This window comes from Nocardioides epinepheli, assembly GCF_037936805.1.
In the GTDB taxonomy this organism is placed as follows: domain Bacteria; phylum Actinomycetota; class Actinomycetes; order Propionibacteriales; family Nocardioidaceae; genus Nocardioides.
The window spans coordinates 110,950-224,514 of sequence record NZ_JBBMMC010000008.1; the positions used below are offsets into that span (position 1 = coordinate 110,950).

General features: G+C 71.6%; 105 protein-coding genes, 3 tRNA genes, 1 other RNA gene and 1 pseudogene (1 of these 110 only partly in view). 51 read left to right on the top strand and 59 right to left on the bottom strand.

Going from position 1 to position 113,565, the window contains the following annotated elements:
• Positions 1-39: 39 nt before the first annotated feature.
• Positions 40-378, bottom strand: coding sequence for an STAS domain-containing protein (locus WMR31_RS12575; RefSeq protein WP_340539185.1), 339 nt, complete (start codon positions 376-378; stop codon positions 40-42).
• 176 nt (positions 379-554) lie between these two features.
• Between WMR31_RS12575 and sftH the strand changes: the two genes are divergently transcribed.
• Positions 555-2,906: a DNA 3'-5' helicase SftH gene (gene sftH, locus WMR31_RS12580; protein ID WP_340539186.1), complete on the top strand. Its 2,352-nt coding sequence runs from the start codon at positions 555-557 to the stop codon at positions 2,904-2,906.
• 15 nt (positions 2,907-2,921) lie between these two features.
• Positions 2,922-3,230: a hypothetical protein gene (locus tag WMR31_RS12585; protein WP_340539187.1), complete on the top strand. Its 309-nt coding sequence runs from the start codon at positions 2,922-2,924 to the stop codon at positions 3,228-3,230.
• Positions 3,231-3,382: 152 nt separating this feature from the next.
• Here the strand turns inward: WMR31_RS12585 and WMR31_RS12590 are convergent, their stop codons facing one another.
• The 7 genes from WMR31_RS12590 to ssd all read right to left on the bottom strand — a co-directional run bounded on the left by WMR31_RS12590 (position 3,383) and on the right by ssd (position 8,309).
• Positions 3,383-3,754 (bottom strand): Rv3654c family TadE-like protein, encoded by a 372-nt coding sequence (locus WMR31_RS12590; RefSeq protein WP_340539188.1) that lies wholly within the window; start codon positions 3,752-3,754, stop codon positions 3,383-3,385.
• On the bottom strand, positions 3,751-4,143 hold the full coding sequence (locus WMR31_RS12595) for a TadE family type IV pilus minor pilin (protein ID WP_340539189.1): 393 nt from the start codon (positions 4,141-4,143) through the stop codon (positions 3,751-3,753). The genes WMR31_RS12590 and WMR31_RS12595 overlap by 4 nt, the downstream gene beginning before the upstream one ends.
• Positions 4,140-4,352 (bottom strand): DUF4244 domain-containing protein, encoded by a 213-nt coding sequence (locus WMR31_RS12600; RefSeq protein WP_340539190.1) that lies wholly within the window; start codon positions 4,350-4,352, stop codon positions 4,140-4,142. The genes WMR31_RS12595 and WMR31_RS12600 overlap by 4 nt, the downstream gene beginning before the upstream one ends.
• Before the next feature lie 141 nt (positions 4,353-4,493).
• The gene (locus WMR31_RS12605; protein WP_340539191.1) at positions 4,494-5,222 is read right to left on the bottom strand and encodes a type II secretion system F family protein; all 729 of its coding nucleotides are present in this window, start codon (positions 5,220-5,222) and stop codon (positions 4,494-4,496) included.
• A complete protein-coding gene (locus WMR31_RS12610; RefSeq protein ID WP_340539192.1) occupies positions 5,219-6,013 on the bottom strand; it encodes a type II secretion system F family protein in 795 nt (264 codons plus the stop codon). The genes WMR31_RS12605 and WMR31_RS12610 overlap by 4 nt, the downstream gene beginning before the upstream one ends.
• The gene (locus tag WMR31_RS12615; protein ID WP_340539193.1) at positions 6,010-7,185 is read right to left on the bottom strand and encodes a TadA family conjugal transfer-associated ATPase; all 1,176 of its coding nucleotides are present in this window, start codon (positions 7,183-7,185) and stop codon (positions 6,010-6,012) included. Before WMR31_RS12615 ends, WMR31_RS12610 begins: the two co-directional genes overlap by 4 nt.
• Positions 7,182-8,309, bottom strand: a complete 1,128-nt coding sequence (gene ssd, locus WMR31_RS12620) for a septum site-determining protein Ssd (protein WP_340539194.1) — start codon at positions 8,307-8,309, stop codon at positions 7,182-7,184. Before ssd ends, WMR31_RS12615 begins: the two co-directional genes overlap by 4 nt.
• A gap of 164 nt (positions 8,310-8,473) precedes the next feature.
• Here ssd and WMR31_RS12625 point away from each other — a divergent pair, with 164 nt between their 5' ends.
• The 4 genes from WMR31_RS12625 (at position 8,474) to WMR31_RS12640 (ending at position 11,621) form a co-directional block, all read left to right on the top strand.
• Complete coding sequence (locus WMR31_RS12625; protein WP_340539195.1) at positions 8,474-9,265, top strand: HAD family hydrolase; 792 nt, start codon at positions 8,474-8,476, stop codon at positions 9,263-9,265.
• 74 nt (positions 9,266-9,339) lie between these two features.
• Positions 9,340-9,873: a hypothetical protein gene (locus WMR31_RS12630; protein WP_340539196.1), complete on the top strand. Its 534-nt coding sequence runs from the start codon at positions 9,340-9,342 to the stop codon at positions 9,871-9,873.
• A complete protein-coding gene (locus tag WMR31_RS12635; RefSeq protein WP_340539197.1) occupies positions 9,873-11,249 on the top strand; it encodes a PGAP1-like alpha/beta domain-containing protein in 1,377 nt (458 codons plus the stop codon). Before WMR31_RS12630 ends, WMR31_RS12635 begins: the two co-directional genes overlap by 1 nt.
• 15 nt (positions 11,250-11,264) lie before the next feature.
• Positions 11,265-11,621 carry a hypothetical protein gene (locus tag WMR31_RS12640; protein ID WP_340539198.1) on the top strand — a complete coding sequence of 119 codons (357 nt, stop codon included), beginning with the start codon at positions 11,265-11,267 and terminating at the stop codon, positions 11,619-11,621.
• A gap of 267 nt (positions 11,622-11,888) precedes the next feature.
• Here WMR31_RS12640 and WMR31_RS12645 read toward each other — a convergent pair whose 3' ends face one another.
• The gene (locus WMR31_RS12645; protein WP_340539199.1) at positions 11,889-12,617 is read right to left on the bottom strand and encodes a Fic family protein; all 729 of its coding nucleotides are present in this window, start codon (positions 12,615-12,617) and stop codon (positions 11,889-11,891) included.
• 84 nt (positions 12,618-12,701) lie between these two features.
• On the opposite strand from WMR31_RS12645, the gene WMR31_RS12650 reads away from it, so the two are divergent.
• Positions 12,702-13,589, top strand: coding sequence for a class I SAM-dependent methyltransferase (locus tag WMR31_RS12650; RefSeq protein ID WP_340539200.1), 888 nt, complete (start codon positions 12,702-12,704; stop codon positions 13,587-13,589).
• A gap of 16 nt (positions 13,590-13,605) precedes the next feature.
• Here WMR31_RS12650 and WMR31_RS12655 read toward each other — a convergent pair whose 3' ends face one another.
• Both WMR31_RS12655 and WMR31_RS12660 read right to left on the bottom strand, forming a co-directional pair.
• Positions 13,606-14,238 (bottom strand): HAD family acid phosphatase, encoded by a 633-nt coding sequence (locus WMR31_RS12655; protein ID WP_340539201.1) that lies wholly within the window; start codon positions 14,236-14,238, stop codon positions 13,606-13,608.
• Complete coding sequence (locus tag WMR31_RS12660; RefSeq protein WP_340539202.1) at positions 14,235-14,933, bottom strand: sirohydrochlorin chelatase; 699 nt, start codon at positions 14,931-14,933, stop codon at positions 14,235-14,237. Before WMR31_RS12660 ends, WMR31_RS12655 begins: the two co-directional genes overlap by 4 nt.
• A 303-nt stretch (positions 14,934-15,236) precedes the next feature.
• On the opposite strand from WMR31_RS12660, the gene WMR31_RS12665 reads away from it, so the two are divergent.
• The 8 genes from WMR31_RS12665 (at position 15,237) to WMR31_RS12700 (ending at position 24,064) form a co-directional block, all read left to right on the top strand.
• The gene (locus WMR31_RS12665; RefSeq protein ID WP_340539203.1) at positions 15,237-16,370 is read left to right on the top strand and encodes a sensor histidine kinase; all 1,134 of its coding nucleotides are present in this window, start codon (positions 15,237-15,239) and stop codon (positions 16,368-16,370) included.
• Positions 16,371-16,629: 259 nt separating this feature from the next.
• A complete protein-coding gene (locus WMR31_RS12670) occupies positions 16,630-17,388 on the top strand; it encodes a LytR/AlgR family response regulator transcription factor (protein ID WP_340539204.1) in 759 nt (252 codons plus the stop codon).
• Positions 17,385-17,762, top strand: a complete 378-nt coding sequence (locus tag WMR31_RS12675) for a DUF485 domain-containing protein (RefSeq protein WP_340539205.1) — start codon at positions 17,385-17,387, stop codon at positions 17,760-17,762. The genes WMR31_RS12670 and WMR31_RS12675 overlap by 4 nt, the downstream gene beginning before the upstream one ends.
• Positions 17,763-17,772: 10 nt before the next feature.
• On the top strand, positions 17,773-19,257 hold the full coding sequence (locus WMR31_RS12680; protein WP_340539206.1) for a sodium/solute symporter: 1,485 nt from the start codon (positions 17,773-17,775) through the stop codon (positions 19,255-19,257).
• Positions 19,258-19,411: 154 nt separating this feature from the next.
• The gene (locus WMR31_RS12685) at positions 19,412-19,765 is read left to right on the top strand and encodes a DUF485 domain-containing protein (protein WP_340539207.1); all 354 of its coding nucleotides are present in this window, start codon (positions 19,412-19,414) and stop codon (positions 19,763-19,765) included.
• Positions 19,765-21,384 (top strand): monocarboxylic acid transporter, encoded by a 1,620-nt coding sequence (locus WMR31_RS12690; protein ID WP_340539208.1) that lies wholly within the window; start codon positions 19,765-19,767, stop codon positions 21,382-21,384. Before WMR31_RS12685 ends, WMR31_RS12690 begins: the two co-directional genes overlap by 1 nt.
• A gap of 199 nt (positions 21,385-21,583) precedes the next feature.
• The gene (acs, locus tag WMR31_RS12695; protein WP_340539209.1) at positions 21,584-23,599 is read left to right on the top strand and encodes an acetate--CoA ligase; all 2,016 of its coding nucleotides are present in this window, start codon (positions 21,584-21,586) and stop codon (positions 23,597-23,599) included.
• Positions 23,600-23,641: 42 nt separating this feature from the next.
• Positions 23,642-24,064 carry a phage holin family protein gene (locus WMR31_RS12700; protein WP_340539210.1) on the top strand — a complete coding sequence of 141 codons (423 nt, stop codon included), beginning with the start codon at positions 23,642-23,644 and terminating at the stop codon, positions 24,062-24,064.
• Positions 24,065-24,198: 134 nt separating this feature from the next.
• On the opposite strand, the gene WMR31_RS12705 is transcribed toward WMR31_RS12700, so the two are convergent.
• The 4 genes from WMR31_RS12705 to nth are packed head-to-tail and all read right to left on the bottom strand — an operon-like array spanning position 24,199 to position 27,399.
• A complete protein-coding gene (locus tag WMR31_RS12705) occupies positions 24,199-25,398 on the bottom strand; it encodes a MarP family serine protease (protein ID WP_340539211.1) in 1,200 nt (399 codons plus the stop codon).
• Positions 25,395-26,126 carry an NUDIX hydrolase gene (locus WMR31_RS12710; protein WP_340539212.1) on the bottom strand — a complete coding sequence of 244 codons (732 nt, stop codon included), beginning with the start codon at positions 26,124-26,126 and terminating at the stop codon, positions 25,395-25,397. Before WMR31_RS12710 ends, WMR31_RS12705 begins: the two co-directional genes overlap by 4 nt.
• Positions 26,123-26,746, bottom strand: coding sequence for a TlpA family protein disulfide reductase (locus WMR31_RS12715; protein ID WP_340539213.1), 624 nt, complete (start codon positions 26,744-26,746; stop codon positions 26,123-26,125). The genes WMR31_RS12710 and WMR31_RS12715 overlap by 4 nt, the downstream gene beginning before the upstream one ends.
• Positions 26,743-27,399: an endonuclease III gene (gene nth, locus WMR31_RS12720; RefSeq protein WP_340539318.1), complete on the bottom strand. Its 657-nt coding sequence runs from the start codon at positions 27,397-27,399 to the stop codon at positions 26,743-26,745. Before nth ends, WMR31_RS12715 begins: the two co-directional genes overlap by 4 nt.
• Before the next feature lie 254 nt (positions 27,400-27,653).
• Here nth and WMR31_RS12725 point away from each other — a divergent pair, with 254 nt between their 5' ends.
• Positions 27,654-28,331, top strand: coding sequence for a Crp/Fnr family transcriptional regulator (locus WMR31_RS12725; RefSeq protein WP_445321629.1), 678 nt, complete (start codon positions 27,654-27,656; stop codon positions 28,329-28,331).
• A 199-nt stretch (positions 28,332-28,530) separates the two neighbouring features.
• Here the strand turns inward: WMR31_RS12725 and WMR31_RS12730 are convergent, their stop codons facing one another.
• From WMR31_RS12730 to sp36, 5 genes are all read right to left on the bottom strand, one after another.
• Positions 28,531-29,217 carry an endonuclease domain-containing protein gene (locus WMR31_RS12730; RefSeq protein ID WP_340539215.1) on the bottom strand — a complete coding sequence of 229 codons (687 nt, stop codon included), beginning with the start codon at positions 29,215-29,217 and terminating at the stop codon, positions 28,531-28,533.
• 579 nt (positions 29,218-29,796) lie between these two features.
• Positions 29,797-30,609, bottom strand: a complete 813-nt coding sequence (locus WMR31_RS12735; RefSeq protein ID WP_340539217.1) for an MBL fold metallo-hydrolase — start codon at positions 30,607-30,609, stop codon at positions 29,797-29,799.
• Positions 30,606-31,490, bottom strand: a complete 885-nt coding sequence (locus WMR31_RS12740) for an NUDIX hydrolase (protein ID WP_340539218.1) — start codon at positions 31,488-31,490, stop codon at positions 30,606-30,608. The genes WMR31_RS12735 and WMR31_RS12740 overlap by 4 nt, the downstream gene beginning before the upstream one ends.
• A gap of 4 nt (positions 31,491-31,494) precedes the next feature.
• Positions 31,495-31,953 (bottom strand): RidA family protein, encoded by a 459-nt coding sequence (locus tag WMR31_RS12745; RefSeq protein ID WP_340539219.1) that lies wholly within the window; start codon positions 31,951-31,953, stop codon positions 31,495-31,497.
• Entirely contained in the window at positions 31,950-32,108 is a 159-nt protein-coding gene (gene sp36 / locus WMR31_RS12750; protein WP_340539220.1) for a Sp36 family protein, read from the bottom strand. Before sp36 ends, WMR31_RS12745 begins: the two co-directional genes overlap by 4 nt.
• 97 nt (positions 32,109-32,205) lie before the next feature.
• Here sp36 and WMR31_RS12755 point away from each other — a divergent pair, with 97 nt between their 5' ends.
• From WMR31_RS12755 to WMR31_RS12770, 4 genes are all read left to right on the top strand, one after another.
• Positions 32,206-33,363 (top strand): sensor histidine kinase, encoded by a 1,158-nt coding sequence (locus tag WMR31_RS12755; RefSeq protein WP_340539221.1) that lies wholly within the window; start codon positions 32,206-32,208, stop codon positions 33,361-33,363.
• Positions 33,360-34,034, top strand: a complete 675-nt coding sequence (locus tag WMR31_RS12760) for a response regulator transcription factor (RefSeq protein WP_340539222.1) — start codon at positions 33,360-33,362, stop codon at positions 34,032-34,034. Before WMR31_RS12755 ends, WMR31_RS12760 begins: the two co-directional genes overlap by 4 nt.
• 244 nt (positions 34,035-34,278) lie before the next feature.
• The gene (locus WMR31_RS12765; RefSeq protein ID WP_340539223.1) at positions 34,279-35,049 is read left to right on the top strand and encodes an ABC transporter ATP-binding protein; all 771 of its coding nucleotides are present in this window, start codon (positions 34,279-34,281) and stop codon (positions 35,047-35,049) included.
• Complete coding sequence (locus WMR31_RS12770; RefSeq protein ID WP_340539224.1) at positions 35,046-37,469, top strand: ABC transporter permease; 2,424 nt, start codon at positions 35,046-35,048, stop codon at positions 37,467-37,469. The genes WMR31_RS12765 and WMR31_RS12770 overlap by 4 nt, the downstream gene beginning before the upstream one ends.
• Here the strand turns inward: WMR31_RS12770 and WMR31_RS12775 are convergent.
• Positions 37,438-38,970 (bottom strand): amino acid permease, encoded by a 1,533-nt coding sequence (locus WMR31_RS12775; RefSeq protein WP_340539225.1) that lies wholly within the window; start codon positions 38,968-38,970, stop codon positions 37,438-37,440. The two genes, WMR31_RS12770 and WMR31_RS12775, sit on opposite strands and share 32 nt — an antisense overlap.
• A gap of 241 nt (positions 38,971-39,211) precedes the next feature.
• Here WMR31_RS12775 and WMR31_RS12780 point away from each other — a divergent pair, with 241 nt between their 5' ends.
• The 3 genes and pseudogenes from WMR31_RS12780 to bagB all read left to right on the top strand — a co-directional run bounded on the left by WMR31_RS12780 (position 39,212) and on the right by bagB (position 41,758).
• The gene (locus WMR31_RS12780) at positions 39,212-39,541 is read left to right on the top strand and encodes a TfoX/Sxy family protein (protein ID WP_340539226.1); all 330 of its coding nucleotides are present in this window, start codon (positions 39,212-39,214) and stop codon (positions 39,539-39,541) included.
• 40 nt (positions 39,542-39,581) lie between these two features.
• Positions 39,582-40,580: pseudogene (gene bagA / locus WMR31_RS12785) on the top strand (ATPase BagA); the annotation flags it as partial.
• The gene (bagB, locus tag WMR31_RS12790) at positions 40,577-41,758 is read left to right on the top strand and encodes an ArsA family ATPase (protein ID WP_340539228.1); all 1,182 of its coding nucleotides are present in this window, start codon (positions 40,577-40,579) and stop codon (positions 41,756-41,758) included. The pseudogene bagA and the gene bagB, both read left to right, overlap by 4 nt.
• Positions 41,759-41,791: 33 nt before the next feature.
• Here bagB and WMR31_RS12795 read toward each other — a convergent pair whose 3' ends face one another.
• On the bottom strand, positions 41,792-42,079 hold the full coding sequence (locus WMR31_RS12795) for a WhiB family transcriptional regulator (protein WP_445321630.1): 288 nt from the start codon (positions 42,077-42,079) through the stop codon (positions 41,792-41,794).
• A 312-nt stretch (positions 42,080-42,391) separates the two neighbouring features.
• Between WMR31_RS12795 and WMR31_RS12800 the strand changes: the two genes are divergently transcribed.
• Entirely contained in the window at positions 42,392-44,605 is a 2,214-nt protein-coding gene (locus tag WMR31_RS12800) for a transglycosylase domain-containing protein (protein ID WP_340539229.1), read from the top strand.
• A 9-nt stretch (positions 44,606-44,614) separates the two neighbouring features.
• Here the strand turns inward: WMR31_RS12800 and WMR31_RS12805 are convergent, their stop codons facing one another.
• Positions 44,615-45,076: a GatB/YqeY domain-containing protein gene (locus tag WMR31_RS12805; RefSeq protein WP_340539230.1), complete on the bottom strand. Its 462-nt coding sequence runs from the start codon at positions 45,074-45,076 to the stop codon at positions 44,615-44,617.
• Positions 45,077-45,102: 26 nt separating this feature from the next.
• On the opposite strand from WMR31_RS12805, the gene WMR31_RS12810 reads away from it, so the two are divergent.
• Positions 45,103-46,038: a metallophosphoesterase gene (locus tag WMR31_RS12810; RefSeq protein WP_340539231.1), complete on the top strand. Its 936-nt coding sequence runs from the start codon at positions 45,103-45,105 to the stop codon at positions 46,036-46,038.
• A gap of 72 nt (positions 46,039-46,110) precedes the next feature.
• A tRNA-Pro gene (locus WMR31_RS12815) sits at positions 46,111-46,184 on the top strand.
• 270 nt (positions 46,185-46,454) lie between these two features.
• Here the strand turns inward: WMR31_RS12815 and WMR31_RS12820 are convergent.
• From WMR31_RS12820 to ffs, 7 genes are all read right to left on the bottom strand, one after another.
• A complete protein-coding gene (locus tag WMR31_RS12820) occupies positions 46,455-47,498 on the bottom strand; it encodes an aspartate-semialdehyde dehydrogenase (RefSeq protein ID WP_340539232.1) in 1,044 nt (347 codons plus the stop codon).
• A 1-nt stretch (position 47,499) separates the two neighbouring features.
• A complete protein-coding gene (locus tag WMR31_RS12825) occupies positions 47,500-48,783 on the bottom strand; it encodes an aspartate kinase (protein ID WP_340539233.1) in 1,284 nt (427 codons plus the stop codon).
• Between the two features lie 114 nt (positions 48,784-48,897).
• The gene (locus WMR31_RS12830; RefSeq protein ID WP_340539234.1) at positions 48,898-49,494 is read right to left on the bottom strand and encodes a DUF5063 domain-containing protein; all 597 of its coding nucleotides are present in this window, start codon (positions 49,492-49,494) and stop codon (positions 48,898-48,900) included.
• Positions 49,491-50,087 (bottom strand): recombination mediator RecR, encoded by a 597-nt coding sequence (recR, locus tag WMR31_RS12835; RefSeq protein WP_340539235.1) that lies wholly within the window; start codon positions 50,085-50,087, stop codon positions 49,491-49,493. The genes WMR31_RS12830 and recR overlap by 4 nt, the downstream gene beginning before the upstream one ends.
• Positions 50,088-50,143: 56 nt before the next feature.
• The gene (locus WMR31_RS12840; RefSeq protein WP_340539236.1) at positions 50,144-50,530 is read right to left on the bottom strand and encodes a YbaB/EbfC family nucleoid-associated protein; all 387 of its coding nucleotides are present in this window, start codon (positions 50,528-50,530) and stop codon (positions 50,144-50,146) included.
• Between the two features lie 61 nt (positions 50,531-50,591).
• Complete coding sequence (locus WMR31_RS12845; protein WP_340539237.1) at positions 50,592-52,688, bottom strand: DNA polymerase III subunit gamma and tau; 2,097 nt, start codon at positions 52,686-52,688, stop codon at positions 50,592-50,594.
• Between the two features lie 75 nt (positions 52,689-52,763).
• Positions 52,764-52,854: signal recognition particle sRNA small type (gene ffs, locus WMR31_RS12850), an RNA gene on the bottom strand.
• 55 nt (positions 52,855-52,909) lie between these two features.
• Here ffs and WMR31_RS12855 point away from each other — a divergent pair.
• Positions 52,910-52,998 (top strand) — tRNA-Ser (locus WMR31_RS12855).
• A 60-nt stretch (positions 52,999-53,058) separates the two neighbouring features.
• Here WMR31_RS12855 and WMR31_RS12860 read toward each other — a convergent pair.
• The 6 genes from WMR31_RS12860 to WMR31_RS12885 all read right to left on the bottom strand — a co-directional run bounded on the left by WMR31_RS12860 (position 53,059) and on the right by WMR31_RS12885 (position 59,558).
• Positions 53,059-54,366 carry a S8 family serine peptidase gene (locus WMR31_RS12860; RefSeq protein ID WP_340539238.1) on the bottom strand — a complete coding sequence of 436 codons (1,308 nt, stop codon included), beginning with the start codon at positions 54,364-54,366 and terminating at the stop codon, positions 53,059-53,061.
• The gene (locus WMR31_RS12865; RefSeq protein WP_340539239.1) at positions 54,357-55,808 is read right to left on the bottom strand and encodes a type VII secretion protein EccB; all 1,452 of its coding nucleotides are present in this window, start codon (positions 55,806-55,808) and stop codon (positions 54,357-54,359) included. The genes WMR31_RS12860 and WMR31_RS12865 overlap by 10 nt, the downstream gene beginning before the upstream one ends.
• Positions 55,809-55,810: 2 nt before the next feature.
• The gene (eccD, locus tag WMR31_RS12870) at positions 55,811-57,193 is read right to left on the bottom strand and encodes a type VII secretion integral membrane protein EccD (RefSeq protein ID WP_340539240.1); all 1,383 of its coding nucleotides are present in this window, start codon (positions 57,191-57,193) and stop codon (positions 55,811-55,813) included.
• 198 nt (positions 57,194-57,391) lie between these two features.
• Positions 57,392-57,688: a WXG100 family type VII secretion target gene (locus tag WMR31_RS12875; RefSeq protein ID WP_340539241.1), complete on the bottom strand. Its 297-nt coding sequence runs from the start codon at positions 57,686-57,688 to the stop codon at positions 57,392-57,394.
• A gap of 60 nt (positions 57,689-57,748) precedes the next feature.
• A complete protein-coding gene (locus WMR31_RS12880; RefSeq protein ID WP_340539242.1) occupies positions 57,749-58,012 on the bottom strand; it encodes a WXG100 family type VII secretion target in 264 nt (87 codons plus the stop codon).
• A 181-nt stretch (positions 58,013-58,193) separates the two neighbouring features.
• On the bottom strand, positions 58,194-59,558 hold the full coding sequence (locus WMR31_RS12885; protein WP_340539243.1) for a hypothetical protein: 1,365 nt from the start codon (positions 59,556-59,558) through the stop codon (positions 58,194-58,196).
• Between the two features lie 394 nt (positions 59,559-59,952).
• Between WMR31_RS12885 and eccCa the strand changes: the two genes are divergently transcribed.
• On the top strand, positions 59,953-63,933 hold the full coding sequence (gene eccCa, locus WMR31_RS12890; protein ID WP_340539244.1) for a type VII secretion protein EccCa: 3,981 nt from the start codon (positions 59,953-59,955) through the stop codon (positions 63,931-63,933).
• A 229-nt stretch (positions 63,934-64,162) separates the two neighbouring features.
• Complete coding sequence (locus WMR31_RS12895; RefSeq protein ID WP_340539245.1) at positions 64,163-64,390, top strand: hypothetical protein; 228 nt, start codon at positions 64,163-64,165, stop codon at positions 64,388-64,390.
• A 29-nt stretch (positions 64,391-64,419) separates the two neighbouring features.
• On the opposite strand, the gene WMR31_RS12900 is transcribed toward WMR31_RS12895, so the two are convergent.
• Positions 64,420-66,171: a helicase HerA-like domain-containing protein gene (locus tag WMR31_RS12900; protein WP_340539246.1), complete on the bottom strand. Its 1,752-nt coding sequence runs from the start codon at positions 66,169-66,171 to the stop codon at positions 64,420-64,422.
• A 45-nt stretch (positions 66,172-66,216) separates the two neighbouring features.
• Between WMR31_RS12900 and WMR31_RS12905 the strand changes: the two genes are divergently transcribed.
• The gene (locus WMR31_RS12905) at positions 66,217-66,519 is read left to right on the top strand and encodes a type II toxin-antitoxin system VapB family antitoxin (protein ID WP_340539247.1); all 303 of its coding nucleotides are present in this window, start codon (positions 66,217-66,219) and stop codon (positions 66,517-66,519) included.
• Between the two features lie 8 nt (positions 66,520-66,527).
• Positions 66,528-67,055: a LytR C-terminal domain-containing protein gene (locus WMR31_RS12910; protein WP_340539248.1), complete on the top strand. Its 528-nt coding sequence runs from the start codon at positions 66,528-66,530 to the stop codon at positions 67,053-67,055.
• A gap of 43 nt (positions 67,056-67,098) precedes the next feature.
• On the opposite strand, the gene WMR31_RS12915 is transcribed toward WMR31_RS12910, so the two are convergent.
• Both WMR31_RS12915 and WMR31_RS12920 read right to left on the bottom strand, forming a co-directional pair.
• Positions 67,099-68,592 carry a potassium/proton antiporter gene (locus tag WMR31_RS12915; RefSeq protein ID WP_340539249.1) on the bottom strand — a complete coding sequence of 498 codons (1,494 nt, stop codon included), beginning with the start codon at positions 68,590-68,592 and terminating at the stop codon, positions 67,099-67,101.
• A gap of 106 nt (positions 68,593-68,698) precedes the next feature.
• Positions 68,699-69,154: an NUDIX hydrolase gene (locus tag WMR31_RS12920; protein WP_340539250.1), complete on the bottom strand. Its 456-nt coding sequence runs from the start codon at positions 69,152-69,154 to the stop codon at positions 68,699-68,701.
• A gap of 102 nt (positions 69,155-69,256) precedes the next feature.
• Between WMR31_RS12920 and WMR31_RS12925 the strand changes: the two genes are divergently transcribed.
• The 3 genes from WMR31_RS12925 to WMR31_RS12935 are packed head-to-tail and all read left to right on the top strand — an operon-like array spanning position 69,257 to position 72,070.
• The gene (locus WMR31_RS12925) at positions 69,257-69,715 is read left to right on the top strand and encodes a hypothetical protein (RefSeq protein ID WP_340539251.1); all 459 of its coding nucleotides are present in this window, start codon (positions 69,257-69,259) and stop codon (positions 69,713-69,715) included.
• Positions 69,716-69,743: 28 nt separating this feature from the next.
• Entirely contained in the window at positions 69,744-70,670 is a 927-nt protein-coding gene (locus WMR31_RS12930) for a hypothetical protein (protein WP_340539252.1), read from the top strand.
• Positions 70,667-72,070: a hypothetical protein gene (locus WMR31_RS12935; RefSeq protein WP_340539253.1), complete on the top strand. Its 1,404-nt coding sequence runs from the start codon at positions 70,667-70,669 to the stop codon at positions 72,068-72,070. Before WMR31_RS12930 ends, WMR31_RS12935 begins: the two co-directional genes overlap by 4 nt.
• A gap of 205 nt (positions 72,071-72,275) precedes the next feature.
• Here WMR31_RS12935 and WMR31_RS12940 read toward each other — a convergent pair whose 3' ends face one another.
• From WMR31_RS12940 to WMR31_RS12955, 4 genes are all read right to left on the bottom strand, one after another.
• Positions 72,276-73,691, bottom strand: coding sequence for a VWA domain-containing protein (locus tag WMR31_RS12940; RefSeq protein ID WP_340539254.1), 1,416 nt, complete (start codon positions 73,689-73,691; stop codon positions 72,276-72,278).
• A gap of 7 nt (positions 73,692-73,698) precedes the next feature.
• Positions 73,699-74,562 carry an AAA family ATPase gene (locus tag WMR31_RS12945; RefSeq protein WP_340539255.1) on the bottom strand — a complete coding sequence of 288 codons (864 nt, stop codon included), beginning with the start codon at positions 74,560-74,562 and terminating at the stop codon, positions 73,699-73,701.
• A 360-nt stretch (positions 74,563-74,922) separates the two neighbouring features.
• Positions 74,923-75,468 carry a nuclease-related domain-containing protein gene (locus WMR31_RS12950; protein WP_340539256.1) on the bottom strand — a complete coding sequence of 182 codons (546 nt, stop codon included), beginning with the start codon at positions 75,466-75,468 and terminating at the stop codon, positions 74,923-74,925.
• Positions 75,469-76,106: 638 nt separating this feature from the next.
• A tRNA-Ser gene (locus WMR31_RS12955) sits at positions 76,107-76,196 on the bottom strand.
• A gap of 118 nt (positions 76,197-76,314) precedes the next feature.
• Between WMR31_RS12955 and WMR31_RS12960 the strand changes: the two genes are divergently transcribed.
• The 3 genes from WMR31_RS12960 to WMR31_RS12970 all read left to right on the top strand — a co-directional run bounded on the left by WMR31_RS12960 (position 76,315) and on the right by WMR31_RS12970 (position 79,859).
• A complete protein-coding gene (locus WMR31_RS12960) occupies positions 76,315-77,511 on the top strand; it encodes a GAF domain-containing protein (protein WP_340539257.1) in 1,197 nt (398 codons plus the stop codon).
• 102 nt (positions 77,512-77,613) lie between these two features.
• Entirely contained in the window at positions 77,614-79,137 is a 1,524-nt protein-coding gene (exaC, locus tag WMR31_RS12965) for an acetaldehyde dehydrogenase ExaC (RefSeq protein WP_340539258.1), read from the top strand.
• Positions 79,138-79,487: 350 nt separating this feature from the next.
• On the top strand, positions 79,488-79,859 hold the full coding sequence (locus WMR31_RS12970) for a DUF779 domain-containing protein (RefSeq protein WP_340539259.1): 372 nt from the start codon (positions 79,488-79,490) through the stop codon (positions 79,857-79,859).
• 136 nt (positions 79,860-79,995) lie between these two features.
• On the opposite strand, the gene WMR31_RS12975 is transcribed toward WMR31_RS12970, so the two are convergent.
• Positions 79,996-81,006, bottom strand: a complete 1,011-nt coding sequence (locus tag WMR31_RS12975) for a S66 family peptidase (RefSeq protein ID WP_340539260.1) — start codon at positions 81,004-81,006, stop codon at positions 79,996-79,998.
• Positions 81,007-81,419: 413 nt separating this feature from the next.
• Between WMR31_RS12975 and WMR31_RS12980 the strand changes: the two genes are divergently transcribed.
• The 8 genes from WMR31_RS12980 (at position 81,420) to WMR31_RS13015 (ending at position 88,447) form a co-directional block, all read left to right on the top strand.
• Positions 81,420-82,529, top strand: coding sequence for an aromatic ring-hydroxylating oxygenase subunit alpha (locus WMR31_RS12980; RefSeq protein WP_340539261.1), 1,110 nt, complete (start codon positions 81,420-81,422; stop codon positions 82,527-82,529).
• Complete coding sequence (locus WMR31_RS12985) at positions 82,526-82,729, top strand: ferredoxin (protein WP_340539262.1); 204 nt, start codon at positions 82,526-82,528, stop codon at positions 82,727-82,729. Before WMR31_RS12980 ends, WMR31_RS12985 begins: the two co-directional genes overlap by 4 nt.
• Before the next feature lies 1 nt (position 82,730).
• The gene (locus WMR31_RS12990; protein WP_340539263.1) at positions 82,731-83,957 is read left to right on the top strand and encodes an NAD(P)/FAD-dependent oxidoreductase; all 1,227 of its coding nucleotides are present in this window, start codon (positions 82,731-82,733) and stop codon (positions 83,955-83,957) included.
• Positions 83,954-85,531, top strand: coding sequence for an APC family permease (locus tag WMR31_RS12995; protein ID WP_340539264.1), 1,578 nt, complete (start codon positions 83,954-83,956; stop codon positions 85,529-85,531). The genes WMR31_RS12990 and WMR31_RS12995 overlap by 4 nt, the downstream gene beginning before the upstream one ends.
• Before the next feature lie 30 nt (positions 85,532-85,561).
• The gene (locus WMR31_RS13000) at positions 85,562-86,599 is read left to right on the top strand and encodes an NAD(P)-dependent alcohol dehydrogenase (protein WP_340539265.1); all 1,038 of its coding nucleotides are present in this window, start codon (positions 85,562-85,564) and stop codon (positions 86,597-86,599) included.
• Between the two features lie 51 nt (positions 86,600-86,650).
• Complete coding sequence (locus WMR31_RS13005; protein WP_340539266.1) at positions 86,651-87,136, top strand: Lrp/AsnC family transcriptional regulator; 486 nt, start codon at positions 86,651-86,653, stop codon at positions 87,134-87,136.
• Between the two features lie 47 nt (positions 87,137-87,183).
• On the top strand, positions 87,184-88,026 hold the full coding sequence (locus WMR31_RS13010) for a mycofactocin-coupled SDR family oxidoreductase (RefSeq protein WP_340539267.1): 843 nt from the start codon (positions 87,184-87,186) through the stop codon (positions 88,024-88,026).
• Between the two features lie 61 nt (positions 88,027-88,087).
• Positions 88,088-88,447, top strand: a complete 360-nt coding sequence (locus tag WMR31_RS13015) for a VOC family protein (RefSeq protein ID WP_340539268.1) — start codon at positions 88,088-88,090, stop codon at positions 88,445-88,447.
• Here the strand turns inward: WMR31_RS13015 and WMR31_RS13020 are convergent, their stop codons facing one another.
• The 3 genes from WMR31_RS13020 to WMR31_RS13030 form a co-directional block, all read right to left on the bottom strand.
• Positions 88,448-89,056, bottom strand: a complete 609-nt coding sequence (locus WMR31_RS13020; protein ID WP_340539269.1) for a TIGR03086 family metal-binding protein — start codon at positions 89,054-89,056, stop codon at positions 88,448-88,450.
• A gap of 53 nt (positions 89,057-89,109) precedes the next feature.
• The gene (locus tag WMR31_RS13025) at positions 89,110-89,541 is read right to left on the bottom strand and encodes a nucleoside deaminase (RefSeq protein WP_340539320.1); all 432 of its coding nucleotides are present in this window, start codon (positions 89,539-89,541) and stop codon (positions 89,110-89,112) included.
• 69 nt (positions 89,542-89,610) lie between these two features.
• On the bottom strand, positions 89,611-90,096 hold the full coding sequence (locus WMR31_RS13030) for a tRNA adenosine deaminase-associated protein (protein ID WP_340539270.1): 486 nt from the start codon (positions 90,094-90,096) through the stop codon (positions 89,611-89,613).
• Positions 90,097-90,190: 94 nt separating this feature from the next.
• Between WMR31_RS13030 and upp the strand changes: the two genes are divergently transcribed.
• Entirely contained in the window at positions 90,191-90,832 is a 642-nt protein-coding gene (gene upp, locus WMR31_RS13035; RefSeq protein ID WP_340539271.1) for a uracil phosphoribosyltransferase, read from the top strand.
• 656 nt (positions 90,833-91,488) lie between these two features.
• On the opposite strand, the gene WMR31_RS13040 is transcribed toward upp, so the two are convergent.
• The 7 genes from WMR31_RS13040 to WMR31_RS13070 form a co-directional block, all read right to left on the bottom strand.
• Positions 91,489-92,877, bottom strand: a complete 1,389-nt coding sequence (locus WMR31_RS13040) for an NAD(P)(+) transhydrogenase (Re/Si-specific) subunit beta (RefSeq protein WP_340539272.1) — start codon at positions 92,875-92,877, stop codon at positions 91,489-91,491.
• Positions 92,877-93,200 carry an NAD(P) transhydrogenase subunit alpha part 2 gene (locus WMR31_RS13045; protein ID WP_340539273.1) on the bottom strand — a complete coding sequence of 108 codons (324 nt, stop codon included), beginning with the start codon at positions 93,198-93,200 and terminating at the stop codon, positions 92,877-92,879. Before WMR31_RS13045 ends, WMR31_RS13040 begins: the two co-directional genes overlap by 1 nt.
• Positions 93,197-94,333 (bottom strand): NAD(P) transhydrogenase subunit alpha, encoded by a 1,137-nt coding sequence (locus tag WMR31_RS13050; RefSeq protein ID WP_340539274.1) that lies wholly within the window; start codon positions 94,331-94,333, stop codon positions 93,197-93,199. Before WMR31_RS13050 ends, WMR31_RS13045 begins: the two co-directional genes overlap by 4 nt.
• A 47-nt stretch (positions 94,334-94,380) precedes the next feature.
• Positions 94,381-94,944, bottom strand: a complete 564-nt coding sequence (thpR, locus tag WMR31_RS13055; protein ID WP_340539275.1) for an RNA 2',3'-cyclic phosphodiesterase — start codon at positions 94,942-94,944, stop codon at positions 94,381-94,383.
• Positions 94,944-95,693 carry a hypothetical protein gene (locus tag WMR31_RS13060; RefSeq protein WP_340539276.1) on the bottom strand — a complete coding sequence of 250 codons (750 nt, stop codon included), beginning with the start codon at positions 95,691-95,693 and terminating at the stop codon, positions 94,944-94,946. Before WMR31_RS13060 ends, thpR begins: the two co-directional genes overlap by 1 nt.
• Positions 95,690-96,844 (bottom strand): acyl-CoA dehydrogenase family protein, encoded by a 1,155-nt coding sequence (locus WMR31_RS13065; RefSeq protein ID WP_340539277.1) that lies wholly within the window; start codon positions 96,842-96,844, stop codon positions 95,690-95,692. The genes WMR31_RS13060 and WMR31_RS13065 overlap by 4 nt, the downstream gene beginning before the upstream one ends.
• 65 nt (positions 96,845-96,909) lie before the next feature.
• The gene (locus tag WMR31_RS13070; protein WP_340539278.1) at positions 96,910-98,838 is read right to left on the bottom strand and encodes a protein kinase domain-containing protein; all 1,929 of its coding nucleotides are present in this window, start codon (positions 98,836-98,838) and stop codon (positions 96,910-96,912) included.
• 96 nt (positions 98,839-98,934) lie between these two features.
• Between WMR31_RS13070 and glgX the strand changes: the two genes are divergently transcribed.
• The 4 genes from glgX to WMR31_RS13090 all read left to right on the top strand — a co-directional run bounded on the left by glgX (position 98,935) and on the right by WMR31_RS13090 (position 106,832).
• The gene (glgX, locus tag WMR31_RS13075) at positions 98,935-101,187 is read left to right on the top strand and encodes a glycogen debranching protein GlgX (protein ID WP_340539279.1); all 2,253 of its coding nucleotides are present in this window, start codon (positions 98,935-98,937) and stop codon (positions 101,185-101,187) included.
• A gap of 1 nt (position 101,188) precedes the next feature.
• The gene (gene treY, locus WMR31_RS13080; RefSeq protein ID WP_340539280.1) at positions 101,189-103,408 is read left to right on the top strand and encodes a malto-oligosyltrehalose synthase; all 2,220 of its coding nucleotides are present in this window, start codon (positions 101,189-101,191) and stop codon (positions 103,406-103,408) included.
• Positions 103,405-105,174, top strand: coding sequence for a malto-oligosyltrehalose trehalohydrolase (gene treZ, locus WMR31_RS13085; protein WP_340539281.1), 1,770 nt, complete (start codon positions 103,405-103,407; stop codon positions 105,172-105,174). Before treY ends, treZ begins: the two co-directional genes overlap by 4 nt.
• 89 nt (positions 105,175-105,263) lie before the next feature.
• Positions 105,264-106,832, top strand: coding sequence for a sulfatase-like hydrolase/transferase (locus WMR31_RS13090; RefSeq protein WP_340539282.1), 1,569 nt, complete (start codon positions 105,264-105,266; stop codon positions 106,830-106,832).
• A gap of 7 nt (positions 106,833-106,839) precedes the next feature.
• Here WMR31_RS13090 and WMR31_RS13095 read toward each other — a convergent pair whose 3' ends face one another.
• Positions 106,840-109,038: an MMPL family transporter gene (locus tag WMR31_RS13095; protein ID WP_340539283.1), complete on the bottom strand. Its 2,199-nt coding sequence runs from the start codon at positions 109,036-109,038 to the stop codon at positions 106,840-106,842.
• A 137-nt stretch (positions 109,039-109,175) separates the two neighbouring features.
• Between WMR31_RS13095 and WMR31_RS13100 the strand changes: the two genes are divergently transcribed.
• Positions 109,176-109,979 carry a TetR/AcrR family transcriptional regulator gene (locus WMR31_RS13100; RefSeq protein WP_340539284.1) on the top strand — a complete coding sequence of 268 codons (804 nt, stop codon included), beginning with the start codon at positions 109,176-109,178 and terminating at the stop codon, positions 109,977-109,979.
• 22 nt (positions 109,980-110,001) lie between these two features.
• Here WMR31_RS13100 and WMR31_RS13105 read toward each other — a convergent pair whose 3' ends face one another.
• The 4 genes in view from WMR31_RS13105 to WMR31_RS13120 are tightly spaced (at most 52 nt apart) and all read right to left on the bottom strand, a layout consistent with a single transcriptional unit that may run on beyond the window.
• On the bottom strand, positions 110,002-111,399 hold the full coding sequence (locus WMR31_RS13105; RefSeq protein ID WP_340539285.1) for a Sir2 family NAD-dependent protein deacetylase: 1,398 nt from the start codon (positions 111,397-111,399) through the stop codon (positions 110,002-110,004).
• A 7-nt stretch (positions 111,400-111,406) separates the two neighbouring features.
• On the bottom strand, positions 111,407-111,958 hold the full coding sequence (locus WMR31_RS13110; protein ID WP_340539286.1) for a hypothetical protein: 552 nt from the start codon (positions 111,956-111,958) through the stop codon (positions 111,407-111,409).
• Positions 111,959-112,010: 52 nt separating this feature from the next.
• Complete coding sequence (locus WMR31_RS13115; protein WP_340539287.1) at positions 112,011-112,784, bottom strand: NYN domain-containing protein; 774 nt, start codon at positions 112,782-112,784, stop codon at positions 112,011-112,013.
• Positions 112,781-113,565: the 3' portion of an ADP-ribosylglycohydrolase family protein gene (locus WMR31_RS13120; RefSeq protein ID WP_340539288.1), read on the bottom strand. 193 nt of this gene lie beyond the right edge of the window; only the last 785 of its 978 coding nucleotides appear in the window; its start codon lies off the right edge, out of view — the gene reads right to left on this strand; it ends in the stop codon at positions 112,781-112,783. The genes WMR31_RS13115 and WMR31_RS13120 overlap by 4 nt, the downstream gene beginning before the upstream one ends.

The following is a 113,565-nucleotide window of genomic DNA, read 5'->3' on the forward strand; positions in this document are numbered from 1 at the left end:
CGCGCGTCGAGCAGTGTTGAGGAAGTGCGCGCCCGCGGTTCAGGCGTCGGCGAGAGCGGCCTCGGCCGACTCGTGGATGACGAACACCTTCGCCAGACCGGTGATGCGGAAGATCTTCAACAGCCGGTCCTGGTTGCAGATCAGGCTGAGCGAGCCGTCGTGGGCGCGGACCTTCTTCAGGCCGCCGACCAGCACGCCGAGGCCGGTGGAGTCGAGGAACTCCACGCCCTCCATGTCGATGACCAGGTCGTAGGTGCCGCCTGCGACGAGCTCGGTGATCCGGTCGCGCAGCTTGGGAGCCGTGTAGACGTCGATCTCTCCGCCGACGGCGACGATCGTGCGCCCATCGACGTCGCGCGTCTCGAGACTCAGGTCCACGTGGTTCTCCCAGAAGTACGTGCAGAACGGGTGGCCGGACGACCGGCGTCCGACACACGACCAGGAATATCAAACCACGCCACACCCAACCGCGCACACGAAGCGCGCTACCGGCCACTCCCGGCCGCACACCGGACCGGGCCGGAGTGTCGGACCCGTGTGCCACGATCGCGGATATGACGTCGATCGCCGCCCGCCCGCGCGCGGCCGACCTGCTCGACCGGCTGAGCACCGTCCCCGGCCGCGAGGAGCGACTGACCCATATCGAGGTCCGCGCGGCGCGTCCGGCGCGGCACGCCGACTGGCCGTCCTGGGTGCACCCGGCGGTTCGCGAGGCGCTCACCGCCCGCGGCATCGAGCGGCCGTGGACCCATCAGGTGGCGGCCGCACAGATGGCCTGGTCGGGGCGCCATGTCGTCCTCTCCACCGCCACGGCGTCGGGCAAGTCCCTCGGCTACCAGCTGCCGGCGCTCAGTGCCGCGCTCGGCGGCCGCGAGGAGCCCGGCCGGCGTGGGCGCGGGCCGACCACCCTCTATCTCGCGCCCACCAAGGCCCTGGCCCACGACCAGCTGGAGTCGCTGCGCGCTCTCGGCACCGAGGCCCGAGTCACCACCTGCGACGGCGACAGTAGCCGCGACGAGCGCGACTGGGCTCGTGCCCATGCCGAGTACGTCCTCACCAACCCCGACATGCTGCACCGCTCGATCCTGCCCGGCCACCAGCGGTGGGCCGCGTTCCTCGGCGGCCTGCGCTACGTCGTGATCGACGAGTGTCATCACTACCGGGGCGTCTTCGGGGCGCATGTCGCGCACGTGCTGCGCCGGCTCCGCCGGGTCTGCGCCGCCTACGGCGCCGCGCCGACGTTCATCCTCGCCTCGGCGACCACGGCCGAGCCCGAGCGCACCGCCGGGCGCCTCACCGGACTCGACGTGGAGGCCGTCACCGACGACGGCTCGCCTCGTGGCGAGGTGACGCTCGGCCTGTGGGAGCCGCCGCTCACGCCGTACACCGGAGAGAACGGCGCCCCGGTCCGACGCGCGGCGACGTCCGAGACCGCCGACCTGCTGGCCGACCTCGTCGCCGAGGACGTCCACACCCTCGCGTTCGTGCGGTCGCGTCGAGGCGTGGAGCAGGTGGCGCTCACCGCTGCCGACCTGCTCGACGAGGTCGACCCCGTGCTGCGCGACCGGGTAGCCGCCTACCGCGGCGGCTACCTACCCGAGGAGCGCCGCGCCCTCGAGGCCGCCCTGCGCGACGGGCGCCTGGTCGGACTGGCCGCCACGAACGCGCTCGAGCTCGGCATCGACGTCAGCGGTCTCGACGCCGTCCTCATCGCCGGCTTCCCGGGCACCCGTGCCGCGCTGTGGCAGCAGATCGGCCGTGCCGGGCGCGGCGCCCAGGAGGCGCTGGGCGTGCTCATCGCCCGCGACGACCCTCTCGACACCTACCTCGTGCACCATCCCGAGGCGCTGCTCGGCCAGCCGGTCGAGGCGCAGGTCTTCGACCCCACCAACCCGTTCGTGCTCGGCCCGCACCTGTGCGCGGCCGCCCAGGAGATCCCCCTCACCGAGGCCGACCTGCCGGCCTTCGGCCCGAACGCCGGCGAGGTCACCGAGGCCCTCACCGAGGCCGGATTGCTGCGCCGGCGACCGCGCGGCTGGTTCTGGACCGACCGGCGGCGGGCGGCCGACCTCACCGACATCCGTGGCGCCGGCGGATCGGCGATCACATTGATCGAGTCCGACACCGGCCGCGTGGTGGGCACCGTCGACGGCGCCCGGGCCCACGGCACCGCGCACACCGGCGCCGTGTACCTGCACCGGGGCGAGACCTGGCTGGTCTCCGAGCTCGACCTGGAGGCGCGGGTGGCGACCATGCACCGGGCCGACCTCGACTACTCAACCTCCGCGCGCGAGGTGACCGACATCGTCATCGCCGAGGAGCGCGAGCACCGGGACTGGGGGCCGTGCCGGCTCTCCCTCGGCAGCGTGGAGGTCTCGCAGCAGGTGACCTCCTATCTCAAGCGACGGCAGCCCAGCGGCGAGGTGATCGGCGAGGTGCCGCTCGACCTGCCGGCACGGTCGCTGACCACCAGCGCGGTGTGGTGGACGGTGCCCGACGACGTCCTCGCTCGATCCGGGATCGCCGAGCTCGACCTCCCCGGAGCCGCGCACGCCGCCGAGCACTGCTCCATCGGGATGCTCCCGCTGATCGCGACCTGCGATCGATGGGACATCGGCGGGGTCTCCACGGCCCGGCACGCCGACACCGGCGAGCTGACGGTGTTCGTCCACGACGGCCAGCCCGGCGGCGCCGGGTTCTCCGAGCGTGGCTTCCGCGCCGCTCGACGCTGGCTCACCGCGACCCGAGATGCCATCGCCTCGTGCGCGTGCACCGAGGGCTGTCCCTCGTGCATCCAGTCACCGAAGTGCGGCAACCAGAACAACCCCCTCGACAAGGCCGGGGCCCTGGCCCTGCTCGACGTGCTCCTCGCCGAGGCAGACGCAGACCCGAGCGAACCGATTTAGGCGTACGCTGCGACCATGTTGATCGTCGGCCTCGTCATCATCCTGATCGGCGTCATCCTGGTCGTCGGCGGACTCTTCACCGCCGACGTCAGTGGCACCGACGTCGAGATCTTCGGGATCGCGATGAGCCCGACGATCCTGTTCCTGGCAGGGCTGCTGGCCGGTCTCTGCCTGCTCTTCGGGCTGTCGGTGAGCAAGTTCGGCGCCAAGCGCGAGCTCAAGCAGCGCAAGGAACAGCGCAAGATCGACGACCTCTCCGCCAAGCTCGACCGGGCCGAGGCCCGCCGCGGCCGCGACCTCGACGACCCCGACGTCCGCAACTGAGCATCCTCGAAACCCCTCGCGAGCCTCGGAGGTTGAGCAAGCCGACGAGTGAGGAACGAACCCGTCGGCGCCGACGAAACCTCGCAACCGACCTCGGGAACGCTGGCAGCGCCGGTTGCCGGGGTTCGATCAATCAACGAGCGCTCGCTTGGTCAACCTCCGGCCGGCGGGACGGTCGCCGGGCCGGCGCGCGCCTGCGCGGTGAGGTCGGCGGACTGGCCGAGCCAGTGCGGTCCCTCGACCTCGACACCGACGCGCACCTCACGCCCCTCGACGACACATGCGGTGAGCCGCGCGGTATTGGCCGCGGCGCTCCGGCCGGCCGCGCCGCAGGCGTCGCCACCGATCGCGAGGGTCTGGGCTCCGGCGAGCGCGGCCAGGTCGGCTGCGGACTGGGCGGTGCGGTGGGCCGCCACCAGGGCCGCGACCACGCCGAGTGCGGCCCCGAGCAGGAGCAGGACGCCGGCGAAGGCCACGGTCACGACCGTGGCCGCGCCACGCTCCGGCTCGCCCGTCCGCCTCACGGCGTCGCCTCGACGAGCGCGGTGGCCTCGGCGTGCACGGTGACGGCGGGAAGGAAGCCGAACAGCCCGCCGGGGCCCTCGACCTGCGCGGTCGCCACCGCGACCACGTTCCCGCCGGGCGGGCCACCGGAGATCGTGACGCGGCCACCCTCGGGAGCCACCCGCTCGCCCGCCGCGACGGCGGCCGCCGGGTCGTCGCCGCGGGCCACGGCGCGGGCGGTCTCGCGAGCAGCGTCGACGGCCCGGATCTGCGCGGCACCGACCGAGAGCAGCCACACGAGCCCGATCGTCAGGCTCACCAAGAGCGGCAGGGTCATCGCCAACTCCGCGGTGACCGCGCCACGCTCGCCCCGACCCCGGCGTCCCCGGTCCGGCGGCCGCGCACTCATCCGATGCCCAGCAGCCCGAGAACGTGGTCGAACAGGGTCTTGAGCATCCGATCGCCGAAGCCGCCGCTGAGCAGCTTGTAGAGCAGGCCGGCCAGGCCGGCGCCGGCAGCAGTTCCGACGGCGTACTCGGCGGTCGTGATGCCTCGCTCGGTCCTCCGCCGACCGAGCCGCAGCGGCGTGAGGTTGTCGTGGTGCTGGTTGTCGCGCATGGAACCTCCTCGATCCGGGCCGCCCGATGCGGCCGCGGTACCTGCACTCTGCGACGCCGCGCAGACCTTCCGGGACGTCGTCGAAGGGGCTTGTGGACAAGTGCCGAGTGGGCCGGCCTGTGGACAACCAGGGCACTTCGATCACCAACCCAGCGAGCCGATCAGGCCCGCCACGAGGGGGACGATCCCGATCAGCACGAAGGCCGGGAGCAGGCACAGGCCCAGCGGTACGGCCGCCTTGACGCCGACGGCGCGGGCGCGGTCCTCGACCCCGGCCCGCGCCTCGCGCGCGAGGTCGTCGGCCAGTCGTTCGACCGCGGCCACCACCGGCGCCCCGGTGTCGTGCGCACGCGCCAGGGTGCGCCCGAGCGGGGCGAGGTCGCGGTCGCGGGCCACCTCGGCCCACACGGCCGGGTCGGGAACGCCCAGCCGCAACCGCGCGACCACCGGTCGCAGCCGTTCAGCCGCCGCCCCCGGCAGCGCCTCGGAGACGACGAGGACCGCCTCACCTGGGGCGGCACCGGAGCGCAGGGCGGCGGCGACCAGGGTGACCACGGCGGGAAGGTCGCGCGCGACCTCGGCCCGACGCCGTCGCTCCCGAGGCGACTCGGATCGCCCGATCGTGATCCAGGCGGCGATCGCACCCACGACGGCGCCGACCGATCCGGCCGGACCGCCCACGACCACCGCGACCGCAGCCCCGCACAGCAGCGAGCTGAGCAGCCGATGGCGACGCAGCAACCCCTCGTCCGCGCGATCTCGCCGCTCGTCGAGCCACGTGCCGCCGGAGTCCGGAGCCGGGCGCGGCCGCAGCGGCAGGAGCAGCGCGATCGCCCCCGCGGCACACAACGCGGCGACCAGGGTGGTCACGGCCGGTCGACCTCGCGCGCGAGGGCCTCGATCCAGGAGAGCCCCGCGAAGGCGAACCCGAGACCGAGCGCGAGACATCCGAGGCCGAGGGGATGGGTGAACAGGAAGCCCCACGGGTCGCCGCCGGCGCCGGAGCCGAGGGCGAGTGCGAGCAGCGGCAACAGGGCGACGAGCTTCGCGGTGGCGCGGGCCGAGGCCAGCTCGCCCTCGACGACGCGCCGGGTCGCGCGAGCGCCGCGCAGGTCCTGGGCCACCCGGTCGAGGGTGTCGCCGAGACCTTGCCCGGTGCGGTGGGCGACCTGCCAGGCGGCGCCCACCAGCCGCAGGTCGGCCGCACCGGGTGTGGCCGCCGCCGTCCGCCACGCTGCGGGGACGTCGGCGCCCACCCGATGCGCCTCGGCCACCCGGGCGAGCGCCGGCCAGTCGTCGACGGCCCGCTCCAGCGCGCGGCCCGGAGGTCGGCCGGCGGCCAGCTCGGCCGCCAGGGTCTCGCAGGCCCCCAGCACCAGGCCGGAGACCCGGGCGGCCTCCAACCGGGACCGGCGCGCCCGCACCAGCCGATCGGCGCCGAAGCCGGCTCCCACCGCGATCACGGCGATCGCCACCCAGACGGCGCCGCCCCCACCCACCAGTGCCGCGCCCACGGCCAGGATCAGGAGGATCGGCCACCGCCGGCGCTCGCCCCCGGTCTTCGACCGCGCCACCGACGCCGGGCGTGGACGAGCCGGCCACCAGGCCAGCACCGCCAGTGCCGCGGCGAGCGCGGCGACCACCTCCCCCACGTGGTTCACCGCAGGCCACCGAGCCGGTCGACCAACCGGCCGAGCGCCGGGCCCTCCTCGATCGGCGCGTCCGGCCCGGCCGGGACCTCGACCGCCATCTCCATCTCGACCAGGCCGGACGACGTGCGGGCGGGCACCGCGATCTGCGCGAGCCGCCGGACGCCGTCGGGACCGCGGGCGAGGTGGACGACGACGTCGACCGCCGAGGCGAGCTGGCTGTGCGCGGCCTCGCGCCCGAGCCCGGCGGCCAGCGCCAGCGCCTCGACGCGCGCCGGGACGTCGAGCGCGGAGTTGGCGTGCAGGGTGCCGCAGCCGCCCTCGTGGCCGGTGTTGAGGGCCGCGAGCAGCTCGACCACCTCGCCGCCACGGACCTCCCCCACGACCAGCCGGTCGGGCCGCATCCGCAGGGCCTGGCGCACCAGGGTGCGGACCTCGATCGCACCGGCGCCTTCCACGTTGGCCGGGCGCCCCTCGAGCGCGACGACGTGCGGGTGCTCGGGGCGCAGCTCGGAGGCGTCCTCGACCACGACCAGCCGCTCGTGGCTCGGCGCCCGGCCGAGCAGGGCCGCCAGCAGGGTGGTCTTGCCCGAGCCGGTGCCGCCGCTGATGAGGAAGGCGAGCCGCCGGAGCAGGATCCGGTCGAGGAGCAGGCCGAGGGTCTGCGGCACCATCCCGATCGCGACCAGCTCGTCGAGGGTGTAGCCGCCGCCACGTGGGACCCGCAGGGAGATGACGGTGCCCGGGCGGGCGACCGGGGCGAGGACGGCGTGGAACCGGGTGCCGTCGGCCAGGCGCAGGTCGGCGTAGGGGGCGGCGTCGTCGAGGCGACGCCCACCGAGACCGGCCAGCCGCTGGGCCAGACGACGCACGGCCGACTCGTCGGGGAAGGTGACGGCGGACCGTTCGAGTCCGTCGCCGCGATCGAGATAGACGGCCTCGGCCCCGTTGACCAGCACGTCGGTGACGCCCGGCGTGCGCAGCAGCGGCTCGAGCGGACCGGCGCCGACGACGTCGCGCCGCAGCGCCTCGTGCACCGCGAGCACCATGGCGTCGCCGACCGGCCGGCCGGTCTCGCGCAGCGCCTGGGCGACCCGGTGGGGCGTGAGCTCGCCCGGGCTGCCGGCGAGCCGCTCGCGAACCTCCTCGACGACGACGCCCGGCGCCTCGGGCGAGGCGCTCATGAGGCCGCCGGGACGGCGAGAGTCCCGAGCAGCTCGGTACAGGCCCGGCCGAGTGGGCCGCGATGCGAGCGGACCGGCCCGAGCCCGAGGTCGATGGCCTCGCCGATGCGGCGCTGCTCCGGCATCACGGCCAGGACCCGGGCACCGGTGGCGCGTGCGATGTCGTCGCGGTCGAGCCCGGCGCCGCGCACGACCAGGCCGGGGCCGTTGCGGGCACCCAGCCGAGCGCACAGCCGGGCCGCGGACGCGAGGCCGACCACCGTCGGCACCACGACGACCAGCAGCACGTCGCACCGGGCCGCGACCTCGTCGACCAGGGGTTCGCCCGTGCGAGGCAGGTCGACCACCACGACGTCGTGCCCGCGCCGCGCGGCCGAGAGCGCCTCGCGGACCGCGAAGGCCTGCAGGGTGGCGGTGGATCCGGCGTGCCAGGTGAGCACCCCGAGTCGGCCACGGCGGGGCAGAGCCTCGCGCAGCGCGCGGGCGCTCAGCCGGCCGCTGGTCTCGCACAGGGCGTCCCAGCGGAACCCGTCGGAGCGATCGAGCCCAAGCACCTGGTCGAGACCGGGGCCGAACCGGTCGCAGTCGAGGACGACGGCGTCCCCGGTGCGCGCGGCGGTCTGCGCCAGCGCGCAGGCGAGCGTCGAGGCACCCGCCCCGCCGGAGCCGCCCATCACCCCGATCACCAGCCCCCCGGCTCGCCCCGGCTCCCCGAGATCGGTCAGCGTCTCCACGACCCAGCCCTCCGAGCGCGGCAGCCCCGCGACGTTCTCGGCGCCGAGGGTCAGCGCGGCCCGGAAGAGCTCGTTGGCGGCCGCGCCCCACGCGATCACGTGCACCCCCGCGCGGCGCGCGGGCCCGAGGTCCGCCAACGCGGCGGCGAGGTCGGCCCCGACCAGGACGACCGGCGCCCGCGCCCACGCCCGCAGGACGAGCGCCGGGTCGGCGATCACCTCGGGCACCACCCCCGCGGCCGCGGCGAGCCGCAGCAGCTCGTCGCGGAGGGTGGCGTCGGCGGTGGCGATGAGCGGGAGCACCGGCAGCCCCGACCCACCGATCCGGTCCCGGGCATCCGGATCGTCGTCGGCGCCGAGCGCGAGGGCGAGTGCGAGCGAGTTGGTCATGAAGACACGCTGCCGCGGTGAGCGCCCCGGTACGCCTGCCGTCTTCGTGCCTGTGGATGAGCGACGACCGCCGGGCCCTGTGGATAACGGCTGCCGACCCGAGGCGGGCCGAACCCGCGGGCCGAGCCCCGACCGCCCCGGCCGCTCGCCCTACGATGGAGCACATGGCGCCCGCCGCGGCCTTCTTCGATCTCGACAAGACGATCATCGCCAAGTCGAGCACCCTCGCCTTCTCCAAGCCCTTCCAGGCCGGCGGACTGATCTCGCGACGCGCGATGCTGCGCTCCACCTACGCCCAGTTCGTCTACCTGGTCGGCGGCGCCGATCACGACCAGATGGAGAAGCTGCGCCAGTTCATGTCGCAGCTGGTCGCCGGCTGGGATGTCGCCACGGTCCGCGAGATCGTGGCCGACACCCTGCACAACGTCGTCGACCCGATCGTCTACGACGAGGCCGTCGAGCTCATCGGCCAGCACACCCTGGCCGGGCGCGACGTGATCATCGTGTCGGCGTCCGGCTCGGAGGTCGTCGACCCGATCGGCACCCTGCTCGGCGCCGACCACGTGGTCGCCTCGCGGCTCGAGGTCGTCGACGGCCGCTACACCGGAGAGATCGACTACTACGCCTACGGCGAGGAGAAGGCGCGCGCGATGCGCGATCTGGCCGAGCGCCACGGCTACGACCTCGCGGAGTGCTACGGCTACAGCGACTCGATCACCGACCTGCCCATGCTCGAGGCGGTCGGCTTCCCGCACGTGGTCAACCCCGACAAGGAGCTGCGCCGCCATGCGGTCGAGGCCGGGTGGCCGGTCCTGGAGTTCTCCAAGCCGGTCGCGCTTCGCGCCCGGGTGCCGTTGCCCCCGGCCGGTCCTACGCTCGCCGCGCTGGCGGTCGGCGGCGCCGTCGCCGTGGGCGGGGTGATCTGGGCGGGCGTGCGGCGTCGTCGCCCGGCCTGACGCTGCCTCCAGGCTGGGCCGACCCGGAACCTTCCATCTGCCGCACCGGCGTCGCGCGACCTAGCGTCGCACGCATGACGAAGGACGCCGACCCGGGGCCCGACCTGCGCTACGACTCCGTCAAGCGCGATCCCACCGACCTCCCGCCGGTCGCGATCCGCGTGGTCACGACCTTCGAGGACCGCACCCGGCGGATCGATCTCGCCCTCGGCGGGGAGCAGTCGGTCGCGATCGAGGACGGCGTCGCCACCGCCTTCCCGACCGTCCGGCTCTGGCCGGTGGTGCGCGACCTGCTGCCGCCGGTCGGGCACCTGCGCGCCGACCCCCGCGGTCGCCCGCCGCTCGAGCCCCGGCTGCCCGGGCCCGGCTTCGTCGAGGACTGCCGCGCGTTCGTCGCCCTGACGGTCGTCACCGACGACCCCGCGGACGTGCCGAGCGTCCGCTCCTGGCTCGCCACCGACGACGAGCTGTGGGCGGTCACGCCGTTGCCCGACGGCGCCAACGACGTCGCCCCGGCACCCCCCGGCGCACTGGCCGACCTCCTCGTCTGGGACGTCACCGCCGCCCTGGAGTCGCTGATGCACCGCACCGAGCGGCGGGCCTCCTGATGACGGGCGCGGGCGCCCTGCTCGGGATGGACACCGCCGCGGGCCTCGCGGCGAGCACCGAGCTCGACGCCGGCTCGCAGCGGATCGTCGAGCTCGCGGTCGCCCTCGACGGCGCGTTGCGCTCCTTCGAGTGGGTGGGGACCGACGCCGATCGCTCGCTCAGCACGTGGGAGTCGCAGAGCAGGCCCGACCTCGACGCCAGCGCGCGGGCGCTCGCCGCGATGGCGTTGCTGCTGCGCCAGGAGGCTCAGGCTCAGGACGAGGCGTCCGGTGAGGGCGCGACGTCGGCCGCCGGCGTCGGCGCGCCGGCCGGTGCTCCCACCGACGCGCCGATGGGCTTCATGGGCCGGGTCGGCAGGTTCATCACCGACCGACTCGAGGCCGTCGGCGCGGGCCTGATGCGCACTCTCGGACACTACGGCGACTACTCGCGCAAGGTGCTCGACGTCCTCACCGGCAAGGAGAACCACTCGGTCGCCGAGATCGCGGCCAGCGCCCTGGCCGGCGCCGGCGCTGCGGCCGGCACCGTCGTGAACGCCGCCACCGGCAAGGACGGCAACTGGTTCGGCGAGGGCACGGGCATCGCCGGCGCCCCCACCGAGGTGAGCACCGATCCGCTCCGGGCCGGGCCGTTCTCGCCGCCGCTCGCGCAGCCGACCGACCTGCCCTCGATCATGCAGGGCGTCACCGACAGCTATCAGGTCGGCGAGGGGCCCGGGAGCCACGGCGACGTCCGGATCACCCGCGTCGACAACGGGAACGGCCCCGCCTACATCGTCTCCATCCCCGGCACCGAGCGCTGGTATCCCGACGCCGGCCCGATGCCGCGCGACCTCTCGGCCAACCTCAACCTGATGGCCGGCAATCCGACCGCCGCCGCGCAGTCGGTGCGCGCGGCCATGGAGGCCGCAGGCATCCCGCCGGGTTCACCGGTGATGCTGGTGGGCCACAGCCAGGGCGGCATCATCGCCGGCAACCTGGCCTCCGACCCGGAGTTCGTGCGCCGGTTCGGTGTCACCAACGTCGTGACCTACGGCGCGCCGATCGACCAGCTGCAGCTCGCGCCCGGCGTCCAGGCGCTCCAGGTGCAGCACCGGTTCGACCTGGTGCCCAGACTCGACCTCGGCGGCGTCACGGCGACCGGGCTGCCCGACAGCCGCGTGCAGACGGTGACCCTGGACAGCCCCGGAAGCCCCTGGAGCCTGGCCACCAACCACTCACACTCGGAGTACCGCGACTCGGTGCGCGAAGCGCTCTCGTCGGGCTCGGACGCCGGCCGTATCCTGCGGGACTACCAGTCGACGCTGGCGCCGTTCCTCGTCGGACCGGGCGGGAACGCCACCGCCGTCGACGTCCCGGTGAGTCGCCACCCCTGACGCGAGGAGGGCCAGATGGGCCTGCTGTCCAAGATGCTCGGCGGGAGGCCCGGTGCCGCGGTCGTCACCCAAACCATCCGCGACGCCGTGCGGGTACTGCCCGGCGTCGTCGACCAGAACCTCACCTACAACCATCAGCAGAACGCCTCGGGGGCGGTCACCGGCACCGTCGACGTCGCCGACGCGCCAGCGTTCCTCGAGGTGCTGCGCGCCGTGCACCGCGTGCTCGCCGGGCTGCTCGGCGACGGCGCCAACCGGGTCACCTTCTACCTCGTGGGCCGCACACCTGACGGCGAGTCGGTCACGCCCGGCGACCTCGGGCTCTCCCAGCCGCCCAGCGGGCGCGAGATCGCCCAGCGGCTGCGACTGTGACCCCGCCGTCCACACCCGAAAAGTCAAGCCTTGAACCCGCCGGAGGATCGGCGTAGACAGGGATCAAGACAACTCAAGAGCTACACGTGATCCGGGTACCCACGCGGCGATCCACCCTTCCTACAGGGCGCCTGTGCTCGGGATACTCCCGGGGCAGCAAGATGTGATGCACGCTTGGTAGCCGAGGATCACGTGTCAGGGTGGCGCTCGTGTCCTTCGACCGGGCGCCACCTGCCTGTCTCGGGGCCGGTTTCCTCTCGGCCCGGCTCACTCGGCCTCGCGCCGCAGCGGACTGGCCTCGCCCGCCGCCGTGTAGGCCTCCGCCGCATACAGCACCCACGCATGGGCTCCCGCCCGGCCGCCCTCGGCGTAGCCGCGCAGGTTCGACTCGTACTGCGCCCGCAGGGCCAGGTGCCCGGCCTCCGGCACGATGAGCGACTTCTCGTCGACGCCGCGCGAGACCAGCAGCAGCCGCTCCACCGCGCGCGCCACCAGCCCGTTGTGCGAGGCGAACGGCGCGGCGGTGACCAGCTCGGCGTGCACGAGCGCGGCGACGAGCAGCGCCGGAGCGTCGGTCGGCGCGGAGAGGACGGCGGCGACCTCACGCAGCCGGACGGCCGACTCGGCGTCGCGGGGGCGTCCGAGCCGCTCGGGGTCCAGTGCGCCGGCGCCGGCGACGGCGTGGATCCGGGCCAGCGCCTGCAGCGGCGCACGCCCGAGGGTGGGGGCGAGGGCGAGCAGCTCGGTGGACAGCCGTACCGCGTCGGCGGCGATCTCGTCGCCCTCCCCGGCCCGGACCTGCGCGAGCGTGGAGCCCGAGCCCTCCAGCACCGCGCTGGCGTGCGCGCCCCGCAGCAGCGACTCGACTGTGGTCTCGGGCGAGGTACGGCGCAGCCCGCGGTCGCGCAGGATCACATCGACGCCGTCGCGAGCGGCGGCATAGGCCGACGGGACTCCCTCGAGCGACATCAGGTCGGCCAACGCGTCAGGGCTCACGACCGGCCAGCGTAGGCCAGCGCACGCAAGAGGGTCCGGCGTGGGCGCCAGCGAACCCATCGCGCGAGAACTACGCTGGTCCCGATGACCGAGGACCTCCAGCGCCACGCCCGATCCTTCGGGGCCGTGGCCGACGCCTACGACCGGGGACGGCCCAGCTATCCCGTGGAGGCCGTGGCCTGGCTGGTGGGCAGCGAGCCGGTCACAGTGCTCGAGCTCGGCGCCGGCACCGGGCAGCTCACTGCCCGCCTGGTCGCAGCCGGTCACGAGGTCTACGCCACCGAGCCGGACGAGGCGATGCTGGCGCTGCTGCGCCGCAACCTGCCCGACGTCCAGTCCTCGGCCAGCGGCGCCGAGGAGATCCCGCTGCCCGACCGGAGCATCGACGTCGTCGTCGCCGCGCAGTGCTTCCACTGGTTCGATCCGGCCGTCGCGCTACCGGAGATCGCGCGGGTCCTCAAGCCCGGCGGGGTGTTCGCGGCGGTGTGGAACCGCAGGGACGAACGGATCCCGTGGGTGCGCAAGCTGGGCCGGATCATCGGCACCCAGGAGCACCTGGCCGAGCCGTTCGCCGCCGTGGCCGACGCCGCCGAGTTCGCCACAGTGGACGAGGCGTCGTTCAAGCACTGGCAGGTGGTCGACCGCCGCTCGATCCAGGACCTGGTGCTCTCGCGCTCCAACATCTCGGTGATGAGCGACGGCGAGCGCGAGCGCACGCTGGCCGACCTGCTCGCGCTGTACGACGACTACGGCCGCGGCATGGACGGCATGCAGCTGCCCTACGTCGCGGCGTGCTACCGCGCCGTGGTGGCCGATCGTCCCGAGCCCGCCCCGGAGCCGATCCTCGAGTCCGGTGGCGAGGGCGCCGGAGCCGAGGGCGAGGACCCGATGGACGACTCCGCGCACACTCTCCCGCGGATCGCCGCCGGCGCCGACGACGACACCGGCACCCTGCTGATCGACTTCCGCTGAGCCTGGCTGAGCGCCCTCAGCTCAACTGGCCGTGGTAGTTCGGCAGCCGGTAGGCGCGCTCGTAGCCGCCCCCGGAGAAGTCGTGCGGATAGTTGCCGACGTTGGCGACCAGGACGTAGCCGGCGTCGCGGAACTGCCGTCGGCAGCGCTGCTTCCCGGCCTCGGCGCCCAGGCCCGTCTTGCGCAGGCAGATGCCGTCGATGTCGTAGCCGGCCTCGGTGACCGCTCGGACGGTCTGGTCGCGCATGGACTCCTCGCGGGCGGTGTTCACGAACACCGCGATGCCGAGGCGTCGCGCGGTGCGGGCGAAGCGCAGCACCGGCCGGACCGGGCGCCCGGTGGCGAACTCGGTGGCGAGCATCGTGTTGTCGACGTCGAGGTTGATCGCGAGCTGCTCACCCTCGGTGGCGCGGGCCGCGCGCCGGTGCAGGTAGCGCCGGGACCCCTTCATCACCGCTCGGACGTCCTCGCGCCACTGCCGCTCGGTCACCGGAGCCGACCGGTCGGCCGTGAACGCCGCCTCGTCGGCCGCGCTGAGCACCGTGGGATCGCGGACGTCGCCGGGCAGGGCGGCGAGGCCGACCGCGAGCGCCACCGCCGCGACGAGCGTGAGCAGCCATCGCATCGAGGTGACCGAACGCGTCCTCATCGGCCGGCGGCCTCCGCGGCGAGCAGCTCCTCGGCCCGCTGCACGACCAGGTCGACGACCAGCGGGTGCGGGCCGATGGCCTCGGCCACGACGGTGTCAGGGACGTCGAGCCGGCCGATGCGATCGGCGAAGTGCCCCGGGGAGAGAAGGTAGGGAGAGACGGCGTCGCCGGGACGCACGATCTCGTCGGGGCGGGTGCCGTGGCCCGAGAGCGTGGCGAGCTCGACCGGCCCGTCCCAGGCGCGGGCCAGCAGCGAGACCGCGCCCATCTGGTCGCATCGGGCAGCCTCGTCGGAGGACCCGGCCGCCACCAGGACGACGCGCTGGCCGCGCTCGGCGCCGGCTTCCAGCAGCCGGTCGACCTGGGCCTGCGCGAGCAGCGGGTCCGGGCCGAGCGTGCGGCCGAGCGTGACCGGCACCGACGCGCGGGCGATGGCCTCCGGGAGATCGCTGCGCACGTGGAAGCCGGTGGAGAGCAGCATCGGAACCACGATGACCGGCCGGTCGGCGTCCTCCATGACCTCGGAGAACAGCGGCTCGGAGAGCTCGACGAAGCTCGCCATCGCCGGGAGGCCGAGCCGCCTGCCCGCGGCCTCGGCGACCGCGCGGGAGACCTGGTTGCCGTCGACGTTGCGGGTGCCGTGGGCGACCAGCACCAGTCGGTGTCCGGTGTCGGTCTGGGTCCCCCCGGTCATGAGGTCGCCGTCGATCGGTCGCGGGTCAGCACGCAGTGGACTATGCGCCTCTCGGCGTGTCGCGTGCAACCACCCGGGCTCGGAGCCTGACCGGCTCGAGGACCGGTCGCGGTCCGTCCTCGCGGCCAGGACGGGGCATCCGCGGAACTGAGAAGGCGGTGAGAATCCTCAACAGGGCTTGACGAATGAACGTGCGCCGGCGCGACCCGGCGACGCCGTGCCAGCCGGCCTCCGGTCGCCTCGCGTGCTGGCGGGGACTCGCCGGGTGTGGCAGGCGCCACACGATCACGCGAGACTGACCCCATGACCCCGCTGTCGAGGATGTGGCGACGCACCCGTCTGGGGTCCGAGGCCGACCGCGCGACGTTCCGCACCCTGCACCAGGCCTCGCTCGCCTCCCCGGCACTGCGCGAGGGCTTGACCGCCGACAGCGCCGAGCGCTCGGCGCGACACCTGCGCGCGCTTCTCGGGACGCCGGCTCTGGCGCTCACCGACACCGCGGGCGTGCTGGCGTGGGACGGCTCGGCCGACCACCACGCCGCTGGGGTCCCGAACCTGATCGCCCAGACCCTCGAACGCGGCCGGACCCGCAGCTTCGGCCGGGTCGACCTGCCCTGCGAGTTCACCGGCTGCGAGGCCCGCACCGCGGTGGTCAGTCCGCTGGTGGTCGAGGAGCGGATGGTCGGCACGCTCGCGGCGTTCGCGCCCATCCCCACCGCGGGCCTGGCCCGCGCCACCGAGGAGGTCGCGACCTGGGTGTCGGGACAGCTCTCCCTCGCCGAGCTCGACCTGTCGCGCGCCCGGCTCGCCGAGGCCGAGGTCCGCGCCCTGCGCGCCCAGATCAGCCCGCACTTCATCTACAACTCCCTCGGCGCGATCGCCAGCTTCGTGCGCACCGACCCCGACCGCGCCCGCGAGCTGCTGCTCGAGTTCGCCGACTTCACCCGCTACTCCTTCCGCCGGCACGGCGAGTACACGACCCTCGCCGAGGAGCTCCGCTCGATCGAGCGGTACCTGCTGCTCGAGCAGGCCCGGTTCGGCGACCGGCTCCAGGTCCGGCTCAGCATCGCCCCGGAGGTACTCCCGGTCGCCGTCCCGTTCCTGTGCATCCAGCCGCTGGTGGAGAACGCCGTCCGGCACGGGCTGGAAGGCGTCGCCGGGTTCGCCGACGTCGGCCACATCACCATCACCGCGCTCGACCGCGGCCAGGAGTGCGTGATCGAGGTCGAGGACGACGGCGCCGGCGAGGACCCCGAGCGGGTACGCCGCTCGCTGGCCGGAGACGCCTCCCTCGACTCTGTCGGCCTCGGCAACGTCGACGCGCGGCTGCGCACCTCCTACGGCGACGACTACGGCCTGGTCGTGGAGACCGCACCCGGCGCCGGCACCAAGGTGATCGTGCGGGTGCCCAAGTTCGCGGCGGGGGTCAGCGCATGAACGGCCCGGCCAGCACTCCGCGTATCGGCCCCGGCCGTGCGCCATTCGGCGCAATTGCGCCGAACGGGTCACCCGCCGACCGCCCGACCGACCCAAACCGCGCAATTGCGCCGAACGGGCCGGCCGCCGACCGCTCCACCGACCCAAACCACGCAATTGCGCCGAACGGGCCGGCCGCCGACCGCTCCACCGACCCAAACCACGCAATTGCGCCGAACGGGCCGCGCCCACGCACGCTCCGCCGCGCCGAGGAGCCCACATGAACGGCGCGACGTCCGGGCTGCGCGTCCTGGTCGTCGACGACGAGCGCCCGGCCCTCGACGAGCTCGAGTACCTGCTCTCCGGCGACCCGCGCGTCGGCGAGGTGCTCACCTGCGGCTCGGCCACCGACGGGCTGCGGGTGCTGCGCGAGACCGACGTCGACTGCGTCTTCCTCGACGTCCAGATGCCCGGACTCACCGGTCTCGAGCTCGCCGAGGTGCTCGGACGCTTCCGCACGCCGCCGCCGATCGTGTTCGTGACCGCGCACGAGTCCCACGCGGTCGACGCCTTCGAGCTACAGGCGGTCGACTATGTGCTCAAGCCGGTGCGGGCCGAGCGCCTGGCCGAGGCGGTGCGCCGGGTCAGCCAGAGCCTCGACGGCGAGGATCGGGCGGCGACGGCGGTCCCCGACGTCCAGATCCCGGTCGAACGCGGCGGGGTCACCCGGTTCGTCGGGCGCTCGGAGGTCACCCACGTGGAAGCGCAGGGTGACTACGCCCGGCTCCACACTGCCACCGGCAGCCACCTGGTGCGAGTGCCTCTGTCGACCTTGGCCGAGGACTGGCAAGCAGGCGGCTTCGTCCGGATCCACCGCTCGATGCTGGTCGCGATCGCCCACGTGCGCGAGGTGCGGATGGATGGCGGGCGCTGCACGGTGGTGGTCCCCGGACCCGGGACGAGCGAGGTCGAGCTGGCCGTGAGCCGGCGCAACACCCGCGAGCTGCGCGACGTGCTGCTGGGCCGGAGCGCGCCATGAGCGCCGAGCAGCCCCAGCCGGCCCGGCGCGTCCGCGTCACCGGGCCCGACCGTCGTCCGCGGCCGACCCCCCGCACCGGTGACATCGACGAGGAGACCCGGCTCGGCAGCGTCTACCTCGACTCCCTGCTACGCGAGCAGCTGCTCCTCGCCGCCCGCATCCTCGGGCTGCTCGTCCTGACCTTCGGCGCGATCCCGCTGGTCTTCTACCTCGCGCCCGGCCTCGACGACGTCCGGGTGGCCGGCGTCCCGATCGCGTGGCTGGTGCTCGGCGTCCTCTCGTATCCGTGGCTGGTGCTGCTCGGGTGGAGCTACGTGCGGCGCGCCGAGCGCAACGAGCGGCACTTCGCCGATCTCCTCGACGAGGACCAGTGAGCACCCGCGAATGAGCGAGGTACCGGGCCTGGTCGCGGTGGCCGTGGTGACCGTGGCGACCCTCGCGATCGGCACGTGGGGCCTGCGCTTCTCCCGCACCACCAGCGACTTCTTCGTCGCTTCGAGGTCGGTGCGGCCCCGCCTCAACGCCAGCGCGATCGCCGGGGAGTACCTCAGCGCGGCCTCCTTCCTCGGTGCCGCGGGGCTGCTGCTCACCTTCGGCGCCGACATGCTCTGGTACCCGGTGGGCTGGACGGCGGGCTACCTGGTGCTGATGGTGCTCGTGGCCGCGCCGCTGCGTCGCAGTGGCGCCTACACGCTGCCCGACTTCGCCGAGGCTCGGCTCGACTCGCGCCGGGTGCGGCAGGTCTGCTCGCTCCTCGTGGTCGCGATCGGCTGGCTCTACCTCGCACCGCAGTTCGAGGGCGCCGGTCTCACGCTGGCAGCCGCGATCGGGGCGCCGCGATGGGTCGGCCCTCTCGTCGTCGGTCTGGTCGTGCTGGTCAACGTCGGCTCCGGCGGCATGCGCAGCATCACCTTCGTCCAGGCCTTCCAGTACTGGCTGAAGCTCACCGCGCTGTTGGTGCCGGCGGCGGTCCTCCTGGTGGTGTGGGCCGGGGACGGCGCGAGCGGGCAGAGCGTCACGGCCGACGACTGGTCGCTGCCGGTGGGCGATGGCGGCGGCCTGGGCCTCTACACGACCTACTCGCTGATCCTGGCCACCTTCCTCGGCACGATGGGGCTCCCCCACGTCGTCGTCCGCTTCTACACCAACCCCGACGGCCGTGCCGCGCGGCGCACCACCCTGGCGGTGCTCGCGCTCCTCGGTGCGTTCTACCTGCTGCCGCCGATCTACGTCGCGCTCGGCCGGGCCTACGGCGCAGACCCGACCGCAGCCGACACGCTGGTCCTGGAGCTGCCGCGACTCGTGGCGCCTGGGGTCGTCGGCGACGTCCTCACCGGCCTGGTCACCGCCGGCGCCTTCGCGGCGTTCCTGTCCACCGCGTCCGGTCTCGCGATCGCGGTGTCGGGCGTCCTCACGCAGGACGTGACGTCGCGGCGGCTGGCGGGGATCACGGCGTTCCGGGTCGCCGGGGTGGTCGCGGTGCTCGTGCCGCTGTCGGCGGCGCTGCTGCTCCCCGACTTCGGGGTCGCCCGGGCCGTGGGGCTCGCGTTCGCGGTGGCCGCCTCGACGTTCTGCCCGCTGCTGGTGCTCGGGATCTGGTGGCGCCGGCTCACCGCGGCCGGTGCGGTGGCGGGGCTGCTGGTCGGGGGCGCCGGCTCGATGGCGGCGGTCGCCCTCACGCTGGCCGACGTCACCACGCGCGGCTGGGTCGACGTCCTCCTGGCCCAGCCGGCCGCCTGGTCGGTCCCCTTGGCCTTCGCCACGATGGTCGGCGGATCGCTGTTGACGGCCCGCCGCGCCCCCGCCCACGCCCACCGGTTCATGGTCCGCCTGCACACCCCCGAGACCGTCGACCTCGACCGCTCCTGAGCCGATCGGGGCCGACCGCTCGTCGCGCCGGACCGACCGCTCGGCGCAACGTGGTCCCCGTCCGGCGCATGAGGGAGACGCACCCCTCCCGGCGTCGCCGCGCCCGCTCCTAACGTGACCGCCGTCACTAACCGCGCTCGGAAAGGTTTCCGCGATGGTCTCCGACAAAGACCCGTCCACCGACAGGGCGGCACGACACGATCCCATCTACGACGCCATGGCGGAGTCGCCGGAGTTCAAGGAGCTCCGACACCGCTACCGCGCGTTCGTGTTCCCGGTGACCGTGGCTTTCCTCGCCTGGTTCCTGCTCTACGTCGTGATGTCGAACTGGGCGGAGAGCTTCATGGCGCAGAAGGTCGTCGGCAACATCAACGTCGCCCTCGTCTTCGGGCTGCTCCAGTTCGTGACCACCTTCCTCATCGCCTACGCCTACAGCCGCTACTCCGCCACCCGGCTCGACCCGCTGGCCGACCAGCTGCTCCACGTCTATGAGGAGGAGACCCGCTGATGGACCACCAATGGATCACCACGGCGCTGTTCCTGGCGGTCGTCGCGCTGACGATCTTCGTGACCGTCCGCGCCAGCCGGTCGACGTCGGGCACCTCCGACTTCTACGCCGGCGGGCGCTCCTTCTCCCCCATCCAGAACGGGCTGGCGATCGGCGGCGACTACATGTCGGCCGCCTCCTTCCTCGGCATCTCCGGAACGATCGCCCTGTCCGGCTACGACGGCTTCCTGTACTCAATCGGCTTCCTCGTCGCGTGGCTGGTCGCGCTGCTGCTGGTCGCGGAGATGCTGCGCAACTCCGGCCGATTCACCATGGCCGACCAGCTCGCGTTCCGGATGAAGCAGCGGCCGGTTCGGATGGCCGCGGCGACGTCGACGGTGGTCGTCTCGATCTTCTACCTGCTGGCCCAGATGGTCGGCGCGGGCCTCCTGGTCGCGCTGCTCCTCGGCGTCGACAGCCAGGCGGTCAAGAACATCGTGATCCTCGGCGTCGGCTTCCTGATGATCTTCTACGTCACCGTCGGCGGCATGAAGGGCACCACCTGGGTGCAGATCGTCAAGGCCGTGCTGCTGATGACCGGCTCGGCGCTGATCGTCGTGCTGGTACTCGCGCAGTTCAACTTCAACCTCTCCGAGCTCCTCGGCGCCGCGGCCGACAACAGCGGCAAGGGGCAGGCCTTCTTGGAGCCCGGACTGAAGTACGGCGCCACGCTGACCAGCAAGCTCGACTTCGTCAGCCTCGGCATCGCCCTGGTGCTCGGCACCGCCGGCCTGCCGCACATCCTGATCCGGTTCTACACCGTGCCGACGGCCAAGGACGCCCGCAAGTCCGTGCTGTGGGCGATCGGCCTGATCGGCGTCTTCTACCTGTTCACGCTGGTGCTCGGCTTCGGCGCCGCCGCGATGCTCGACACGGCCACCCTCGACACCTCCGGGAACCTCGCCGCACCACGACTGGCCGAGGAGGTCGGCGGCGGAGTCGACTCCACCGGCGGCGCGATCCTGCTGGCGCTGATCTCGGCGGTCGCCTTCGCGACGATCCTGGCGGTGGTGGCTGGCCTGACGCTGACGTCGTCGGCGTCGGTGGCCCACGACATCTACAACAACGTGATCCGCAAGGGCGAGGCGACGGAGAAGGAGGAGATCCGGGTGACCCGGTACGCCGCCGCCGCGATCGGCCTGGTCGCGATCCTGCTGGCGATCCCGGCCCAGTCGCTCAACATCGCCTTCCTGGTGGCCCTGGCCTTCGCCGTGGCGGCCTCGGCGAACCTGCCGACGATCCTGTTCAACATGTTCTGGCGGCGGTTCAACACCCGCGGGGCGCTGTGGAGCATCTACGGCGGTCTGATCTCCTCGGTCACCTTGGTGATCTTCTCGCCGGTGATGTCGGGCAAGGGCATCGACCCGGTCACCGGCAAGAACCGTTCGCTCCTGCCCACCGACATCGACATCTCGTGGTTCCCGCTGGAGAACCCCGGCCTGGTGTCGATCCCGCTCGGCTTCCTGCTCGGCATCATCGGCACGCTCAGCAAGCGCGAGCCGGCCGCGGAGGACCGCTACACCGAGCTCGAGGTGCGCGCCCTCACCGGCGCCGGCGCCGAGAAGGCGGTCTCGCACTGAGCCTGCGCCACTGAGGCTCCCGAGAACCCCGCGCGGCCGACCGTCGTCCCCCCAACGAACGGTCGGCCGTGCGGTAGTGCGCATACCCATCGGTGCCTCGAGCCGGCGCCTGCAACCCCACCGCAACCACCGCTCGTCAGGCTGGACCCAGCGTCCTAGTGTGATGAGTGGCACCCGAACAGATCCGAGGAGACTTCCCGTGAGCGACCAGACCCTGTCGAACCTGCTCAAGGAGGACCGGCGCTTCGAGCCGCCGGCCGACCTGGCTGCGGCCGCCAACGTCCAGGAGGAGGCCTACGCCCGTGCCGACGCCGACCCCGAGGCCTTCTGGGCCGAGCAGGCCGAGCGTCTCTCCTGGGACACCCCGTGGAGCCAGGTCCTCGACTGGTCGGACCCGCCGTTCGCGAAGTGGTTCGTCGACGGGAAGATCAACGCCGCCTACAACTGCGTCGACCGGCACGTCGAGGAGGGGCGCGGCGACAAGGTGGCGATCCACTTCGTCGGCGAGCCGGAGGGCGACACCCGCGACCTCACCTACAGCGAGCTGAAGGACCTCGTCTCGCAGGCGGCCAACACCCTGGCCGACCTCGGCGTCGAGGCCGGCGACCGGGTCGCGATCTACATGCCGATGATCCCCGAGGCGATCGTCGCGATGCTTGCCTGCGCCCGCATCGGAGCTCCGCACATGGTCGTGTTCGGCGGCTTCTCCTCCGACGCCCTCGCCTCGCGCATCGAGGACTGCCAGGCCAAGGTCGTCATCACCTCCGACGGCGGCTACCGCCGCGGCGCGGCCTCCGGCCTCAAGCCCGCGGTCGACGAGGCCGTGGCGAAGGCCGCCGAGGCCGGGCACCAGGTCGAGAAGGTCCTGGTGGTCAAGCGCACCGGCCAGGACCTCGGCCCCGACGGCTGGAACGACGACCTCGACGTCTGGTGGCACGACAGCGTCGAGAAGGCCTCCACCGAGCACACGCCCGAGGCGTTCGACGCCGAGCACCCGCTGTTCATCATGTACACCTCGGGCACCACCGGGAAGCCCAAGGGCATCCTGCACACCACCGGCGGCTACCTCACCGGCGCGGCCTACACCCACTGGGCGATCTTCGACCTCAAGCCCGACGACGTGTACTGGTGCACCGCCGACATCGGCTGGATCACCGGGCACTCCTACATCACCTACGGACCGCTGGCCAACGGCGTCACCCAGGTGCTCTACGAGGGCACGCCCGACTCGCCCGAGCGCGGCCGCTGGTGGAAGATCATCGAGGACAACAAGGTCACGATCTTCTACACCGCCCCCACCGCGATCCGCTCCTTCATGAAGCAGGGCCGCGAGATCCCCGACCAGCGCGACCTCTCCTCCCTGCGGCTCCTGGGCTCGGTCGGCGAGCCGATCAACCCCGAGGCCTACGTCTGGTACCGCCACGTCATCGGCGGCGACCGCACGCCGGTCGTCGACACCTGGTGGCAGACCGAGACCGGGATGATCCTGATCAGCCCGCTCCCCGGCGTCACCCCCGGCAAGCCGGGCTCGGCGATGATCCCGCTGCCCGGCATCGCGGCCGACGTCGTCAACGAGGAGGGCGAGTCGGTGCCCGACGGGTCCGGGGGCTACCTCGTGCTCACCCAGCCCTGGCCGGCGATGCTGCGCACGATCTGGGGTGACGACGAGCGCTTCAAGGACACCTACTGGTCCCGGTTCCCGGCCAACGCCGAGCGGCCGACCCCGTGGTACTTCGCCGGCGACGGCGCCAAGAAGGACGACGACGGCGACCTGTGGATCCTGGGCCGGGTCGACGACGTCATGAACGTCTCGGGCCACCGGCTCTCGACCACCGAGATCGAGTCGGCGCTGGTCTCGCACCCGAAGGTCGCCGAGGCGGCTGTGGTGGGCGCCAAGGACGAGGACACCGGACAGGCCGTCGTCGCGTTCGTCATCCTGCGCGACGAGGCGATCGCCGAGGCCGACGAGCCCGGCGAGGGCGAGGACGTCGTGAAGGAGCTGCGCCAGCACGTCCGCACCCAGATCGGCCCGATCGCCACGCCGCGCCAGATCATGGTCGTGCCCGAGCTGCCCAAGACCCGCTCGGGCAAGATCATGCGCCGCCTGCTGCGCGACGTCGCCGAGCATCGCGAGGTCGGCGACGTCACCACGCTCGCCGACTCCTCGGTGATGGACCTCATCTCGGCCGGAGTCAGTTCGGGCAAGGAGGACTAGGTGTCGGGCGGCCGGAGCGTCGGTGTGGGTAGGGTCGGTCCCATGGCCACCGAGAACAGCGTCGCTCCGCTCGTCGACCGCACCGACGAGCCCACCATCGGCCGCCTCGTCAGCGACGCCAGTCGTGACATCTCCACGCTGGTCAGCAAGGAGATCCAGCTCGCGAAGACCGAGCTGAAGGTCAGCATGAGGTTCGGCGCCGCCGGCGTCGTGTTCTTCGTGGCCGCGGCCTTCATCGCGGTGCTGGCGATCATCATGCTCTCGGTCGCCTTCGCCTACCTCATCCACTGGAACGGCCACGGCCTGGCCCTGCACTGGGCCTTCCTCATCGTCGCCGGCGCCTACCTCCTCATCGCCGGCCTCCTGGCCTTCATCGGCATCAAGAAGTTCAAGAAGGTCGGCCCGCCGGAGAAGGCGATCGCCGAGGGCAAGCAGATCCCGGCCGCCCTCAAGGGCCACGCCTGACCCCCTCCCGACCCTCGCATCTGCGCTGACCCGTCCGCTATAGCTGACGGGTCAGCGTCCATTTGCGCTGACCCGTCAGCTATGGCTGACGGGTCAGCGTGGTGTGTGCACAGGTGCCTGTGGACGAGCGCGGATCAGCCCGCGCAGCCCTCGGTGGAGACGGCGTCGGAGCCGGAGATGCCGTCGGCGGCGGCGTCCTCGACCTGCTCCCAGGTGAGGGCGTAACCGGTGTCGTTGTCGGTGACGGAGGCGGCGAAGACGACGCCGGCCACGCGGCCCTGGGTGGTCACGATCGGGCCGCCGGAGTTGCCAGGGCGGATCTTGCCGCGCAGCGAGTACACCTCGCGCACCACTGTGCCGCCACCGTAGATGTCGGGTGAGCGGAGGTTCTGCTCCGACCGCACCCGCCCGCGCTGGACGTCGTAGGGGCCGTCCTCGGGGTAGCCGAGGATCGCGACGCCGTCCTTGGCCTCGGTGACCGACTCCCGCTCCTCGTCGTCACCGTCGACAAAGGAGAGCGGGGCCCGGCCGAGGTCGTCGACCTTGAGCACGGCGACGTCGAGCTTGGCGTTGTAGTAGACGACGCTCGCATCCAGCGTGGTGGCGCCGATCTGGACGGTCGGCTCATCGACGCCGGCCACGACGTGGGCGTTGGTCATGACCCGGTCGTCGGAGTAGAGGAAGCCGGTGCCCTCGATGCCGCGACCGCAGTCGTTGTTGCCGCGCACCTTGAACACCGCCTCCTCGGCGGCGGTGACGTCGGGGTCGGTGAGCAGGCGTTCGGCCCCGGGAGGCACCTCGACGATCCGCTCGTCGGCGAAGGGCTCGAGGTAGCGCGGGAAGAACGAGGTGCCGACGACGTTGTTGAACGCCTGGAGCGCGCTGGGAGCCGTCGCCGGGAGAGCGTCGTTGACCGTGCGCAACACCGCGGACTCGCGCACCATCGGGGTGAGTCCGCCGATCCGTGAGCCCGACACCGCGACGCCGAGCGCCCACGCGACCAGCAGCACGGCCACCGCACTCAACGCCGCGCCGCCGATCGCGTCGACGGCGCGCGCCGGCTGCCAGGTGATCTTGTCGCGGATCTTGGCGCCGAGGAACTGCATCAATGCCTGGCCGAGCGAGGCGCACAGGATGACGATGAACAGCGCGGCCAAGGAGATCGTGAGCGACGGCTCGGCGTCGCCGAGGATGAGCGGGGCCAGCAGGATGCCGCCGAGTCCGCCCACCAGCAGCCCGACCGTCGCGAAGGCGCCGGTGACGAAGCCCTGCCAGTAGCCGGAGAGTGCGTAGGCGAGCACCAGCAGGACCAGCAGCCAGTCGAGAAGGTTCATCGTCGACGGCGCTCCTCGAACTCGGTGTTGGGAAGCACGGGCTTCATGGTGGTGGCTCGCCGCCCGCGAAGCATGTATTCGGGCAACTCGCGGTCCGGCGCGTCGGGCAGGTCCTCGATCCAGCCGAGGTACTCGAACAGCCGCGCCACGATGCCGCCGGTGAACCCCCACAGGATGACGTCGTGGTCCTCGCCGATGAGGAAGCCCGGCGAGCGCCACCCCGACGGCCCCGTGACCGTGATCCGGTGCGCGGGGTCGCGCAGCTCGCTCAGGGGGACCCGGTAGACCGCGTGCACCTCGTCGGGCGAGCGGACGCCGACCGGGCTCGGGTGGCGCCACCACCCCAGCACCGGGACGACCGCATGGTTGCTCGGCGGGACCCACAGCTCGGGTAGGTCGGCGAACAGCTCGACGCCCGCGGGATCGAGTCCCACCTCCTCGTCGGCCTCGCGCAGGGCCGCCTGCTGCGGGGTCTCCCCCGCGTCGACGCCGCCGCCGGGGAACGACACCTGGCCCGGGTGCGAGCGCATGTGGTGGGCACGCTCGGTGAGCAGCAGGTCGGGTCCGCGCTCGCCCTCTCCGAAGAGCATCAGCACGGCGGAGCGACGCACGTCGTCGGCGTCGTCGGGCACCATGAAGCGGGTCAGGTCGTGCACCGTGATCGCGCGCGCGGCCTGCTCGACCGGGCGCAGCCAGGCCGGCAGCCCGGGATGCTCGTCGAAGGTCACAGCGTGATCCCCAGATGCTCGCGGACCAGGTCGCGGACCTCCGCGACGGAGTGGACGCCGCCGGTCGCCTTGGCGGCGACGTCGCCCTCGGCGTCGAGGAAGATGAACTGGGGGAAGCCGGGAGCCAGGCCGAGATCAGGTTGGTCGAAGAGATCGCCACCAGGGTCGGCCAGCTGCGGATAGGTGGCGCCAACCAGCTCGGCGAACGAGATCGCCATCTCCGGCTGGGTGTCGGTGACGTCGAGCCCGAGGACCGGCACCTGGCTGCCGTAGGCCTCGTGGAACTTCTGCAGGGCCGGCATCTCCTTGCGGCACGGACCGCACGCGGTGTTCCAGACGTTGAGGATCATCGGGCCGGTGAGGCTGGACAGGTCGACGTCGTCGCCCCCGCCGAGGCAGGGCAGGGTGAGCTCGGGCAGCCCCCCGCCGCCGGGTCCCGGGACGCACGGCTCGATGCCGGCCGCCGCCTTCATCTCCCGCAACTCCGGGGTGTCGACGTCGACGCTGCTCGGGCCGGGGGACTCGCGATCGGGCGCACAGCCGGCCGCGGCCACCAGCACGACGGCGGCGACGAGGGCTGCCGATCGACGAGCGAGCGATCGGATCACAGGACCGCTCACGCCGGGCCCTGCGTCTTGACCAGGGCCTCGGCGACCTCGGGGTCGGTGGGCCCCTCCCCGAACGAGGGGCACCAGCGAGCGAGCGGGCAGGCGCCGCAGGCCGGCTTCTTGGCGTGGCAGCGCCGCCGTCCGTGCCAGATGACGCGGTGGCTCAGCATCGTCCAGTCGCGCTTGGGGAACAGTGCCCCGATGGCGTGCTCGACCTTCACGGGGTCGGTCTCCTCGGTCCAGCCGAAGCGGCGCACCAGGCGGCCGAAGTGGGTGTCGACGGTGATGCCGGGGACGTCGAAGGCATTGCCCAGGACGACGTTGGCCGTCTTGCGTCCGACGCCGGGGAGGGTGACCAGGTCGTCCAGGCGTGCGGGCACCTGGCCGTCGAAGCGCTCGACCAGCGCGGCACTCAGCTTCAACAGCGCCTCGGTCTTGGCGCGGAAGAACCCGAGCGGACCGAGGAGCGTCTCGAGCGCCTCGCGGTCCGCGGCCGCCATCGCCGCGGGATCGGGATAGGCCGCGAACAGCGCCGGCCGGACGGCGTTGACCCGCCGGTCGGTGGTCTGCGCGCTCAGCACGGTGACCACCAGGAGCTGGAAGGGGTCGTCGAAGTCGAGCTCGCAGCGGGCGTCGGGATAGGTGGTCGCGAGCGTCCGGTTCATCTTGCGCGCCCGGCGGACCAGGCCGGTGCGGGTCTCCCCGCCGGGGGCCTCCACGGTCGGGGTCTGGGGGGTGGAAGCGGCGGCTGGCACGGTCTCAGCCTACGGTCCGGTACCGACGCTCCGATCGCACTCCCCGAGAGGCCGATGGTCCACACACCGCGGGTTCGGTTCTGTGTGCGGTTGGTCACCCTCTAGGATCGGGTCCGGGGTCCGGTCTCTCGGGCGCCCCGTCGCCGATGTACAACGGAGGATCCGTGGATAACGAGGTACTGCGCCAGGCCCCGCTCTTCAGCGCGCTCGACGACGAAGCGGCGACCGCGTTGGGCGACTCGATGAGCGAGACCCGGCTTCGCCGTGGCGACGTGCTCTTCCACGAGGGCGACTCCGGCGACCGGCTCTACGTCGTCCTCGACGGCAAGGTGAAGCTCGGCCGCACCTCCACCGACGGCCGCGAGAACCTGCTGGCGATCCTCGGCCCCGGCTCGATGTTCGGCGAGCTGTCGCTCTTCGACCCCGGCCCCCGTTCGGCCACCGTCACCGCCGTCACCGACGCCTCGTTCGCCTCCCTCTCCCACGAGGACCTCCTGCGCTGGCTCGAGGGGCGCCCGATCGTCGCCCGCGGCCTGCTCACCCAGCTCGCCAGCCGCCTGCGCAAGGCCAACGACGTCGTCGCCGACCTGGTGTTCTCCGACGTCCCCGGCCGGGTCGCCAAGGCGCTGCTCGACCTCTCCGACCGCTTCGGACGCACCGCCGACGACGGCATCCACGTCCACCACGACCTCACCCAGGAGGAGCTCGCCCAGCTCGTCGGCGCCTCCCGCGAGACCGTCAACAAGGCGCTGGCCGACTTCGCCTCCCGCGGCTGGATCCGCCTCGAGCCGCGCTCGGTCGTGATCATGGACATCGAGCGGCTGGCGCGGCGGGCTCGCTGAGGTTCGGGTTCTGCGCGGTCGAGCCTGGCGCGGGCCCTAAGCGCGCAATTGCGCTGAACGGTGCAGAATCCAGCCGCCCCACCGACCCAAACCGCGCAATTGCGCCGAACGGTGCAGAATCCAGCCGCCCCACCAACCCAAACCGCGCAATTGCGCCAAACGGTGCACTGGGAGCCGCGCAAGACCTCGGAGCCTCGACCTACGCGGCGAAGTGCTCTCGCCACGCGGGATCGATCGGAGGGACCCCGATCATCCCCCGGCTGATCAGCAGCCGACGGATGCGTTCGAGCGTCCGCTCGGGCTCGCGGAAGATGCCGCGGGCGGTCACCACCAGGATTCGGTAGCCCTCGTCGTCGAACTCCTCGCGCCGCTTGAGGTCAGCGTTCCATTGCTCGACGCTGTCGGCGTGCTGCCGCCCGTCGTACTCGATGATCACCTTGATCCCCGGGTAGCAGAGATCGAACCGGCGCTTCCACGTGCCGTCCTCGTGATAGGTGCGGAAGTTGACGACCGGCTCGGGCAGGCCCGCGAGGACGATCAGCAGTCTCAGCCGCGTCTCCATGGGTGAATCGACGCCGTCTCGGACGAACTCGGCAGCCACGGCCGCGCGCCCTGAGTAGTAGTCGGTGCTCTCGCGACACGCACGCACGAGTTGTGCCGCACTGATGCCGAACTTCTTCGCCAGCGCGTCGCCGAGGATGACCAGGTCGATGAACGAGAGCCAACCCGCGCAGTCTATGAAGGTGTTGATCGGCCCGGTCGTCCTGATGCCGTCCACGACGCTCACCCGCCGCCGACGTCCCGTGACGTGCGGCTTGATCTCCGGACGGAATCGGCGGTCCCGCGACCGGGCCACGGTGACATGGGCGAAGCCGTGATCGGGCACCGGAAGGCCTAGTACGACCGCGGCCGAGAGATGACTCGCGAAAGCGGAAGGTGGGTGAATCAGGAGGGCGGCACTGATAAGGGTGAGCCGGTCGACCGCGCGCTCTCTGACCCACACCCGTTCGACTACCTGCACGAAGTCGTTGCGGCGCAGGACCGTCCGGCTATGTCCCGCGGCCAGGAGCTGACCACGCGTGAACGGTCGGTCGAAGCTGAAGTCGGACTCAGGAGTCCCTGACCTGTGATCGAGGCGGCGGAGGTGGTTGGCCATAGGAGGACCATGCCCACTGTGTCGCTCGTCCGCTTTCGTCATCCACAGGGGCAGGTTCGGCGTCGTCCACGATCACCTCGGCAGTCCCGATATGGCCGGCACTGTGGCGACAAGACACGTTGCCAAACCACGCAATTGCGCCGAACGGTGCAGCAGCGGGCACCCACACCGACCCAAACCGCGCAATTGCGCCAAACGGGGCAGAATCCCGCCACTTCAACGACCCAAACCGCGCAATTGCGCCGGGAAGGGGGAGGGAACGGCAGGGAAGAGTGGCAACCCGCACCCGGACTGGTCAGCGCGGACGCGTCATCGCTCGGCCAGGTACTCCAACTGTGCGCGCACCGACAGCTCGGCGGCATCCCAGAGCACCGGGTCGACGTCGGCGTAGACGACCTCGACGACTCGGCGCGCCAGGGTGTCGGCCGAGGATGCCGTCGGGTCTTCGGCAAGCTGCTCGAGCGCCGTCTCCACCTGGGAAAGCCGCTCGCGGCGGTGGGCGCGGTAGAAGTCGAGTACCGCGCCGGCGTCGGGGAGCACGGGTCCGTGGGCCGGCCAGATCGTGTCGACCTCGCCGGCGTCCACCAGGGCGCGCATCCGCTCGATCGAGTCGAAGTAGGGCGCCAGCTGGCCGTCGGGGTGGGCGACGACCGTCGTTCCGCGGCCCAGGACCATGTCGCCGGAGAGCAGCACGCGTTCGTCGGGCAGCAGGAAGGAGACGGAGTCGGCGGTGTGGCCGGGGGTCGCGAGGACCTGGAGCCGGAGGCCGTCGATCGAGATCAGCTCGTCGTCGGCGAGCGGGTCGGCGCCGACGCAGTAGGCCGGGTCGAGCGCCCGGACCGCGCAGCCCTTGCGCTCGGCGAGCTCGGCGGCGACCTCGGAGTGGTCGAAGTGGTGATGGGTGAGCAGCACCAGGGCGACGTCCCCGGTCTCGTCGTCGACGCGGTCGAGGTGCCCCTCCTCGAACGGGCCGGGATCGACGACCACCGCGCGTGCCGAACCCGGCTCGCGCAGCACCCAGGTGTTCGTGCCGTCGAGCGTCATGATGCCGGGGTTCGGGGCCAGGAGGCACTGGCCGCGCTGCCCGAACGGCCCCCCGGACCAGGGCCCGGACGACGTCACGACGGCGGCCGCCCGGCCAGCCGCTGGGCCAGCATCGGACGCAGCCGGTCGGGCATCGAGAGGGTGTAGCCGTCGTCCATCGGCTCGACGGCCGGGGTGAACACGGCGTCGATGGAACGGGTGGCGGCCTCGGCGAGGACCGCCTCGGGCGAGTCGTAGGAGGCGACGTCCATCGAGGTGAGGTAGGTCGGCGCCATCATGGCCAGCTCGCCGTCGTCGGCCTGGTCGATGGCGATGCGCGCCGGAAGCCACTCCACCGACGTGGACTCCGAGGACACATCGCGGGTCCGCTGCCCCTCGGGCAGGGCCGCGACGAAGAACCAGGTGCGGAAGCGCCGCGGCTCGAAGACCGGGGTCAGCCAGGCGTCCCAGGCGCCGAGCAGGTCGGTGCGCAGCACCAGGCCGCGCCGGTTCAGGAACGAGGTGAGCGACAGCTCCCGCGACTCCAGGGCGACCCGGTCGGCCTCCCAGTCCTCGCCGGTGGTGTCGGCGACCACGTCGGACGACGACGCCCCGGCCAGCAGCACCCCCGACTCCTCGAAGGTCTCCCGCGCCGCGGCGCACACCAGGGCCCGCGCCATCTCCTCATCGACCCCGAGCCGCGTGGCCCACTCCTGCGGGGAGGGACCGGCCCAGGCGACCTCGATGTCGAAATCACGCGGGTCGACGCCACCGCCGGGATAGACGGCCATCCCGCCCGCGAAGCTCATCGACCGCTGGCGGCGCAGGTAGTACAGCGCAGGCCCCTCCGACGAGGCCCGCATCAGCAGCACCGTCGCGGCCGTGCGCGGCTCGGCCGGCTCGCGCGTCCCGTCGGCGTACTCGCCGGCCACCGCGACCAGGTCGTCGGGAAGCCGCGTCTGCGGGAGCGGGATGCGCATCGGGTCAGACCTCGACGAGCAGCTCGATCTCGACGGGCGCGTCCAGCGGCAGCACGCTGACGCCGACCGCGGACCGGGCGTGGATCCCGGCGTCTCCGAAGACCTTGCCGAGCAGCTCCGAGGCCCCGTTGGCGACGCCGGGCTGGCCGGAGAAGTCGGGCTGGGAGGCGACGAACACGACGACCTTCACCACCCGCTTGACCAGGTCGAGGTCGCCGATCTCCGCCTTGACGGCGGCGATCGCGTTGAGCACGCACTGCTGGGCGCAGGCGTAGGCCTCCTCGGCGCTCACCTCGCCACCCACCTTGCCCGTGACGATCAGCTCGCCCGAGCGCATCGGGAGCTGGCCGGAGGTGTAGACGTGGTCGCCGCTGCGCACCGCCGGCACGTAGGCGGCCACCGGCTTGGCGACCTCGGGGACCTCGAGTCCGAGCTCGGCGAGCCGGTCCTCGGCGGCGCTCACTGGTCGGCCTTCTGACGCTTGAGGAAGGCGACCAGCCCGCCCTGGGCGTTGGTGTGGATCGCCACCAGCTCCCAGCCGTCCTGGCCGAAGTTGTTGAGCATCAAGGCTTCGTTGTGGAGCGGAATCGGCGCCACCTGGTACTCCCACTGGGTCATGCTCGGCACCATACTTGCCGCACCGCACCCTCCGCTGCGCGCGTCATCCCGTGGTCTGATGCCCCGACCGCGGCCGCCACCTACGGTGGACGCCGTGGTGAGCACCTCCGAAGTCCCCGACGCGTCCGCGCAGCTGCGCCGGTCGGGGCGTCTGGGACCGCGCGCCACCCTGCTCCTCGACGTCGGCGTGGTCGGCTTCCTGCTGCTGCTCACGCTGCTGTCCCTCGCGTCCGGCCAGTTGACCGGCCTGATCCTCGGGCCGCTCCAGTCGCTGCCATTGCTGTGGCGCCGCCGGTACCCGGTCGCGGTCTTCTGGACGGTCTCGGTCGCGACCGCCGCACAGCTGCCGTTCACCGACATCGCGCTGCCCACCCAGTTCGCCTTCCCGATCGCGGTGTACTCGGTGGCGCGGTTCGGTTCCGTGCGCAGCGGCTGGGTCGGGCTGGCGGTCGGTGCGATCGCGTCGCTGGTCGCCGCTGCGGACTGGACGGTGGGCCTGGGCGAGGCGAGGTTGAGCACCTTCCTCCCGCTCGCGTTCACCAACGGCGCCTTCGTGGTGGCCGCCTGGGCGCTCGGCACGCTGGGACGCATTCGGAGCGCGTACGTCGATGCATTGGTCGAGCGGGCCGAGCGGATCCAACGCGACGCCGAGCAGCAGGTGGCGTTGGCGGCCTCGGCCGAGCGATCCCGGATCGCGCGCGAGATGCACGACGTCGTCGCCCACGGACTCACCGTCATCGTGGTCCAGGCCGACGGCGCCCGCTACGCCGCGGCGCAGGACCCGGCCGTGGCCGCCGAGACCCTCACCCGGATCGCCGCCACGGGCCGCGAGGCGCTCACCGACACCCGGCACCTGCTCGGCCTGCTCCGCGCCGAGGAGACCGGCCGCAGCCCGCTGCCCGGGCTCACCGACCTCCCCGACCTTCTCGACGGCGTCGAGCACGACCTGGTCGGCCTCGACCGTCCGGTGCCCACCGCCGTCGCGCTGACCACCTATCGCGTGGTGCAGGAGGCGGTGACCAACATCCGCAAGCACGCGGGGCCTTCGGCCGGCGGACACGTGCGGGTAACGGTGTCCGACCAGGTCGAGATCGAGGTGACCGACGAGGGTCGCGGCGCCTCCGCAGGCGTGTCGGGCCCCGGCGGACACGGCCTGCTCGGCATGCGCGAGCGGATCGACGTCCACGGCGGCACGCTCGAGACCGGACCCCGGCCCGGCGGCGGGTTCGGCGTCCGCGCGAGGATCCCGCTATGACCGATCCGATCCGGGTGTTCCTCGTCGACGACCAACAGATGGTCCGCGCCGGGTTCCGGATGCTGATCGAGAGCCAGCCCGACCTCGCCGTCGTCGGCGAGGCGAGCCAGGGCCGCGAGGCCGTCGACCGGCTCGCGGTCACCGGCTGCGACGTCGTCCTGATGGACGTGCGGATGCCGGTGCTCGACGGCGTCGAGGCGACCGCGCTGCTCGCCGCCCGCCCCGACGGCCCCCGCGTGCTGGTGCTCACGACGTTCGACCTCGACGAGTACGTGTTCGCCGCGATCCGGGCCGGCGCGGCCGGGTTCCTGCTCAAGGACGCCGCCCCCGAGGACCTCCTCGGCGCCATCCGCACCGTGCACGCCGGCGATGCGGTGGTGGCACCGAGCACCACCCGGCGGCTGCTCGAGCACGTGGCCGCGGGCACGGCGCCGGACCCAGCGCAGGCCGCCGCGGACGCCGACTCCGACGCCCGGCTCCGCGAGCTCACCGAGCGCGAGCACGAGGTGCTCGTCCTGGTCGGCCGCGGCCGCTCCAACCACGAGATCGCCGCCGACCTGGTGGTCGCCGAGGCCACGGTGAAGACCCACGTCAGCCGCCTGCTGGCCAAGACCGGCTCCCGCGACCGGGTGCAGCTGGTCGTGCTGGCCCACGAGGTCGGCCTGGTCTGAGCCGGTCCGACTGCGGCCGGGCGACCGTGACGGCGGCTTGTTACTGACCGTTCTTACCTCTGACCTGCGCTTGCAAGAGCAGGTCAGAGGTAACGACGGTCAGTAACAAGTCGGAACGGTCGGTAACAAGCCAGCCACGTCAGCCCACCGCCAGCCCTGCCTCAACCCCCGTCATCCCACAGTCGGACGCCGAACCATCCCGCAGCCTGACGATCCGAAGGCGTCCAGACGCGAGCGTGGTGGCATGACGATCACCCAGCCCCAACCCCAGCCACAGCCCCACGCCAACACCGGCGCCCTCGCGGCCAGCGCCCGCGGGCTCACCCGCACCTATGGTCGCGGCGACGCCGCCGTGCACGCCCTGCGCGGCGTCGATCTCGACCTGCCGCGCGGTCGGTTCACCGCGATCATGGGGCCCTCGGGATCGGGCAAGTCGACGCTGATGCACTGCCTGGCCGGGCTCGACGCCGCCGACGGCGGCACGGTCGCCGTCGACGACGTCGTCCTGACTGGTCTCGACGACACCGCGCTGACGCTGTTCCGGCGCGAGCGGGTCGGGTTCGTGTTCCAGTCGTTCAACCTGCTGCCGATGCTCACCGCCGAGCAGAACATCGCCCTCCCCCTCGAGCTCGCCGGACGGCGCCTGGACCCGGCCCGGCTCGCCGAGGTCGTCGACACCCTCGGCCTGCGCGACCGGCTCAGCCACCGGCCCTCGGAGCTCTCGGGTGGCCAGCAGCAGCGGGTCGCGATCGCCCGGGCACTGGTGGCGCAGCCGGCGATCGTGTTCGCCGACGAGCCGACCGGGAACCTCGACAGCGAGTCCTCCGCGGAGGTCCTGGGCTTCCTGCGCCGTTCGGTGCGCGAGCTGGGCCACACCGTGGTCATGGTCACCCACGAGCTGAGCGCGGCGGCCTACGCCGACGACGTCGTGGTGATCGCCGACGGCACGATCCGCGCCCACCTCGTCTCCCCCACCGCCGAGGTCCTCGCGAGCACCCTGCAGGACGCCCGATGAGAACTGTCCTGCTCTCCTCGCTCCGACTCCACACCCGCCGCTACGTCTCCGCGATCCTCGCGGTCGTCATCAGCGTCGCGTTCGTGGTGACCATCGCCGCCCTCTCGGCGGCCGCTCGCGACGGCCTCACCCGAGGGGTCTCCGCGCCGTTCGAGAACGCCGACGTGGTGGCCACCGCCATCAGCGGTCGCGACGCAGCGGACCTCATGGCCGCCGCCCCGAAGGCCGGTGCCGACGCGAGCGTCGTCGGCTGGGCCGAACTGCGGGTCGCCCGCGACGCGACGACCGTCGACGGCGTCGACCAGGTCGCTTCGATCGCCACCGCACCCGACCTGCGCTGGCCCACCCTGGTCGACGGCACGTTCCCGACCGGTCCCGGCGAGGCGGCGGTCGACGATCGCGTCGCCGAGGACTCGGGCATCGCCGTCGGCGACACCCTGGAGGTCGGTCGCGGGGGCCAGACCTCCGAGGTGCGGGTCACCGCGGTGGTCGACAGCCCGTCGGCGTTCCTGCGCTCCGAGGTGTACCTCACCTGGCCCGACCTGGCGCCCTTCGCCGACCAGATGCTCGTCGACAGCGTCGCGTGGGCAGGCCCGGAGGCCGCGATCACCAAGGCCGTCCCGACCGCGAAGGTGATGGCGAGCGACCAGTACGTCGACGACCTGACCAAGCAGCTCAACCACGGGGTCGACGTGACCGCGATCATGCTGCTGCTCTTCGGCGCCATCGCACTGTTCGTGTCGGTGCTGGTCATCGCCAACACGTTCTCGATCCTCCTCGCCCAGCGACAGCGCGATCTCGCCCTGCTCAGGTGCGTCGGCGCGACCCGCCGTCAGGTGCGCCGCTCGGTCCGCCTCGAGGCGCTGGCGATCGGCGTGCTCGCCGCGGCCATCGGGCTGATCGCCGGCACCGCACTGGGCCACGGCCTGGTCGCCGCCCTCAACTCGTGGTTCCCGAACGCCGGCCTCGGCCACGCCTCGGTGTCGCCCACCTGGTACGTCGCGGCCGGGCTCACCGGCGTCCTCGTCACCCTCGTCGCGTCCTGGCTGCCGACCCGCCGGGTCACCACCGTGAGCCCGCTGGCCGCGCTGCGGCCCGGTGAGGACGTCGAGGTCCGCTCGGCCGCCGGACGGCTGCGTCTCGCGGCTGGGTTCGTCACCGTCGCGGTGGGCGCCGTCCTGCTCGGCGTCTCGGTCGCGACCACCGAGCCACTGGTGATGGTGCTCGGCGGGATCCTCGCGTTCAGCGGCGTGCTGATGCTCGGTCCGGTCCTGATGCCGGCGCTGATCGGGCTCACCGGGCGCCTGACCGGCCGCGTGCTGGGTACGCCGGGACGCCTCGCGGCCGGCAACGCGGTCCGGCATCCGCGGCGGACGGCGGCCACGACGGCGTCGCTGCTGATCGGCGTGACCTTGACCACCGCCGTGCTCACCGGCATGGCCAGCACGCGTGCGGCGCTCTCCTCCGAGCTCGACACGTCCTACCCGATCGACGCGAGCCTGACGGTGGGACCCGAGGGCGCGCAGAGCCTGGACCCGGACGCGGCGAAGGTCGTCGGCGCCATCGACGGCGTCGAGCAGGTCGTCACCGTGCCCGGCGTCCGAGCCACCGTGGGGCAGCTCGGGCCGCTGGAGATCCTCGGCCGTCCTGCCGACGACGGGCTGCTGCGCGGAGACGGCACGGAGCTCGACGTCGCCGACGACGAGATCGCCCTGCCCGTCGACCTCGGCATCGACGAGCCGATCCCGGACCGGGTCACCGTCCAAGTGGACGGGCACAGCGTGCAACTGCGCACGGTCGTCAAGGAGGGCTTCGGCAACACCAGCGCGCTGGTCTCGTCGGCCACGCTCGCCCGGCTCACCTCCGAGCCCCACGACGCGGCCCTGTGGCTGCGGATCGACGACGACGCCGACAGCGGCGACCTCGCCGACCGCCTCGACGTCGCCGCATCCGGCCTCGGCGCCGACCTCGAGAACGGTTTCGCCGACCGAGCCTTCATCAACCTGCAGCTCGACATCATGACCGGCGCCGTCGTCGGCCTGCTCGGCATGGCCGTCGTCGTCGCCCTGATCGGCATCGCGAACACGCTGGGGCTCTCGGTGCTCGAGCGCACCAGGGAGCACGCGCTGCTACGGGCGCTCGGCCTCACCCGCCGGCAGCTGCGCACGATGCTCGGAGTGGAGGCGGTGCTCCTCTCGGTGGTCGCGACGGTGCTCGGCACCGCCATCGGGGCGACGTTCGCGTGGGTCGGCGTCGAGGCGCTGATCCGCAAGGCGGTCTCGGACGCGCCGCTGGTGCTGCCGTGGGGTCAGCTCGCGATCGTGGTGCTGATCTCCGCCGCCGCGGGTCTCCTGGCGTGTGTCCTGCCGGCCAGGCGGGCGGCGCGGGTCACTCCCGCCGCTGGTCTGGCGACCGACTGACCGTGTCGGTGCCGGGCGTGGTCGCGCCGTGGCCCTCGCGTCCCAACCGGCTGTGCCGGCGTCCGTAGGCGAAGTAGACGAGCACGCCGAGCGCCATCCAGATGAGGAAGCGCAGCCACGTCTCGCCGGTGAGGTTGAGCATCAGGTACACGCACATCAGCACCGCGAGCGTGGCGACGACGGGCGCGGCCGGCGTCCGGAAGGCGCGCGGGAGGTCGGGGCGGGTGCGGCGCAGGATCACCACGGCGACGCTCACCAGCACGAACGCGAACAGGGTGCCGATGTTGACCAGGTGGGCCAGCGTCTCGAGGTCGACGAACCCGGCGAGTAGGGCGATCGCGACGCCGGTGATGAGGGTGATGCGGTACGGCGTGCCGTACTTCGGGTGGACCTTCGCCAGTTGGCGCGGCAGCAGTCCGTCGCGCGCCATGGCGAAGGCCACCCGGCACTGCCCGAGCATGAGGATCATGCAGACCACGACCAGGCCGATGCAGGCGCCGATCGCCACGACGTTGCGCATCCAGTCGACGCCGGCGGCCTCGAAAGCGGTGGCCAGCGGCGCCTGGTCCTTGGGGTCGATGTCGCGGAAGCTCTGCACGCCGGTGACGACCAGGCTCACCGCGGCGTAGAGCACGGTGACGATGGCCAGGGAGCCGAGGATCCCGATCGGTACGTCGCGCTGCGGGTTCTTGGCCTCCTCGGCGGTGGTGGCCACGATGTCGAAGCCGATGAAGGCGAAGAAGACCACCGCGGCACCGGAGATGACCCCGGCGACACCGAAGACGGCGGGCTCGATGCCGAGCAGGGAGGTGATCAGCGGCAGGCTGGCGAACCCGCCCTCCGACTTCGGCGCCGGCTCCGACGGCGGGATGAACGGCGTCCAGTTCTCGACCTTGATGAGGGTGAGCCCGACGACGATGACGGCGGCGATCACGACGAGCTTGATCGCCACGACCACCTGGTTGAAGCGGCTGGAGAACTTGGTGCCGATCACGAGCATCCAGGTGACCAGCAGCGCGATCACCACGGCCGGCAGGTCGATGAAGCCCTCGGAGGCCGAGGAGATCTTCTCCGGGATCGTGATGCCGAAGATGTCGAGCACGGTGTCGAGGTAGCCGGAGAAGCCCGAGGCGAGCGCGGCCGAGCCGATGGTGAACTCCAGGACGAGGTCCCAGCCGATGATCCAGGCGACGCCCTCGCCGAGGGTTGCGTAGCTGAACGTGTAGGCGCTGCCCGCCACCGGCACCGTGGAGGCGAACTCGGCGTAGCAGAGCCCCGCCAGCCCGCACGCCACCGCGGCGATCAGGAAGCTTAGCGCCAGCGCCGGCCCGGAGTTGGTGGCCGCGACCGAGCCGGTGAGCACGAAGATGCCCGCGCCGATGATCACCCCGACCCCGAACACCGTCAGGTCGAGCGCGCCGAGATCCTTGCGCAGCTTGGTCTCGGGATCGTCGGTATCGGCGATGGACTGCTCGATCGACTTCGTGCGGAACAGGCTCATGCTCCAGCAACCTGCACCCGCGGCCCTACTCCCGTCAACCTTCGTCAATCCGATCTGGGCTGTGGACGGGGCCGGGATAGTTTGAGGCGTTATCAACCTTCATGAGCTCTGAAAGGTTGATGACGCCTCAAACTATCCCCGGCTCATCCACACCCCGCGCGACCCCGGCCACCCGGTCCACCCCGGCCAACCCGGAGATGACAGCCATGACAGACGCGGGCGGGTCGGCGAGACTGGCCGCATGGCCCACGACGAGAAGCTGGCCGAACGAGTCCGCGAGCTGATCGAGCAGCCCGCGATCGAGAAGCGGATGTTCGGCGGGCTCGCGTTCATGCTGCAGGGGAACATGGCGCTGTGCGTGAGCGGGCAGGGCGGGATGCTGCTGCGCATCGACGACGACGCCGAACGCGACCGGCTCCTGGCCCGCGAGCACGTCGGGCCGATGGTGATGGGCAACCAGACATCGACCACCTGGCTCCACGTCGAGGCACCCGCCCTGAAGACCAAGCGGCAGCTCGAGGGCTGGGTGCGTCGCGGCGAGGCCGCCGCGCACGCGAGGCCGCCGAAGTAGGACTGCCCGGTCGTGCCCGGCAGCACGACCACTAGGCTCTCTCGCCATGAGCGACTGGCCCAAGGTGCGACTCCACGTCGTCACCGGGAAGGGCGGCACCGGCAAGTCCACCGTGGCGGCCGCGCTCGCTCTGGCCCTGGCCGACCGCGGCCGCAACGTGCTGCTGTGCGAGGTCGAGGGACGCCAGGGCATCGCCCGGATGTTCGACGTCGACCCGCTGCCCTTCGAGGAGCGCCGACTCACCACCGGCCTGCCCGGGCCCGACGGCAAGCCCGGAGTCGTCCACGCCCTGCACATCGACCCCGAGGCCGCCCTCCTGGAGTACCTCTCCCTCTACTACAAGCTCGGCCGCGCGGGCCGCGCGCTGGACAAGTTCGGCGTCACCGAGTTCGCCACCACGATCGCGCCCGGGGTCCGCGACGTCCTGCTCACCGGGAAGGTCTACGAGGCCGTCCAGCGCAACCGGCGCAACAAGGGCGCCACCTGGTACGACGCGGTCGTCCTGGACGCCCCGCCCACCGGCCGGATCGTGCAGTTCCTCAATGTGAGCAACGAGCTGGCCGGGCTGGCGAAGGTCGGGCCGGTGCGCACGCAGGCCGACACGATGATGACGCTGTTCCGCTCGCCGCGCACGGTGGTCCACCTGGTCACGGTCCTGGAGGAGATGCCGGTCCAGGAGACCGCCGACGGCATCGCCGAGCTGCGTGCGGCCGACCTCCCCGTCGGCGGCGTGATCGTCAACCAGGTGCGCCCGCGCGACCTGACCCTCGACCAGCTGGAGAAGGTGGACGCCGAAGCCGTCGCCGTCGAGCTCGCCGAGGTCGGCCTGGACGGCGCGGTCGCCGACACGCTGGTGGCCGACCTGCTCGTGGGCGGCAGCGAGCACGCCGAGCGGCGCGCCCTGGAGGCCACCCAGCGCGACCTCGTCGACGCCTTCGGCGTCCCGGTCTACGAGCTGCCGCGGCTGCCCCAGGGCGTCGACCTCGGCGGCCTGTACGAGCTCGCCGCGCTGCTGCGCGAGCAGGGAATGTCCGCATGAGCACCCGGAAGAGCCGCCCGGCCCGCACCGGGCCCACGGGGCCACAGGCACCCCCTCTCGACGTCGACGCGCTGATCGACGACCCCACTGTCGGCATCATCGTGTGCTGCGGCTCGGGCGGCGTCGGCAAGACCACCACCTCGGCCGCCCTCGCACTGCGGGCCGCCGAGCGGGGCCGCAAGGTCGTGGTGCTCACCATCGACCCGGCCAAGCGACTGGCTCAGTCGATGGGGATCGACGAGCTCGACAACACCCCCCGTCCGGTGTCCGGCCTCAAGGACGGAGAGGGCGGCTCTCTCGACGCGATGATGCTCGACATGAAGCGCACCTTCGACGAGGTGGTGGAGAGTCAGGCGAGCCCCGAGAAGGCCAAGCAGATCCTGGAGAACCCGTTCTACGTCGCCTTGTCGAGCTCGTTCGCCGGCACCCAGGAGTACATGGCGATGGAGAAGCTCGGGCAGCTTCGTGCCGACGCCCGCAAGGACGGCACCTACGACCTGATCGTCGTCGACACGCCGCCGTCGCGATCGGCGTTGGACTTCCTCGATGCGCCCGAACGCCTCTCGAGCTTCCTCGACGGCAGGTTCATCAAGCTCATGCTGGCGCCGGCCAAGGGGCCGCTGAAGCTGGTCGGCGCCGGATTCGGGCTGATCACCGGTGCGCTCACCAAGATCCTCGGCGCTCAGGTGCTGCGCGATCTGCAGACCTTCGTCGCGGCCATCGACACCGTCTTCGGTGGCTTCCGGCAGCGCGCCACCGCGACCTACCGGCTGCTCCAGGACCACGAGACCGCGTTCTTGGTGGTCGCGGCTCCCGAACCGGACGCGCTGCGCGAGGCGGCCTACTTCGTCGACCGGCTCAGTGCCGATCAGATGCCGCTGGCGGGCCTGATCGTCAATCGGGCGGCTCCCTCGCCGTCGGGCGACCTGTCGGCCGACGAGGCGATGGCGGCGGCCGAGCGGCTGCGCCGCAACGATCCGACGTCGGTCACGGCCGGGCTCCTGCGGCTGCACGCCGACCAGACCCGGCTGGTGGAGCGGGAGCGGCTGCTGCGCGCGCGGTTCGCGACCTCGCACCCGCAGGTGCCGACCGCGGTGGTGCCGGCGTTGGCCACCGACGTCCACGATCTCGATGGGCTGCGCCGGGTGGGCGACCTGCTCGCGTCGGGATCTGAGTAGTTCAGGTAGTTCGGGTAGTCCGGGCGGGACGGGTCAGGCCGAGACGGACTCGCGTGCCTGCGCCATGCGGGCGGTCTCGAGCACCGCACGCCACGAGGCGGTGGGCTTGCGGCGCAGCAGGGCGCGGCGCTCGCGCTCGGTCATGCCGCCCCACACACCCCACTCGATCTGGTTGTCGAGGGCCTCGGCCAGGCACTCGGTCCGCACCGGGCATCCCTGGCACAGCGCCTTGGCCTTGTTCTGCTCCGCTCCTCGCACGAAGAGCTTGTCCGGTTGCTCGGACTTGCAGGCGGCGCGCGGCGCCCAGTCTTCAACCCACATGATCAATGTCCCTACTTCGTGGTCCTGGGGAGGTCCCGTCCCCATGACGTGCTTGCCCGGATCGCCCCGGAAGGAAGGTGCTGGAAAGTTCGGTGATCTCGATCTGGTGATCTCGATGGTTCAAACCTAAAGAACCCGCGCGGCGCAGGCAGCCCTCGTTCGACTCCACTTCCCTAGTCCCAAATGACTAGTCCGCTGTGCCGGACGATCAGGAGGGTGAGCCAGGGGTGAACGATCTCCAGCCCGCCGCTCGAGCCGCCCGAGCGGCCTTGAAATCGGCTCGGACGACGCCCCTCCCGTACCCTCGTAGGCGTGTCCCGTCCCAAGTCCGAGCGTCCCCGGCCCACGACGGTCCTCTCCCACCTCGGGGTGATGGTCCTCGTCGCGGTGGTCCTCGGCGTGGTCGTCTCCGGCCTCGCCATCCCCTTCGCCGGGGTGCTGGGCTTCGCGACCCGCAGCACCGCCGAGACGATGGACAACCTGCCCAAGGAGCTCGACGAGGTCGCCCTCCCGCAGACGACCACGATCCTCGACTCCGACGGCAAGGTCATCGCGTCGGTCTTCAAGAAGTCGCAGAACCGCACCAATGTCACCCTCGACCAGGTCTCGCCGATGATGGTCAACGCGCTGCTCGCGATCGAGGACTACCGCTTCTACCAGCACGGCGCGCTCGACCTGAAGGGCACCCTGCGGGCGCTCGCCACCAACGTCGGCGCCGGCGGCGTCGTCCAGGGTGGCTCCACGATCACCCAGCAGCTGGTCAAGCAGACCCTCCTGGCGCAGGCGAAGACCAAGGAGGAGCGCGAGGCGGTCACCGACGACACCTACGCCCGCAAGCTCAACGAGCTGCGCTACGCGATCGCGCTGGAGAACAAGCAGTCCAAGGACTGGATCCTCGAGCGCTACCTCAACACCGTCTACTTCGGCGACGGCTCCTACGGCATCCAGGCCGCGGCCCAGCACTACTTCAGCGTCGACGCCAAGAAGCTCAACCTCAACCAGTCGGCGATCCTCGCCGGCCTGGTGCAGAACCCCTCGGCCTTCGACCCCACCGACCACCCCGAGCGCACCCTCACCCGGCGCGACGTCGTGCTCGACCGGATGGCCGGGCTGAGCGTCATCCCGCAGGCGCGCGCCGACAAGGCCAAGGCGAAGAAGCTCCAGCTCAACGTGTCGACCACCCGCAACGGCTGCGTGGGCAGCGACGCCGCGTTCTTCTGCTCCTACGTGCTGGAGTACCTCAAGCAGGACGAGTCCCTCGGGAAGACCGAGGCCGAGCGCTGGAAGGTCATCAGCGAGGGCGGCCTCACCATCCGCACCTCGGTCGACCTCGACGACCAGCGCGCCGCCGACGTCGCCGTCCGCAACAACGTGCGCCCCACCGACCTCGCGATCGGCGCACTCGCGATGGTCGAGCCCGGCACCGGCGCGGTGAAGGCGCTCGCCCAGAGCCGACCGATGGGCAACAAGGAGGGTGAGACCTACCTCAACTACACGGTGCCCTCGCAGTACGGCGACTCCAACGGATTCCAGGCGGGCTCGACCTTCAAGGCGTTCACCCTGGCCCAGGCGATCGAGGACGGCATCCCGCTCAACCGGACCTACCCCTCGCCCAACAGCGCGACGATGAGCTACTCCGACTACGCCAACTGCAAGGGCGCGCCGTCCTACGGGTCCGGCACCTTCCCGATCGGCAACTCGGTGGAATCGGGCGGCGTGGAGAACCTCTACACCGGCACCCGCAACTCGATCAACACCTTCTTCCTCAACCTCGAGAAGGACACCGGCGTCTGCAAGCCCTACGAGCTGGCCAAGTCGATGGGCGTCGACCTGACCTGCCCCGAGCACGACAGCTGCGAGGGCATCTCCGCCGAGCGCATCCCGTTCTTCACCCTCGGCGTCGCGGACGTGAGCCCGCTGGAGATGGCCGAGGCCTATGCCACCTTCGCCGCGCGCGGCGAGCACTGCGAGGCCAGGCCGGTCTCCTCGATCGCCGACGCCAACGGCAAGGTGCTGAAGAAGTACAAGCCGCGCTGCTCCCAGGTGATGTCGGAGTCCACCGCGGACGCCGTCAACGACATCCTCCGAGGCGTGATCGAGGGAGGCTTCGCCAGCGCCCAGGCCCTGGGCCAGCCCGCCGCCGGCAAGACCGGTACCACCGGTGGCGGCGGGGTGTCGCCCTCGGTGTGGTTCGTGGGCTACACCCCCAACATGGCGACCGCGTCGATGATCGCCGGCGCCAACAAGTACGGCACCCCGATCGGCCTGGACGGTCTCACCATCAACGGCGTCACCGTCACCGCCTCGGGTTCGGGCCTGGCGGCGCCGATGTGGGGCGATGCGATGAAGGTGATCGCCAAGCGCCTGCCGGACGAGAACTTCGTCTATCCCAGTGGCGTTCCCGGCGCCGGAAGTACCACCGTGTACATCCCGCCCCCGCCCTCGAGCAACAACGGCGGGAACAACAACGGCGGCGGGAACAACGGCGGCGGGAACGGCAACGGCAACGGCGGTAGAGGCCGCTAGGAAGGGAGCTCAGGCCCCCAGCTGCCGACGGACCTCGGCGGCCACAGCGCCGCCGTCGGCCCGCCCCTTCACCTGCGGCTGGACGACGCCCATCACCTTGCCCATCGCCCGCATGCCCTCGCCGGCCGCGCCGGTCTGCACGATCGCAGCGGTGACCACCTCGGCGATCTCCTCGGGCGTGAGCTGCTCGGGGAGGTAGACGGCGATCACCTCGGCCTCGGCGCGCTCCTTCGCCGCGCTCTCGGCGCGCCCGCCGTCCTCGAAGGCCGTGGCGGCCTCGCGGCGCTTCTTCGCCTCGCTGGTGAGGACGCCGACCACCTCGTCGTCCTCGAGCTCGCGTGCGACCTTGCCGGAGACCTCGGCGTTGGTGATCGCGGTGAGCACCATCCGAAGGGTCGAGGAGCGCACGGCGTCACGCTCCTTGATCGCAGCGGTCAGGTCGGAGCGGAGCCGGTCCTTGAGAGTGGCCATGAGGATCATTGTGGCAGCCTGGGCCCATGGCTTTCGCGCGCATTCTCTCGCGCCTGGTCGGCGCGGGAGCGATCGCCGGGGCGGCCCTGACCGGCTATGCGATGCACGAGGCGCGCCAGTACACCCTGCGGCGGGTCGAGGTGCCGCTGCTCCCGGCCGGCGCCCGGCCTCTGCGTGTCCTGCACCTGAGCGACATCCACCTCACGCCGGGCCAGCACCGCAAGCAGGAGTGGCTGCGTGGCCTGGCCGGCCTGCGCCCCGACCTGGTGGTCGACACCGGCGACAACCTCGCCCACCGCGACTCGGTGCCCATGCTCTGCGACGCGCTCGGTCCGCTGCTCGACGTCCCCGGGGTGTTCGTGCACGGCTCCAACGACTACTTCGAGCCGACCCTGCGCAACCCCGTGCGCTACCTGCTGCCCGACGACGGCAAGCGCCACGTCCACAGCCCGGAGCTGCCGTGGCGCGACCTCTCGCGACGGTTCAGGGCAGCCGGGTGGCTCGACCTGACCAATCGCACCGGGGCGCTCACCGTCGGCGACGTCTCGTTCGCCCTGGCCGGTGTCGACGACCCGCACCTGAAGTACGACCGCCTCGACCTCGTCTCAGGGCCGGCCGACCCGCACGCCGACGTCCGGTTGGGCATCGCCCACGCCCCCTATCTGCGCGTGCTCGACCAGTACGCCGCCGACGGCTATGACGCCGTCCTGGCCGGGCACACCCACGGCGGCCAGGTCTGCCTGCCGAGGCTGGGGCGCGAGGGCCGCACGCTCACTACCAACTGCGACCTCGACCCGGAGCGCGCCAAGGGCCTGCACCGCCACCCGGCCGACTCCGAGCCCGGCGACCCCGGCTCGTCCTGGCTGCACGTCTCCGCAGGCCTCGGCACCAGTCCGTACGCCCGGATCCGGGTCGCGTGCCGCCCCGAGGCGACCCTGCTCACCCTCACGCCCGCGAGCTGATACCGATTGCGGATGCCGGCTCCTGCTCGGGTATGCTCCCGTGCTTGTGAGCCGGTTTCGGTCGGCCCACATCGGGCTGTGGCGCAGCTTGGTAGCGCGCTTCGTTCGGGACGAAGAGGCCGCAGGTTCAAATCCTGTCAGCCCGACAGAGGAAGATCCCCTGACCGGTTCATCCGGGCAGGGGATCTTCTGGTTCTCGCGGCTCGCGGGGCCGGGCGGGGCGGGGCGGGATTTCCCCGGTCGACCGGGGAAATATGAACTTGGTGGCCGATACCCCGGCCGACAAGTTCAGGTTTGGGCCGCCCAGTCGGGTCGACGCCGCCGGCGTTCCTTCGGGCTCGACGCACCGACTCGCCTCCCGCAGCAAGCGCGACAGGGTGCCCGGCGGCCGACACGCTCGCCGCGATCACCGTCGATCAGCGCGCCGCGAGCAGCTCCGCGATCTGCACCGTGTTCAGGGCCGCGCCCTTGCGCAGGTTGTCGTTGGAGATGAACAGCGCGAGGCCACGGTGGTCGTCGACGCCAGGGTCCTGGCGGATGCGGCCGACGTAGGAGGGGTCCTGGCCGGCTGCCTGGAGCGGGGTGGGGATGTCGGACAGCTCGACGCCCGGCGCTCCGGCGAGCAGCTCCCGGGCTCGTTCGACCGGCATCGGCCGCGCGAACTCGGCGTTGATCGCCAGGGAGTGTCCGGTGAAGACCGGAACCCGCACGCAGATGCCGGAGACCCGCAGGTCGGGGATGCCGAGGATCTTGCGCGACTCGTTGCGCAGCTTCTGCTCCTCGTCGGTCTCGTGCAGCCCGTCGTCGACGATGGAGCCCGCCATCGGCAGGACGTTGTAGGCGATCGTGCGGGCGTACTTCGCCGGCTCGGGGAAGTCGACTGCGCCGCCGTCGTAGGCCAGCTCGCGCGCCTTGTCGCCGCCCGCGGCGATCTGTCCGGACAGCTCCTCGACGCCGGCGACACCGGAACCGGAGACCGCCTGGTAGGTGGAGGCGATCAGTCGGACGAGGCCGGCGTCGTCGTGCAACGGCTTGAGCACCGGCATCGCGGCCATGGTCGTGCAGTTGGGGTTGGCGATGATGCGGCGGCCGCCAGGCCCGGTGGCGAGAGCGATGTCGCCCGGGTTGACCTCGGAGACCACCAGCGGGATCTCGGGGTCCATCCGGAAGGCGGAGGAGTTGTCGACCACGACCGCCCCGGCCTCCGCGAACCGTGGCGCCTGTGCGCGGGAGGTGGTCGCGCCGGCCGAGAACAGCGCGATGTCGAGCCCGGACGGGTCCGCGGTGGCGGCGTCCTCGACCACGATCTCGCGGCCCGCGAAGGGCAGGACCGATCCGGCCGAGCGCGCGGAGGCGAAGAAGCGGACCTCGTCGGCGGGGAAGGCCCGCTCCTCGAGGATCTGCCGCATGGCGACGCCCACCTGTCCGGTAGCGCCGACGATGCCGATGGATGCACCCATGTCAGCGTCCCGTCCCGCCGTACACCACGGCCTCGACCTCGTCGGCGTCCAGGTCGAACGCGGTGTGCGTGGCGGCCACCGCGGCGTCGACGTCCTGCTCGTCGACGACGACCGAGATCCGGATCTCGGAGGTGGAGATCATCCCGATGTTCACCCCGGCCTCGGCGATGGAGGAGAAGAACTTCGCGGTGACGCCGGGGTGCGAGCGCATGCCGGCTCCGATGAGGGAGACCTTGCCGATCTTCTCGTTGTAGAGCAGCGACTCGAAGCCGATCTCGGGACGCAGCGCCTCGAGCGCGGCCATCGCGGTGGCGCCGTCACTGTGCGGCAGCGTGAAGGAGATGTCGGTGAGGAACGTGTCGGCGGCCGAGACGTTCTGCACGATCATGTCGAGGTTGATCTGGGCGTCGGCCAGCGCGGTGAAGATCCGGGCCGCCTCGCCGACCTTGTCGGGCACGCCGACCACGGTGATCTTGGCCTCGCTGCGGTCGTGGGCGACGCCGGCGATGATCGCTGCTTCCATGCTGTTCTCCTGGTGCTCCTCGTCGTCGATGCTGCCTCGGACGATGGTGCCGTCGAGGTGGCTGAACGACGAGCGGACGTGGATCGGGATGTTGTAGCGGCGGGCGTACTCGACGCACCGCAGATGGAGGATCTTCGCGCCGCTGGCGGCCAGCTCGAGCATCTCCTCGTAGGTCACCATGTCGAGCTTGCGCGCGGCGGGGACGATGCGCGGGTCGGCGGTGAAGACGCCGTCGACGTCGGTGTAGATCTCGCACACGTCGGCGTCCAGGGCAGCGGCCAGCGCGACGGCCGTGGTGTCGGTCCCACCGCGCCCGAGCGTGGTGATCTCCTTGGTGTCCTGCGAGACCCCCTGGAATCCGGCCACGATCACGATGTGGCCGTCCTCGAGAGCCGAGCGGATCCGGCCGGGGGTGACGTCGATGATCTTCGCCTTGCCGTGCACCGAGTCGGTGATCACGCCGGCCTGCGAGCCGGTGAAGGAGCGGGCGCTGTAACCGAGGTCGGAGATGGCCATCGCGACCAGCGCCATCGAGATGCGCTCACCGGCGGTGAGGAGCATGTCGAGCTCGCGGGCCGGCGGCAGCGGGCTGACGCGCCCGGCCAGATCGAGCAGGTTGTCGGTGCTGTCACCCATCGCGGAGACCGCCACGACGACGTCGTGACCCTCACGCTTGGCCTCGACGATGCGCCCCGCGACCCGCTTGATCGCATCGGCGTCGGCGACCGAGGATCCGCCGTACTTCTGCACGACAATGCCCACCGGGCTCACTCCTGGTTTCGGGGACGACTACAGCCCCCGATTCTAGGCGCCGCCCCGGCCCGCCCCGACCGGTGTCCACGCGCCGACTCGGCGTTCGGGACGCCGCGGGGCGGCCTACTGCTCGAGGACGGCCTCGGCAGCCTCGATCTGCTCGAGCTCGGACTCGTTGTCGACGTCGAGACGGTCGTGGGCGATCACCGAGAGCAGCGCCTTGAGCGCGGCGCCGGCGAGGTTGCCCCACGAGGAGACGTAGGAGAACTGCCACCACCACAGGGCCTCGTCGACGTGGCCCGAGCGGTAGTGGCGCAGGCCGTTCTCCAGATCGGTGGCGATGCTGGTGAGATCGTCGGACAGCTGACTGGCCACGACCTCGGGCACGTAGGGGTCGAAGACGAAGCTGTAGGTGTCGAGGTCGCCCAGCATGTCGGCCAGCCGCAGTCGCATCTCCTCGACGTCGGCCTCGGGCCCGACGTCGGGCTGGTACTCCCCCGGCGGCGTGAAGTCGTGCTGGACGCCGAGTCGGGCACCCGTGAGCAGCACCTGACTGATCTCGAGCAGGAGCAGCGAGATGGCGCGGGCGTCGTCGGGCTCACGCGCGATGGCGCGCAGGGCGAGGAGGAAGCTCGAGACGGAGTCGGCGATCTGCTGGGCGAACTCGTCGAGCTCGGGGTCCTCGGAGCCCGCCACGGTCGCCTGGTTGTCGGGGGTCATGGTGCTGCCTGCCTTCCTACGAACGCCCGACCGAGGGTCACCTCGTCGGCGTACTCGAGATCTCCGCCCACCGGCAGTCCACTCGCCAGGCGGGTGACGCGCAACCCCAGGGGGCGCAATTGACGGGTGAGATACGTCGCGGTCGCCTCACCCTCGAGGTTCGGGTCGGTGGCGAGGATGATCTCGGTGAGCTCGCCGTCGGCGAGCCTCGCCATGAGCTCGCGGATGCGCAGCTGGTCGGGGCCGACGCCGTCGATCGGCGAGATCGCGCCCCCGAGCACGTGATAGCGGCCCCGGAACTCCCGGGTGCGCTCGATGGCGACGACGTCCTTGTACTCCTCGACCACGCACAGCACGCTCGGGTCGCGCCGCGGGTCGGCGCAGATGCGGCACTTCTCGGACTCCGAGACGTTGAAGCAGGTGTCGCAGAAGCGGACCTTGGCCTTCACCTCGACGAGCACGTCGGAGAGACGACGGACGTCGGCGGGGTCGGCCTGGAGCAGGTGGAACGCGATCCGCTGCGCGCTCTTGGGCCCCACCCCGGGTAACCGGCCGAGCTCGTCGATCAGGTCTTGGACCACGCCTTCGTACACGCGGTCAGCCTAGATGCCCGCACCGACGGCACCGGCACACCGGGCGGTGCGGACTCTCAGAATCCGAGCTGACCCGGTGCGGCACCGCCGCCGCCGAGGTCGGGCATGCCGGGCAGGCCGCCGCCACCGGCGAGCGGCCCGAGCGCCTCGGCGGCCGCGGCGTCGACCCGTGCCTTGGCATCGCGGTAGGCGGCGACGATGAGGTCGCCGAGATCGGTGAGCGACTCGGCGTCCTCGCCGTCGACGGTGCCGGGTGCGATGTCGATGGCGATGAGGTCGCCGGTCCCGTTCACCTTCACCGTGACGCCGGCGACCTTCCCCTCGATGACCGAGGCGGCGAGCCGCTCCTGGGCCTCCATGAGCTGGCTCTGCATCTGCTGGGCCTGGGCGAGCAGGGCGTTCATGTCGAAGCCGCCGCTGCCGTCGAAGGGGTTGTCGGTCATCTGCTGGCTCCCATGGTGGTGTGTGTGGCGAGGTGGTGTTCGACCGGACTCAGGTCCCGTGTCACTGGTGCGGGATCTCCTCGATCACCTGGGCGCCGAGTTCACGGGCCAGGAGATCGTCGGTACCGAGTGCCTCGGAGTCGGCGTCCAGATCGTCGGGGCTGGCGTCGGCGTCAGGGTCGCGGGGCGGCGCCTCGGGGGCGTCCTGGTCGGTGCGGACCTGGCGCAGCGCGTCCCGGCCGCTGACTCGTTCGGGCTGATCCGGGTCGGGCGCGGCCCAGTCGGGCGAGGCCGACTCGGGTTCGTCGGTGGCCCACGGCGGGGGGTCGTCCGGCGGCGCCTGCTGACGCGGCGGCTCGGGGACAGCAGGCTCGGGGGCGCGCCGCTCGGGCTCGCGGACGGCCGGCTCCCGGGTCGCGGCCGGGAGGCCCGCGGTGGCGTCGGCGCCGGGGTCGATGATCGTCTCGATCCGGAAGTCGGCGCCGATCACGTCGATGACGGCCTGCCGCACGATCTCGGGGCTGCCGCCGGTCTCGAAGGAGTCGCGGGCGCCGCCATTGGCGAAGCCGAGGGTCAGCGTGGACCCCTCGACCGCGACGACCTGCGCATTCTGCGAGAGGTGGATCCAGGTGATCCGGCGGCGCTGCTTGGTGGCCTCGATGATGTCGGGCCAGAGCCGACGGACGTCGACCAGGGTGAGTCCGTTGCCGGCCGGCTCCGGCGCGGACGCGGACTCCGCCGGCTCCGCGGGCGCGTCGGCGACCCGAGACGGCCCAGCCTGCGGCGCGGGCGGCGTGGGCAGGGGCATCGACTCGGGCGGCGGTGTCGGCAGCGGGGTCGACTCCGGGGGCGGCTTGGGCAGGGGCGCCGGCTCCGGGACCGCAGGCGCCGGGGCGATCGGCTCGGGCGAGGACGAGGGCGGTGTGCTCACCTGCGGCTCGGCAGCCGGCCCCGCGGCCGCAGCAGGCGTCGGCTCGGCCGGGACGCCGCCGATGGAGACGCGACGCTCGAGCCGGTCCAGGCGCGCCTGGACGCCGTGGGTCGAGTGGTCGGCACCCGGCAGGAGCACTCGCGCGCAGATGAGCTCGAGCAGGAGCCGCGGTGCGGTGGCACCGCGCATCTCGGTGAGGCCGGTGGCGACCAGGTCGGCCGCGCGGCTCAGGTCGGCACGGCCGAAGCGGGAGGCCTGCGCGACCAGTCGCTCGCCCTGGTCGGCCGAGACGTCGATGAGTCCGGTGGCCGGCGCATCGGGCACCGCGGCGATGATGACGAGGTCGCGCAGCCGGCGCAGCAGATCCTCGGTGAACCGGCGGGGGTCCTGTCCGGTCTCGATGATCTTGTCGACGACGCCGAAGACCGTGGAGCCGTCGCCGGCCGCGAACGCGTCGACGACCTCGTCGAGCAGCGTGTCGGGCGTGTAGCCGAGCAGGCCGGTGGCCAGCTGGTAGGTGACCCCTTCGGGGCCGGCGCCGCTGAGGAGCTGGTCCATCACCGAGAGGCTGTCGCGCATCGAGCCGGCCCCGGCCCGCGCCACCAGCGGCAGCACGGCCGCCTCCACCGCGATCTGCTCCTGCTCGCACAGCCCGGCGATGTAGTCGGCCACGAGCTTGGGCGGGAACAGCCGGAACGGGTAGTGGTGGGTGCGCGAGCGGATGGTCGGGATGACCTTCTCCGGCTCGGTGGTGGCGAAGATGAAGCGCAGGTGCGGCGGCGGCTCCTCGACGAGCTTGAGCAGGGCGTTGAAGCCCTGCGTGGTGACCATGTGGGCCTCGTCGATGATGTAGACCTTGTAGCGGGAGCGCACGGGGGCGAAGAACGCCTTCTCGCGCAGGTCGCGGGCGTCGTCGACGCCGCCGTGCGAGGCGGCGTCGATCTCGATGACGTCGATGGAGCCGGGCCCGTTGCGCGCCAGGTCGCGGCAGCTCTCGCACTCGCCGCACGGGTCGGAGACGGGCGCCCGCTCGCAGTTGAGCGCCCGCGCCAGGATCCGCGCCGAGGTCGTCTTGCCGCAGCCGCGCGGTCCGGAGAAGAGGTAGGCGTGGTTGACCCGGTTGTTGCCCAGGGCCGCACGCAACGGCTCGGTCACATGCTCCTGCCCGATGACCTCGGCAAAGGTCTCGGGCCGGTAGCGGCGATAGAGCGCGAGCGGCGATTCCACGGGACCGACCCTAACCACCGGCGCCGACAGCCGACAGGCCGGACAGGACACCGGCCCCCGGGTGCCCACAGACGCGAAGGCCCCCCGCGTACCCGACAGAGCTCACTTACCCTTGCTGCCTTCCGGCCCTGGGGGAGTTGGGCGAGATGTCGCCACGCGGGGGGTTGCCCCGAGCATAGGCGATTGGTCGTGGCACCGACCCGACGGGTACGCTCCCGCACGGAGGATTCGCCTAGTGGCCTATGGCGCTCGCTTGGAAAGCGGGTTGGGTTAATAGCCCTCAGGGGTTCGAATCCCCTATCCTCCGCCACTCCGGCTCCGAGCCCTCAGGGTTCGGAGCCGGACCCATCTTCGCACTGCGGCCGGGTGCTCAACGGCGCCGCGACAGCACCGGGCGCAGCAGCGCGGCGATCACCAGCGCGCCGAGGCCGACCAGGCCCCACCACAACGCATGGCGCCGGGTATCTGCCAGGACGTCGGGGGCGGGCTCGGGCACGTTCGCCGGCTGGACCGCCTGCTCGACCGTCGTGCTGCCCGGTACGGTGCCGTCGGGCCGGGGGCGGATGGGGCTGGTCAAGGCGTTGACCGGCTGCACGATCCCGCGGCCGCGGAACTTGTCGGGGGCGTTCTCGCTCGGCGGCGAGCCTCCGGTGGTGGTGCTCTCCAGACGCGCGATGGTCTGGTCGGGGGTGTCGTCGGGGAAGGCCGACATCAGCAGCGCCAGGATGCCGGACACCTCGCCGGCCGCCACCGAGGTCGACGACGCCCCCAGCGAGCACGTAGTGCCGTTCACGGCGTAGGCCACCGCGCCGTAGGTGGGGACGACGACGTCGATCGCGGAGTTGAGCACGCCGGGCGGGCTGCCGGCATCCTCGATGCCGGCCGCGAGAGTGGTGCCGACGGCGATCACCCGCGGGTTGCTCTTGGCATAGCCCGCCGGCCAGACGTCGTCGGCGTGGTCCTCGCCCGGCTCGTAGGCACCCAGCGTGCTGCCCGGCGCATCCGCGGCGGGCCTGTTCCCGGACGAGGCGACGACGATCCCCCCGGCGTCGGTGACCGCGTCGATCGCCGCCTTGAGCTCCGGGGTGTCCTCGGGCACCGAGAGCGAGAGGTTGACGATGCGGACCTTCCCCGGCCCGGTGCCGACGTCGGGCAGGACCTCCTGGAGACCCGCGACGACTCCGTCGAGGGTGAGCCTCTTGAGGTCGTCGCTGTCGGAGTCGGCGTCGTAGACCTTCACATCGACGATCGAGGCCGCCGGGGCGATGCCCACGGTGCCTCCGTCGAAGGCCTGGCCCGCGATCACGCTCGCGACCGCGGTGCCGTGGTAGTACTCCTCCTCGGCGGAGGTGGAGAACCCGGCGGGACGCAGCGCCTTGGCCGGCGTCAGCTGTGCCAGGTCGCGCACGCCGGAGTCGATGACGGCGACGCCGACCCCCTGCCCGGGTGCGCGACCGCTGAGCGAGCGCGCGATCTCCTGTGCCTCGTCGATCTGCAGAAGCTTCATCGGCTCGCTGGGGTCGGTGGCCGGCTCGCTCGGGGTGTCCTTGGAGTTGATCTGCGTGCAGTCGTTGCCGTCGATCGCCCGCGCCGGGGCCGGGGCGGCGAGGGTCAGCGTCGCAGCCAGCAGGCCCATCGTCGCGGCCGCACGGAGACCCGGCTCGCCCCTCAGACGCATGACGACTTCTCCGGCGTGGACGTCGGTGGGCACCGGGCCGCGTCGAGGGTGAGCTGGACGCCGGTGCGGAACCGGGCGATCCACTGTTGCGGGACGATGATCGGGTCGACGTCGGCGTAGCCGAGATTCTCGGCCTCGCTCCCGGGCCCGACCGGGTTCTCATACCCGCGGTCGTCGATCAGGATCGGCTGTGTCGGGCCCTGGTCGTCCCAGTCGCCGGACTGGACGAAGGCCCCGTGCCCGGGGTCGACGGTGATGTCGACGGAGTCGAACTCGACGTCCTCCGAGGATGCTTCGCTGTCGTCCGTGGTGGTGGCGAGCCGCACGCCGGGGGTGCCGCCGGGAGTGTCGAGCAGCGCGCACAGCTGGCCGCGGGGCTGGGCGCCGGTGGTCGTGATCGGCCACTGGACGCCGGCCTGGTCGGCGAAGTTGGGCAGCGCGCCGGGTGGGGCCTGGGTGATCCGATGTGTCGACCGGGTGCCGGCCGGCACGGTGAGAGAGCTGTAGACCGCCTGCGAGAAGGGGTCGAGCCGGACGACGTCGTCGGGACGCACGAGGTAGATCGAGTCCTCGCCGACCCTGAGGAGGTCGCCGATCTTGGCCTTCTCGGCGCCCGGCACGGAGCTGCGCCCAGGCCACTGCTTACCGAGGTCGGAGCGAGCGAGGCCGAAAGAGGCCAGCGAGAGTGGGCTACCCGCGGGGAAGAGCTCGACGAAGGTCTCGGGCACGTTGGCCGCCGCAGTGCCGCTCTGCGCCGCGACCTCTTGGAGGATGCCGTCCTGGCTCGGCCCGTCGGGCACGAGGTATGCGTAGGCGCGCTCGCCACGGGCGCCGGCCCCGACCTCAGATTCCGCGATCAGGTAGACCCGCCCCTCCTTGGTGCGGACGACGAAGCTCGTGTCCGTCACCGGCGTCGCGGCGCTCTGCTCGGAAAGGTCGATCTTGATCCCGGTCGGCTCGGACGCGCCGACCATGCCGGTGCAGGCGCTCCAGCCGGACTGGATCAGGCTCGCCGCCTCGGGCGGCGTCGCCGGGGCACCGAGGATGCCGATCGGCGCGCCTCGCTCACGCTCGAACTTGTCGCGCGGCACCTCGGTGGCCTCCAGGTCGGGGCCGAGGATCAGCATGGCGGAGGTGATGTTGGCCAGCGGGCGCAGCTCGGTGCCGCCGTCGTCGGTCTCGAGGAGGATGTAGTCGGCCCCCGACTCCTTCTCGCTGATCAGCCCGGGGCTGTCCCAGTCGATCGTGGTCGGCGACTTCAAGATGCCGAGCACCAGGGCGCCGGCGACCAGCAGTACGGCCAGCGCGATGCCGCCGACGATGGTGCGGCCGGGCCGGCTGGGCTCGACCTCGCGTCCACCGGGCGCGCCGGACACGAAGGCGGTGACCAGGCGTCGCCTGCTGAATGAGTAGGCCTCGACGAGGTCCTTCTTGGTGGCCACGCTCAGACCACGCCGATCGCGAGCACGAGGAGGGGCAGCATGGCGAGCAGGGAGATGGTCTCGACCAGGTCGCCGAAGCGCCCGCGACGGACGGACGGGCCCGACGGCAGCAGCGTGAGGGCGAGCAGGACGGCGCCCGTGCCGGCCAGCACGACCGCGATCGTCGGGTGCCAGTCGGGCCAGCGCACGAGCACCGACAGCGCGACGACGACGAGCCCGGCGATGCCGGAGACCAGGCCCACGAGCACCTCCGAGCCGGTGCGGTACTGGCGGGTGCGGAACATGACCACCAGGCACGCGACGACGGCCAGCAGGGTTCCGTAGCGGCCGCGGTCGACGGCCAGCGGCGCGACGATGACCAGCAGGATCCCGACGGTGGCCGAGATGGCGACGAGGATCTCGTGGGCGACGCGGGCATCCGCCGCGACGCGCGAGGGATCGATGTCGGCGGGGTCGGCGGTGATGTCGGCGGTGGAGTAGAGCTGGTCGACGGTGGTGCCGGTGGCGCCCAGCGCCAGCCAGGGGAAGACGCTCCCCACCAGCACGACGAACGTGAGCACGCACGAGAGCAGCACAGCCGGGTCGATCGAGGTGCCGTCGACGACCAGACCGCTCGCGCCGAGGATCGCGCCGACGACGACCGCCGGGATCAGCAGCGTGCGACCGGGGCCGAGCCCGATGACGCACACGACACCGACGGCCGCGACCACCCCACCGACCCACGCGCCGCCGATGCCGAACAGGTCGGCGAGCGGTCCCCATGCGGCTGCGCCCTCGCCGCTGCCGACGGAGTCGCTGGCCTCGACGAACATCAGCGTGGCCACGGCGGCATAGCCGACGCCGATCCACGCGACCGTCACCGCGGCCTCGGGCTCGCCCTGCGCGCGAGAGAGCACGATGGCGCCCGCGACCAGTGCCCCGGCGACGATGGCGGTGGCATAGGAGGCCAGCGGCGTGTCCTGGATGAAGAGGGTGATCGCGCCGAGGGCGAGGAAGAGTGTGGCCGCGGTGAGTGCGGTACGACGTCCGGCCGCGGGAGCCCACGGCTTCAGCTCGTTCTCGACGACGTCGGTCATCGCCTCGACGACGTCGTCGTAGACCGGCGGGTCGGGCTCGTCGATGCCTGCGGTGACGGTGATGACGGTGCCGTCCTCGACGCCTTGCAGGGTCAGCCCGGAGTCGCCCGCGAGGCGGCGCCCCTCGGCCGTGACGAGCCGGTAGCCGCCGTAGACCGTGGCGGAGTCCAGGAGCCCGACGCTGCGTGCCAGCTCAGGCACGAGCTCGGCGACGGGCACGGCGCCGGGAAGCACGAGGTCGACTCGGCGGGTGCCGGACGCGATGGTCACGCGCACCAACCCGGAGGTACTCGCCGGGGCCTGGCTCATCTGCTCTCCCTCACTGTCCGATCGGCCGATCCGTGACCGAGGCGTACCTCGACGATTCTGCCTTCAACGATTCTGCGCGGTCACCGGCGCCGGCCCCATGGTGACACCGGGTGTCGACGCCGACGAAGGGGCCGACACCCGATCGGTGTCGACCCCTTCGTCGGCGTGGTGGTGACATGCCCAGCGATGGGCCGGTGGTCACCCTCCGAACATGCCGGCGCCGCGCTTGTCGGCGGCCATGTAGTCCTGGTTGCTCTGGAAGACCGTCTTCTGGCTGTCGTCGAGCAGGTTGCGCATCTGGAGGATGGCGTCGTCCCACTTCTTCTTGGCGATCTCGTAGGCGCGCTGGGCGTCACCGCCCCACTGGCTGCGCAGCGGCTCGAGCTCGCTCTCGAGGCGGTTCATCCGCTCGTCGATGTCCTGCACGGTCTTGTACATGTCGGCCGAAGCCTGGTCCAGGGCCGCGTGGTTAACGCGGATTCCGTCGAGTCCCATCGTGTTCTCCTCAGGTCAGGTAAGTCTGTGCGTGAAAGTCGGTCGGTCGATCGGGTGCGCTCAGTGGCCCAGGCGCGCTTCGAGAAGCTTCACGTTGCCCTGGACGTCGTCGTCCTGGGTCAGGTTGATGTTCTCGGTGACGCCGAGGTGGTCGGCGAAGTCGTTGAGGGCCTTGACGATGATGCCCTGCTTCTCGGTCCATGCCTGGTGGAGGATGAAGAACGCCGATGCGCCCTGGCCGCCCCACTTGCCCTGCACGGCCGCGATCTGGTCGGTCAGGCGGTTGCTGATGGTGGTGAAGTCCTGCATCGCTTCACGGACCATGCCTGCTCCGCGGCTGAGAACTCCATCGCCTTGTCCGTACTCTCCAGGTGCGAAACCCATGCCACAGTCTCCTTAGTAGATCCCGACGGCAGACGCCGCCCGAGAGGTTTGGTTGATCTTCCGCCGCGATCCTCGCGAGCGGGACAGCCAGCCTCATACCCGGGCGATTTGGCCGCAAACGTCAGCCTGTGATTTCCCACAGGACTCTGAAGAATCCGGCCGCCAGCACGAGGGATCCGACGGCGAACGCACCGCAGATTCCCTCTGCCACCTCGGCACGACGCGACCACCACGCCGAGCGCCAGCCGCGTCCCGCGGCGACGCCGACGAGCACCAGGAGGGCGCCGATCGCGAGCGCGCCGAAGGAGAGGAGATTGATCTGCGTCGGGCCGAGACCGGGCACGACGGCGACCAGGAGCGCCGCCCAGCAGCCGAGACCGGCGATGCGCAGGAGCGCTCGGGCCGCGGCGTGCCGGTAGCTGCGGGCGGCCAGGAGGAGGCCACCCCCGGCGAACAGCACCTCGAGCCGGGCACCGATGAGATCGATCCACACCGTGGCCTCTTGCAGCAGCATGACCGCCGAGACGGTGCCAATCACCAGGATCGCCACGCAGGCCGCGGTGACCAGGCGCGCGCCGCGGGCGACGACGGCGGTGACCGCCTGGTGGGGCACCACGATGCGGCGGCGGCGTCCGCTCGGTCGCTCACGTGCCGACCAGGCCGTGACCGCCAGGCGTTCGAGGTCGAGGAGGTACTGGTCGGGGACGTCGACGGCGATCACCGGCACGAACCGGGCCGCCAGCATCGCCACCAGCAGGAGCAGGGCCCACACCACCTGCGAGTCGACGTCGGCGAGGGCGGCCAGACCCGTCACGAGGAAGACCGACACCCCGGCGATCATCCAGACCCGCAGGCTCTCCTCTCCCGGTTGGTCGAAGGTGCGCGCGACCGCGGCGGCGACCGCGGCAGCGAGGCCCGAGACACCGAGGATGGTGGGGAGCCGTTCGGGCGCGGGATCCCAGGCGATGGCGAAGGCGGCGGCGCCGGCGAACGCGGGCACCGCGACGACCCGGTGGGCCGCGAGCGGGCCGACGGGCAGCGCGCCCACGGCCGCGGTGGCGATCAGGACGATGATCGTGATCTCGCGCAGGTCCGAGGACTCCGGGAGCGACGCGGCGAGCCAGCCGCCGAGGATCGCGGCGACGGCCGCGACCGCGCACCACAGGGCCGACAGAGGGCCGGGGGTCAGTCGGCGCACCTGCCCGCCGTCGGAGCCGGTGCGGCCCCGGCGAACCACGGGGGCGCCGCCGAGGTCGGCCACCAGTACCGCGCCGGTGACCACGCCGAGGTCCGCCAGCGGCCCCTCGGGCGGCAGCGGCCGCCCCAGACGGGTGTAGAGGACCGGGACCCCGGGGAGGTTGGTCTGTCGTGAGTACTCCGTCGCGACATCGATGCCCGATGCCTCCGCAGGGACCTGCAGGTCCAGGACGCCTACGGGGCCGTGCACGCTCAGCGACAGGACATCGACGTCGCCTGCTCGGCTCACCGGGCCTCCCCCGCTCGACTAGGACCGCTCGGGCCGCCACGGTTCCCGCTCATGGGCACAGTAGTACCCGCATCGAGGCCTGCCTATCATCGGGATCTCGCGGCACTGCTCGCAGCGCCGACGTCGTCGGCGACGTGGCTGCGGGTACCGCGAGGACGCATCGGACGACGACGGGGCACACAGCGTGAGCAGCATCCAGAGCCAGCGGCCAGGCGCCACGCCGGGCCCGCCCGGTCCGCCGAACCTGCCCCTCCCACCACGTCCGCCCGGCGTCCCGGGACCCGGTGGTCCCGGCGGCCCCGGTGGTCCCGGTGGTCCCCCGCGTCCGGGTGAGCGGGGCGCCGTACCCGCTCCGGCGCCCGCGCTGCGCGGCACCCGTGTCGAGCAGCCGGAGATGCCCAGTGGACAGCTGGTGCTCCAGCCGCCGCCGCAGATCCAGCCCAACGAGGGCGCCGCCGGGGTGGCGATGAACGCGATCCCGATGCTCGGCAGCCTCGGCTCCATCGTGCTCGTCGCGACCCTGGGCCGGACCGGCGCGGGTGGCGGCGGTCGGAGCTTCCTGGCGGCCGGGATGTTCCTGCTGGCGACGATCGGCTTCATCATCGTCCAGATCGACCGGCAGCGGAAGCAGCGCATCCAACAGGTCACCGGGTCGCGGACGGAGTACCTGCGTTATCTGACCAGCGTCCGCAAGATCGCCCGCGAGGCCGCGACCCAGCAGCGCCGGGCACTGACCTGGCACCACCCCGACCCGAGCGCCCTCCCGGCGCTGGCCGAGGAGCGCAGCAGGGTCTGGGAGCATTCGGCCAGCGATCCACGCTTCCTCCAGGTGCGCTACGGCCTGTGCGCCCAGCCGCTCGCCCTGGAGCTGGTGCCGCCCGAGAGCTCCCCCATCGACGACGTCGACCCGGCGGCGGCGTCCGCGCTGCACCGGCTCCTGGTGGTCCACCGCACCCAGCCCGACCTGCCGGCCTCGGTCGACCTGCGCGCCTTCGACCGGATCGAGATCTGCGGCGAGGAGGAGCAGGCCCGCTCGCTGGCCCGGGCGCTGATCTGCTCGGCGACCGCGTTCCAGTCGCCCGACAACCTCATCGTGGCGGTGCTGTCCTCCGATGAGCACTTGGCGCACTGGGACTGGGTGAAGTGGCTCCCGCACGCGCTCAGCCAGGAGCAGACCGACGCCGTCGGGCCGATGCGGATGGTCACGACCTCCCTCAGCGACCTCGCCCAGCTGCTTCCGCCCGACCTGAGCGAACGACCGCGGTTCGGGGCCGACGAGCGCCCCGCCACCCCGCACATCCTGCTGATCACCGACGGCGTCGAGCTGCCGCCGGGCAACCACGTGGTGCCGCCCGACGGGCTGCACGGCGTCACCCTCCTCGACCTGCCGACCCGCTGGATGGAGCTGGAGGACTCCTCGCGACTGCGCCTGCAGCTCCTCGGGGGACCCGACGAACAGGGCCTGGTGCCCGTGGAGGCGCTGCGCCTGCGCGAGGAGCCGATCCGCGCCAAGGCCGACCAGTGCGACACCGCGACCGCCGAGGCCTTCGCCCGCCGCCTGACGCCGCTGCACAGCGTCGCGGTCGCCGGCCCGGTCGACGGGACGCCGGGTGAGATCAGCGGTCCCACCGACTTCATGGACCTGCTCGGGCTCGGCGACGTCCGCGCGTTCGAGCCCTCGGCCGCCTGGCGCACCCGCCCGGCGCGCGACCGGCTGCGGGTGCCGATCGGCCTCGGCGAGTCCGGCGGACTGGTGCACCTCGACATCAAGGAGTCCGCCCAGCAGGGCATGGGGCCGCACGGCCTGGTGATCGGCGCGACCGGTTCGGGTAAGTCGGAGTTCCTGCGCACGCTGGTGCTCGGGCTCGCGATGACCCACTCCCCCGAGCAGCTCAACATGGTGCTGGTCGACTTCAAGGGTGGTGCGACCTTCGCCGGGATGTCGCAGATGCCGCACGTCTCGGCCGTCATCACCAACCTCGCCAACGAGCTCACCCTGGTCGACCGCATGCAGGACGCCCTCTCCGGGGAGATGGTGCGTCGTCAGGAGCTGCTGCGCGAGGCCGGCAACTTCGCCTCGATCCGCGACTACGAGAAGGCGCGCGCCGCCGGCGAGCCGCTGGACCCGTTGCCGTCGCTGTTCATCGTCGTCGACGAGTTCTCCGAGATGCTGTCCGCCAAGCCGGAGTTCATCGACCTGTTCGTGGCGATCGGTCGTCTCGGCCGCTCGCTCGGCCTGCACCTCCTGCTGGCCTCGCAGCGGCTGGAGGAGGGGCGGCTGCGCGGCCTGGAGTCGCACCTGTCGTACCGGATCGGCCTGCGCACGTTCAGCGCCCAGGAGTCGCGCGCCGTGCTCGGTGTTCCCGACGCCTACGAGCTGCCGCCGGTGCCCGGGCTCGGCTACCTCAAGCCGGATCCGACGACCCTGACCCGCTTCAAGGCCGCCTACGTGTCCGGTCCGCCGGCCACCGGGCGCCGCGCGCTGCCGCGCGACGAGGGCGGCCACGTGCGCGGCATCCTGCCGTTCACGATCTCCGAGGTGCTCACCCTCGAGACCAACGAGCCGGAGCCCGAGCCGGAGGCGACGCCCGCGCCGGTCGAGCAGAGCGGCGCGCAGGAGTCGCTCCTCGACGTCGCCGTCGATCACATGGAGGGCCACGGACTCCCGGCCCACCAGGTGTGGCTGCCGCCGCTCGACGAGCCCGACACGCTCGACCAGCTGATGCCCGACCTCGCCGAGGACCCCCAGCTGGGCCTGATCTCCCAGCAGTGGCGGGCCGTCGGCGGCCTGGTGGTGCCGCTCGGCACCGTCGACCGGCCGCGCGAGCAACGTCGCGACACCCTCACGATCAACCTCACCGGCGCCAGCGGCCACGTCGCCATCGTCGGTGGCCCCCGAAGCGGCAAGAGCACCATGCTGCGTTCGATCGTCGCGAGCATCTCGCTGACCACCACGCCGCTGGAGTCGCAGTTCTTCGTGCTCGACTTCGGTGGCGGCACGTTCGCGCCGCTCAGCAACCTCGCGCACGTCGCCGGCGTCGGAACGCGTTCGGAGCCCGACGTCGTCCGGCGGATCATCGCCGAGGTGCAGGGCATCGTCGACCGGCGCGAGGCCTACTTCCGGGCCAATGGCATCGACTCGATCGAGACCTACCGGACGCGGCGGGCCCAGGGCCGTGCCGACGACGGCTACGGCGACGTGTACCTCGTCGTCGACGGGTGGAGCACCCTGCGCACCGACTTCGACGACATCGAGATGGCACTGCAGGCCCTCTCCTCGCGCGGCCTGACCTTCGGTCTCCACCTGCTCGCCGGCGCCGCCCGGTGGGCCGACTTCCGGGCCGCGATGCGCGACGTCCTCGGGACTCGGCTGGAGCTCAAGCTCGGTGACGCGCTCGACTCCGAGATCGACCGGAAGATCGCCCAGCTCGTGCCGTCCGGTCGCCCGGGTCGCGGCCTGGTGCCCGGGAAGCTCCACTTCCTCGGCGCCCTCCCCCGCATCGACGGCGACGCGGCTGCCGACACCCTCGGCGACGGCGTCGACCAGCTGATCAGCCGGGTCAACGCCGCGTGGCAGGGCCCCGCCGGCCCGAAGCTGCGGCTGCTGCCGGAGAAGATCGAGCTCAACTCGATCCTGGAGATGGCCGGCGTCACCGAGGACGCCACCGGCTCCACCGAGAAGCGGCTCTACGTCGGCATCAACGAGAAGGAGCTCGCCCCGGTCTCGCTCGATCCCGAGTCCCAGCCGCACCTGCTGCTCTTCGGCGACGGCGGCTCGGGCAAGAGCGCCTTCCTCCGATCGCACCTGCACGAGGTGATGCGCAACTACACGCCGAAGGAGGCGCAGCTCGTCGTCGTCGACTACCGGCGCTCGCTGCTGGGCGAGGTGCCCGAGGAGTACCTGCTCAACTACCTGACCTCGGCCACCCAGGCGCAGCCGGCGATCAAGGACCTGGCCACCTACCTGGAGAGCCGGATCCCCGGCCCCGACGTCACGCCCGAGCAGCTGCGCAGCCGCTCGTGGTGGAACGGCGCCGAGGTGTTCGTGGTGGTCGACGACTACGACCTGGTCGCGACCCAGCAGACCTCACCGGTCGCCCTGCTGCAGCCGCTGCTCGCGCAGGCGCGCGACGTCGGCCTGCACCTGATGGTGGCGCGCCGCTCCGGTGGCGCCTCCCGGGCGCTGTACGAGCCGATCATCCAGTCGATGCGCGACCTGGCCCAGCCGCAGCTGCTGCTGTCGGGAAGCCCCGACGAGGGTCCGCTGCTCGGCAACCTGCGCCCCTCCCCCATGCCTCCCGGCCGGGGCCGCCTCATCACCCGCGAGCGCGGTGTCGAGGCGCTCCAGACCGCGTGGTGCCCGCCCAGCCTCTGAGCCGCTTGCGGGTTCGGGCGGGGCGGGATTTCCCCGGTCGACCGGGGAAATCTGAACTTGGGGGCCGATATCCCGGCCGACAAGTTCAGGTTTGGGCCGCCCAGTCGGCTGTCCGGCCCGCTCGCGGCTCGACCGACCACCGGCTGAGCGTGTGCCATCGACGATCTCGTGATCAGCACGTAACTCGGCGTCAACGTTCTCGTCAACCACGCCCGGCACGCTGGGCGCCATGACCACGAGCCCGACCACGAGCCCCGCCCCGACGCCCCCCTCGGCCTCCTCGACCCCGCCCCTCGCGCTCGTCCCCGGCGAGTTCGAACGGCGTCAGGACGCCCGGACAGAGCTCCGGAGCCGGCACGCCGAGCGCCTGACCCGGTTGCTGGCCGACCGCTCGGATCTGCGCGGCGTGCACGCACTCGCCGACCTCGTCGACGACTCGGTGCGCTGGACCGCGTGACGCGCGGCCACGGCTGATCCGGCCGGGGACTACTTGCGTCGGCCGGTGCCGAACATCCCGCGGGCGATCTCGCGCGCGGCGGTGCGCATGAAGTCCTTGAAGGCGCTGGACTGGACGACGTCCTGCACGATGCCGCCGTCGTCCTTGGACTTCGACGACGACTTCGGGCTCGACTTCGGCTTCGAGGACTTCGCGGCCTCCTTCTCGGCCTTCTCGCGCTCCGCGGCCGCCTTCTCCTCGGCCTGCTTGCGGGCGCCCTCCTCCAAGCGGGCGGCGAGCTTCTCGCGGGCGCTCGCGCGGTCGACAGCCGTGGCGTACTTCGCGTGTCGCGGGCTGGCCTTGACCGTGGCCTCCATCGCGGCCGGATCCGACGGCCCCATGAGTGACTCGGGCGCCCGCAGCCGGGTCCAGGCGACCGGCGTCGGGGCGCCTCGCTCGTTCATGACGGTCACCACCGCCTCGCCGATGCCGAGGCTGGTGATGACCTCGCCGAGGTCGTCGTACTCACTGGCCGGATAGGTGTTGACGGTCGCCTTGAGCGCCTTGGCGTCGTTCGGGGTGTGCGCACGCAGCTGGTGCTGGACCCGCGAGCCGAGCTGCGCCAGGACGGCGTCCGGGACGTCGGTGGGGCTCTGGGTGACGAAGAAGACCCCGACGCCCTTGGAGCGGATCAGCCGCACCGTCTGGGCGATCTGGTCGAGGAAGGCCTTGGAGGCGTCGTTGAACAGCAGGTGGGCCTCGTCGAAGAAGAACACCAGCTTCGGCTTGTCGATGTCGCCGACCTCGGGCAGGTCGTGGAACAGGTCGGCCAGCAGCCACATGAGGAAGGTGGAGAAGATCGCCGGCCGGTCCTGGAGGTTCGGGAGCTCGACCAGCGAGATGAGCCCGCGTCCGTCGGGCGCGACCTGGAGCAGGTCGGCCGACTCGAACTCGGGCTCGCCGAAGAAGGCATCGGCGCCCTGGTCCGAGAAGGCGATCAGCTCGCGCAGGATCACGCCGGCGGTGGCCGGAGACAGACCGCCCAACTCCTTGAGCTCCGGCTTGCCCTCCTCGCTGGTCAAGTGCGCGACGACGGCGCGTAGGTCGGCGAGGTCGAGCAGCGGCAGGCCGGCCTTGTCGGCGTAGTGGAACACCAGGCCGAGGCTGGACTCCTGGGTGTCATTGAGCCCGAGGACCTTGCTGAGAAGGACCGGACCGAACGCCGTCATCGTCACCCGCAGCGGGATGCCGGTGCCGACGCCGCCGAGCGCGTAGTACTCGACCGGGAACGAGGTGGCCGTCCAGGTCTGTCCCACCGAGGCCGCCCGCGCGGTGATCTTCTCGCCGCCCTCGCCGGGGGTGGCAAGCCCGGAGAGGTCACCCTTGATGTCGGCGGCGAAGACCGGGACGCCGGCGGCGCTGAGCTGCTCGGCCAGCAGTTGGAGGGTCTTGGTCTTGCCGGTTCCGGTGGCGCCGGCCACCAGGCCATGGCGGTTCAGCATCCCCAGCGGGATGCGTACGTGCACGGGCGAGAGCGTCTCGGCGTCCGACATGAGCCCCCCGAGCTCGAGCGCCTCTCCCTCGAACGCGTAGCCGGCGGCCACGGCGGCCTCGAGCGGGCTCTGGGCCGCCGGCGGCTGCGCCGGGTCGCCGGCAGGTGCGGCAGCGGGTGCCGCCGCCGGCTCGGCGGGCTGCGGTGCGGCGGGAGTGGTGTCCGCCGGGGCGGCGTCCGGGGCCGTCTCGGCCGTATCGGCGGTGGCGGGCGGCTGGTCCGCGGGTACATCCCCGGGCGTCGTCGTCATGCGAGGAAGAGTAAGGCGTGGCCCGGGGCGTTTACACTCGCGCACGTGATCTTCAAGCGTGTGGGAGAGGGCCGCCCCTACCCGGCGCACGGCCTCACCTCCTCCGCGTGGGCGGCCGTGCCGCCACGGCAGGTGCGGCTCAACGACCTGGTGACCACCAAGGACACCTTGCAGTTGGCGACCCTGCTCGATGAGGACTCCACCTTCTACGGCGACCTGTTCGCCCACGTGGTGCAGTGGCAGGGCGAGTTCTACCTCGAGGACGGCCTGCACCGGGCGCTTCGGGCCGCCCTGCACCAGCGCAACGTGCTCCACGCCCGCGTCTTCGACCTGGACGCCGCCGGATGAGCGGCCCGATGGGCGACCTGAGCCCCCGCACCCTGGGTCACATCCGCACGGCAGTGACCCTCGCCGTCCTCGCCCTGCTGCTCGTGTTCGGGGTCAACCGCGGTCTCAAGGCGGTCTCCGAGCCCTTCCCCGAGAGCGTCGACCCACCGATCTGCACCGACCAAAAGCTCGTGTCCGGCGACGTGCTGCGCCCCAGCCAGCTGGTCGTGAGCGTGATCAACGCCGGCAAGCGCACCGGCCTGGCCGGCTCCACCCTCAAGGATCTCGAGGATCAGGGGTTCGTCCGCGGACGCACCTCCACGATCACCAACGCCGACGTCAAGACGGTCGAGATCTGGACCACCGACGGCAAGAGCGCCGCCACCCGCCTGGTGGCCGGCTACCTCAGCGGCAAGGTGAAGGTGGTCCAGCGCGAGGACGCCAGCGAGGGCATCACGGTGGTCGTCGGCGACCAGTTCACCGGCGTCCGCGGCGGTCAGAAGCAGATCGCGCTGAAGGAGAACCTCACCATCTGCGCGCCGCCCGACCTCGCCTGATCGCGACCCTTCCGACCCCCCCGGCTCCGCCGCGATCGCGCGGCTACTCCCGCAGCCACTGCCCGAGCCGCCCGTGCTCGCTCACCTCGCGTAGCCGGTCCTCGGTCTGCTCGCGCAGCTTGCGCGGGGTGACCACGAGGAGGTCGTCGCCGGTGCGCAGGACGGTGCGTCGTTCGGGCACGAGCGTCTCGCCACCACGGATCACGATCGAGACCGACGCCCCCTTGGGCAGCCGGAGCTCGCCGACCTCGACGCCGTGGATCTGCGAGCGCGGATGGATCGTGATCTGGAGGATGTCGGCCTGGACCTTGTCCAGGGGTGCCGCCTCGAGGTCGAGATCCCGGGGCTCCGAGCGGCGAGTGACGCCGAGCAGTCGCGCGGCAGGCGGCAAGGTCGGGCCGGTCAGCAGCGTGTCGATCACCACGATCACGAACACGATGTCGAAGAGCAGGTGGGCATCGGTGACGCCCTTGGCGAGGGGGATCGTCGTCAGGACGATCGGGACGGCGCCGCGCAGCCCGGCCCACGACATGAACGCGGCCTCGTTGAGCGGCATCGGGCGCACTGCGCTGCTCAGCATCACCGAGATCGGCCGGGCGACGAAGGTGAGGATCGTTCCGGCGGCCAGGGCCAGCCCGACGACCTCGAGGCCGATCCGCCCTGGGGAGAGCAACAGCCCGAGCATGACGAACAGCCCGATCTGGGCCAGCCAGGCGACGCCCTCGGCGAACGAGCGCGTCGTGCCCCGGTGGGGCAGGTCGGCGTTGCCCAGGACGACGCCGGCGACGTAGATCGCCGCGAAACCGCTGGCGTGGACGCCGACCGCGGCGCCGTAGGCGAGGAAGGCCAGGCAGAGCACGGCGAGCGGGTAGAGACCAGACGCCGGCAACGCGACCCGGCGCATCAGCCAGCCGCCGCCGAAGCCGACGGCGAGGCCGATCGCGACGCCGACCACCAGCTCGAACACGACGATCGCGAGCATCCCGAGCACGCCGTTGTCGGCCACGGCCCCGCTGGAGATCAGGGTCACCAGGACGACGGTCGGTGCGTCGTTGAGCCCCGACTCGGCCTCGAGCGAGGCGACCATCCGCCGCGGCAGGGGCACGGCCCGCAGCACCGAGAAGACGGCGGCGGCGTCGGTCGGCGAGAGGACCGCGCCCAGCAGCACCGCGAGCTCCCACGGCAGCCCGAGCAGGTAGTGGGCGCTGACCGCCACGATGCCCACCGAGATCGCGACGCCGACGGTCGCCAGGGAGAGCCCGAGCCGCATCGCCGGCTTCGCCTCGCGCCAGTTGGTGGTCAGTCCTCCCTCGGCAAGGATCGTGGCGAGCGCGGCGAACCCGAGGGCGTGGGCCAGCTCGGCGTCCTCGAACTGGATGCCGAGGCCGGACTCCCCGAGGGCGACGCCCATGAGCAGGTAGATCAGGAGGCTGGGCAGGCCGGCGCGGCTGGAGAGCCGCACCGCGAGGATGGCGGCCAGGGTGACCAGTGAGCCGACGAGCACGAACTGGTCGAAGTCGTGGAGGTCGAAGGTCATCGGCGGCTCCGCGAGGCCGGCCACCGGCAGGCGCACCGCTGGCCGAGCGGACGGCGTCGAGCCCGGTTCATGTCACCTCAGGGGTCGGTGGCGGCGGGCTCGGAGTCTATCGGTCGGTGCGGCCGCCCCCGGCGCGCGCCAGATGCGCCGCCACCGCGACGTCGACGATGTCGGTCCGCTGGGACTGTCCGGCGACCTCGGCCAGCGGCATCCAGGCCGCGTAGTCGGTGGAGCCGCCGACCTCGGTGGTGCCGAGCCGGCCTCCGACCACGCTGGCGTCGTAGACGACCCGGACGGCCTTGAACGGCCGCGGCTCGTCGTAGCGGAACCAGGAGTGGGTGGTCAGCGGGGCGCGGACGACCACGTCGTAGCCGGTCTCCTCGTGCACCTCCCGCACCAGGGACTCCTCCAGCGACTCCTCGAACTCGACGCCTCCGCCGGGCAGGGTCCACGCGGGCTCGAAGCGACCCTCTCCGTTCCACCACGACAGCAGGATCCGGTCCTGGTCGTCGAGGATCAGCGCATAGCTGGCGACACGGGTGTCGTAGGTCGTGAAGTGCACCCTCGTGACCCTACGCGTCGACAGGGGCCTGCTCCTGCGGCCCACGTGGGGGCCGGAGCGGTAACGTCGGGGTGACCCGCCGACGGAGACGAGAGGAGAGCGATGTACGGCGACACCGATGTGATGCGCCGCCGGGCCGACGCGCTGCGCGAGCAGGCCGTCGACATCCGCGCCACGGCCGACCAGCTCGTCGCGCACCTCGAGGCGATCGGCTGGTCCGGGCGCGCGGCCGACTCCATGCGGATCCGGGTCACCGAACGCGCCACCCACCTGCGCGAGGCCGCGGCCCAGCACGAGACCGCCGCCGAGGCACTCGACAAGCACCTGCTCGAGGTCGAGACGGTCACCGACGAGATCACCGAGATCGAGCGGCGCGCCACCGACCTCGTCGCCGAGGCCCGCACCCGGGTCGCCCGGGTCGAGAAGCTGAACGCGGACGCCGCCGAGGAGGGCACCGGCGTGCGCACCGAGCCCGAGCCGGACGACGTCGTCCTGGCCGCCTTCGACCCACCGCCCAGCGGCCACCGCGACTGGCTCGCGGTCGAGCTGCCCGGCCTGTGACCCGCGACCTCCTGCGACAGGAACCCCGTTGACCACGATCGACCTCAGCACACCGACGCCGCCCCCGGCCTCCCTGCTGGACGCCCTGCCGCGCCGGGTGGCGCTGACCCTGCCCGAGCTCCAGTTCGTCGCCGAACGCGCGGGCGGAGCGCCACTCCCCTTCGACGTCTCCGCTCCGGGCGCCGCCGCGCCGCTGGAGGATCGCCTCGGCGCCAGCCGCGGAACCACCGAGGACCAGGCATATCTGGCCGCGCTCGAGGCGCTCCACGACCCGGAGACCTCCCTGGCCCGTCGCGGCCTGCTCGTCGGCGACGTCGTCGATGACGGTCTGGCCGGGGCGGTGGGGCTGCTCGCGACGCCGACGTACGCCGTCGAGCTCGATGTCACCGTCGAGCAGGTGCAGGTCAAGGCGTGGCACCGCGCCAACGACACCGCGGTCGCCGCACTCGCCACCAGCGACGGGATCGTCTTCGAGCTCGCGTGGTTCCCGGTGGCCGCGTGGCCCGACGAGCTCGCCCGCGTCGGCGTCCTGCCCGAGGACCTCGCCCTACGCGAGTCCCTGGTGCCGGAGTACCTCGATCTCCCCTACGCGCTGGCGGACGCGGCGGTCGAGGCCGCCGCGGGCGCACGCTCCGACCTGGTGCAGGTGCTGGCCGGGCAGCACGACGGCGAGGTGGTCGATGCCCAGGGCCGGCCGCTGCCGGCTGCGGAGGTCCCCGGCGTGCTCCAGGCCCTCGGCACCGAGGCTCAGGGCCGGCTGCGGGTCCTGGTGGCCGATGTGTCGAGCGAGCCGACGACGGTCGTCGGGGTCCGCTCGTGGGTGCTGGTGGCCGACGGCTGGCGCACCCTGCATCCGCATCAGGCGAACGGTGCCACGCGCGTGGAGATCCGGGCGGTCGAGGCGGCCGACCTCGCCGTCGACCTGGCGCCGGTGCTCGCAGAGGTGGCCTCGTGAGCACTCCGCCCGCCGACGAGCGCACCGAGTCGCACGAGGGGGACCCGACCAGCCAGGCGTCGATGGTCGCGGCCGCGGCGTCCGAACAACGCACCGCGCCGACCACGGAGGCCGAGGCGGCCGACCTCGCCGACAAGTACGACCGGATGATGCGCCTGGCCGCGCTCTTCGACGACTCCGGCGAAGCCATGCGCCAGCGCGCCAAGCTCGGCACCGACATCATCGCCGACCCCGCCTTCGCCGACTCCGCGCCACTCTCCCCGGGCACCCACGCCCAGGCCGAGGACGACATCCGAGCCGCCACCACCGGCAAGCGCGGCCTGCTGTCGCGTTCCATCGAGCTCGACGCCGACGCGCTGGTGCTCCGCGCCACGGTGCTCACCTATCGCTGGATCGACGAGCTCCAGACCGCCGCCTACAAGACCCTCGGCTCGATCGCCGGGCGCGCGATCGGCTATCTCGCCCCCGAGGTGGCCCTGGGCGGTGCGATCGTCTCGGCAGGACTGATCGAGACCGACGCGCTCGACCGCGACGGGGTCGCCGCGTATCTCAACGAGCTCGCCGACTCCAACCCCGAGTTGATGGAGCACGTCACCAGCGGTGGCGGCGGCCTGCTCGAGGGCCTGCAGATGAGATCACTGCTCACTGCCGGCGTCCTGTCTGGCGACCGTGGCCGACTCGCCGGGCAGGGCGGTCTCCGCGCGATCGGCGTCCGGCCCTTCCCGTCGGGCTTCGAGTCCGCGCTGCGCGACGTCGCGGGCGGGCTCGTCGAGCCGGCCTCGGACCCCTCCGCAGCGGAGTCGGAGGGCGACCCGTCCGGCGCCCGGCCACGCGACCTCACCGCGCTGATGACCGCGCTCCAGGACGCGCCAACCAGCGTCGTGGTCCGCCGGGTCGCCCCGAGCCGCTACATCGCCTACCTCCACGGTGCCGACGGCGGCGCGAGCGGGCGCCTGCGGCTGGTCGGCGGCGATCAGTCGTCCTATGCCGACCACGTGGTGCGCAGCATCGAGCGCGCGGTCGGCGACGACACCGAGGCGCGGGTGATGCTGGTCGGCTCCGGACAGGGCGGCGTCACCGCCGCCGAGCTGGCAGCCGCGCCGACGTCGTCGGCGTTCGTCATCGACCAGGTGGTCACCACCGGCGCGCCGTCGGCGCACGTGCCGCGGCTCCCCGACGACGTCCGGATGCTCGCGCTCGAGGACCGCTCCGATCCGGTCGCGCTCCTCGGCTCGCTCATCAACTCCGCGGCGACCAACCGGGTCACCGTCGTCTACGACGGCGGCGAGGACGGCTACGTCGCCGGCGGACGCGCTGCCGACGCCGCGACGCACCCGGCGCTGGTCGAGGAGATCGCTCGGATCGCGGCGTTGGGCTATCTCGGGCCTGCTCCGGACTGACCCGTTCGGCGCAATTGCGCTGAACGGTGCACTCTGATGACCGGTCAATGGCCCAAACCGCGCAATTGCGCCGGTCGGGTCGCCCACGGCCCATCCGACCGACCCAAACCACGCAATTGCGCTGAACGGTGCACTCCGAGGACTCCTCGAGGGCCCAAACCGCGCAATTGCGCCGAATGGTGCAGCGGAGGCGGGGACCCGGTGCTCAGCCGGCCAGGTCGTGCACGAACTCGGCGAGCTGGGTGAGGTTGCGGCACTCCACCATGGGCACGATCGCGCCGTAGGTGGTGGCCGCGGAGTCGCCGGTGCCCCAGTGCCGACGGTGCTCGGGGTTGAGCCACCACGCGTGGCGGGCGGTGCCGGCGAGCTCGGCCAGGACGTTCTGGTGGAGGTCGCTGTAGTTGGAGCGCGCGTCGCCGAGGATGAGCAGCGACGACTTCGGGCCGATCGCGTCGGGGTGCAGCTCGGCGAAGCGGGTCAGCGCGCGTCCGTAGTTCGTGCGTCCCCACAAGGCGGCGTGGCGGGCGGAGGCGGCGAGGTCGGCCATCACGTCGACGACGTCGGCGCCCGGTCGGAACGCGTCGGTGACCTCGTGCACCTCGTCGACGAAGGTGAAGGCGCGCACCTTCTGGAACTGGTCGCGCAGCGCGAAGACCAGCAGCAGGGTGAACTGGGCGAAGTTCGCCACCGAGCCGCTCACGTCGCACATGACGACCAGCTCGTTGCGGTGGGGCCGCTTGGGGCGTTGATGGGTGACGAGCGGGACGCCGCCGGTCGACATCGAGGCGCGGACGGTGCGGCGGAAGTCGAGCGGCCCGCGGCGCCGCGCGTGGTGCTCCTTGGTGAGCCGGGTGGCCAGGCGGCGCGCGAGCGGGTAGATCTCGCGGCGCATCTCCTCCAGGTCCGAGCGGCGGGCGGCGAGGAAGTCGATGCGGTCGATGCTGGGGCGCAGCGCGACCTTCGCGATGTGGTCGGCGCCCTTCTCCTCGGCGATCCGCCGGCGGGCGTCGGCCTCGACCCGCGCCGAGAACGCGCCGATCCGTCGGCCGGCGCCGCGGGCGGCCTCCTCCTCGGTGACTCCTTCGCCCATCAGTGCCGCGACGATCCGGTCGGTCAGCTCGGACGGCGCCACCCGCTGTAGCGCCGCGTAGGCCGACCACGACGACAGTCCCGGGCCGCGGCCGGGCATCGCACCGAACCGGGCCACCATCTCGGCCGCAAGCTGCTCCAGGGCGGCCTGGTCGTCGGCCGCCAGTGCCTCGGCGAGCTGCTCGCGGAACGTGGCGAGCGCCTCCGCGTTGTCGCGCACCCGCTCCGCGGGCGCCCCGTCGGCTCCGGTCTCCGAAGCCTGCTCGCCGTCGGGGGCGAGCGAGCTCGCGCCGTCGCCGACCAGTCGGGGGAAGTAGAGGTCGAACAGCGCCTCGAAGATGGGACGCTGGGCCTGGCGTTTCACCACGGTGGCGGCGTAGCCCTCGCGGATCTGGCCGCGCTCGGTCCAGTCGAGCGCGGTGAGGGCGGCGACGGCGTCGAGGTCCTCGGCGAGCGAGACCGACAGGCCGGCCCCGCGCAGCGCCTCCAGGAAGGCGATGTGCCGGTCGACCAGCCCGCTGCGCTCACTCATCGCTGGCTCATCGGCGGAGCTTCAGCTCCTTGACCGCCCGCTCCTGATCGGAGTGGTGCTTGAGGACGACGCCGAGGGTGTCGTTGATCGCGGCGTCGTCGAGGTCGCCGATCTCCAGCGCCACCAGGGTGCGCGCCCAGTCGACCGACTCGGCGATCGACGGCGCCTTCTTCAGCTCCAGCTCGCGCAGCCGGCCGATCGTGGCCACCAGCTGGGTCGTGACCCGCTCGTCGAGGCCCGGCACCTGCGAGGCGACGATCTCCCGCTCGCGCTCGGCGTCGGGGTAGTCGAGGTGCAGGTAGAGGCAGCGCCGCTTGACCGCCTCGGACAGCTCGCGGCTGGCGTTGGAGGTGAGCACCACGAACGGACGCCGCGCCGCCGCGACGGTGCCGAGCTCGGGGATGGTGACCTGGAAGTCGGAGAGCACCTCGAGCAGCAGCCCCTCGACCTCGATGTCGGTCTTGTCGACCTCGTCGATGAGCAGCACGGTCGGCTCCTCCCGACGGATCGCGGTGAGCAGCGGCCGGGTGAGCAGGAACTCCTCGGTGAAGATGTCGTCGTGGGTCTCGCTCCACGACGCGTCGCTCTGCGAGGCCTGAATGCGCAGCAGCTGCTTCTTGTAGTTCCACTCGTACAGCGCCCGCGCCTCGTCGAGGCCCTCGTAGCACTGCAGGCGCACCAGGTCGGCGCCGGTCGCCCGGGCGACCGCCTTGGCCAGCTCGGTCTTGCCCACGCCGGCAGGCCCCTCGATGAGCAGCGGCTTCTCCAGCGCCCCGGCGAGGTAGGACGTCGTCGCGGTGGCGTCGTCGGCGAGGTAGCCCGCCTCGTGCAGTCGACCTGCCGCGTCGGCGGGTGAGGCGAACCAACTCATCGCGCCATCCTCCCACCGGCCGCGAACCCGACTCAGGCAGGCCCCGCACGGCCCAGCGGGGATAGTTTGAGGCGTTATCAACCTCGAGCGGGCACCTCGAGGTTGATAACGCCTCAAACTATCCGGGGTTTGCCAAGGCGGCGCGCACACAGAGACGGTCGTAGATCGAGTGGAGCGATGCCTTCACCCAGCTCCACGATGACTCCGGCGTCGACTCCGGCGTCGCACTCCTGAGGTTCGCCGCGTAGGCCGCGTAGTAGGTGCGGCGGTGTTGCCGGGCCGCGCCGGGCTGGGGCGTGCCGATCGCGTTGACGGCCTGTGGACGTCGCTGGTGACCGGTGTTGACGTGCCACGTAGGGGTCACGACCGCCAGGTGGTTGACCGGCGTGCCGCCTCGTAGATGGCGTCGAGTGCCTCGGGGGTGTGGATCTCGCCGTGGCGCAGGAGCCATTTCGCGAGGTTGTTGCGCCAGGTGACGCTGACTCCGTCGGGCTGGCTCTTGATGACGACTTCGGCTGCGTTGACGGTGACGATGAGACCTTGGACGTGGACCGGGAAGCCGCAGGCGGCAGCGAGGAGTTTGGCTGCGCGTCCCGCCTCGTGGCGGCTGTTGCGGATGTAGGGCTGCCGGTTGCCGTTGACCATGAAGGTGTTCCCACCGACCCAGATCTTGGCCTTGGGGTGGTGCTTGGCGTTGATAGTGAACACGCCACCAGGGCCAACGACGAGGTGGTCGATGTCGGAGCCGCGGTCGCCGACCGGAATTGCATGGAGCGCCCGCCAGCTGGGGTCCTTCTTCGCGGCCTTCACGAGTTGGGCGGCGACGAGTTCCTCACCGTCCGCGCCGATTCGCCAAGCGCGTTCGTCGGTGTGGACCCCGAGCACTCGGGCGAGGACAGTCTTCACGGGCGCGGCGTCGCGTGCTGCTTGAGCCTGCTCTCGTGCGGCGGCCCCGGCTCGGTTGGTTGAGAGGTCCAACCAGGGCCTGGGGGCGGCTTGGATTGCGGCGTCGTGCGGTGTCGACTCGACGGCCGGCAGAGGCGCGGGGTTCGGCGGCTCCTGGCCTACAGGTCGTGGCTGTTCGAGGGGCGGGGCGGTCGATCCGGTCTGGGTGGGGTCGACGGTGCCGTCGGACCTGGGGGCAGTCGCGCCTGCCTCGAATCCGTTCTCCACTCGATCGGACATCCAGTCATCGACGGCATGGGTGAGGGCGGAAAGGTCGTCCTGGCTCTCAGGGTGCGCCTCGTTCGTGGTGAGGTCCCACCATCCGACCTTCACCCCGTCAGGTCGCTCGACGTACAGCCGGTCCTTCCCGTACCTGCGCCACCGAGTCACCGAGCACGTCGCGTTCTCCATGCGTGGATCATCGGGGTGTCTCCACGCCCACTACAGCGGTTCCGGGAACTGCGCTTCTCGCACATCTGCGGCCCAGCGCGGGGCCGACGAACGCAACAACGCCGCCCCGTGAACCCGGATTCGGGCCACGAGACGGCGTCGCTGAGACTTTTCGTCTCTCGGGTTACAGGATTGCGTCCGTAGCCCACTGGCGGTGGCGGAGGGATTTGAACCCTCGGTGGGCTTGCACCCACAAACGCTTTCGAGGCGTTCTCCTTAGGCCGCTCGGACACGCCACCGCCGGGAAGGTTACCGGAGCGCCGAGCGAGGCGTGAAATCGGATGCCGACCGGGCGATCGGTGAGCGCCGTCACACCCGAGGGTGGCCGCAGCGCTGTTGGCAGTGTGTACTGGGACGATGGCCGAGGACCGGGGGATGCGGGCGGAGGTGGCCGCGTCCTGGCACCGCTCGGCCGCCGCGGGGGTGAGCGCGGAGCTGCGCGAGGCACCGATCACCGTCGACCAGGGCGATCTGCGCGACCTGCGGTCGGCGCATCCGCTCGCCCGCGTGTTCCCGCTGCTCGACGACGTCCTGGGTCAGGCCGTGCGCGACTGCGACGCCATGATGGCGATCAGCGACGCCGACGGCACGCTGCTGTGGATCTGCGGGACGCCGAAGACGTTGCGCGCCGCGGAGCGGATCGGGTTCGTGGAGGGCAGCAACTGGGACGAGCGGCTGGCCGGCACGAACGCGCCGGGCCTCACCATCGCCACCGGCAGGCCGACGACGATCACCCGCGCCGAGCACTTCCGGCAGAGCGTGCAGCCGTGGAGCTGTGCGGCCACACCGATCCACGACCCCGGCACGACCCGGCTGCTCGGCGTCCTCGACGTCACCGGCGGCGACCAGATCGTGGTGCCGCAGACGATGGCGATGGTGCGGGCGGCGGCGCGGCTGGCCGAGGTCGAGTTGGGCCGCGAGAGCCTGCTCGGCCCGCAGCCCGAGCGTCCGGGTGGGCTCCGCGTCCTGCTGGAGGGACTGGGGCGCCCGGAGGCGCTGTTCACCATGGACGACGGTCGCGGGCGGGTCGAGACCGTCCGGCTGAGTCGCCGGCACAGCGAGATCCTGCTGCTCCTCGCGGCCGCACCCCGCGGGCTCTCCGGCGACGAGCTCGCCGTGCTCCTCTACGAGGACGACGGCGCCTCCTCCACCCTGCGCGCCGAGCTCAACCGGCTTCGGGGGCTGCTGGGCGAGGAGGTCCTGGCCTCGCGTCCCTACCGGTTGGCGGCCGACGTGACCGGTGACTGGCTGGCCGTCGAGGCGCAGCTGGCCGCGGGCGACGTCCGGGAGGCGATGCGGACCTACCAGGGTCCACTGCTCCCCCGCTCGACCGCGCCGGGCGTCGTGAGGATCCGGGGAGCGCTGGAGGCGTCCCTGCGACAGGCGCTGCTCCGCTCGGGCCAGGCCGACCTGATGTCGGCCTGGACGCGCTCGGCCTGGGGCCGCGACGACTACGAGATGTGGGTGGCCCAGCGCGACGCCGTCGACCCGGCCTCGCCGATGGTGGCACTGGTCGACGGCCAGATCGCCCGGCTCGACGCCGACCTGGCCTGACCCGAGCCCCGCGACGTTCGGCAACCTGGCCGCAACGTTCGGCTTCCTACGGTGTGACGGCACTCACCCCGACGACGTCGGGATCCCGATCGAAGGAGCCTCATGACCGTCTACGCCGCACCCGGCCAGTCCGACTCGCTCGTCTCCGTCCAGCCTCGGTACGACCACTACATCGGCGGCGAGTGGGTGGCTCCGGTCAAGGGTCAGTACTTCGAGAACATCTCGCCGGTCAACGGCAAGCCCTTCACCGAGATCGCCCGCGGCACCGCCGAGGACATCGACGCCGCGATCGACGCCGCGCACGCCGCCGCCGACAAGTGGGGCGCGACGTCGGCCACCGACCGCGCCAACATCCTGCTCAAGATCGCCGACGCGATGGAGCAGCACCTCACCGAGCTCGCCGTCGCCGAGACGTGGGACAACGGCAAGGCCGTGCGCGAGACCCTCGCCGCCGACCTGCCGCTGGCCGTCGACCACTTCCGCTACTTCGCCAGTTGCCTGCGCGCCCAGGAGGGCACGATCAGCGAGATCGACGGCGACACGATGGCCTACCACTTCCACGAGCCGCTCGGCGTCGTCGGCCAGATCATCCCGTGGAACTTCCCGATCCTGATGGCGGTGTGGAAGCTCGCGCCCGCCCTGGCAGCCGGCAACTGCGTGGTGCTCAAGCCCGCCGAGCAGACCCCGTGGTCGATCCTCAAGGTCGTCGAGGTGATCGGCGACCTGCTGCCGCCGGGCGTGCTGAACGTCGTCAACGGCTTCGGCGTCGAGGCCGGCAAGCCGCTGGCCTCCTCGCCGCGGATCGCCAAGATCGCCTTCACCGGCGAGACCACCACCGGCCGGCTGATCATGCAGTACGCCAGCCAGAACATCATCCCGGTGACCCTCGAGCTCGGCGGCAAGAGCCCGAACATCTTCTTCGACAACGTCGCCGCCGAGCGCGACGCCTTCTACGACAAGGCGCTCGAGGGCTTCACGATGTTCGCCCTCAACCAGGGCGAGGTCTGCACCTGCCCGTCCCGCGCGCTCGTGCAGCGCTCGATCTACAGCGACTTCGTGCCGGACGCGATCGCGCGGGTCGAGAAGATCGTGCAGGGCAACCCGCTCGACGACTCCACCACGATGGGCGCCCAGGCCTCCAACGACCAGCTGGAGAAGATCCTCAGCTACATCGACATCGGCAAGCAGGAGGGCGCGAAGGTCCTCACCGGCGGCGGGCGCAAGGTCCTCGACGGCGAGCTGGCCGAGGGCTACTACGTCGAGCCGACCGTGTTCGAGGGCGACAACTCGATGCGGATCTTCCAGGAGGAGATCTTCGGGCCGGTGCTCGCGCTGACCTCCTTCGACGAGGAGGCCGACGCCCTCAAGACCGCCAACGACACCCTCTACGGCCTCGGCGCCGGCGTGTGGTCGCGCGACGGAGCGCAGGCGTTCCGCATGGGCCGCGGCATCAAGGCCGGCCGGGTGTGGACCAACTGCTACCACGCCTATCCGGCGCACGCGGCCTTCGGCGGCTACAAGCAGTCGGGCATCGGTCGCGAGAACCACAAGATGATGCTCGACCACTACCAGCAGACCAAGAACCTCCTGGTCTCCTACTCCCCCGACGCCCTCGGCTTCTTCTGATCGCGACCGAGGGACGAGGTCGCGATCGTCGGTGGTCGAGCAAGCGGCACGGCTGAGGAACGAGGCCGTGACCCGCGTGTCGAGACCTGGTGAGCCCAAGACCGACCGAGGGGAGCCGGGCACTACCGAGGAACGAGGTCGTGCCCGGCGAGCCGATCGCGACCGAGGGACGAGGTCGCGATCGTCGGTGGTCGAGCAAGCGGCACGAGCGAGCTTGCGAGCTCGTGACCCGCGTGTCGAGACCTGGTGAGGCCCAAGACCACCGAGGCGGCCGGGCACTACCGAGGAACGAGGTCGTGCCCGGCGGCCGGGATCAACGACATGAGCCCACGCAAGGACAGGAGCACCAGGTGAGCCGAGTCGACGTCACCCCCGCAGCAGCCGAGCTGGTCCGCGAACTGACCGAGCAGCACGGCCCGGTCATGTTCCACCAGTCCGGCGGCTGCTGCGACGGGTCGGCTCCGATGTGCTATCCCGACGGCGACCTGCTGCTCGGTGACGCCGACGTGCACCTCGGCGACCTGGACGTCGGACTCGACCGGCCGGTCCCGGTCCACATGTCGCGGGCGCAGTACGAGTACTGGTCGCACACCCACCTCACGATCGACGTCGTCAGGGGACGCGGCGCCGGGTTCTCCCTGGAGGCGCCGCACGGCGTCCGGTTCCTGATCCGCTCACGTCTCCTGGGCGACGAGGCTGCCGGATCCACACCCACCGACTGAGCTCGGCCCCCACCGAGCTCATCACCTCGGGCCCCGATCGCGGAGCGGTCGGGGCCCGACGACGTCCGGGTTGCTAGGGAACCACTGATCAATGCCGGGACGGCGCCGGCATCCACCCACATCAATCAGTGATTCCCTATCGGAGCTCCTGCCGGATCTCGCGGGTCGCGCCGGCGACCGTCACGGTTGCGAGAGCACCGTTCACCAGCGGCAGGTGCGGCGGGACGTGTCCGATCTCGAGGTCGAACACGATCGGGAGGTCGAGCCGCCCCAGGGCGTCGAGGACCGCCTCGTCCTGGGTCAGAGCAGGATGGTCGGGCGCGTTGGTGCGACCGATGAGGATGGCGCGGGCGTGCTCGAACCAGCCCGCCAGGCGCAGGCCGTGCAGGTTCCGGCAGATCGTGGCGGCCTCGTCGTCGGAGACCTCGAGGTAGAGGATCAGGCCGTCCTCGGCGTACTCGGCACCGAACGCGGCGACGTCGCCGTACGGAGTGCCGGCCAGATTGGTCATGGTCTCGACGCAGCCGCCGATCAGCCGCCCGCTCGCGTCGAGCGAGTCGGCGCCGTGGAGCCGCCAGGATCCCTCGCCCACGCTCTTCCACTCCACGGCGCGCGTGTCCTCCTCGAAGCGCCACCAGCCGCCGACGAACCCCGAGTCGCGCTGGACGTGGGGCCCCGCGCCGCCGACGACGTCGAGCCAGGGTAGGAGGCCGTCGGGGACGCCATACGGCGTGTCGGCGAGGTTGTCGCCGTGCAGCGTGGCCCAGCCGAGGCGGGTGGTGATCGGCAGGAGCACGGTGGACAGGTCCGAGAACCCCACCAGCCAGGTGGGTTCGGCGCTCGCGAGCGCGTCCCAGTCGAGCAGGTCGACCAGATCGATCGCCGTCTCGCCGCCCCACGGCGGGAGCACGCAGCGGATCGCCGGGTCGCAGAGCATCGCGGTGAGCTCGGCGGCACGGCTCTTTGCCGGACCGGCGGTGATGCCGGAGCCGTCCATGCACTCGCCGACGACGACGTCGTAGCCCGCATCGCGTAGCCAGTCGACGCAGAAGGCCACGCGTTCCGCACCCGGGCCGGCCGCGCCTGCGGACGGCGAGGTGACCGCGATGGTGTCTCCGGGTCGGAGAGGCGCCGGGTATCGGATCATCCGCCGATCCTGGCAGAGGCTCAGCCAAAGACATGGTCCCGTCACCGATCAGGCGTGCGCCCGCGACTCCGGGCACGTTCTCCTGATCGAGAATCCGGCTCAACCACGGGGATGTGGGACAAACACCGGATTCGGGGGTTGTCGCCTCCGACGACGTGGTGGTCGCCTCGGAAGGGTGCCCCGCGGCCATCCCTCGCGTGGCCTCGCGATCGCGGGCACGACGGCGCCGACGGCGGTTCAAGTTCCCGTAGCGATGCCGATTGCAGATTTTTTCAGCATGTGTCTTGCGCATTGCGTAGTTCAGCATTTATATTTCTACGCATCACGCATAGTGACCCGCATCACAACCTGTGTGCCATTCGTCGGCTCGGCGGTGTCGCGGCGTGATCCACACACCACGAAGGGGATCAGCAATGTCCACACTCGATGGCATCCTCAACCGCCTCGGACTGCCCGACGCGGACGTCCTGGACCAGCGGCTCGACGAGGGCAAGACCCTGCCGGTCGAGTTCTACACCGACCCCGAGATCTACCGGCTCGAACAGGAGTTGATCTTCGCCAAGTCGTGGAGCTACGCCTGCCACGAGTCCCAGGTCGCCAAGCCCGGTGACTACGCGGTGACCCGAGCCGGCGATACGCCGATCATCGTCACCCACGGCAAGGACGGCGAGCTGCGCGCCTTCGTCAACGCCTGCGCGCACCGCCTGCACTCGATCGCAGAGACCAACGGGAACAAGCCCCTGCTGCAGTGCCCGTACCACGGTTGGACTTACGGCCTGGACGGCCGGCTGAAGACCGCGCCTCGCTCCAACCGCGAGAAGAGCTTCGACTGCTCCGCGATCACGCTGACCCCGGTCGCGGTGGAGCGCTGGGACCAGTGGGTCTTCGTCAACCCGGATGCGGACGCCGCCTCGTTGGCCGAGGTCACCGCCGACATCCGGCACCTGACCGACGAGGTGAACGCCGACCTGCGCGAGTACGAGTTCCAGCTCCGCTACACCTACGACATGGCCTGCGACTGGAAGCTGTGGGCCGAGAACGCGCTGGAGTGCTACCACTGCCCGACGCTGCACAACACCAGCTTCGGGAAGACCTACGACTCCTCGCCCGACGCGTACCACGTGGCCTCATGGACCGACAACATCTGGCACGAGGGCCCGATCAAGTGGCTGCCCACCGGCGTCGAGCCGGACGGGTTGCGCGGATTCCGCTTCGCCTTCACCTTCCCCTCCAGCTTCTACGCCCTCGACGACTACGTCGGATTCGTCGGCTCCATCCAGCCGGTGGCTCCGGGCAAGAGCTGGGCGTTCGTGGACATGTACTCCAAGCCCGGCGCCGACGAGCGCGTGGTCAAGGAGTGGATCGAGATGTGGGACCGCACCCTCATCGAGGACAAGACGGCCACCGACATCCAGCAGATCGGCTACCAGTCCGGCCGGATCCCGGCCGGCCAGATGATGGTCGACTCCGAAGGCCCGCTGGTGCAGTTCATGCGCACCACGTTGGACAGGCTCCGCGGATGAGCCTGCGGGTGGTCGCCGACCTCGACGCCTGCCAGGGCTACGCCAACTGCCTGGTGAACGCACCCGACGTCTTCGACCTGAGCGACGACGGCAAGGTCGTCGTCTTGGACGTGGACCTGGACACCGTGGACCGGACCCTGCTCGACGAGGCGATCGCCTCCTGCCCGGCTACCGCACTGCGCCTGGTCGAGGGAGCCTGACATGACCCGGGTGGTCATCGTCGGCGGCTCGCTCGGTGCGGCCAAGACCGCGCAGGGGCTGCGCGAGCGCGGCTTCGACGGCGACATCGTGGTGCTCACCGAGGAGCACGTGCTTCCCTACGACCGGCCTCCGCTGAGCAAGGCCTACCTGGCGGGAGTCAGCGATGTCGAGGACCTGTTGCTGCTCGACGCGGACTGGTACCGAGACCACGACGTCGAGGTCCGCCTCGGAGCCCGCGCCACCGGCCTCGACCCGGAGCGCCGAGTCGTCCTGCTGGAGGACGACGAGGTCGGTTACGACGAGCTCGTGATCGCGACCGGCTCCCGCCCCCGGCGACTGCCGTACGGGGCCGGCCTGGCCGGCGTCCATGAGCTGCGCAGCCTGGCCGACGCCGACAGGCTGCGGGCCGCGGCCGCCACGGCCGAGCGCGCCGTCGTGATCGGGGGCGGCTTCGTAGGCTTCGAGGTGGCCTCCACGCTCAGCGATCGTGGCCCGGCGGTCACCGTCCTGGAGGCGGCCGTGGCGCCACTGGCCCGGATCCTCGACACCCGCACCGCGTCGGTGCTGGTCGAGCACGCTCGCGCCAACGGCGTCACCGTGCGTTGCGGGACGGGGGTTGCCGACATCGTCGGGGACGAGACCGACTCGGTCCGAGCGGTCGTTCTGGCCGATGGCACCGAGATCCCCGCGGATCTCGTCGTCGTCGGCATCGGCGCGCAGCCCAACGTCGAGTGGCTGGAAGGGTCGGGGCTGCCGGTCGACGCCGGCGGCCTGCACGCCGACGACACCGGCCGGGTGGCACCGGGCGTGTGGGCCGTCGGCGACGTGAGCGCCTGGCGGAACGCGGATGGCGCCGCCGAGCGGCACGAGCACTGGACCCATGCGGGCGACCAGGCCCGAGCGGTGGCGCAGAACATCGCCGAAGGAACCGATCGAATCGTGGCCGGCGTTCCCTACGCGTGGTCCGATCAGTTCGGGCTGCGAATCAACATCGTGGGCGAACCACACCTGGCCGACGAGGTCCGACACCTCTCCGCGGCCCCCGGCGACCTGGTCGCCCTGCACGCCATCAACGGCACCTTCGTCGGTGCCTGCATCGTCGGCCAACCCCGCCTCACGGCCCAGAGTCGCGCCTGGGCGGGGCAGCGCAAGCACGTGGACGAGATCCCACCGTGGACGGACGCCGCAGCCGCGGCGACGTCCGTGATCGCAAGGAGTACGGCATGACCCAGCAACACACCCCGCGGCCCTCGGCCGCGGGTCCGGAGCTCGACGGGTCGCACCACGCCCGCCACATGGTGCGCACCCTGACCTGGCGCGAGGGCTTCGTCTTCGCGCTGAACATGCCGATCGGGCTGTTCCTCACCCTGGGCTACACCGTCGGCGCGATCGGGGGCTGGACCGCGATCACCATCTGGGCCGTGGCCTGCTTCTTCGCGCTGCTCCAGAACAACCTGTTCGCCGAGATGGCCAGCATGTTCCCCAACAAGTCGGGGGGCATCTCGGTCTATGCCTACGAAGGCTGGAAGCGGCACTTCGCGCCCTTGGGTGCGATCGCGGCATTCGGCTACTGGATGGGCTGGTCGCTCTCCCTCTCCGTGGAGGGGGTGGTCCTGGGCAGCCTGATGGAGCAGGCCTTCTGGCCCGACAACAACATCTCGGTCGACCTTCCCGGCGTGCACACCCTCGGGCTGCCGTACCTGATCGCGATCGGGGCGATCATGTCGGCCTGGGCGCTGAACTACTTCGGCATCAAGATCGCCTCCGGCGTGGCCAAGGTGACCGGCGCTCTCCTGGTGATCGGACTGCTGGTGCTCTGCGTCGGCCCGTTCTTCTCCGCCTCGGCCAACTTCAGCGTCGACAACATCGGCTGGTCCGGTACGCAGCCGCTGGACTGGAAGGTCATCGTGGTGTGGTTCTACATCACCGCGTGGACGACGTACGGCACCGAGGTGTGCGCCTCGTTCACCAGCGAGTACAAGGACCCGACCCGCGACTCGGCGCGTGCGCTGCGCGTCTCCGGCGTGTTCATCATGGGCCTCTACATCCTGGTGCCGTACATGATGGCCGGCACCCTCGGCGACGCGACGATCGGGGCGAACCCGGTCAACTACATCGGCCTGGCCTTCGACGAGATCCTCGGCTCGTGGTCCTGGTTGGGCGAGATCCCGATCATGGCGGCGTTCGTGATCGCGATGATGACCGCCACCGCCGACGGCGGCCGCTCGCTCTACGGCATCGCCACCTCGGGTGGCACCGTCCGTCAGCTCGGCGTGCTCAACCGCTACGGCGTGCCCGGTCGGGCCCTGACCACGGACATGATCATCAACATCGCGGTGCTGCTCCTGCTCGGCGAGCCGATCGCGATCCTGCTCGCATCCAACCTGGGCTACCTCTCCGCGGTGACCCTCGCGGTCGGCGCCTTCGTCCTTCTGCGCCGCGACAAGCCCGAACACAGCCGTCCCACGAAGCTGAAGAGCTACTGGGTGCCGATCGCGATCGCGCTGTTCTGCATCAACACCTTCGCCATCCTGATCGGCATCACCAACCCGGGGCTCACCGGATACGGCGGCGTGGGAGAGACCATCACCGGTATCGGCATCCTGCTCATCGCCTGCGTCCTGTGGTTCATCCGCCAGCGCTTCCAGGAGAAGTCGGCGATCTCGTGGCGGGTCACCGACGAGGACGAGGACGAGGACAGCGACAACCCGTTCGCCCCGCACCACCTCGACCACCCCGAGGCGCCCGCTGCCGCATCGCGTCCGGACACCGACCCCGACGAACTGACCACCCGGCGCTGAGCGTCGGCTACCGAACCCGAGGAGACAGACATGAAGGCAGTACGAGTCCACGAGTACGACACCCAGCCCACCCTCGACGACGCCGAGGACCCTAAGCTCACCTCCCCGCTGGACGTGGTGGTCAGGGTCGAGGGCGCCGGGGTGTGCCGCACCGACCTGCACATCGTGGAGGGGCAATGGGAGGACAAGAGCGGCGTCGTCCTTCCCTACACGATCGGCCACGAGAACGCCGGTGAGATCGTCGAGATCGGCTCGGCGGTCACCAACGTCGCCGTCGGAGACAAGGTGATCCTGCACCCGCTGGCCACCTGCGGCCTGTGCCTGGCCTGCCGGGCCGGCGACGACGTTCACTGCGCCGACTCGCGGTTCCCGGGGATCGACGCAGACGGCGGGATGGCCGACTACCTGCTGACCTCGGCCCGCTCCGTCGTGCCGCTGGCCGACAACCTGGCCCCCGCCGACGTGGCCGCACTGGCCGACGCCGGACTGACCGCCTACCACGCCGCTCGCAAGGCGGCCGCTCTGGTGCGTCCCGGCGACACCGTGGCCATCATCGGCGCCGGCGGCCTGGGCCACATCGGGATCCAAGCCATGCGGGCGTTGTCGGCCGGCCGTCTCGTCGTCATCGACGCCTCACCCGAGGCGCTGGCCCTGGCCAAGGATCTCGGCGCGGACGAGACCATCCTGGCCACCGACGACCCCGCGGGCGAGCTCCTCGAGCTCACCGCGGGCAACGGCGCCGAAGCCGTGCTCGACTTCGTCGGCGAGGGCACCGCGCTCGACTTCGGGACCCAGCTGCTGCGGCGCGCCGGGAGCTACTACGTGATCGGGTACGGAGGCACCCTGTCCATCCCGACGATCGACATCATCTCCACCGAGATCAACTTCGTCGGGAACCTGGTCGGCACCTACCTCGACCTGCACGAGCTGATGGCTCTCGCCGCCGCCGGCGCGGTGACCCTGCACACCGTCAAGTACGGCCTGTCCCACTTCGCCTCCGCGCTGGACGACCTGCACCACGGACGGGTCCGTGGGCGGGCCGTTCTGGTCCCGGACGCCGCAGTCTGAGCGTCCCCCGGGCCGACGGGCACGCTCACGGGTCGCCCTAGAATGACCGCCGTGCCGCGCCTCCCAGAGTCCGACAACGACCAGAGCCCGGGCCCGGGGCTCGACAAGCTCGACCACCAGATCCTGCTGCGTCTCCAGGAGGACGGGCGGATGCCGTACCGGCAGATCGCCCGCGAGCTCGAGGTCTCCGAGGGAACGGTCCGCGCCCGCACCGGGCGGATGGAGGAGATGGGCTTCCTGACCATCATCGCGGTGGCCGACCCGATCCGGATGGGCTACCGGGTGCAGGCCTTCCTGCTGATGAAGGTACGCCCCGGCCACGCCCAGGAGGTCGTCGACGAGCTCGTCACCTGGCCCGAGTCGACCTATGTCTCCGACTGCGTCGGCGTCGCCGACATCTACATGCAGGTCGTCTGCCACGACAACGAGCACCTGCACGACCTGCTCAACAACCGGATGGCCGCCCTGGACGCGGTCACCTCCGTCAGCACGTGCATCGAGCTCAAGATGCACAAGGTCTCTTACAAGTACAGCTGACCGGCCCTCGCTCTCGGTGGGCTGGTCCCACCCAGAGGAGTAGCCACATGACCGGACGTCTCGAGGGCAAGGTCGCCTTCATCACCGGAGCCGCGCGCGGCCAGGGCCGCAGTCACGCGGTCCGGCTGGCCGAGGAGGGCGCCGACATCATCGCCATGGACATCTGCGGCGACGTCGGCCGGACCCACGACTTCTACGCACCCGCAACCGAGGAGGATCTGGCCGAGACGGTCCGCCTGGTCGAGGGCGCCGGACGCAAGATCATCACCTACGTCGCCGACGTGCGCGACTACGAGGCACTTGCCGCGGGGCTGGACGAGGCGGTCGCCGCACTCGGGCGCCTCGACATCGTGTGCGCCAATGCGGGGATCTTCCAGTTCGGTGACGAGGTCAAGGACACCGCGCCGACCGACTGGGCCGACGTCATCGACGTCAACCTCAACGGCGTGTTCCACACCTGCAAGGCGGCCATCCCCCACCTGGAGGCCGGCGGTCGCGGCGGCTCGGTCGTGATCACCTCCTCCGACGCGGGCACCAAGGGATTCGCCCGGTTCGGCCACTACGTGGCCTCCAAGCACGCGGTGATCGGCCTGATGAAGTCGCTGGCCATGGAGGTCGCCGAGCAGTCGATCCGGGTCAACGTGGTCTCGCCCACCAACTGCAACACGCCGATGATCCAGAACGACGCCACCTGGCGACTGTTCCGCCCCGACCTGGAGACCGTCACCCAGGAGGAGTTCGCGGAGTCCTCCGGCACCCTGCTGGCCCTCCCCGCCCCGTGGGTCGAGCCGGTCGACGTCTCGAACGCGATCGTCTTCCTCGCCTCCGACGAGGCTCGCTTCGTCACCGGCATCGTCATGCCGGTCGACGGGGGTTCCTCGATCATCTAGGAGCCAGTCGTGGGGTCGGCCATGGAACCGGAATGTCCGTGGCGACCCCTACCGTCGGGCCATGGCCCTCACCCTCGGCATGGTCACGTGCGACACCCCCGATCCGCGCGGTCTCGCCACCTGGTGGGCGGCGCAGACCGGAGGCGACGTCGTCGATCCGTTCGACGGCGCCTTCGTGATGGTGGTCGGCGGGCCGGTGCGCCTGGCCTTCCAGATCGACCAGGCACCGACACCGGGCAAGAACCGGCTCCATCTCGACCTGGTCGCCGCGGATCTCGACGGCGAGGTCGACCGGCTCGTCGCTGCCGGAGCGGGACTGGTCGAGCGACGCGGCGATGACAGCTTCCGCTGGGTCACCCTCACCGATCCAGCCGGCAACGAGTTCTGCGTCGCCGGCGCCGACGAGACGGACGAGGCGTGATCAGCCGCGCCAGGCGGGGTCACGACCCGTGAGGCCCAGCAGTCGCTCCAGAGCCGAGGCGTTATCGGCGACCGCGACCGGCGGACCGAACAGACCGCCACCGGACTCACCAGCCGAGTCGGCGTCGGAGTCCTCCTGGGGCGCCTCGAAGGCGGCCACGAAGCCAAGGCAGGCGTCCACGGCGGTCGGGTCGGCGGCGTAGACCTGACCGGTCGCGGCGGCGAGGTCCCAGGCGTGGACGACGATCTCGTCGAGTGCGACCAGGCCCGCCTCGGGTCCGGGCATCTCGATCGGCCCGGCCATGGTGGTGCCCTCCAGCGCCGCCGGATCGAGCCATGCGGCGGCGAGGGCGTCGAGCTCGGCGGGGATGTCGGTGCGGAAGCTGTCGGGGAGCCTGGCTCCATCTCCGCTCGGTCCGGGAGCGCCGGACAGCGGCTCCTTGGTGGCGGCGTGGGTGAAGGCGATCGTGAGGCCGTGGATGTGGTCGAGCAGATCGGCGACGCGGTAGTCGGGGCAGGGCGTCGGACCGGTGAGTTGTTCGTCGTCGACGGCGGCGACGAGACGGGCGAGCTCGCGAGCAGTGGGCGTGAGATCGGGAAGTGTGCTCATAGGAGTGCCGACCCGGCGCGCACCGCGGACTCATCGGCGGTCGGTTCGGAAGGTCAGCGGTGCCCGGCGAAGAACTCGGCGAGCAGCGCCGAGGACTCCTCGGCGAGCACCCCCGCGACCACCTCGGGCCGGTGGTTGAGCCGGCGGTCGCGGACGACGTCCCACAGGGAGCCGACGGCGCCGGCCTTGTCGTCGAAGGCGCCGAAGACGACTCGGTCGACGCGAGAGAGGACTGCCGCGCCGGCACACATGGTGCAGGGCTCCAGCGTCGCCACCAGGGTGCAGCCGGTGAGCCGCCACTCCCCGACCGCCTGTGCCGCCGCCCTCAGGGCGACCACCTCGGCATGTCCGACCGGATCGTCGTTCGCCTCGCGGACGTTGTGTGCGCGCGCGATCACGGCCTCGTCCGGGCCGAGCACCACGGCACCGATCGGCACGTCCCCGGTGGTCGGCGCCTTGCGCGCCTCGGCCAGGGCCGCGCGCATGGCCGGGTCCCACCGGTGGGTGCTCACCGGCCCATCATGCCGCCTCGCCGGCATGGCGCGCGGGGCAGATCAGGCGGGCGCGAGTCCGACGACGTCGTCGAAGAGCGCGCCGAAGCCGAGGTGCCGCGCGACGTCGGAGAGGAACTCGTCGGGGTACAGGTCGGGGTCCTCGAGCATCTCCTCGAGCTCTACGGCGTCGAGACCGAGGTCGGCGAGCAGGTCGAGGTCGCCGGCGGGCAGGGGCTCGGCGTCGTCGTCGGGCAGGGGCAGCCGGAGGAACTCCACTGCCGTCTCGGCCAGATCCCACTCGTCGGCGGCGGTGATGTCGGAGAGCAGCACCCGGGTCCCGCCGTCGACGACCCGCAGGATCATCAGGTAGTCGTCGTCGATCGCGATCAACCCGACCGCGCCGCCGTCGGCGGGGAAGCGGGCGAGCGCCTCGGCCAGCACCTCGACGTCGGCCGGCAGGTCGCGGGCCAGCTCGCGCAGCACCCAGCGGCCGTCCTCGTGGTAGGCGGCCAGCGCGAAGTCGACCTCGTCGAGCAACTCGGCCATGGATCCAGAGTCGCGCCGCCTCCGAGTCGGGTCAACCCTTTTCCGGTGAAGCCTGGGCGACCGGCGCGAGTGTGTCGGCCACTAGGCTCACCGCATGCGCACCCACGTCGTCGATCACCCTCTCGTGGCCCACAAGCTCACCGTGCTTCGCGACGAGCGCACCGACACCCCGACCTTCCGGCATCTGGCCGACGAGCTGGTCACGCTGCTCGCCTACGAGGCCACCCGCGACGTGCGAGTGGTCCCCGACGACATCGTGACGCCGGTGGCTCCGATGACCGGGGTCACCCTCGCCTCCCCGAAGCCGCTGGTCGTCCCGATCCTGCGCGCCGGTCTCGGCATGCTCGACGGGATGATGCGGCTGCTGCCCACCGCGGAGGTGGGGTTCCTGGGGATGGTGCGCAACGAGGAGACCCTCGAGGCCTCCACGTACGCCGAGCGGCTCCCCGACGACCTGTCCGGCCGTCAGTGCTACGTGCTCGACCCGATGCTCGCCACGGGCGGAACCCTCGCGGCGGCGATCCGCTTCCTCACCGACCGCGGCGCCGACCACATCACCTGCATCTGCCTGCTCGCCGCTCCCGAGGGCTGTGCCAACCTCGAGCGCGAGCTGGCCGGCCTCGACGTGCCGGTCACCGTCGTGACCGCGGCGCTGGACGAGCGCCTCAACGACAAGGGCTACATCGTGCCCGGCCTCGGCGACGCCGGCGACCGCCTCTACGGCGTCGCAGGCTGATCGTCTCGCCGGTGGAACTGCTCGATCGGAGCTGGACCCGACCGGGCCCGACCGCGGTCCAGAAGAGACACGACGTGGTCCTCGGCGTTGTGGCAGCAGCGGTGTCGGTGGCCTCGGCCGGGTGATGCACAGCGCCACGGGCGCATCACGCGGCGCGGGCGCGCGGGCGCATCACGCGGCGCGGGCGACATCGAGGCCTGGTGCTGTAGCGGTCGCCGCTGAATGGTCGTTGTCGCACTATTCAGCGCGATTGCGCCGAACGGGTCGGTCTCCCGACCACCCACTGCACCAATCCGCGCAATTGCGCCGAACGGGTCACTCACCCGACCACCCACTGCACCATCCCGCGCAATTGCGCCGAACGGGTCACTCACCCGACCACCCACTGCACCATCCCGCGCAATTGCGCCGAACGGGTCACTCACCCGACCACCCACTGCACCATCCCGCGCAATTGCGCCGAACGGGTCACTCACCCGACCACCCACTGCACCATCCCGCGCAATTGCGCCGAACGGGTCACTCACCCGACCACCCACTGCACCAATCCGCGCAATTGCGCCGAACGGGTCACTCACCCGACCACCCACTGCACCAATCCGCGCAATTGCGCCGAACGGGTCGGTCCCCGGGCGTTCAGCCGAACCCGGACCGACTCAGAGCGCCTTGACGGCGGCGAGCAGCTTGCTCAGGGAGTCCTTGGCGTCGCCGAACAGCAGGGTCGTGGTGGGCTCGAAGAGGAGCTCGTTCTCGATGCCGGCAAAACCCGGGCGCATCGACCGCTTGAGGAAGATGACCTGCTTGGCGTCGTCGACGTCGAGGATCGGCATACCGTAGATCGGGGCGCTGGGGGTGGTGCGAGCGGCGGGGTTGACGACGTCGTTGGCGCCGACGACCAGGACGACATCGGTCTGCTTGAACTCGCCGTTGATGTCGTCCATCTCCTTGAGCTGCTCGTAGGGCACCTGCGCCTCGGCGAGCAGGACGTTCATGTGCCCGGGCATCCGGCCGGCGACCGGGTGGATCGCGTAGTCGACCTCGGTGCCGCGCTCCTGGAGGACCTCGACCAGCTCGCGCAGCGTGTGCTGCGCCTGGGCGACGGCCAGGCCGTACCCGGGCACGATGATGACCTTGTCGGCGTAGCCCAGCAGGATCGCGATGTCCTCGGGACCGGCGCTGCGCACCGGTCGGTCGGAGGCCTCGCCGGCGCCGAGGGTGGAGCCTCCGCGCAGCGCGCCGAACAGGATGTTGGCCACCGAGCGGCCCATCGCGCCGGCCATGAGCAGGGTGAGGAAGGTACCGGAGGCGCCGACCAGGGTGCCGGCGACGAGCAGGACGGTGTTCTGCAGTACGTAGCCACCGGCGGCCACGGTGAGTCCGGTGAAGGCGTTGAGCAGCGAGATGACGATCGGGACGTCGGCGCCACCGACCGGCAGCACGAGCAGGACGCCGAGCGCCAGACCGACCAGCGCGAGCACGATCCCGGCCCACATCGTCGGCGAGCCGACCACCAGCCCGGCGAGGACGAGCGCGCCGAGGATGCCGGCGCCGAACACGATCGGCAGACCGGGGAAGACCACCGGCCGCGAGGTCATCAGCTCCTGCAGCTTGGCGAAGGTGATCACCGAGCCCGAGAACGACACCGCACCGACCAGGATCGTGAACGCCGTCGCCACCAGGTAGGCCACCGGGACGTCGAGGCCGGCGTCGTCGGCGGCGACGAAGTGCTCGAGCTCGAGGAGCGCGACCAGCGCGGCCGCGCCGCCGCCGACGCCGTTGAACAGCGCGACCATCTGCGGCATCTGGGTCATCTGCACCCGCTGGGCGCCGACCGCTCCCACCACCGACCCGACCGCGATCGCGACCAGGATCAGGGCGATGTTGTCGAGGTCGGCGTAGAAGAACGGGACGATGCAGGCGACCACCGCGGCGCCGGCGCCGATCAGGTTGCCGACGCGGGCGGTCTTCGGCCCGGAGAGGCCCTTGAGCGCCAGGATGAACCCGACGGCGCAGAGCAGGAAGACGACCTCGGCCCAGGTCGGCATCAGGCGGCCCCGTCCTCGCGTGCGGACGGCGCGACCTGCTTGCGTCCGGGCTTGCGGTTGAACATCTGCAGCATCCGGTCTGTCACGACGAAGCCGCCGACCATGTTGACCGCGGCGAGCACCACCGCGACCAGCGCGATCACCAGCGCGAAGCCCTCGGCGTCACCGGCCACCAGGATCGCGCCGAGCAGGATGATCCCGTGGATCGCGTTGGCGCCCGACATCAGCGGCGTGTGCAGGGTCGAGGAGACCTTGGAGATCACCTCGATCCCCACGAACACGCTGAGGACGAAGTAGGTCAGCCAGGTCACGTCGTTGCTCATGACGCGCCCCCTTCCAGAGCGGTCCGGGTGGGTTCGTGCGCGATGACGCCGTCGCGGGTCACGCACGCGCCGGCGACGATCTCGTCGTCGAAGTCGGGGTTGAGCTCGCCGTCGCGGGTGAGCAGGGCGACCAGGTTGACGACGTTCTGGGCGTAGAGCTTCGAGGCCGGGCCAGGCATCTGCGAGGGCACGTTCTTCCCGCCCCAGATCTGGGCGTTGCCGACACGGGTGATCGTGCCGGCCACCGAGCCCTCCACGTTGCCGCCGGAGTCGGCGGCGAGGTCGACGACCACGGCCCCGGGGCCCATCTGCTCGACCATGACCGAGGTGACCAGCAACGGGGCGGTGCGACCGGGCACGGCCGCGGTGGTGATGAGTGCGTCGGCGGCGGCGACGTAGGGCGTCAACAGCTCGCGCTGCCGCGCCGCCCGCTCCTCGGTCATCTCGCGCGCGTAGCCGCCGGCTCCCTCCAACGTCTCGAGGTCGAGCTCGATCGCCTTGGCTCCCATCGAGCGGATCTCCTCCGCGGCGGCCGCACGCACGTCGTAGGCACGGACGACGGCGCCGAGCCGCTTGGCGGTCGCGATCGTCTGGAGTCCGGCGACCCCGGCCCCGAGCACCACCACGTTGGCCGGCTGTACGGTGCCCGCCGCGGTCATGTTGAGCGGGAAGAACCGGCGCAGCAGGCCGGCCGCCACGATCGCGCAGCGGTAGCCGCTGACCAGGCTCTGCGAGCTGAGTGCGTCCATCGACTGGGCGCGCGAGATGCGTGGGATCAGCTCCATGGCGAGGCTGGTGATGCCGAGGTCGCGCAGGTCGGCGATCAGTCCGAGATCGGCCGCGGCCCCGCTCACCGGCAGGAACGAGATCGTGGTCGCGCCGCGCCGCAGTCGTCGCACGGCGGCTCGATCCAACGGCTGCACGGATACGACCAGGTCGGCCGACTCGATCGCCGCCTCGTAGATCAGCGCACCCGCCGCGGCGTACTCGTCGTCGGCGAGGAGCGCGCCGTCTCCCGCTCCGGGCTCGACGACGACCTCGTAGCCGAGCGCGGTCAGCTTTCCGACCAGTTCGGGCACCATCGCCACCCGGGTCTCACCTTCGGCGCTCTCCCGCGCGACTGCGATCCTCACGACGGCCAACCTAGGCCACCGCGCGCCCCCAGCGTGTGACCCGGGCCTCAGCCGAGCGCGAACTCCTCCACGACCTCGTAGCGCGGGCGGCGCCGTGGACCCTCGCCCAGGTGCGAGGCGATCAGCGAGATCCGGTCGACGCTCCAGGCGGGGCCGGAGTAGGAGTCGAGCACCCGGATCCAGCGGGTGACCTCCTCGGGCCGACCGAGACGGGCCACGGTGAGGTGCGGACGGAAGCGACCGCCGTCGACCTCCACCCCGGACGCGTTGGCGGCGTGACGCGCACCGACGGCGAGCCGCTCGAGCTCGGCCAGGGAGGCCGCGTCGGCGCGGAGCCCTGCCCACAGCACCTTCGCGCGGGAAGGGTCGGGGAAGGCGCCCCCGCCGGCGATCTGCGCCGCGAACGGCGCGCGGCGCGACGCCGCGATAGCCAGCCGTTCGGTCAGGTCGTCGAGCGCGCGGTCCGGGACTGCGGGCAGGAACGCGAGGGTGAGATGTACCTGCTCGGGCGCGGTCCACCGGAACGACGCGTGCTCCCGGCGCGGGTCGAGGAACTCGTCGAGGTCTTCCACGACATCGTCGGGCGGCACCAGCGCCACGAACATCCGCATCAGCGCGCGCCCCGCCCCAAGCCCTGCCCCGCGGTGTCGACCGCGCCCTCGAGGAAGTACGTCGTGACGCGGTGCCCCGCCCCGACCAGCAGCGCCTCGCGCACCAGGTCCTCGGGCGCCTGGGTGACCACCGAGACGGTCGCGCCGCGTCCCGCGGCCTCGGCCTCGATCGCGGCGAGAGCGGGCGCAGTCGCGACGTCGGTGACGAGCAGCACCGGCCCGCCGGGGTCGTAGACCGGGGGCGCCGGAACCAGGCGGCCCGCCGCACCGTCGGTGGTGAGCTGGATCCGTTCGCTCTCGCCGCGCACCTGCGCCACCGGGAGGTCCCGGTGCCACCACACCTCGACGAGAGCCATGCCCAGCGACTCCGCTGCGGCGCGGCGCTCGGGCTCGTGCGCAGGTGCGACCAGACGCACCGGCCGGCCGTCGTCGAGGACGGCGCGCAGCAGTGCCTCGCCCTCGGTCGACCACGCCTCGGGCGCCACGACCATGTCGTCGACCAGGCGACGGCGCTCCCCCGGCATGGCGATCGCGAAGCCGTGGTCGGTGCGCAGGGTGAGGGTGGCGGGATCCTCGACGAGGTGGGCCAGGAACGCGCGGTGCCGGGCGGCGGCGTCGGGCGCCGGATTCCAGAACCGAGGCGCGTGCGGGGCAAGCGCCTCGCGTCGCGCGCGGGTCAGGTCGAGCACCCAGTCGACGTCGTCGGCGACGAGCGGCCGGACCGACAGCGGGGCGGGGACGGCGCTCACAGCCCCAGATCGCGCCCGATGAGCTCCTTCATGATCTCGTTGGACCCGGCCCAGATCTTGGTGACCCGGGCGTCGCGCCAGGCGCGCGCGACCCGGTACTCGTTCATGAACCCGTAGCCGCCGTGGAGCTGGACACAGTGGTCGAGGACCTCGTTCTGCACCTGCGAGGTCCACCACTTCGCCTTGGCGGCGTCGACCGGAGTGAGGTCACCTGCGGAGTGGGCGAGGACGCACTGGTCGACATAGGCCTGGGTGACGTCGAGTTGCGTGACGAGCTCGGCGAGGAGGAACTTGTTGTGCTGGAACGTGCCGATGCCGGCGCCGAACGCCGTGCGCTCCTTCGCGTAGACGATCGTCTCGGCAAGGATCTGCCGGGCGTGGGCGACGTTCGAGATCGCGCAGGCGAGCCGCTCTTGGGGGAGGTTCTGCATCATGTGGACGAAGCCCTGGTCGAGCTCCCCGACGATGTCGTCGTCGGTGAGCCGGACGTCGGCGAAGTTCAGTTCGGCGGTGTCGGACTCGTCCTGTCCGACCTTGTCGAGCTTGCGCCCGCGACTGAACCCCTCGGCGTCCGAGGGCACCGCGAACAGCGTGATGCCCTTGGCCTTCTTCTCCGGCGCGGTGCGCACGGCGGTGATGATGAGGTCGGCGGAGTAGCCGTTGGTGATGAACGTCTTCGAGCCGTTGAGGACCCACTGGTCGCCGTCGCGGACCGCCGTCGACTTCAACGCGGCGAGGTCGGACCCGCCACCGGGCTCGGTCATGCCGATGGCGGTGAGGATCTCGCCGGACGCGGCACCGGGAAGCCAGCGCTTGCGCTGCTCCTCGGTGGTCAGCTCCACGAGGTAGGGGGAGACGATGTCGGTGTGGATGCTCACGCACGAGGCGAGCGCGGCGGTGACCTTCGACAGCTCCTCGATGAGCACCGCGTTGAAGCGGTAGTCGCCCTCGGCGAGGTCGGCTGAGCCCCCGTACTGGTCGGGGATCTCCAGGCCGAGGAAACCCTGCGCGCCGGCGTCGAGCCAGAACTGTCGCGGTAGCCCCTTGCTGCTGGCGTACTCCTCGACCTGGGGGATCACCGAACGGTCGAGGAACTCCTTGACCGAAGCGCGAAACGCCTCGTGGTCCTCACCGTAGATCGCACGCTTCATGCCGCGATCCTACTGACTCCCGGCCGTTGCCGGCGCGGGCCGCACAGTCAGCGATCAGCCGCCGATCAGCCGACGGAGTTGAAGTCGAGCACCTCGTCCTCGGGCGGCGCGGTCACCTCGAAGGGCTCGTCGAACTTGCCGAAGGTGAAGTCGCCCTGGTCGCTGGTGCTCTCGAGCTTGACGACGTAGTGCGGCGCCTCGACGCGGACGTAGGCGGTCACCTCGTCGCTGCCGGTGCCGTTGGTGATCTTGACGACCTCCTCGCCGTCGATCTCGGAGACGTCGCCCTTGACCGCGGTGTCGGAGTTGTCGGTGCCGCTGCCCTCGAGCAGCGAGGTGATGTTGCAGATGTCCTCGAAGTCGGCCGACTGGCTGGAGTCGGCCTGGAGCCACCGATCCCCGACCAGTTTGATGAAGGTGTCGACGTCGATCGACCCGTCGGTGTTGCTCGCCTCCAGAAAGCCTCGGTCGGGCTTGAGCCAGGTGGTGCCGTCGAGGCGCCGGATCTTGGCGGTGCCTTCGCCGACGCGCATCTCGCCGTCGCAGTCGCCGGATGCGGTGATCGTGAGGTCGGCGGCGGTCTCCTGGCCGTCCTGGTCGACCTTGCCCGACAGGTGGGTCGACTGCAGCGCAGCCATGTCGTCCTTGGCCGCCTGCAGGATCGTGGGCGCGTCGGAGTCGAGGAACGCCTGCCCCTCCGCCGAGCGGCCGCCACCGGAGTTGCCGCCGTTACCGCCATTGCCGGCATTGCCGCCATTGCCGCCGTCTCCGCCGCCCATGCCGGCCACGAGTGCGGCGACGCCCCCGATCACGATCGCCACCGCGGCCGCGGCCAGGACGACCCAGAGTCCGCGGCGCGAGGGCTTGTCGGCCGCACGGCGTCCGGACTGCGCGCCCGAGCCCGATGCGTACTGGGCGCTCGAGGATCCAGGAGGAGGCCCCGAAGGGCCCGACCCCGCAGCGGTCGCGGCGAACGAACGCGGGACCGACGAGCCGGACCCGGCCGAGGGGTTCGATGGGCCGGACGCGCCGGGGGGACGAGACGGTGCCGAGGGCCCCGACGGGCCCGACGGTGCGGAGTGCCCGGCTGCCGCAGAGCCGCCGGCCGCGGCGATCAACGCGCTGGTGAGCTGGTGGTAGGCCGGGTCGTGGGTCATCTGGAGACAGTCGCGCAGGTCCTCGCGCAGCGCCTGCGCCGACCGGTAGCGGTGTCCGGGCTCCTTGGCCATCGAGACCCGGAGGACCCGGTTCACCGCCTCGGTGAGCGGCGAGGTGACCGGCAGCTGCGGCACCGGCTTGTTGATGTGGCCGCCGGCGATCTCGTACTCGGTGTTGCCGCCGAACGGCGGCTTCCCGGTGAGCGTGACCCACAGCAGACAGCCGAGGGAGTAGATGTCGGTGGCGATACCGGCCTGGCCGCCGGCGTGCAGCTCGGGGGCCATGTACGACGGCGTGCCGGCCGCGACGCCGCCCACCCGGGTGACGGCGGCGTCGACCCGGCGGGCGATGCCGAAGTCGCCGAGGTAGGCCTGCACCGTGTCGACTCCGCGGCGTCGCACCAACACGTTCCCGGGCTTGATGTCGCGGTGCACGAATCCGGCGGAGTGTGCGTCGTGGAGCCCGCTGGCGACCTGCTCGATCAGCTCGAGCGCCTTGCCGAGCGGCGCGGCGCCCCACTTGGTGAGCATCTGACCGAGGTCGCCGTCGGGGACCAGCTGAGTGGCGATGTAGAGGTAGCCGTCCTCCTCGCCGTGCGCGTAGACCTGGACGACGTTCGGCGAGTCCAGCGAGGCGAGCGCTCGGGCCTCGCTGGTGAACCGGTCGCGGAAGTCGGGGTCGCCGGCCAGCTGGGGCGAGATGATCTTCAGCGCCACCTTGCGGTCCAGGTTGACCTCGAGCGCCTCGTAGACCACGCCCATGCCACCCGCCCCGAGCTGGGAGACGACTCGGAAGCGCCCGATGTCGGCGCCGGCGGAGGGAAATTGAGGGGTCACGTGCATGTTCTACCTGACGGATGGCAGGACCCGCAGGATCCATGACGTAGACCACGATGTGATTGGATCGTTCCAAACAACTGGGAGGATCCCCGAGTGACCCTGGAATCGACCACCGCTGCCGCCTTCGACGGGCCGGTCTGGCCCGGCAACCCCTATCCCCTGGGCGCGACCTTCGACGGCACGGGCACAAACTTCGCCCTGTTCAGCGAGGTAGCCGATCAGGTGGAGCTGTGTCTCTTCGACGCCGACGGCGTGGAATCGCGGGTCCCGCTCACCGAGGTCGACGCGTTCGTGTGGCACTGCTACCTCCCCACCGTGCAGCCGGGTCAGCGCTACGGCTACCGGGTCCACGGCCCCTACGACCCCGCCTCCGGGCTGCGCTGCAACCCCAACAAGCTCCTCCTCGACCCCTACGCCAAGGCGACCGCCGGCGAGATCGACTGGGACGAGAGCCTGTTCGGCTACCACTTCGGCGACGAGGACTCCCGCAACGACGACGACTCCGCGGCGCACATGACCCACGGCGTCGTGATCAACCCCTACTTCGACTGGGAGGGCGACCGCCGCCTCGCGATCCCCTACAACGAGACGATCATCTACGAGGCCCACGTCAAGGGGATGACCCAGCAGCACCCGGAGGTGCCCGAGGAGCTACGCGGCACCTACGCGGGCCTCGCGCACCCGGCGATCACCGACCACCTCACCCGCCTCGGTGTCACCGCAATCGAGCTGATGCCGGTCCACCAGTTCATTCAGGACAGCACCCTGCTCGAGAAGGGTCTGCGCAACTACTGGGGCTACAACACCCTGGCATTCCTCGCCCCGCACGCCGGCTACGCCGCCAGCGGCGTGCCCGGACAGCCCGGCCAGCTCGGCCAGCAGGTCCAGGAGTTCAAGGCCATGGTGAAGGCCATGCACGCCGCCGGCATCGAGGTGATCCTCGACGTCGTCTACAACCACACCGCCGAGGGCAACCACCTCGGCCCCACGCTGAGCATGCGCGGCATCGACAACCAGGCCTACTACCGCACCGTCGCCGACGACCAGAAGTACTACATGGACTACACCGGCACCGGGAACTCCCTGAACGTCGGCAACCCACACGCCCTGCAGCTGATCATGGACTCGCTGCGCTACTGGGTCACCGAGATGCACGTCGACGGCTTCCGGTTCGATCTCGCCTCCACGCTGGCCCGCGAGTTCTACGAGGTCGACCGGCTCGCGACGTTCTTCGAGCTCGTGCAGCAGGACCCGATCGTCTCCCAGGTGAAGCTGATCGCTGAGCCGTGGGACATCGGCCCCGGCGGCTACCAGGTCGGCGGCTTCCCGCCCCAGTGGACCGAGTGGAACGGCGCCTACCGCGACGTCGTCCGCGACTTCTGGCGCGGCGAGCCGGCGCTGGGCGAGTTCGCCTCGCGGGTCGCCGGGTCCTCCGACCTCTACGAGCACTCCGGACGCCGTCCGGTCGCGAGCATCAACTTCGTCACCGCCCACGACGGCTTCACCATGCGCGACCTCGTCTCCTACAACGAGAAGCACAACGAGGCCAACGGCGAGGACGGCCGCGACGGTGAGAGCCACAACCGCTCCTACAACCACGGCGTCGAGGGCCCCACCGACGATCCCGAGATCCTGGCCCAGCGCGCCCGCGCGCAGCGCAACCTGATCGCCACCCTGCTGCTCAGCCAAGGCGTGCCGATGCTGCTGCACGGCGACGAGTTCGGCCGGACCCAAGGCGGCAACAACAACACCTACGCCCAGGACTCCGAGATCGCCTGGATGGACTGGGTCGACGTCGACAAGCCGCTGATGGAGTTCACCGCGGCGGTCATCGCGCTGCGTCGCTCCCACCCGACCTTCCGCCGCAAGCGCTTCTTCACCGGCACCACCGTCCGCACCGGCGAGCCGGGCGCCGACCGGCTCAACGACATCGTTTGGCTGCACCTCGAAGGACGCCCGATGGCCGACGAGGACTGGACGGCCACAGGGGACGGGCCCGGCAGCCAGGCCATCGGCATGTACCTCAACGGCGACGGCATCGCCGGCCAGGACGTCCGTGGCGCAGCGATCACCGACGAGCACTTCCTGCTCTACTTCAACGCCGACGGCCCGGCCGAGGTGACCCTTCCCCCCGCCGAGTACGCCGAGGCGTGGGACGTCGTGATCAACACCGGCGGCTCCGCCGACGACGCCGACACGATGCCGGCCGGCTCGGCGTTCACCATGGAGTCGAGCAGCCTGGTGGTGCTGCGCGAGCACCGCGAGCCCAAGGTCGAGCCGGACCACTCGGTGGCGGCGTCCGTGGCGGCCTCGGTCGCCTCGACCGGCGGCCAGGGCAGGGTCTGACGTGCGAGCGCCCACCAACACCTACCGGCTGCAGATCCGGTCCTCCTTCGACCTCCACGAGGCCGCACGCCGCCTCCCGTACCTGCACGACCTCGGCGTCGACTGGGTCTACCTCTCGCCGCTGCTGGAGGCCGAGCCGGGCTCCGACCACGGCTACGACGTGATCGCCCACGACCGCATCGACCCGGCCCGCGGAGGGCGGGAGGGCTTCGAGGCGTTCGTCGCCGAGGCGCGGCGACTCGGCCTCGGCGTCCTGGTCGACATCGTGCCCAACCACGTCGGCGTGGCGACGCCCCGCGAGAACGCGTGGTGGTGGGACCTCCTCGACCACGGCCGGGCCTCGCGCTACGCCGAGGCGTTCGACGTCGACTGGGCCTTCGGCGGGGACCGGGTGCGGGTGCCGGTGGTCGGCGACGACGACGCCGGCTCCATCCAGCGCGACGCCGACGGCGTCCGCTACCACGATCACGCCTACCCGCCGGGCGACGGCTTCGAGCTGGTGTCGTGGCGCGAGGCCGACCACGACCTCAACTGGCGCCGCTTCTTCGCCGTCACCACGCTCGCCGGCGTCCGCGTCGAGGTGCCGTGGGTCTTCGAGGAGACCCACGCCGAGATCGGCCGCTGGTTCGCCGAAGGCCTGGTCGACGGCCTGCGGGTCGACCATCCCGACGGTCTGCGCGACCCACGCGGCTATCTCGACGACCTGGCTCGACTCACCGGGGACTCCTACGTGCTCGTGGAGAAGATCCTCGAGCCGGGCGAGGAGCTGCCCGCCTCCTGGGCGACGGCGGGCACGACCGGCTACGACGCGCTCGGCCTGATCGATCGGGTGCTCACCGATCCCGCGGCCGAGCATGCCCTTCCGGGCTCCGACCTCGACTACGAGGCGCTCGTCCACGACACCAAGCGGGCCGTCGCCGACGGCATCCTCGGCTCCGAGGTCCGCCGCGTCGTCCGCGAGCTGCCGCCGCTGGACCTTCCCGGCGAGACGCTCGTCGACGCCGTCGCCGAGCTGGCTGCGTGCTTCCCCGTCTATCGCTCCTACCTGCCTGAGGGCCGCGAGCACGTCGAGGCCGCCTTCGCGCGAGCCCGGAGTCTGCGACCCGACCTCGGGCCGGCACTGGACGCCGTCGAGCCGGTGCTCACCGACGCCGGCCAACCGGCGGCGATCCGGTTCGAGCAGACCACCGGCGCCGTGATGGCCAAGGGCGTGGAGGACTGCGCCTTCTACCGCTACAACCGGCTCACCTCGTTGAACGAGGTGGGCGGGGATCCTGCGCACTTCTCGCTGAGCGTCGACGACTTCCACCGTGCCATGGCCCACCGACAGTCCACCCGGCCCCAGGCCATGACGGCCCTGTCCACCCACGACACCAAGCGGGGCGAGGACGTCCGGGCGCGGATCGGCGTGCTGGCCGAGATGCCCGAGGTCTGGACCGACGCGCTGGCCCGGCTCCAGGCGGCCGCGCCGATCCCGTCGGAGGCGTTCGCCGCGCTGCTGTGGCAGGCCGTCCTCGGCGCCTGGGTCCCGCAGGATCCCGATCTGCGGGCCCGGCTGCACGGCTACGCCGAGAAGGCCATGCGCGAAGCCGGCGACCACACCACGTGGACCGCGCCGGATGCCGACTTCGAGACCACCGTGCACGCCGCGGTCGACGCCGCCTTCGACGATCCGGCCGTGCGCACGGTGCTCGAGGAGGTGCTGGACCGGGTCACGCAGGCCGGCTGGTCGAACGCGCTGGCCGCGAAGGCGCTCGCGCTGACCGTGCCCGGAGTGCCCGACGTCTACCAGGGCTCCGAGTTGTGGGAGCAGTCGCTGGTCGACCCCGACAACCGCAGACCGGTCGACTTCGACCTGCGGGCGGATCTGCTCGCCGAGCCCGCGCGCACGCATCCCGCCCGGGCGAAGCTCGACCTGACCGCGGCCGCGCTCCGGCTGCGACGCGACCGGCCCGAGCTCTTCACCGGCTACACGCCCGTGCCCGTGAGCGGCGAGGCGGCCGCGCACGTCGTCGCGTTCGATCGCGGCGGTGCGATCACCGTCGCCACCCGACTCCCGGTGGGGCTCGCCGGCCGCGGCGGCTGGGGCGACACCGAGCTCCGGCTGCCGCCGGGCCGCTGGCGCGACGTACTCACCGGCCGCGAGAGCGCGGGTCGGCTCTCCGAGCTGCTCGACACCCACCCGGTCGCCCTGCTGACCCGCGAGGAGGACCCCCGATGAGCGTCGTGCCCACTCCCGCTCACACCCGCCGCGGCCCCTTCGACGTCTGGGCGCCTCGCGCCGCGCGGCTACGACTGTCGGTGGGCGATGCCATCGTGGAGATGCAGCACACGGACGGCGGGTGGTGGACCCCGTCCGAGCCCACACCCGACCCGGCGGAGGGAGACCTCGACTACGGCTATCTCATCGACGACTCGGACGCGCCGCTGCCCGATCCGCGCTCGCGGCGCCAGCCGGCGGGCGTCCACCAGCGCTCGCGAACCCACCGCCCCGAGGACTTCTCGTGGAGCGACGACACCTGGACCGGTCGCCAGCTGGCCGGCGCGGTGATCTATGAGCTGCACCTGGGCACGTTCACGCCCGAGGGCACCCTGGACGCCGCGCTCGGCCGGCTCGACCACCTGCGCTCGATCGGCGTCGACTTCGTCGAGCTGATGCCCGTCAACTCCTTCAACGGCACCCACAACTGGGGCTACGACGGCGTCGGCTGGTTCGCGGTCGACGAGACCTACGGCGGCCCGGACGCCTATCAGCGCTTCGTCGACGGCTGCCACGCCGCCGGCCTGGGCGTGATCCAGGACGTCGTCTACAACCACCTCGGCCCGTCGGGCAACTACCTGCCGCAGTTCGGCCCCTATCTCACCGAGGGCCGCAACACGTGGGGGGACCTGGTCAACCTCGACGGCGCGGAGTCGGCCGAGGTGCGCCGCCTGATCCTCGACAACGTCCGGATGTGGCTCGACGACTACCACGTCGACGCGCTGCGGCTCGACGCCGTGCACGCGCTGCGTGACGAGTCGGAGCTGCACCTGCTCGAGGAGATGGCCATCGAGGTCGCGGCCCTGTCGGCGCACCAGCGGCGGCCGTTGACACTCATCGCCGAGTCCGACCTGAACGACCCCCGGCTCATCACCCCGCGGGAGGCGGGCGGCTACGGACTGGATGCCCAGTGGAGCGATGACTTCCATCACGCCGTCCATGTCGCACTGACCGGGGAGACGGTCGGCTACTACGCCGACTTCGCTCCGCTCAGCGCCCTGGCGAAGGTGATCGAACGCGGCTTCTTCCACGACGGCACGTTCAGCTCCTTCCGGGACCGCGACCACGGCGTCCCGATCGACGTGGCCGCGATGCCCACCTGGCGGCTGGTGGTGTGCAGCCAGAACCACGACCAGATCGGCAACCGCGCGATCGGCGACCGGATCACCGCGAGCCTCGACGAGGACCAGCTCGGCTGCGCGGCCCTGCTCACCCTCGCCGGGCCGTTCACCCCGATGCTCTTCCAAGGCGAGGAGTGGGGCGCCTCGACCCCGTTCCAGTTCTTCACCTCCCATCCCGAGCCGGAGCTGGGCATCGCCACCGCGCAGGGCCGGATCGCGGAGTTCGAGCGGATGGGCTGGGACCCGGCGCTCGTGCCCGACCCCCAGGAGCCCGCGACGTTCGAGCGCTCAAAGCTCGACTGGTCCGAGGCCGACGACGGCCGGGGCGCGCGCCTGCTCGCCGGCTACCAGCGGCTCGCCGAGCTGCGCCGACTGCTGCCCGAGCTCACCGACCCCTCCTTCACGGAGAACCGCTGCGCCGTCGACGAGGACACCCGGGTCCTGCTGGTGCACCGCGGCGGCGTGCTGATCGCCGTCAACTTCGGCGACGAGCCGGCGCGGTGCGAGGTCGAGCAGCGCGAGGTGCTCTTCGCCACCGTCTCGGGCGCGGAGGTCGAGCGGGACGTGCTCGTCCTCCCCGCCCACGCCGGCGCGCTGCTGCGGTAGCGAGTCCGGATAGCCCAGCTAGCCCGGCGGGAGGGACCGGTCCGTATCCTGGCCGCGCCCCTCTGGACCGGATCGGATGCAGTGCCCTGGTGAAGTCGAAGCTCCTTGTCGGCGTCCTGGCGGCGACCATCACGGCGACCGTGACGGCGTGCGCCGGCGCCCCGGCGACGCCCGACCGGACGCAGCCCCCCACCTCGCGCACCGAGGGCTCTGGTGCCCCAGCCCCCGGGTTCCCGATGACGCCGGCGACCCCGGGCACGGCCGACGGTCAGACCTCTCCACTGCCGGACTCCGATCTCAACGTCGTCATGGTCGTCGTCGACGACGCCGCCGACATCTCCTGCGCCGAGATGCCTGAGTTCCTCCCGGAGATCAGCGCCCAGCTGCGCGACCAGGGACGCTGTTTCGAGAACGCCACGGTCACCAGCCCCGCGTGCTGCCCGTCGCGCGCGGTGCTCCAGACCGGCCAGATGGGGCACAACAGCGGCGTGACCCGGCAGATCGACGCTCCCAAGCTCCAGGTCGAGGACACGATCCAGTACCAGCTCCGCGCCGCGGGCTGGGACACCTACGGCACCGGCAAGTACTTCAACGGCTTGAGCCCCTGGCCCTTCGAGGCCGGGGAGCAGGACAGCGGCTTCGTCAGCTCCGACTTCTGGGCGGGGATGAAGTACTACGACTATCCCCTGTGGGACGACACCGCCGGCGAGCCGCGGATCGAGCCCGGCCACATCAACGCGACCACGCGTACCGGCATGTTCCTGCGCGACTTCATCGCCGCGAACGCCGACAGCGACCGCCCGTTCTACGCCTACGCCGCCTTCAAGGCCCCGCACACCGACAACTCCGCGCGCACCGTCGTCCAGCGCGACCCGCTGCCGACCGAGGCCAACCGGAATCGTGCGGTCCCGCCATTTCGATGGCGCACCGAGGCCGACACCCGCGACAAGCTCCCGATCTTCCAGAACCAGCTGCGGCCCCGGCGCTTCTACGAGCGCCTCTACGAGGCACGCACCCGCACGATGTACGACGTCGACGACGAGATGGGCAAGACCTTCGACCTGCTGCGCGAGCTCGGCGAGCTGGAGAACACCGCGATCTTCTTCGTCAGCGACAACGGCTACCACCTCGGCGAGAACAACTGGGAGACCAAGGGAGACCCCTACCCGGCCTCCATGGACGTCCCGATGCTCGCCTGGCTGCCCTCGGCGTTCGGCTCCGGCGTCGTCGACGACCGCCCGGTCGGCCTGATCGATCTCGCGCCCACGCTGTACGACCTACTCGACGTCACGCCGAACCACGTGCTCGACGGCCACTCGCTGCTGTCGGAGGAACGGCGTACGGGCACCTACTTCGAGCTGCAGAACGAGAAGTCCGACATCGCGCTGAAGGAGTCCGGCTTCCACCCCGGCACCGTGCCGACGTGGGCGATGTACCGCTCCGGCCGGAGCAGCTACCTGGAGTACTACCGCCGCGACGGGTCGGTGCTGCGCAGCGAGTTCTACCGGGATCCCGCCTACGAGGAGAACCTGCTCTGGCCGGGCAACCGCGCGCGACGTCCGGACGCCGCCACCCTGGCCTGGTTCCGCGCCCGGCTCCGCGAGGGGCGCACCTGTGCCGGCACCGTCGAGCTCGGCAGTCCGAATCCCTGTCCGTGAGCCAGGCTCAGCGGGGCGTCGCGAGAGCGTCGGACTCCGCACCCGGAGCGGCGGCGTCGCCGGCCTCCTCCCGGAAGCCGTAGCGCTCCCACCAGCGCCGCATCGGAGCGGGCGCCCACCAGTTCCACCTGCCCAGCAGCTTCATCGTCGCCGGCACCAGCATGGCGCGGACGATGGTCGCGTCGATGAGCAGCGCGACCAGCATGCCGATCCCGAGCATCTTCATGAACACGATGCCGCTGGTCCCGAACGCACCGATCACCACCGCGAGCAGCAGGGCGGCGCTGGTGATGATGCGGCCGGTCTTCTGGACGCCGGTGGCGACGGCGAGGTCGTTGTCGTGGGTGCGGTCCCACTGCTCGCGCACTCGCGAGAGCAGGAAGACCTCGTAGTCCATCGACAGGCCGAACAGCACCGCGAGCATGAGGATCGGGTTGGTCGCGTCGAGGTAGCCGGGCGGTTCGAAGCCGAGGAGCCCCGAGAGATGGCCGTCGCTGAAGATCCACGTGACCACACCGAAGGATGCCGAGATCGACAGCAGGTTCATCAGCACCGCCTTGACCGGCAGCACCAGCGATCCGAATGCCAGGAAGAGCAGCACCAGCATCACGACCACCACGATCAGCGCCATCCACGGAAGGTGCGCCCCGATCGAGTCGACCAGGTCGACGGTGGCGGCGCTCTGGCCGCCGACGAGCGCCCGGCCGCTCCCCGGGTCGATCGCGCGGATCGCCTCGACGACGTCCTGGGACCGCTCGGACTGGCTGTTGCCCTCCCAGGTGACGCGCAGGAGCGTGCGCGACCCCTCGGTGGCGATCGGCGCCACGGCGGTCACGTCGTCGAGCTCGGCCACGGCGCCGAAGTAGGGACCGAGATCCTCCGGGGCGGTCTGGTCGAGCACCACGGTCGCGGTCGAGGTCTCCGCGCCGAACTTCTCGTTGAGCAGCGCGGCCGCCTCATGGGAGGGCGCGTCGGCGGGCAGCACCCGGTAGTCGACGCTTCCCCACTTCACGCCGAGGAACGGCGAGGCGATGAACAGCAGCACCGCCACGATGGCGACGATCACCAGCACCGGACGTCGCATCACCGCTCGGGCGAGGGCGGCCCAGCGGCCGTGCGCGTCGGTGGTCGCGACGGGCCGGCCGCGCCGCCAGGGCAGCCGACCGGCGTCGACCCGGCGTCCGAGCAGCACCAGGGCGGCCGGCAGCACGGTGAGCGAGGCGAGCATCGCCACGAGCACCGCGGCCACCCCGCCATAGGCCATGCTGCGCAGGAAGGCCTGCGGGAAGACCAGCAGGCTCGCCATCGCCGCGGCCACCGTGAGCCCCGAGAAGAGCACGGTCCGCCCGGCGGTCGGCATGGTGCGCCGGATGGCGGTGCGCGCGGCGTCGGGGTCGTCGTCGGGGAGCTTCGCCAGCTCCTCGCGGAAGCGGCTGATCACGAACAGCGCGTAGTCGATCGCCATGCCGATCCCGATGAGGGAGACCACGTTGATCGCGAAGATCGACACGTCGGTGAACAGGGTGATGACCCGCATGATCGCGAGTCCGCCGAACAGGGCGACGAGGCCGACCACCGCGGGCATCGAGGCGGCGACCAGGCTGCCGAAGATCAGGAAGGCGAGCAGGATCACGATCGGCATCGAGAGGATCTCGGCGCGCTTCAGATCGTGAGCGGTGATCTCGCTGACGTCGCTGAAGACCGCGAACGGGCCGGCGACGTCGACCTGCAGGCGGCTGCCCTCCGGCGCCGTCAGCAGCGGTTCGATGTCCTGGTAGTGGTCGAGGTAGTCGTCCTGGGTCTCCCCCGCGAGCGAGACGAGCACCTGGGCGCTGCGACCGTCGGCGCTCACCATGCCGGGCGCCTCCGGGACGGCGAAGTACGGGACGACGTCGGCGACCTGGTCGGCCGGGAGCGAGTCGACGACCTCGGCGACGGCGTCGCGGAAGGCCGGCTCGTTCGCCGTCAGGTCGTCGCCGGACTCGGCGGAGAAGATCACCACGACGTCGACGCCGCGGTTGCCGAAGGTGTCGTGCTCCAGCTCGAGGGCTCGGGCGGACTCGGAGTCCTTGTCGTCGAAGCCACCCTGACTGAGCGAGTCGAAGACTCCCACGCCGTACCCGGCCGCGCCGAGAGTGAGCAGGATGCCGACGACGAGCACCAGGCGGGCTCGCCTGGCCACCAGTGCGGCCCAGCGGTCGATCATGCGGAGATCCCTTCGCGACGTGTCCGTGATTGCCGTTCAGTTAAGTGAACAGCGTTTACAGTAAACGATGTAAACTGACCCTCGTCAACCAACCAGAACGCGAACGGAGCACGGTGGCGCCCGCCGATCCCCTTCCAGTGACCACGCCCGGCGGCACCCGGCGCGAGCGACAACGAGAGGCCACCTTCGCCGAGATCGTGGCGACGGCCCAGGCCCTGCTGACCGAGGGCGCGGAGCTCTCCCTGCGTGCCGTCGCGGCTCGCATGGGGATGACCGCGCCCGCGCTGTACCGCTACGTGGGCAGCTACCAGGAGCTGGTCGACCTGGTGGCCTACGAGATCGACCGGCAGGCCGCCGCGACCTTCGCGGCCGCCGCCGACGCGCTCGATCCCGAGGACGCACCCGGCCGGCTCATCGCCGCGGTGACCGAGTTCCGGATGTGGGCGCTGGCCCATCCCCGCCACTTCCAGCTGGTCTTCGCCAATCCGGTCGCGGAGTCCTTCTGCACCCGGCGCGAGCTCCTCACGCTGGCCACCTCTGGACTGCTGATGACCGACCTCATCCACGACGTCCACCGCCAGCGCCCCTTCCCGATCCCGGCGCTCGACGAGCTGCCGCCGCTGGTCCGCGACGTCGTCCTCGATCCGCTCATCCCCGCGAACGTCGACCACATCCCCGCCGAGGAGCGCGGCCTGGTGTGGATCTACATGCAGGGCTGGAACCAGCTCTACGGCGTCGTCGCCCTCGAGGTGATGGGCCACATGGACCCCCGCGTGATCGAGAGCGGCGAGATGTATCTCGACGTCATTCGCCGCTTCGCCCCGATCCTCGGCCTCGACGACGACGAGGGCACCCTCCCCCGCCTCCTCGACCTCGCCCGCCGCCGCATCGACGCCGATCCGTCAGCCATAGCGGACGGGTCACCGTCACATTTGCGCTGACCCGTCAGCTATAGCGGACGGGTCAGCGAGAAATGGGCGAGTCGACCGCGGAGGCGGCCGCGAGGATCTCCTCGACCCACTCGGGGACCAGGAGGCTCGCGGGTCCGTGGCGGGCCTCGTCGAACACGGGGGTGCCCTCGCTCGGCTGGAGGTTGAGCTCGAGGGTGCGGGCGCCGTAGCGGGCGGCCAGGTCGACGAAACCGGCCGCGGGGTAGACCGCGCCGGAGGTGCCGATCGAGACGAACAGGTCGGCGCGGAGCAGCTCGACCTGGATCCGGTCCATGCCATAGGGGATCTCGCCGAACCAGACGACGTCGGGCCGCAGCTCGGCATGACCGCAGCCCGGGCAGGGCGGGAAGTCGATGAGCGCCTCGAGCCACCGCACCCGGCCCGAGCAGCTGCGGCACAGCGCCGAGCGGAGCTCGCCGTGCATGTGGTGGACCCGCGAGGAGCCGCCGCGCTCGTGCAGGTCGTCGATGTTCTGGGTGACCACGAAGAGGTGATCGCCCAGCGCCTCCTCCAGCCGGGCGAGCGCCTGGTGCGCCGGGTTGGGCTCGACGCCGTCGAGGGCGGCCCGCCGGTCGTCGTAGAAGCGCTGGACGACGCTCGGCTGCAGCTCGAAGGCCTCGGGCGTCGCGACGTCCTCGACGCGATGTCCCTCCCACAGACCACCGGCGTCGCGGAAGGTCGCCACGCCGCTCTCGGCGGAGATCCCCGCGCCGGTGAGCACCACGATCCTCGGCCAGTCCATGCCCCACTGTGACATGCCGCACCACACGAGCGCGCGTCTGTCCGCGTCAGGCGACCCTCGGGCGCGGATGTGGACCGTGACCACGTAGCCCCGATCGCGCTCGACCGGAGCCCGGTCCCAGCCCGACCAGCGCGACACCTCGCGCAGCCCGGCCGCCTCCATCGCCGCATCGACGTCGCCGGCCGGCGTCACCGGGCAGCCGGCCGGAAGGTGGGCCGCGTCGAGGCCGTAGCCGCACACCAGGAGGCCACCGGGAGCCAGGTGAGCGGCCAGGCGCGCACAGGTGTCGGGGAGCGTGCCGTCCTCCAGGAGCGGCACGATGTTGCCCGCCACCAGGACGACGTCGAAGCGGCGCTCGAGATCGAAGTCGGCCAGGTCGGCGATGCGCCAGTCCATCCCGGGCGCCAGCTCGCGGGCCTGGTCGAGCATCTCGGGGTCGACGTCGACCCCGACGACGTCGTAGCCCAGCTCTGCGAGCCGGATCGCGATCCGCCCGGTGCCGCAGCCGGCGTCGAGCACGGACGCCGGTGCCGGCCGCAGGGCCGCTATCAGGTCGGCCTCCCCGTGCACGTCCTCGCCGCGTTCGGCGAGGTCGCGGAACCGGTCGGCGTACCAGCGGCCGTAGTCCTCGCCCCCGGCGGCGCGGGCGATGTCCTCCCAGCGAGTCATGGGGCGGTCACGGGGTCCGGGGCGGCAGGCTCGGCGGGGTCGCGCCGGTGTAGCCGTCGCCGGACAGGGTGATCTCGGGCTCGGTGGCATCGGGGTCGCCGATGCCGGCGACGCACGACCTCTCGCCGCGCTGCTCGACGAACACGCGACTCGTGAGCTCGCGATCCTCCAGCCCCTTCTCGCTGCTGGTCACCTCCACGACGAAGGACCCGGTCGCGCCGTCGCTCACGTCGCTGACCTTGTAGTCGACGTCGGGGTCGACGGTGCCGGCGGCGTCGCGGGCGTCGTCGATGATCGTCATCAGGGTCATCCGGTACAGCGCCATCGGCGCCTCGCAGAGCAGCTCCATGCCGGCGTCGACGTCGAGGTCCTGCGCCGCCTCGACGGCGAGGTCGGCGACGTCCTCGACGCTCGCGGCGTCCTCGGCCGTGCGACTGTCGCGCAGGAACAACGTGGTGACCGCCACTCCGGCCAGCACCGCCATGACGATGGCGGCGGCCACCCAAGGAAGCCACCCCTTGAGCGTGTGCGGCCCGCGATCGGGCCCGGTGAGGTCCATGGGTCAGTAGTACCTGGGGTTTCGGCGTGGGAGGTCGGTTCTTACGGTTCGGTCAGCGTAGCCGCGCCTGGTTGTCCTTCACCTCGACCTGCCCGTTGAAGCGGGCGAGGAGCTCGCCGAACCCGCCGGCGTCGTGGTCGCGCTCCTTGAACGTCGGCTCGATCCTCAGGACCTGCTGCTTGATCGCCGAAAGTGGGTGCCAGTCCCGGTCGGGGCGCTGGGCGTCGAGGCCGCGGATCGCCTCATGGATCAGCGGGTAGGGACGGCGCGGCTGTCCGACGTCCGCCTCGGGGCGCGCAGGTTCGTCGTGGGCGACCTCGGCCTCGGCCTTCTCCCGGTCGTCGAGGAGCTCGTCGTAGTCGACGTAGACGTCGCAGGCACTCGCCAGCGCCTTGCTGATGCTGCCGGCCACGCCGACGCCCACCACCGTCCGGCCCAGGCGCCGGGCACGTTGGGCCAGCGGCACGAAGTCGGAGTCGCCCGCGGCGATGACGACGTGCGTCAGGTCGGGGTGCAGGTAGAGGTCCTCGATCGCGTCGACGGCGAGCCGGATGTCGGCGCCGTTCTTGGTGCCGGAGGCCGGGAACAGCTGCACGAGCTCGACGGCGCGGGCGACCAGCTGGGACCGGTAGTCGGCGTTCTTCGGGACCGACCAGTCTGCGTAGGCGCGGGAGATGATGAGCCGCCCGTAGCGCGTGGCGAAGTCGAGCAGGACGTCGATCGCCACCGTCGCGGTGGCTCCCGTCGTCCGCACCTGGCTGGCCCGTGAGATGACGACGTTGTCGAAGTCGATGTAGATCGCCACCCGCGACTCTTCGCCACTCATGCGGGAGACCCTAGCGCCGGGCCGATCGCCCGATCGGTCAGCGCCACCAGGTCCTCGCCGGTGAGACCGGGGTAGCCGTGCAGCATCGCGCGCCACTGCGCAGGCACGGCTGATGCGCCCCAGCGTGCACCCAGCAGACCGCCCGCGATCGCGGCGACGGTGTCGGTGTCGTTGCCGATCCGGATCGCGGTCTCGAGTGAGTTCGCAAGGTGCCGGCTCGGGTCCTCGGCCGGGATCGGCGTGTGCGCGATGGCCGACCAGGCCGCCTGGAGCGCGGTCACGACCCAGCCGTTGGGGTTGAAGTGGCCCGGGTCGCGTCGCTCGGCGTCGTCGATGATCTCGGTCCACGCCGCGGCGTCCGCGGGCTCGAGGAGGACCAGCCCCACGCGCAGGTCGAGCTCGCCGGCGACGATGGCGTGCCGGATCGCCTCGGACCACAGCACACAGGCGTCCTGGGCCTGGCGGTCGTAGTGGGTGAGGGCACTGATCCGCCGCGACGCATCAGCGAGGCCCTGCGGATCGTCGAGATAGCGCAGCGCGACCGGCGCGGTCCGCATCAACGACCCGTTGCCGCCGGTGTGACCGGTCCGCTCGTGCAGGTCGCGCGAGGCCGCCGTCAGTCTCGCCGCATGCGGCTCGGGCCCGACGCCGCCGAGGATCGTCCGCGTCTGGTTGCCGATGTCGGCCGGCCCGGTCTCATACCACCGCCGGAACCGACGTGCGATCTCGGTGAGTGCCTGGTCGCTGCTCAGGTCCTCGTGCTCGGCGGCGACGTCGAGGA

Coding starts and splice junctions, on each gene's coding strand:
- sftH (WP_340539186.1), top strand. CDS start 555: ATGACGTCGATCGCCGCCCGCCCGCGCGCGGCCGACCTGCTCGACCGG.
- WMR31_RS12585 (WP_340539187.1), top strand. CDS start 2,922: ATGTTGATCGTCGGCCTCGTCATCATCCTGATCGGCGTCATCCTGGTC.
- WMR31_RS12595 (WP_340539189.1), bottom strand. CDS start 4,143: ATGAGTGCGCGGCCGCCGGACCGGGGACGCCGGGGTCGGGGCGAGCGT.
- WMR31_RS12600 (WP_340539190.1), bottom strand. CDS start 4,352: ATGCGCGACAACCAGCACCACGACAACCTCACGCCGCTGCGGCTCGGT.
- WMR31_RS12615 (WP_340539193.1), bottom strand. CDS start 7,185: ATGAGCGCCTCGCCCGAGGCGCCGGGCGTCGTCGTCGAGGAGGTTCGC.
- ssd (WP_340539194.1), bottom strand. CDS start 8,309: ATGACCAACTCGCTCGCACTCGCCCTCGCGCTCGGCGCCGACGACGAT.
- WMR31_RS12625 (WP_340539195.1), top strand. CDS start 8,474: ATGGCGCCCGCCGCGGCCTTCTTCGATCTCGACAAGACGATCATCGCC.
- WMR31_RS12630 (WP_340539196.1), top strand. CDS start 9,340: ATGACGAAGGACGCCGACCCGGGGCCCGACCTGCGCTACGACTCCGTC.
- WMR31_RS12635 (WP_340539197.1), top strand. CDS start 9,873: ATGACGGGCGCGGGCGCCCTGCTCGGGATGGACACCGCCGCGGGCCTC.
- WMR31_RS12640 (WP_340539198.1), top strand. CDS start 11,265: ATGGGCCTGCTGTCCAAGATGCTCGGCGGGAGGCCCGGTGCCGCGGTC.
- WMR31_RS12650 (WP_340539200.1), top strand. CDS start 12,702: ATGACCGAGGACCTCCAGCGCCACGCCCGATCCTTCGGGGCCGTGGCC.
- WMR31_RS12655 (WP_340539201.1), bottom strand. CDS start 14,238: ATGAGGACGCGTTCGGTCACCTCGATGCGATGGCTGCTCACGCTCGTC.
- WMR31_RS12660 (WP_340539202.1), bottom strand. CDS start 14,933: ATGACCGGGGGGACCCAGACCGACACCGGACACCGACTGGTGCTGGTC.
- WMR31_RS12665 (WP_340539203.1), top strand. CDS start 15,237: ATGACCCCGCTGTCGAGGATGTGGCGACGCACCCGTCTGGGGTCCGAG.
- WMR31_RS12670 (WP_340539204.1), top strand. CDS start 16,630: ATGAACGGCGCGACGTCCGGGCTGCGCGTCCTGGTCGTCGACGACGAG.
- WMR31_RS12675 (WP_340539205.1), top strand. CDS start 17,385: ATGAGCGCCGAGCAGCCCCAGCCGGCCCGGCGCGTCCGCGTCACCGGG.
- WMR31_RS12680 (WP_340539206.1), top strand. CDS start 17,773: ATGAGCGAGGTACCGGGCCTGGTCGCGGTGGCCGTGGTGACCGTGGCG.
- WMR31_RS12685 (WP_340539207.1), top strand. CDS start 19,412: ATGGTCTCCGACAAAGACCCGTCCACCGACAGGGCGGCACGACACGAT.
- WMR31_RS12690 (WP_340539208.1), top strand. CDS start 19,765: ATGGACCACCAATGGATCACCACGGCGCTGTTCCTGGCGGTCGTCGCG.
- WMR31_RS12700 (WP_340539210.1), top strand. CDS start 23,642: ATGGCCACCGAGAACAGCGTCGCTCCGCTCGTCGACCGCACCGACGAG.
- WMR31_RS12705 (WP_340539211.1), bottom strand. CDS start 25,398: ATGAACCTTCTCGACTGGCTGCTGGTCCTGCTGGTGCTCGCCTACGCA.
- nth (WP_340539318.1), bottom strand. CDS start 27,399: ATGAACCGGACGCTCGCGACCACCTATCCCGACGCCCGCTGCGAGCTC.
- WMR31_RS12740 (WP_340539218.1), bottom strand. CDS start 31,490: ATGCGCATCCCGCTCCCGCAGACGCGGCTTCCCGACGACCTGGTCGCG.
- sp36 (WP_340539220.1), bottom strand. CDS start 32,108: ATGACCCAGTGGGAGTACCAGGTGGCGCCGATTCCGCTCCACAACGAA.
- WMR31_RS12760 (WP_340539222.1), top strand. CDS start 33,360: ATGACCGATCCGATCCGGGTGTTCCTCGTCGACGACCAACAGATGGTC.
- WMR31_RS12765 (WP_340539223.1), top strand. CDS start 34,279: ATGACGATCACCCAGCCCCAACCCCAGCCACAGCCCCACGCCAACACC.
- WMR31_RS12770 (WP_340539224.1), top strand. CDS start 35,046: ATGAGAACTGTCCTGCTCTCCTCGCTCCGACTCCACACCCGCCGCTAC.
- WMR31_RS12775 (WP_340539225.1), bottom strand. CDS start 38,970: ATGAGCCTGTTCCGCACGAAGTCGATCGAGCAGTCCATCGCCGATACC.
- WMR31_RS12780 (WP_340539226.1), top strand. CDS start 39,212: ATGGCCCACGACGAGAAGCTGGCCGAACGAGTCCGCGAGCTGATCGAG.
- bagB (WP_340539228.1), top strand. CDS start 40,577: ATGAGCACCCGGAAGAGCCGCCCGGCCCGCACCGGGCCCACGGGGCCA.
- WMR31_RS12795 (WP_445321630.1), bottom strand. CDS start 42,079: ATGTGGGTTGAAGACTGGGCGCCGCGCGCCGCCTGCAAGTCCGAGCAA.
- WMR31_RS12805 (WP_340539230.1), bottom strand. CDS start 45,076: ATGGCCACTCTCAAGGACCGGCTCCGCTCCGACCTGACCGCTGCGATC.
- WMR31_RS12810 (WP_340539231.1), top strand. CDS start 45,103: ATGGCTTTCGCGCGCATTCTCTCGCGCCTGGTCGGCGCGGGAGCGATC.
- WMR31_RS12820 (WP_340539232.1), bottom strand. CDS start 47,498: ATGGGTGCATCCATCGGCATCGTCGGCGCTACCGGACAGGTGGGCGTC.
- WMR31_RS12830 (WP_340539234.1), bottom strand. CDS start 49,494: ATGACCCCCGACAACCAGGCGACCGTGGCGGGCTCCGAGGACCCCGAG.
- WMR31_RS12840 (WP_340539236.1), bottom strand. CDS start 50,530: ATGACCGACAACCCCTTCGACGGCAGCGGCGGCTTCGACATGAACGCC.
- WMR31_RS12860 (WP_340539238.1), bottom strand. CDS start 54,366: ATGCGTCTGAGGGGCGAGCCGGGTCTCCGTGCGGCCGCGACGATGGGC.
- eccD (WP_340539240.1), bottom strand. CDS start 57,193: ATGAGCCAGGCCCCGGCGAGTACCTCCGGGTTGGTGCGCGTGACCATC.
- WMR31_RS12875 (WP_340539241.1), bottom strand. CDS start 57,688: ATGGGACTCGACGGAATCCGCGTTAACCACGCGGCCCTGGACCAGGCT.
- WMR31_RS12880 (WP_340539242.1), bottom strand. CDS start 58,012: ATGGTCCGTGAAGCGATGCAGGACTTCACCACCATCAGCAACCGCCTG.
- eccCa (WP_340539244.1), top strand. CDS start 59,953: ATGCCCAGTGGACAGCTGGTGCTCCAGCCGCCGCCGCAGATCCAGCCC.
- WMR31_RS12895 (WP_340539245.1), top strand. CDS start 64,163: ATGACCACGAGCCCGACCACGAGCCCCGCCCCGACGCCCCCCTCGGCC.
- WMR31_RS12900 (WP_340539246.1), bottom strand. CDS start 66,171: ATGACGACGACGCCCGGGGATGTACCCGCGGACCAGCCGCCCGCCACC.
- WMR31_RS12910 (WP_340539248.1), top strand. CDS start 66,528: ATGGGCGACCTGAGCCCCCGCACCCTGGGTCACATCCGCACGGCAGTG.
- WMR31_RS12915 (WP_340539249.1), bottom strand. CDS start 68,592: ATGACCTTCGACCTCCACGACTTCGACCAGTTCGTGCTCGTCGGCTCA.
- WMR31_RS12925 (WP_340539251.1), top strand. CDS start 69,257: ATGTACGGCGACACCGATGTGATGCGCCGCCGGGCCGACGCGCTGCGC.
- WMR31_RS12940 (WP_340539254.1), bottom strand. CDS start 73,691: ATGAGTGAGCGCAGCGGGCTGGTCGACCGGCACATCGCCTTCCTGGAG.
- WMR31_RS12945 (WP_340539255.1), bottom strand. CDS start 74,562: ATGAGTTGGTTCGCCTCACCCGCCGACGCGGCAGGTCGACTGCACGAG.
- WMR31_RS12960 (WP_340539257.1), top strand. CDS start 76,315: ATGGCCGAGGACCGGGGGATGCGGGCGGAGGTGGCCGCGTCCTGGCAC.
- exaC (WP_340539258.1), top strand. CDS start 77,614: ATGACCGTCTACGCCGCACCCGGCCAGTCCGACTCGCTCGTCTCCGTC.
- WMR31_RS12975 (WP_340539260.1), bottom strand. CDS start 81,006: ATGATCCGATACCCGGCGCCTCTCCGACCCGGAGACACCATCGCGGTC.
- WMR31_RS12980 (WP_340539261.1), top strand. CDS start 81,420: ATGTCCACACTCGATGGCATCCTCAACCGCCTCGGACTGCCCGACGCG.
- WMR31_RS12985 (WP_340539262.1), top strand. CDS start 82,526: ATGAGCCTGCGGGTGGTCGCCGACCTCGACGCCTGCCAGGGCTACGCC.
- WMR31_RS12990 (WP_340539263.1), top strand. CDS start 82,731: ATGACCCGGGTGGTCATCGTCGGCGGCTCGCTCGGTGCGGCCAAGACC.
- WMR31_RS12995 (WP_340539264.1), top strand. CDS start 83,954: ATGACCCAGCAACACACCCCGCGGCCCTCGGCCGCGGGTCCGGAGCTC.
- WMR31_RS13000 (WP_340539265.1), top strand. CDS start 85,562: ATGAAGGCAGTACGAGTCCACGAGTACGACACCCAGCCCACCCTCGAC.
- WMR31_RS13010 (WP_340539267.1), top strand. CDS start 87,184: ATGACCGGACGTCTCGAGGGCAAGGTCGCCTTCATCACCGGAGCCGCG.
- WMR31_RS13015 (WP_340539268.1), top strand. CDS start 88,088: ATGGCCCTCACCCTCGGCATGGTCACGTGCGACACCCCCGATCCGCGC.
- WMR31_RS13020 (WP_340539269.1), bottom strand. CDS start 89,056: ATGAGCACACTTCCCGATCTCACGCCCACTGCTCGCGAGCTCGCCCGT.
- WMR31_RS13025 (WP_340539320.1), bottom strand. CDS start 89,541: ATGCGCGCGGCCCTGGCCGAGGCGCGCAAGGCGCCGACCACCGGGGAC.
- WMR31_RS13030 (WP_340539270.1), bottom strand. CDS start 90,096: ATGGCCGAGTTGCTCGACGAGGTCGACTTCGCGCTGGCCGCCTACCAC.
- upp (WP_340539271.1), top strand. CDS start 90,191: ATGCGCACCCACGTCGTCGATCACCCTCTCGTGGCCCACAAGCTCACC.
- WMR31_RS13040 (WP_340539272.1), bottom strand. CDS start 92,877: ATGCCGACCTGGGCCGAGGTCGTCTTCCTGCTCTGCGCCGTCGGGTTC.
- WMR31_RS13045 (WP_340539273.1), bottom strand. CDS start 93,200: ATGAGCAACGACGTGACCTGGCTGACCTACTTCGTCCTCAGCGTGTTC.
- thpR (WP_340539275.1), bottom strand. CDS start 94,944: ATGCGGATGTTCGTGGCGCTGGTGCCGCCCGACGATGTCGTGGAAGAC.
- WMR31_RS13065 (WP_340539277.1), bottom strand. CDS start 96,844: ATGAAGCGTGCGATCTACGGTGAGGACCACGAGGCGTTTCGCGCTTCG.
- treZ (WP_340539281.1), top strand. CDS start 103,405: ATGAGCGTCGTGCCCACTCCCGCTCACACCCGCCGCGGCCCCTTCGAC.
- WMR31_RS13095 (WP_340539283.1), bottom strand. CDS start 109,038: ATGATCGACCGCTGGGCCGCACTGGTGGCCAGGCGAGCCCGCCTGGTG.
- WMR31_RS13105 (WP_340539285.1), bottom strand. CDS start 111,399: ATGACTCGCTGGGAGGACATCGCCCGCGCCGCCGGGGGCGAGGACTAC.
- WMR31_RS13110 (WP_340539286.1), bottom strand. CDS start 111,958: ATGGACCTCACCGGGCCCGATCGCGGGCCGCACACGCTCAAGGGGTGG.
- WMR31_RS13115 (WP_340539287.1), bottom strand. CDS start 112,784: ATGAGTGGCGAAGAGTCGCGGGTGGCGATCTACATCGACTTCGACAAC.